Source organism: Arcicella sp. GW821-FHT09D11 (assembly GCF_059416265.1).
The window spans coordinates 878268-993610 of record NZ_JBWKOV010000002.1 but is presented as its reverse complement, the minus strand read 5'-3'; the positions used below and the strand labels follow the sequence as shown (position 1 = coordinate 993610).

The window sequence follows — 115343 nt, the reverse complement described above, 5'->3', positions numbered from 1 at the left end:
CTAATTTCTGAATGGATTTGGCTGCATCACGGATGAGTCCTTCAGAAGAAATAAATTCAGTGTACATCAAATCAGCACCATTGGCTTTACACACTGCACGAAACGGAGGATCGGAAACGTCTTCCATCGGAGCAAGCAATAAAGGAAACTCGCCTAATTCTATGTTTTTAATCTTGACCATTGTTCTTTTTCAATTATTCTTGAATGTTTTTTCACATCCTATTCATGAATATTAATTCAAACTGTGTTTTACTCTGTTTGCTATAATTGTTGACTGCTAATTTTTACGTAAATTTACAACCATTATGACAGAATTCGATACTTTTAACCCACAAACTGACCGTCCGTTTATTGCCAAGCTAATGATTTTAATTGGATTGACATTAATTATGATGTTTGTAGGTTCTACCATAGGGCTTTTTGCCTTTTCATTAGTAACTGGTGCTCCGTTTGAAAAAGCAATCACTTTTCAACAACATCTCAACGACTACCCTAATACTTACCTAGGTATCATGCTACTTCAGGTGTTTTCTACACCACTGCCATTTATTGGTGCATCGTTGATGTATTGGTACGTTTTTGAGAAACAAAGCATTCAATCTTTAAGTTTCCAACCTACTATTTTAAATGTATTGCTCATTACGATGGTATTAGTTATAGGGTTTATGCCTTTTGATGCCTTGATTATAGAACTCAACCAAAAGCTACAATTGCCTGCTTCATTAAAGGGATTAGAAGAGTGGATGGAAAATGCTGAAAAATCAACAGGAGAACTGACCAAATTCCTTACAACCTTTAAAAATCCTGCACAGTTTGTTTTAGCCTTGCTAGTAGTAGCAGTATTGGCAGGCGTAAGCGAGGAGCTATTATTTAGAGGGGTGTTACAAAACTTAGCCTTAAAAGCCTTTAAAAACCATCATGCAGCCATTTGGTTTGCTGCTTTCTGGTTTAGTTTTATTCATTTCCAATTTTATGGCTTTATTCCTAGGATGTTATTAGGTGCTATGTTTGGATATTTGTATTATTGGACCCAAAATCTGTGGCTTTCTATGTTTGCCCATTTTGTGAACAATGGCTTTACTTTATTGATGGCATATTTGTATCAAATGAAAGTAACAAACACGGATATTGAACAAACCAAAACGGTACCCGTAGGAATGGCGTTGATTTCTGGTTTATTTACCGTCATTTTACTTCGTTGGTTCTGGCTTAATAGCATTTATAGAAACGAAGATTGATTACAAAGGATTTTTTTGAACTGATAACAATGCTATTTATGACAGATTGGAAGAAAATTTACGAGTCTACAAATCCATTTAGAGCAGAGCTTGCCAAAGTTTATTTAGAAGATGAACATCAAATAAATACTGTGGTTATCAGTAAAAGAGACAGTTCATATCATTTCGGGCGTTGTGAAGTATATGTTCACTTAAAAGATGCCGTTTTGGCAAAATTCTTATTAGAAAACGAGGGCGGTTTTGAAGAAAGTAAAGAAATTGCATAAACTATTAATAAAAAATAATCAATATGAATGAAAAACTACAAGGAATGTCAAATCTAAAACAAAGGGTAATTGCAGCCGTTGTGGCTGTTCCTTTTTTGATATTTTGCATTGTTTTTAGCGATTGGACTTTCTTTGGGCTTTTTGCTATTATTGCTATTTTAGCACAGCTTGAATTTTATAAATTATTAGGCCTCGATGGCGACGAGCCACTCACCTACTATGGTACCTTTTGTGGTTTCATCTTGGTGTCAGTTACTTTTTTAATCGAAAAGGGGATTATTCACGAAGCTAATTATTATATTCTTTCGCCTTTGATGGCGTTGATATTTTTTATCAAACTTTATAAGGCACAAGACGAAAAACCATTTAAAAATATCGCTTATACTTTTCTCGGTGTTATTTATGTTGCCTTGCCTTTTGCACTTATTATCATTTTAGCATTTTTAAATAGTACAAATTTTAGTTGGCAACGTCCTTTAGGTTGCTTATTTTTGTTATGGGCAAGCGACACTGGTGCATATTTTGCTGGAACAAAATTTGGGAAAACGAAGTTATTTGAAAGAGTATCACCCAAAAAATCATGGGAAGGAAGTGTAGGAGGATTTCTGGCGTCGATGTTGGTTTCTTTTATTCTTTCAAAATACTTTACTGACCTTTTGCCTTGGCAGTGGTTTGGTTGTGGTGCTATTATCGTAGTAGCGGGTACTTATGGAGATTTAGTAGAATCATTATTCAAAAGAAGTATTAAAATAAAAGATTCAGCTTCGACCATTCCAGGGCATGGCGGTTTCTTGGATAGATTCGATGGTTTATTGCTTTCTATTCCGTTTATCATTACTTTTTTAAAGCTATTTACCTAAACTTAGTCTGAATTCTACTAAACTTATCAAACGTTAAAAACTGTTAAAGCCACACAAGATTTTCATTTGAAAGCGTTATATTGAGTAAGTTTACATAAAAATTCATCATCTGAAAGTGAAACGATGTTACTAAGATTTAAATACATATTAATTGTTACTTTACTTATTTGTCTATCTCAATACACAAGCTTTGGACAAGGACAGGATAAAACCGTGATTTTCTCGGGTAGAGTTGTTGCTGACCGTAGTTCTGATTTTTTGCCTAATGCTTATGTTTTCAACCCACAATCTGGGAGAGGTACTTTGACAGACGATTTTGGTAATTTTTCATTGTATGTATATCCTGGCGATAGTGTGGTATTTACTTATGTAGGTTATAAAAAGAAGTATTATATCATTCCTAGAACCAACGAACAAACTCAAGTAGCTACTATTTTCATGACTGAAGAGTCAAGAATGTTGGCGGAAGTGAAAATTTATCCATACGGTACTGAGGATGAATTTAAGAAGGCTTTTCTAGACATGAAGTTAGATAATGAAGCAGGAAGAAGAGCGTTAGCCAAAAACCTTGAACAATCTAAATTGAATGTATTAGCATTAAGAGCAGGCTTGAGCGGAGCAGGGAATTTCAAGAATTTCTCAGACCAAATGACCTACGCCGCAGCCAATAGAAGCTTTGTTCAAAGTCCTTTAATGTCTTTGACTAATCCTTTTGCGTGGGCAAACTTTATCAAGTCTATCAAAAACGGAGATTTAAAAAAGACTGAGTATAAAAAAGCATACGAAGATGCACCTTCTGAGGGGATTTCTAGACAGAAATTCTTGAAAGAACAAAAAACTGGAAATTAAATTTAATGTTATTTTGCTTAGTTACATTTCCAGTAATTTTTACAGCATTTATCAATTAATTATAGAAACTTCCAGAAAAACGGTTTATAGAACTGTTTTCTGGAAGTTTTTTCTTTTTTAAGTAGTGATTGGAGAACGGCCCGCCGTCGCAGTAGCATGTCAAACTACTAGTTATCAGTTGTTTACTACAAAAAAAACCTTGCTTAAATTGTATTGATTACTTTACTTACAACCGAATTAACCACTTTGAAAATTGGAGTTTATTACAGAATCATATCGCATTAGAATCACCGAAGTAGATGCTCACAGCAATCTTACTATTCCTGCATTGAACGGACTTTTCCAAGAAATGGCTTGGCGACATTCAGTAGATGCTAACGTATCAGCCCCCGAACTGACTGCTCAGCATAATATTACTTGGGTATTGTCGCGCTTAAAAATCTGGATTGACAAACTCCCCTCTTATGACGAAACGGTTACTGTAAAAACGTATGTACAAGAAATTGATAAATACTTTTATTACCGTGATTTTAAAGTATATGACGCCAATGGCATAGAGATTATTCGTGCCAATGCACTATTTGGCTTGATTGACATTGCACGTCGCAGAATTACATCTGTACCCGACTGGATGCGTGCCATCACTCCTATTTGCGCTAGCGAAAAACCTGTACAAAAGGTTTCTGGAAAAATTTTGCCCTTAACTTGTGTTGATACTCAAAGGCTATTTGATATTCGTTGGCATGATATTGATTCAAACCAACACGCTAATAACAATCGATATGTTGAATGGCTCATGGAAAGCGTACCTACCAATGTATTAAACGATGGCGTGCTGAAAACCTTTGAGATTATCTTTAAGAATGAGAGTCTCTTTGGCGATAAAATCATTACCCAAAGTCAGCGAGGAACAGAAGGTTTTATACACAAAATGGTTAACCAGAATGGTTTGGAATTGGTTACGGGAGCAACTGTTTGGGAGGTATAAAATAAATAATATACCTCTTATAATACTTTTAAAATCTTATTCGCTCGGTTTTTAAAGGCGGGAGACTGGTAGGGTAATTGTTCTTCTATCAGAAATTTCAATTCCGCTTTTAGTTCAGGATATAGGTTGCTTAAATTAAATAGAATAGTCATAGAGAATACCCTGATAGCAATGGCTTCGTCATGATTACTTAGGTATTTGAAACAAGTATCAACAGCCAATCCATGCAGTTCTTCCGGAATAGTAATATCTTGTAAAACCCTAACAGTATTGCGTTTGATGGCATCGTGTAAATTGTCTTGCTTTAGATTCAATAGCATCTTTTCGATATAGGGCGTAATCAGAAAAGGCCAGCGATGAATGCAATCCGACATGATATTGGCAGCATGTTGATTCTTTCTGCTATCTCCTTCAAAAAAGACTGCCATCAACTCATCAAACCTTTCTGGTTTTCCATCAATCCAGTCTATAATTTTCGTAAATATTTCTCTTGAAAAGCGTTCAGGGATAGCCTCTTTGATATTCATGGTTTACAAAAACTTAATTTCAATTCTTCGATTTAGCTTTCTATTATCAGCAGAAGTATTAGGTAAAAGTGGCTTGTTTTTTCCATAGCCCTCCGCTTTAATTATGGTAGAGTTAATCCCTTTTTGAATAAGATATGTTCTGACGGCATTAGCTCTTTTTTGAGAAAGCACCAAGTTTTCAGTATCTTTTCCAACATCATCAGTATGTCCAGAAACCTCTATGGGTAATTCTTTATTTTCATTCAGCAAAATAATCAGTTTATCCAATTCTACCATCGACTCTGGGTGCAATTCCCATTTGCCCGTATCAAAAAAGATATTGTTTAGGATTTCTTTCGCATTCTTTTGAATAGGTTCAAGCGAGATATTCAGCACCTTATCTGTGCCGATTTGTTGGGATAAATCTACATTAATACTTTTAAAAAAATAGCCTTTTTTATTGACGAAAATAGCATATTCTGTTCCGGCGGTAAGTACAAAAGTATAATTACCCGTTTTATTATCTGAGGTAAATAAGCCCATTTTTTGCTTGTCTTTTAATGATACCAATTCAATATCTGCGGCTAAGGTTTGCTGAGTTTTGGCATCTGACACGATTCCTTTCAAGAAAAAAGTAGGTTTAAACCTAGCTTGCAGACTTTCAGGGAGGGTGATTTCGACAATTTTAGCCCTACGATATTTATTATCTTGATTTTGCTCTAAAGAATAATAGGCTTTTTTACTATCTGATGTAATAAATAAAGCTACTTGGTCTTCATGGGTATTCAATGGAAATCCTAAGTTCTCTGGAATACTCCATTTTGCTCCCTGATTTTCAGAGAAAAATAAATCTAATCCTCCCAAGCCAACATGGCCTTCTGAGGAGAAAAACAACGTTTTGCCATTGGCATGGATAAAGGGAGACAAGTCGTCCTCTATCGTATTGATAGTATTGCCAAGATTCACTGCTTTTGCCCAGTTATTAGTGGAATCTAATTGACTAACCCAAATATCACGTTTGCCAATACTTCCCTTTCTATCAGACACAAAATAAAGCGTGCGTCCATCAGCCGATAAAGATGGTTGAGACTCCCATTCACCAGAATTGATATTAGTACCTAAATTTTGAGGAGGTGACCAATCATCCCCTTGCTTATAAGAAATAAACAAATCGCAACTTCCGTAGCCTTTTCGCCCTCCGCAAGAGGTGAAGACTAAAATCCTTCCATCAGCCGAAATCGACGCTGTACCCTCGTTTTGAAGCGTATTTATTTTATCAGAAATGGATGTAGGAACTGACCAAGTACTGTCTTTGAAAATTGATTGGTACAAATTTTCATCTTTTTCTTCTTGACCAGTAAAAATGAGTGTTTCACGGTCGGCAGAGAGTACTGGAAAATATTGGGATTCAAAACGATTAACTGTTTTGGAAAGTTCTATCGGAGAAATCTTCAAAGGATTTTCAATCGCTTTGATGGCAAACTTACAACTTTCAAGTCGTGCTAAATAACGTTTTTTGTTAGACGGAGAAACAGCAGGAAGTCCTTTTTCAAGATAGACAAAGGCTTTTTGATATTCGCCTTTTTTTAAATACAGCATTCCTACTTGTTGCGAAGCAATTTCACTGACGCTGGTTTTCTCTTGGGCATTGATAGCCTTTTCGTAATGTAAAATAGCATTGCCAAACTGCCTGTTTTGTTCGTACAGTTTGCCTAAATGGAAATAGGGTTCTGCAAACAAATTATCTTTTTCGATGGCTTCTTCAAATTCATTAAAAGCCGTCTCGATATCCCTATTTTGTAATGCATTTAAGCCTTTTTGATAGGCATCAACTGCTTTTTTATTAGTCGAAGAAAGTGTATTCTGACCTTTAGACTGGAAAATACAAGTAATCAAGATAACGAATAACAATATACTTCTCATGTATGGCAAGTTTAATAGCGCAAAAGAATTTGTTTTACAATTTAGTAAGAAACTAGTCAATTGTTATGCGCTATTAACCAAGTACTCACTAAGGAATATCCATAAATTTATGTACTTGTAACGAAATTCTCCATTTCGGATTGTTCTTAATGTATTCAATAATCTGTGGAAGCATTTGTTCCATTCTGCTCCATTCTGGTTGAAGATAAAGCATACATGTTGGAGAAACTAGCGCAGCAAAGCTCTCCGCCCATTCAAAGTCTGATTGATTGAAAATAATTACTTTCAATTCGTGTGCTTTCGGATAAATTTCAGGATTAGGAGCTTTAAATTTTTTAGGAGAAAAACAAATCCAATCCCAAGCGCCCGTTACTTGTTGGCAAACACCTGATGTTTCTATATTAGTTTCAAAACCTGCTTGATGCAAAGCATCAGTCAATTCATCTAAATTGTGCATTAAAGGTTCTCCGCCCGTAATTACCGCCAAACGACCAGCATGAGCGGAGGCTTCTTCAACAATTTGGTTGATACTTAATTTTGGATGAGCATTAATATCCCAAGATTCTTTCACATCGCACCAATGACAACCCACATCGCATCCGCCCAGACGGATAAAATATGCTGCCCTCCCTTGGTGAAACCCTTCGCCCTGAAGCGTATAAAAGGCCTCCATTGTTGGAAGTGGTTGTGTTGGAGAAAGGATTTCTATATCGTTTTGTTGTACTGTCATGACTATAATGTAAAAATATAATCACAAAATTAGCATATTTCTGGCAGTAAATTGTATTTGGAGTTTGAAAGGTGAAAAAGGGGTGAATTTGAAGGTGCTGGATTGATTATAGATTTCTTTACAACTCATGGCATGACTTAGAATTAGAGTCATGCCATGAGTAATAAGTCGTTAATGCTATTTTTCACAAAGTTCCTTCAACTTTTCGAGTGCTTTAGGGTAGGTCTCATTCATATAACCTACAAAATCTTCTGTTGTGTCTAAGTCAACAGTTACGGTTGTAGTTCCATCGTTTTCTTCGAAGGTGTAGTTTTCAAATCCGTTTGCCCATTTTTCCACTTCTGGTCCTTCTGTAATTTCCTTGTCAGCTTGTAAAAGACCATAATGTTGAATTGATACAAATTGGTTGGGAATGTTTTCAGCTATCTTGGAAACCATACCTCCCTTTTCTCCTTTATCATCTACTCCAATAAATAGCATTTTATTTCCTTTGTCCCAACTTCCTTCATAGGTAGATGTCGGGTTAAACGAAGAAGTCCATTCCTCATAAGTTGATTTGTTGTTAATACCAAGCATAAAATCATATATCTTGGTCACAGGAGCATTAATGCTTATTTTGAATTGTAACTTTTCCATAAGATAAATATTGGTTTAAATTAATCTTTCGAGTTGTTATTTTCCGATACTTAGCAGTCGTATAACATAGTCTATAACTAGTCGTAGGCTCTCCTACGATTCAAATTAAAAAGAGCACCTTGCTGTTCCACATCTTTAGACAGACCTATAACATAAATAATGTGCAGTCTCCGACTGCATTCACAGTGTTAGATTCATTCCGAAGGGCAATCTAACGAGAGATAAAAATCCTATTTATCAACTCTTCTACTTATCTTTCTGAATTAGTAGAAAAGCTGTAATTCGTAATATTTCATTCAGTTAAAACTGAATTTATTTTATGTACACGTGAGGCTACCCTTTTGCCACTATAATCTTAGCAAATCGTGGTATTTTGCTTTTATTTAATTATTATTTGGGTTATATGGCCCGCCTGTTTCTCCCCACCCCCATTTAGGCATTGGTTCGCTTGTGTCTAATGGATTATTGGTCAATTGAGAATTGATGACTGCGAGTCTCGTTCCCCATTCAATGTAACCCACGAAAGCAGATCGAAATTCAGGGTCACTTTTTAGTCCAACTTCATCAGCCGTTTGCAACAGAAGTTGAACCCAACGTTGGCGTTTATTTTCTGTAAGCATTTTGCCTATATGTTTTCCAATCATTTCAGCATGGCTTCCACCGTCCTCAGTTGTGTATAATTTGTCTCCACCAAAAACTTCTGCAACAAAATGAGAAACGTGTTTGACATGTTCTGATGACATATTTTTAAAAACTTCGCTGAGTAAGTCGTCCTTTAAAACTTTATCATAAAATTTCGCAAACAAGGTCTCAAAGGTTTCCATATCACCCGCCCATTCATATAAGGTTGGTATATTTTCCATTTCCTATAAATTTTTAGATTGGTATTTTACAATGACTGATAAAGTTTTGCATCAACAAATGTAGTGATTTTCACTACATTTGTTGATGCGGAGTAGTACAACAGCCGATCTTCATTCCTCCTTCCAGCCTTGCAGCAAATCTTTTGTTAGGTTATTAGGCATTCGCTTGTTTTTCTTCAGTTAAATCTGTCCTTTATAATTTGGGTCAAAATCTACCATCCATTCTATTCCATATTTGTCTCTAAACATACCAAAGTATGAACCCCAAGGACTGTCGGCAATAGGCATTTCAATTTGTCCACCTGCTGAAAGTCCGTTAAATAATTTGTCGGCTTCTTCTTTGCTTTCTGCACTGATTGAAATTTTACTTCTGTTTTCATTTTCGTTTGTTCGTCCCATAATTTCGGGGACATCATTAGCCATTAGAACGTTTTTACCAATCGGCAGAGCAATGTGCATTATTTTGTTTGCTTCATTTTCTGGGACTGTAAATTCAGGACTAGCAAGGTCTTTGAAACGCACAATCTTTGCGAATTCTCCACCAAATACTGATTTGTAAAAATTAAATGCTTCTTCGGCATTTCCGTTGAAGTTAATGTGGGGATTGATGAGTGCCATGATTTTTATGTTAAATTCTTTATATACAAACCTAAGCTTTAACACTAAATAAACAAGGTCTAAAAGCGACAAAAAAGAGGTTCTTTGTGCCAATATCTATCACTAGTACTAGGCTGCCCAACTGCCTGTTGGGGCAATTTTTAGTTACCTCTCTTCATTTCATGTTTTTCCAAAGCGTCTTTCTAATCTCGTAAAATAAACCTTAATGCATCAAAGTACGCAACTATTGGTTCTGTCATGTGGGTTTCTTCGGGGTAGTTTTTATACATATATTCTAGTCCTTTCAGTTTTCTATTTGTAATCAAACTATCAAATTTTAATAAATCGGTATGAAAGAAAGTTCCTTCGTTTCCGTCACTGTAAAAAAAACGCTTTTTTAGAGATGACAATTTTGCCAATTTAGCTTCTGTAAGTTTTAGCATATAATTGTTGTCCCACCAAAACGATGGACTTACGGCTATATACGCATTAAACATATCAGGATGTGTGAGCATACAATTTATGGTTGCAATGCCCCCGAAAGAATGCCCCGCCAATATTTTATATGATGTCGTTTTGTAATTTATTTCAATATAAGGCATTAATTCAGTTTCTATAAATTGAAGAAATTGCTCATTACCGCCACTTGGTTTTAGGGTAGTGTCCTCCTTTCCATCGTAAGTCTTTATACTATGAGAAGGGGTAAGGTCTTTTTTTCTGTCAATATTAATAATGCCTACCACTATTATTTGAGGAAATATTTCATAATGGCTTAGGTAATCAATATATGAGGAAAGTATATGAAAATGGTTTTCTCCATCCAATAAATATAACACAGGCAAAGCCTTCTTAGGCTTTGTTGAATCCTGTGCTGGAACATGAATATAGAATTGCCTGTCTTGATTTAATACTTTGGAGTGTAGTGTGTATACTTCATTTGAAATGTGATTGAACAGTTTAACACTTTGAGCTTTTGATTGCAATGAGAAAAGCAATAAAAATAATATCCCGCATTTTATAGCATTAGCATTGATTAACATAGCGTATTTATTTAAAATTAATTTACAATATTTACGTTTGAAATTAAATTCTATAACTAGTCGTATACTCTCCTACAACTCAAATTTAAACTAGTATCCGCATTATCCTGAATTCTTTCTAAGGCCAAGCTGGTGGTAACACAATTTTTTGAAATACAGTTTCTTTAACTTCTCCTCCTGCCAAACTCACAAAATACGCATTACTTTTTTGGTCAAGAGAAACAACCTGTTTGACTTTTTCATTCTCGAAATAGATTCCAGCTTTGTCATCACAAGCATAACCAGCTTTGTATTCACCACTTTTTATCTTAGACATATAAAGTGGCTTTCGTTCGCCTTCTCCGTCATAGTGTGGACTATGACTCCCGCTAATAAGACCTAATCCCTCAACAGTAGTTAATTTGCCAGGACGAGAATCAGTAGTTCCTTGCTCGAACCAACAAAGTGAACCTGCACTACCCCCACCCAACAGAACACCGTTCTCATATGCTTTCCGTAAAGCAATGTCCATACCTTGAGCTTTCCAAATTGCCATCATATTCAGCGTGTTGCCTCCTCCTACTAAAATGGCATCCATACTTGTAAAAATCTCCTCGAAGGATTGCTTTTGATTATATGACGAGATAAATGAGCGTTGAACAAATGGCAATATTGGTAAACCAGCACAAACTTCAAACCATCGCATAACATATCCAGCAGCGTCGCCCGTTGCTGTCGGAAGAAAGCAAACTTTTGGATTGCCCTTCCCTGTCAATGAAGCAACATATTTTATAAATCCTCTATCAAAGTCTCCACCATAAGCGAAAAGTTTTCTCACAGGGGGATTTAGATTTGTCGATTGTTCTTTGAGTAAGGGCAGAGGAAGTGCTGGTACTGCCAATGTTGTTGTTTTTATAAAGTTTCTACGATTCATTTCCAAGTTGTTTTAAAATTCATAAACACTTCCTCATTAGCAAAAATATTTATACTAAAAATACTTATTTTGAAACGTTATAACTAGTCGTAGGCTCTGCTACAACTCAAATTAAAAAGAGCGTCTGTTCGTTCAAGTGAAACTTTTTCTTTCTTCGATAAAACAAAATATATCTTTTTGATATAGAAACATAGCTTTGATAATTTGTGTGTTGTTTAGGCTCGTGTTGAATGCTCATTGTTATTTCGTCTGCCCAACTTGCATAAAACCCACAATGTTAGTTGCTGTTTTTGTCACTTGATGTCATAAAGAATTTTGATTTTGTCAAGTCCCTTTTCACGTTCATCAACAATGTATTTTTGGTCAACTACTTCCCATTTTCCATTTGCGAAAAAAGAATACAACTTCGTTATGTTAAAAGTCATACTTTCAAATGTTCCTCTCAAATTACCTTTTAAATCCATGTCTTTATATTCTTCAGGTCGTGTCTCATTTTTGTCAAGCTGGTTTAATGCTGAGATTACTTGTATTAAAAGAGTTTCTGCTTTCTCTTGTCCCCACGTTGTATTGTCATATGGCAATGACATATTTCTTGCAATAACTTTTTTTGCTTTTATTTTATCAATGACTGTTATGAGATATTTTTTTATTAATTCAATTGTGTAAAGAAGATATTCAGGTTCTTTTATATAAAAATCTCCTTTGATTTTGTTGAACTCAAGTCTGTTGTCATTTAAGATTATTTTATAAAGTTCCTGTTTCTCAATTGAAATAGATTTGTCCTTTACAATGTTAGAATCATTGTGAGCAATACAGTTTCTTATTTTTTGTATTTGAGTAATTTTTTCCCAATCTGATTTTGTATCATCTAAATTAATTTCGGCTACAAATTCTAAATACCGTCTGCTTTTTTCAATATAGTTATTCCCTGCTAAATCTTTTACTTTCACCTTTGAAAATCCTTTACGGCTATCAAGGTCGCAAAGTTTTTTTAACCAATTCTCAAACTGTCCATAAAGAGTTAGCAATAAGGGGTTGTACGTGTAAATGGGAAATACTTTGAAATATTTATGAATGTCTTCTTCAAAGAATGAATGAATGTCATACTCTGGATCTTCTTCAACTTCCTTATTTGCTTCCTCATAATCTTTGTCAAGCTTTTCCTGTTTTGCTTTTAAGTCGCTTGATATCTCTTTAATATATTCTTCAATTTCTTTAAGCTCCATTTCAATGAGATTTTGAAATATTAAGAATTTGGAAGTTCCTTTGAATTGTCTACGTTCTATCATTATTGGGGTCGTTTAAAATAGCAGGTAATGGTGGTATTGACGAATGTTTACGTTTTCGTCGCTAAAATAAGTAATTAGCAAAAATAGGTCAATTTTTATTTTGTGCAATTTATAAGCACCTAAATTTCAGTTGATTGTATTTGTCTTGATAGTACTTCCTTAAAATAAAACGCTTGATAAGAATATCCTACCAAGCGTTTTATTAATCCTCAGCTTTCTCTCTCCCATCTGCCATTCTTACAATTTTAGGAGAAAATCTGGCTAATACATGTACTAATTCTTCCTGCGATGCCATTACTTTATTGATGTCTTTATAAGCTTGTGGAGCTTCATCTAAATCTGCTCCAATCAGTTGTACACCTGCTTTATCAAGGGCTTCTCTTAAATCGCTTTTGGTAATCATGCCCAAAGCTTTGGTACGCGACATTCTTCTTCCTGCACCGTGTGCAGCCGAATTAATGCCTGCATCAATGCCTTTGCCACGAATTACAAACCCTGGCTGTGTCATCGAAGCAGGAATAATCCCTAAGTCGTTAGCTCCTGCTGGCGTTGCTCCTTTTCTATGAACCATCACCTCAGTACCATCTCCTAGTTGTTCCTTCCAAGCAAAATTATGGTGGTTTTCAATTCGTTTTAAAGGCGTTTGATTCATGGCTCTCGCAATTTTATCATGAATTTCATGGTGATTTGCCGAGGCGTAATCTCCTGCTAAATTCATTGCCAACCAATATTCCTGTCCTTCGTCGGTATTCATATCCAACCAAGCCAAATGCTTGGCTTCTTTAGGTAACCGAGTTTTATTCATGGCTATTTTTGAATAATGATTGGCAATATTCCCTCCTAAGCCACGTGAACCAGAATGTGAAAGTAAGGTTAAGTACGAACCTTTAGGCAGATTCATTAAATCATCTTCTGCCAAAATCTCTAAAACTCCCCATTCAACAAAATGATTTCCTGTTCCGGAAGTGCCCAATTGTCGATAGGCTTTATCCTTTAAATCACGGGTGATTTTGATTGCTCCCCACTCCGAACGGTCAAAAAGTGAGTCGTCAAATTTCTTTCCTGATTCAGCCCCCATGCCAAAGAATGTGTTTTCAGTCAATGCTTTTTTTAACAATTTATCTTCTTTTTGAATCATATTGGCTGGCAAATCAAAAATACTCATACACATTCTACAGGCAATATCAACGCCGACTGCATAAGGAATAATGGTGTTGGCAGTTGTCGCCAATACTCCACCAATAGGCAAACCATACCCTTGATGGGCATCAGGCATTAAAGCCCCTGCTACCGAAATAGGTAATTTCATGGCAGTTTGCATTTGGTCTAATGCACCTTGCTCAATTTGAGCAGCACCATAAATTTTATATGCCAATGTTTCTTCCCTCAAATCAATATCTACATTGGCTTGACGACCTATTTTAGTCAATTCAAATTTAGGTTTAGCATTCTCTGCTTCTATTAATGATTTACCGTAATCACTCAATATGATTTCCTGACCTATTTCCTTTAGGTGTTTAGTATATAGTGCTAGGTTGGTCAGCTTATTTTTAGAAAACGAAAATTTCTTGGGTGATTCTATCATTTGGGCAAACATCAATAGCACTTGTGCTTTTGGATATACGCCATGATTGATTAAGCCACTAGCTACTCTTGAAAACTTAGCTAAAGCTTCTTCTGATTGTACGCCCAAGACTTGCAAATCTTCTTGGACAATTGTTTCTTCTGTTAAAATATTCATTGATTGGTAATTTTTAAATAAGTGATTCAAAAGTTTGTAAACAGGTTTGTATCATTTAAAGTAATAACATATACTTCTCTTTAATTGACACTACAAAGTTGCAAAGCCACAACGCAGTCTTTTTGCGTAGTAAAATTTATTTTCTATTTTTAGCAAAATATTTTTAAAACCACAACTTACCACCCACTATTCACAACTATTACCTATATGCCTACTAATAGAAATGCCTTAATCCGTTATAAAACCATTGATACGTGTTTACAGAATCGTCAACGAAAATGGACACTTGAAGATTTAATCGAAAGTGTCTCAGAAGCCCTTTATGAATATGAGGGCATCGACAAAGGAATTAGTCGAAGAAGTATTCAGGCTGATATTCAAATGATGAGAAGCGAAAAATTGGGCTATGAAGCACCGATTGTAGTGATAGATAAAAAGTATTACACCTACGAAGACCCCAGTTTTAGTATTACCAAAACACCTTTGACAAGTGCTGATGTATCAAGAATGAATGAAGCTCTTGATATGCTGAAACAATTTAAAGGTTTTTCTCATTTCGATCAACTAAGTGAAGTAATCAATAAGCTTGAAGAACATATTTATAGTAATAAAGAAAAAAGGGCGTCGGTAATTGACTTTGAGAAGAATGAGAATTTGCGAGGACTTGGTTATTTAGATACTATCTATCAAGCCATCCTCCAGAAAAAGACGATATATATTAATTACAAATCCTTCAAAGCTAAAGATGCTAACCAATTTCATTTCCATGTATGGTGGTTGAAGGAGTATAAAAATAGATGGTTTGCAGTAGGTGTTAAACACTCTAAAGACATTATTACCAATTTGGCGCTTGATAGAATTTTGGATTTACAAGTTGACGCAGCGTTTCCTTATATAGAAAACTTAAGGTATAGTCCAGAATTGTATTATTATCATGTGATTGGTGCAACAGTTAGCCACAATATGCGAGCAACTAAAGTACTAATTCAAGTAGGGAATCTTCATGCTCCTTATGTAGAAACTAAACCGCTTCATCACTCACAGCAGGTGATTGAAAGAAACCATAAAGGAATCATTATCGAAATAAAAGTACAGCTCAATTTTGAACTTGAAAGAGAAATATTAGGCTTTGGGGATGGAATGGAAGTATTAGAGCCTAAATTATTAAGGGAAAAGATACAAAAGCGATTAACAATCGCTAGTAATCAATATTAGTATTAATTACTGATGGCATGACTTGGAGTCATGCCATCAGTTGTAATTAAACCTTACTTTCCTTGTGCTTCCACAACAGCAATGGCTACCATGTTTACGATTTCTCTCACAGATGAACCTAATTGAAGTACGTGAACAGGCTTACGAAGCCCCAAAAGGATTGGACCGATATATTCTATATCACTAGTTTCCTTTAATAAGTTATAAGCAATATTGGCAGCTGATAGATTGGGGAAAATTAAAGTATTAGCTCCTTCGTCTGCTAATTTAGAGAATGGATAATTTTCCTTAATTAATTCATTATCAAAAGCCAAGTGTGCTTGCATCTCTCCTTCTACTATCATCTCTGGATGCTTTTTCTGTAAAATAGCAGTTGCTTCGCGCATTTTAACAGCATCATCACCATTAGCAGTTCCAAAGTTGGAATAAGTCAACAAAGCTATTCTTGGTTTTAAGTTAAAACGCTCTACTGCCTTGGCTGTTAGTTCGGTGATTTCTACGATGTCTTCTACCGTTGGGTTAAAGTTTACCGTAGTATCTGAGAAAAATACAGGTCCTTTTTTAGTAAGGAGTATGTACATACCTGCTACTTTCTTCACGCCATCTTCACGACCAATAATTTGTAAAGCTGGACGAATAGCATCTGGATAGTTACGCGTAAGACCCGAAATCACACAGTCGGCATCACCAGTTTCTACCATCATTGAGGCAAAGTAACTGCGTACTTGCATCTGTTTATGGGCTTCGTATTGGTTATAGCCTTTGCGTTTTCTTTTATTAAAGAATATGTCACCATATTCTTTCAATCGTTCAATCGTTTCTGGGGCACGTGTATCGATGATTTGTACTTCGCTTAAATCTAGGTTATGCTCTTGAATAATTCTCCTGATTTTAGTCTTGTCTCCCAACAATATTGGTACACAAATACCTTCGTCTTTCGATTGTTGAACAGATTTCAATACCTTCAAGTTTTCAGCATCAGCAAATACGACACGCTTAGGCGAGCGTTTTGCTTTGTTGAAAATGTATTTCATCAATTGGTTATCTAATCCCAAACGCTTACTCAATTCTAATTCATAAGCATCCCAATCTAGAATCGGCTTTTGTGCTAATCCCGCTTCCATCGCCGCTCTCGCTACTGCTGGCGCTACCGTAGTAATCAGTCGTGGGTCAACAGGTTTAGGAATGATATAATTTCTACCAAAAGATAAATTCTTTTCGTTGTAAGCTAAGTTCACAATATCTGGTACTGGCTTTTTGGCTAATTCAGCCAACGCTTTCGCAGCAGCCAATTTCATCGTTTCGTCAATTTCAGTTGCTCTTACATCTAAAGCACCTCTGAAAATATAAGGAAAGCCCAATACATTGTTTACTTGGTTTGGATAATCTGAACGGCCAGTCGCCATGATGATATCCTCACGAGCAGCTACTGCTTCTTCATAAGAAATCTCTGGTGTTGGGTTAGCCATCGCAAAAACAACAGCATCTTTTGCCATTGTTTTTATCATCTGTTGAGAAACGATATTTCCGACTGATAAGCCAAGAAATACATCTGCCCCAACCATTGCTTCTGCCAGATTATGAATATCAGTACGTTCAGTAGCAAAAGGCTGAACATATTTGTTCAAGTCTGTGCGTTCTTTAGAAACCAGACCGTCTTTATCAAACATCAATATATTCTCTACTTTAGCCCCTAAACCTAAATATAATTTAGCACACGATAAAGCAGCAGCTCCAGCACCCGAAATCGTGAATTTACATTCTTCGATACGTTTGTTTACTAATTCCAAAGCATTCAACAAAGCGGCTGCCGAGATAATGGCCGTGCCGTGTTGGTCATCGTGCATGATAGGAATATTGAGGTCTTTTCGCAGCCTTTCCTCTATTTCAAAACACTCTGGCGACTTGATGTCTTCAAGGTTTACTCCTCCAAAAGTTGGTTCTAGAATCTTTACAGTTCTAATTATTTCTTCTGGGTCTTCTGTATTTAATTCTATATCAAATACATCAATATCTGCAAAGATTTTAAATAATACGCCTTTACCTTCCATTACTGGTTTAGAGGCTTCGGCTCCGATATTACCTAGCCCTAAAACGGCTGTACCATTTGAAATTACAGCTACTAAATTACCTTTAGAAGTATATTTATAAACGTCTTCACGGTTGGCAGCAATCGCCAAACATGGCTCGGCTACGCCCGGCGAATAAGCTAATGAAAGGTCTCTCTGTGTTTCGGTTTCTTTGGTGGGAATTACTGCAATTTTACCTGGACGACCTTTTGAATGATAGTCTAAGGCATCTTGTTTCCTAATTGAAATTTGGCTCATAATGAAGTGTCACAAAAAATGGTTTGTTTCAAAAACTGTCGCAAAAGTACGCTAATGGTTTTTGATAAGCTAAGAAAATCGTGTTGTATTCAACTGACAAGCCAGCAAAACAAAGTATCAATACCCGTGAAAAATGCTTTTAAAATACCTCCACAGTCCATGTACGAAGGAAATTCCCTTTTGAAGATAGCTTCTCGATACCTTCCTTTTCTGTTAATTCTTGCTCGTGAATTTCGCTATCAGCAATGCCACACCAAGGCTCTATACAAACAAAATCGGCATTAATAGCGGCCCAAATTCCTAAAAATGGAAATCCCTCAAAAGTAAATTTCAATTGTGTGGGAGCTTTATCCGTCTTCAAAACTACTTCCGTAGATTCTAAGTGTTTGAAAACAAGGGCATCTTGATAAAACAATTCTTTTGTCAAAGGCAAACGATTGGTGTTTTCTAAGAATGTACTCGCTTCTTTTTTGATTAATCCACCATTGGCTAATTCCCATCGTGGAAAATCTTCTGTTTGATTAAATGCTAAATAATAGTCTTCATAAACAGTATCTTCCGAAAGTGGCACCGCAAAAGCTGGGTGACCGCCTACTGAAAAATACATGTCGTCATTTCCAGTATTTGTCACGGAATACGACACCGACAGTGTTTTTCCTATCAATGTATAAATCAACCGAAACTCGAAAGTAAAGGGAAATATTTTCAAGGTTCCTTCATCTTCCGTTAACAGGAAAACGATACTATCGTCTGTTTTCGATTCAACCTTAAAAACTTTTTCACGCGCAAAACCATGACGAGGAAGCGTATAGGTATGTCCTTGATAAATGTATTGATTATTCTTTAATGCTCCTACAATAGGGAATAATACGGGCGAACTCTTTCCCCAAAAAGTAGGGTTAGCTTCCCACATATATTCCACACTATTTTCTTTATTAAATAGGCTCACAAGCTCTGCTCCTAGCGAATTAATGCTTGCTCTTAAATATTGATTTTCAATTATTTGCATAATTATTTATCGTAATTATTGTGTCGGTTTATATATTTATTCTTTTAAAATTAATAATCAGTAGCGGCAATCCCTTGCGGTTGCCGAATCGTAGAATAATCGCATACAACGGCAACGGCAAGGGATTGCCGCTACGTTTTATAAAAACTCCACACTCAAAAAACGCCTCAATCTAAACTCCCAATTCCTCACTCAAAGCACTCTTTCCATTTGTTCGCGATCAAACTCTTTTTCATTATTGGCTAACCAGATAGTAGCCACCCCATTTCCAATAAAGTTGGTAATAGCTCTTGCTTCCGACATAAATCTATCCACGCCCAATAACAAAGCTAGTCCCTCTACGGGTATTACTTTAATCGCCGTTAGTGTAGAAGCCAATACGATAAAACCACTCCCCGTTACTCCAGCAGCACCTTTTGAAGTTACCATCAAAATGCCAATGACTGTCAGAATCTGTTGCAAATCTAAATGAACATTGAATACTTGCGCCAAGAAAAGTACTGCCATTGATAAATAAATGGTAGTACCATCTAAATTAAAGGAATATCCTGCTGGCACTACCAAGCCTACTACTGATTTTGAACAACCCATTCTCTCTAGTTTTTCCATCAACGACGGTAAAGCTGCTTCAGATGAAGATGTTCCTAAAACAATCAGTAACTCTTCACGAATATACTTTAAAAATTTCCAGAGATTGACTTTATACATTCTCAAAATAAAATATAGTACTACAAAAATGAAAATCGCCATTGTGCAGTAAACCGTCACCATCAATTTCCCCAGTGGTAAAAGTGTATGAACACCATATTTGGCAATGGTAAAAGCCATTCCTCCAAAAGCACCCACAGGGGCAAAAAGCATTACTTTGTGCAAAGCCCAAAATATTTTCTTAGATACTGGTTGAAGAAATTGTACAATCTCATTTCGTTTAGAATAATTGCTTAATACAACGCCTAAAATAATGGCCAAAATAAGGATTTGAAGTGTAGCATTATCCATTAAAAACTTTAGCCAACTGAATGACTCGGCAGATTTGGTATATTTAGAAATATCACCTCCTTTTATTTCAGAAGTAACAACACCATCGCCTGGACGAATGATATTTGCCATGATAATTCCAATAAACAGTGCCAATGTGGTAACAACTTCAAAGTATAACAATGATTTAGCCCCTACTTTACCCACCTTTTTCAAATCTCCCATCGAAATAATACCTAGCATGATGGTGATGAAAATAATAGGGCAAATAAATATTTTCACAATGCTGATAAAAATACTACTTAGCAATTCACTAAAACTGGTTTTTATCTCAAATTCAGATAAATACAGGCTGAATTTTATCGGTTTTTCTAAAATAGGCTGTAAGGCTATTTCTGGTGCGAAATGACCTAGCAATACCCCCGCAGTGATGGCCGTAAGTACCCAAAAAGTTAAATTCTTAAATAGTTTTTTCATGGAAATTAAAATTGTTTACGTAGTAATTGTTAAATAGTGAGTAGTGAGTAGCATTTCAATTATTTGATGCTCAATTGTTTAATAAAAAATAGCTTAAATTGAATTTGTTTCTTGGCAATGTTTTCTGAGTAAAATAAAAGTATTTGACATATGCTATAGGCTTTAAGCAATAAGCAAAAATAAATATGTATTTATCGTGAACATTTTGCCTAATGCTTACAGCCTAAAGCAAAATAGTTAAAGGTTAAAAATATAGCATTAGTCCATACCAAATACACACATTCAATAAAGATAAAGGAATACTAATACTGACCATTTGGGTTGCTAAGCTTGGATTGAGTTTATAAGTTACCGCGATGATAGTAGCAGTATTCATAGACCCTAAAGTAGCCCCAATTACACAAAGTTTCCCCAATGCTGAATATTCTCCTAAAATGAGCATATAAATGATAAAAATTAGCAATGGAGCGATAAATAATTTATAAAACAACCCATAGAAGAGTGCTTTTAAGTCTAATTGGCTCTTCTTAAAATTAATTTGTAAGCCAATAGAAAGTAATGCTAAAAAACTAAAGGGACTTCCGAGTTTATCTAAAATTTGCTGTCCCCATACAGGAAAATGATAGTTTGAAAGGTTCAGTATTAATGCTAAACAAAAAGCTACAAATGGAGGAAATTTAAAAATATTGATGGCTACCCTTCCAAATGAAAAATCAGCAGAAGAGGAATAATAGGATGCTGTAAAAATACCTAAAGTACCACACACTACAAACGAACCTGCTTGGCTCATTAATACGCCATATTGTAAGCCTTCTTTCCCAAAAAGCACTTCGAAAATCGGGAAACCTACAAATGAAATGCTACTGATACCAGCAGTAAGAATTAAAGCTCCTTTGGTATTATCGTCTATTTTTATAAATGTTGCTAGCAAATTAAAAAATATAAATGACCCAACGTAAATAATATAAGGCATCAAAACAGGCAATAATAAATGGCTACTAAAATGAATTTCAGTAGTATTTAGGAAAGTCAACGCAGGTAAACAAACATAAATAATAATGGTATTCAACACCGTTGGGGCATCCTCAGAAAAACCTTTCAGTTTTCTGAGGAATACACCAATGGTCAGGCAAATAAGTAATAATAATAGATTGGTCAAGTTTTAAATAGTTATAAGTTGTACTCAGTCATTAATAATAGCTGTGAGTGATGAGCTTTGAGCCTTGAGATTTAAATATTGATAGACTTTTAGAGCCTAATCGATAGGCTACCATAATAATATGCTCCATTGAAACCAAACTGATTCGCATTTCTGGTATAAGGTACTTGTCCGTTTGAATAAGAAGCATAGTTGCTCAGCACTTTGTCGGGATAAACGTTTGTAAAATTGTTTCCTCCAATAGTAATGCTTAAAGACTTATTAATACTATAGACTACCGAGGCGTCAAATAGATTTTTTCCTCCAAAGGTTTGACTACGATGGTTCAGCCCCGAAGGTTTTTCCCAAGCAGTTACTTCACCAAAATATGAACTTCTGAAATTCACACTCAATTTGCCTACTTGATAACCTAAAGATACCAAAACTTTAGTATGCGGCTGACTGGTTTCTATGAGGGCTCTACTTACGGTATCAATCAACACTACGGGAGTCTTGGTATCTTGCTGTAAAGCAGTAGGCGTTGCTTTAATCTTTGTAATTTCAGTTTTGTTCACTGTCAGTGCAATACTCGCCGTAAATTTACTTTTAGGAGTAATTGAATTTTTATAAGACGCCACTACGTCTATTCCCTTTGTCCCAGTATTGATAGCATTGGTAAAAAAGGTGATTTCTTGAAAATTAGGAAATAAGTTTTTCAAGGCAGCTATATTATTGACATTCAGGTTTTCTGTGATAATGATTCTATCAGTTATGTCAATCTGATAAGCATCAACGGTTAACAAAAGGCTATTGCCCACTTTTGCGGTAATCCCTATATTATAATTCCAAGAGGTTTCTGGTTTTGGGTCTTCTATGCCAATTTGTTTCAATCGTGGTTCGTCAGAAGGCAATTGTTTGGTACTTCTAATAATGCCATTTTGTACGGTAGAGGTCGTGGCAGCATTCGCAATTTGTTGAAGCAGTGGTGCTCTAAAACCTTTATTAATTGACCCTCTGATAGATAAATTTTCAGTAATTTTTATTCTAGAAGCCAATTTCCCAGAAATATTGCTCCCAAAATCGCTATAGTTTTCATAGCGCAAGGCTGCTGCGACTAATAATCTATTAGTAATATCGCTTTCCACATCGGCATATACACCAATATTAGAACGATTTACGCTTTTTACATCAGCTTTATCAATACCAACCCTTCCTTGCGAACCTGGCGTTTTGTTTTTTGAAGCAGCCAATGGTCCTATTAAATACGATGCTTCGTCACCAGCGCTAAGTGAAAAATTATCTACACGATATTGCGTACCAAAAGCAAAGTTTACTGATTTTGTATTCCATAAGCCCAGTATAGTTTTTGAGGCATTTATTTCCGTCAAACTTTGACCAAATGAAATTCTACCGATGTAAAAATCTCTTGGAGAAGATGCTCCCATAGAAGCATTTGAAGAGTTTTTAGCAGATTGATCAAGGTAGTTTCTACCATAGCCCGTACTAAAGTCCCAGTTCCAACCTGTAAAAGTTTTACGCTTAATCCCTACAAAAGAAGAATAATCGACTGAAGTACCTGGAAGTTCTGGCACATAACCATCAGGATATAAATCTACATTTGAAGTAGCACTAGTAGGCAAAGCTGTACGAAGGAAAGCACGTGCAAACACATCTTTTTGAGAAAATCCGCCGAAAGAATATAAAGTCCAATCTATCTTTAATGGAACATCAAGGTTATAAAATACTTGACCAGATTTCATAGCATTACTTCCGTAAGCCGTAGGACGGAATGAACCATAAGTACCATCTCCCCAGTATCCTCTTGATTTCAAAGCTGCTTCATCTGTTGCTTTTACGTTGGTATAAATTCCCGTATAAGCTCCTCCTGCTACTGGTTGAGGATTATAAGGGTCTGAACGGTCAGTTCCTTTTACATCTTGATAGCTTCCTGTAATATTCAATGAAGCCTTTTTACCTAATGAGAATCCATAATTTACCGCCGCAGTATAGCCACCGCCGTCCCCTTCTGAGGTAATACCATACTGAATCTGGGCTGAACCATTGTTGACAGATTTTTTCAACACTAAATTGGCTATACCCGCAATGGCATCAGAGCCATATTGGGCGGCGGCACCATCGCGTAAAATTTCCATTCTTTCCAATGCCAGTGAAGGTACGGCGTTCAAGTCTGTCACAACTGTTCCTTTTCCTACGGTCACATTACTATTAAGTGCCGCAAACTGATGATGTCTTTTACCATCAATAAGCACCAACATTTGGTCGGGAGATAATCCTTTTAAAGATGCTGGGTCGGCATAGTTCGCTACACCATTGATACCGTTTTTGGCCGAATTGAATGAGGGTGACATGAATTGTACTTGTTGAGATAATTCCGTTTGCCCAGTCGATTGTAGTTCTTTCGCACTGATTACATCCACAGGCACTGGTCTTTCAACATTCGTACGAGCCACTGTAGACCGTGACCCAATTACTACAACTTCACTCAACTGCTCATTGTCTTCTTTCAAAACAACCTGCATTACGTCTTTAAGGCTTACATTTACTTCCTGTTTTTTGAATCCAATGAATGAAAACACTAGTACTTCGCCATCTTTGGCTACCATACTAAATTTGCCTTCTGCATCGCTCACGGTACCTCGTGTAGTTCCTTTTATTAAGATATTTACACCAATTAAAGCTTCTCCTTTTTCACTAACTACTTTCCCTGATACTTTTTCTTCAATAATAGCCTCCTCTTTTTCACTGGGAAAAGCGTTTGATTGTTCTTTATTCCTTTTCAAAATAATCTGTTCTTCAATTACCTCATAACGAATTTGGTTTGGGAAAAGGAGTTTAGGCAATACTGTACTGAGGGCTTCACGATTTACTTCAAGACTTACTTCTTTATCAAGATGAATTGAATTATTGCTATACACAAAATGTACACCCGATTGTTTTTCTATTTCCAACAATATCACTTTCAAACTCACATTATTGAGTTTCATGGATACTTCTCTGTTGAGAATCTGCTGTGCTTTGCTTGGAGAGCCTAGAGCAATCACCGAAAAAATAGCAAAGAAAAGGCACTGACTAATTGTAATTTTCATAATCGTAAGCATTAGATGCTTTGTAGCTAGAAGTTTTTTCATCGGTTAATTAAATTTAGTATTGTTTTTGATTTATTTGAGACATATTATTCCACCTCTCTCAAAATTGATTCGAGAGCAGTAAGTATTCTACAGCAATATTGGTTTGATAGTTAGTTTAAGGGCATCCGTTTCCTTTCAATGAAATATTTTGTCCATCTATTACGTACTCAGCTTCGATGGATCTACAAATTATTTCGAGGATTGTAGAGAGGTGTACATTTTCAAAATTACCGCTTAAGCGACAGTTTCGGAGTTTAGGAGATAAATCGATACTTACATTAAAATTTTGTTCAATTCTTTCTACTACGTTTTGCATGTTATCATCATCAAATTGTAATGATGACAATTCCCAGTAAAAAGTTTTATCAGTGGGTAATAAATTCACCAGCATTTCATCCGTTTTTGTTTCTAACACCACTTGCTGTTTAGGTAGTAAAATCACTTCTTTTTCTGTTTCATTTTTTACAGATACCTTTCCTGTCACTACTGATACCTCAAAAGTTTCCATCGCAGGATATGCTTTTACATTGAAACTAGTTCCTAGCACCGTGGTAGTCATTTTGCCTGAATAAATCAGGAAAGGGCGACTTTCATCTCTTTTCACATCAAAAAAAGCTTCGCCTTTTAAGTTTACCTGTCTATACAAACGATCAGACTGATTATAACTCAATTGCGTTTTAGGTTGTAGTAGTACAACACTTCCATCTGGCAATACTACTTTTAAAATTTTGGCAGAAGAGTTTTCATATTTTGCCCAATCCGAAATTGGAATATCAGATTTGATTTTACTTATTTTTTCATGGCTATTCGGAATAAAGTAAAACGAAAGTCCAGCTACAATGACTAGCATAGCTGCCATACTTGCCATCGCCCAAACCCAACGTGGCGGAGTATATCTTTCCTGACGCTTGATTTCTTCACGGATAGATTTTTTTATTTTATTTTCAAGTTCAATACGTTCTAGTTGGCTTAATTCACTTAGTCCATCTGGATTATTTTCAAATGAAGCGTACCATCTTTCAACAAAGAATATTTCCCCTTCCGAGGCTTCATTGTTCAGATAACGTTCAATAATTTCTTGATTTAGTTTCATTTTATTTCGCTTTCAAATACTAAGTGAAGTAAGTCATACTTTTCCCCTATGCTCATAGGAATATTTTTAAAAATAATTTTTCTCCCACGAACGAAATAGAAAGTATTAGTTCCAAGAAAAACAAAAAACAAGCCTTCTGAGCTTGTTTTGATATATTTTACGAAATAATTGAATAGCCTTTACGTTGAAGTGTTTTCTATTTTTTTGATCTTTTTTTCAACTTCTTGAATAGGTATGCCAAAAGATTTTGAAATTAATTCAATTGAGGCACCATTTTGAAGCAATCCCTTAACATAATTAAATGTAGTTTTTTCTCTTTCTTCAGCTCTAATTTCATCTGCAATAGTCATAGCAATATTGTTAATTAGAAGATGTTTTGATTTTTTGAATAATTTCCTCTACTTTTTTAAGTGGAAGTTTGAAAACACTGGCAATATATTCTGCTTTTTTACCGTCTTCTAATAGTCCTTTGACAAAGTTGAAAGTAACATTCTCTCTTTCTTCCATTCTAATTTCATCAGCAATAGTCATAGCAATGTTGTTTACATTTTGTGAAACCTGTGTAAATATAGGCGATAATTTGTTCTGTGTCAAGTTGATACCTTCTTCGATATAGCGAAAAGTAGTCTTAATAAAATCATCCTGATGGGCAGCATCTAACGCGTTTAGCTTATTAACCAAGAAAGGCGTTAAACTCAAAAAGTTATTCGCTTTGTCTCTACTGTGTTTCATTAACATCGTTGTAACACCAAGCAAATCACTTTTAAAATTTTCAATTTGATAATCTTCAATCTCATTGAGTGAAAACAGTAGGTAATCAAATTGAGGAATAAACTGGTGAAGACTTTCATGAGGATTACCAAAATAGGTAAGCATCGAAAGCTTTTTCCAGACATTCTCTCCATGATAAAATAACTGTGGAGATAACGACAGATAATTGTTTATTTTGTTTCTGTTCTTCTAGCCAAACGTTATTCATATAACGTAAAAGCTGTAGATGAGGATATTTTTCTGGATAAGATTTGTGTTCAAAAAGCAACGAGACCAAAGCTTTTTGTCCAGCATATTCTGTTTGATAAACAATATCTGCCAAATGCTCTGATAAATCAGCGTCGGTAAAAGAAGAATTTGTTTTCTTTAATTTAAACAAATTGATTTTCTCTCTAATTTCAGGGGGAAATGTTTCTTCAATAAAGCTCTGTGCAATCTCTAGTCTGGAGAACGTTTCTTTAAAGAACTTGTCGTGTGGATTATTTAATTGACTCATGATGATAGAACATTTTAATAAATTGACTTTTACATTAATGTAGTGCAGGTATCAATATAATAGAAAGTGCCGTATAATCGCTCAATACTTCTCTTAGTATTTTCAAAGCTTTGGTCATTTGGTTTTCAACTGTTTTTTCAGAAATGTCTAGGCGTTCAGAAATTTCTCTTTGTGATAGCCCCGTTCTTTTCAGCAAAAACACTTCTCTGCATCTTTCGGGCAACGACTGTAACGCTTTTTGATAAGCTTCGTTCAATTCGTCAAATGCAACCATCTGTTCTGTAAAATTATAGTCGTCTACTGGTTGCAGGCTATTAGAATATTTTTCAAACAAATTGTTTTTCTTGTACTGAGCAATTACTAGATATTTTACGGAAGTAAATAAGTAAGCTTCAATGGTTGTAGTGATAGCCAACAACTTACGACGTTCCCACAATGAAATAAACAATTCTTGTATTACCTCTTCTGTCAATTCACGATTTTGGAGTCGCTTGTACGCCGCTGCATAAAGTTTGGGAAAAAACTTTTGATACAAAAAATCAAAAGCTCTTGCATCACTTTCAGCAAGTGACGTAAGTATTTCTTGATCTGTATTAAATATTTTTACCTCCATAGTTTGGCACAAAGTAAATATATATTTGTACTAAACCTTCAAGTTAAAAGCATTTTTAATGCAATCTGGGTAAATTAACGCTTACATAACAAAGATTGTTTATAAAGACGATTATTTTTGGCGACTCAATGTCTTTATACCCTAACCAGCGTGAGTTAATATATTTATCATATAAAATCACGAATTTTATCTTTAATTTTTACAGAATGAAGTCAATAAATGTTTTCAAGCGTTTTTGTTTAGCTTGCTCACTGTTTACCAGTGGAATAGCGGTAGGTCAAACCACTGAGTTAAATAGTCATGCAGGTGCTTTAAACTTTTTAGTCATGGGCGACTGGGGTAGAAATGGAGCCGACCATCAAAAACCAGTAGCTAGCCAAATGGGCAAAGTAGCTACAAAAATCAAAGCCGATTTTATCATTGCTACTGGCGACAACTTTTACCCAAGTGGTGTTAGAAGCGAATTTGACCCACTTTGGAAATATTCTTTTGAGGATATTTATACTGATTTCTCTTTGCAGTGGGACTGGTTTCCAGTGTTGGGGAATCATGATTATAAATCTAATCCAGATGCACAGGTAGCTTATTCAAAAATTAGTCGCCGTTGGAATATGCCAGCTCGTTATTACTCAAAGACGTTTTCTATCAATGGTGATGCCAACCAACAGGTGCTAATAGCTTTTATTGATACCAATCCTTTAATCCCTGAGTTTTATAAAGGCGAATATAGCAATGCCGTTGTCAATCAAGATAGTACTGCTCAAAAAGTTTGGTTAGAGAAAATACTTTCAAACAATTCCCCGTCAATTAAATGGAAAATTGTGGTAGGGCATCATCCCCTTTTTACGGCTACTGAAAAAAGAAGAGAAAGTTATGACACACGTGCTATCCGTGCTTCGTTAAAATCAGTATTAGACAAACACAAGGTTGATGCTTATCTGTGTGGACATGACCACGATTTACAACACTTATTACCAGAGGGTAAAACGCACTATTTTGTATCAGGCTCGGCTTCAGAAAAAACGCCTATTGGTACTTTGCCAATCAGTAAATTAGCGCTTTCTGAGTATGGCTTTATGGTATTTTCAGCCACAGGAAATAAGCTTTTTGTTCAAGTAATAGATGAAGAAGGGAAAGTAGTTTATAAGACTGAATTAACGAAATAAGGCTTTTAGAGAATTAATAATATGATACCTGCGAGATTCGGTTAAATGCTTGAAAGGCAATGTTTAACTCGAATTTCGATTTTGCATTTCACGGAAATATTTAAAGAGATTTCAATTCAGTTGACTATCCTATCAGTACAAAAATTGGTTTTGTACAAATTATATTTCTTTGTAAATATTTTTACATACTCCAAAAACAAGTACATTTTATTGACAATCAATCACTTAATACCTATATCTACATTTCATTTTGAATAATTTCTTGGCATTCTGGATTTTATCTGCAATTTTTACGTATAAATTTTTGTTGTAATTTTACTAGCAAACTAGCATAAATATTACAAGGATTAAGTAAAAAAAGTATTAAACTTAACAATGGCAGAGCATACCAAATGCCTTATTATAGGCTCAGGACCAGCGGGTTACACCGCAGCAATTTACGCTTCACGTGCAGGATTGACACCGATAATGTATCAAGGCCCACAACCAGGCGGGCAGTTAACAATAACCAACGACGTAGAGAACTTCCCAGGATATCCTAATGGAATTCAAGGACCAGAAATGATGCAAGACTTAGAAAAGCAGGCTCGTAGATTTGGTACTGATGTACGTTATGGAATGGCTACTTCGGTAGATTTTTCAGTAAGTCCAAAAAAAGTTTTCATTGACGATACACACGAAATTTTAGCAGATACCGTTATCATTTCAACGGGAGCTTCGGCCAAGTGGTTAGGATTGCCTTCAGAACAAGCTTTTAATGGTCGTGGAGTATCAGCTTGTGCTGTTTGTGATGGTTTCTTTTTCCGTAATCAGGAAGTAGCAATCGTTGGTGGCGGGGATACAGCAGCAGAAGAAGCTACTTATTTAGCGAACCTTTGTTCAAAAGTGCACATGATTGTACGCCGTGATGAGTTACGTGCTTCACAAATTATGCAAAAAAGAGTTACCTCAAATCCTAAAATTCAAATGCACTGGAATACAGCAACAGATGAAGTATTAGGAGATGACGGAGGTGTAACAGGCGTAAGAGTAAAAAATACAGTATCAAACGAAACAACTGTTTTACCAGTAACAGGTATCTTTGTAGCAATTGGTCATAAACCTAATACAGACATTTTCAAAGGTTTCTTGGATATGGATGAAGCGGGGTATATCATAACAGAAAAAGGGTCGAGCCGTACTAATATTGCAGGTGTATTTGCTTCAGGCGATGCACAAGACAATATTTATCGTCAAGCAATTACAGCAGCAGGAACTGGCTGTATGGCGGCTTTAGATGCAGAAAGATGGTTAGCTGAAAATGATTTACATTAACAGCACATCTTTTGATGGCGTCTTAGTTCTTTATTAATTTTATTTCAGATGAATACAATTAAAAATTTATTAGTCTTAGTATTTTGTTTGGTTTCATTCATTTCTTTTTCACAAGAATCTGGGAGTTTCAAGAAAAACCCTAAGATTAATGTGAAAACAAATGCAAAAGACAAAAGCAACAAAAATTTAGACGAAGCCTTAGATGAATTGCCCAAACTGCAATTCAGGACAGACTATGTTCCTGAACCAGTGGCTACTTCGTCGGCTATTACTGCTTCTTCAAAATTTGAACCTGCCAAAGAACTAAATTCTTCGATTAGTATTTTTGATACAACATCTGTTGACGAAAGAGAGCCTTTAATCGTTGAGATTGAAGAAGAAACCAGAGCAGAAGGTAGTGATGATTTTGTGTCAGTAGCCACCTATTTCTCTATTTGGGATGCTACTAATATCGACCCTTACGATATTAATCCAAAAGATTTTGACGACGTAGTAGATATTGAGCTATTTAATAAAGAACAAGGAAGATACTGGTCTGTACCAAACACAGCACCAAAATTAACATCTGTATTTGGTCCTCGTTGGGGAAGAATGCACTCGGGTGTTGATTTAGATTTAGAAACTGGCGACCCTGTCTATGCTGCATTTGATGGTATTGTCAGAGTTTCAGGATATGACGGTGGTGGATATGGTAAATTCTTAGTAGTTCGCCATTACAATGGTTTAGAAACACTTTACGGTCACTTATCTGCTAAAAATTTTGAGTCTGGTGCTTATGTAAAAGCTGGCGACCAAATTGGTTTGGGCGGTAGTACAGGAAGAAGTACAGGTTCGCACTTGCACTTTGAGACTCGTTACGAAGGCAACCCTTTCAACCCTGCTATTTATGTGTTTAATTTTTCTGGTGAAAGAACTGAACCTGTTTCAGACCATGTATTGATTTCTGCTAGAGTTTTTGATACCTACGGACTTTCATTGGATAACGAATATGGTTCAAGTGCTAGAAAAGTAAAAACACGTAGAACTGCTTGGACAACCGTTCGTTCTGGTGATTCATTATATTCTATCGCTAACAGAGCAGGCATTTCAGTAGACAAATTAGCTAGAATGAATGGTATGAGAATTTCTGCTAGTTTAAGAATTGGAAGAAGACTTAGAATTCATTAATTAATAGTGATAATATTTAAAAAGAGCCAACAGCACCAAAATCTGTTGGCTCTTTTTGTTTTTTAGCTCAATTTCCTGTTTAAATTGCAACGTTTTTCAATTCAGAAATAAGAATTTATATTACAATGAAGTTAGATATATTGGTGATGGCGGCACATCCAGATGATGCCGAATTAGGTTGTGCTGGAACGATTTGTATGCAAATAGCGCAAGGCAAAAAAGTGGGTATCGTTGATTTTACTCGTGGGGAGTTAGGAACTAGGGGAACACCCGAAATCCGTTTAGCTGAATCGGTTGAAGCTACCAGAATTCTAGGAGTTCATGCACGCGAAAACCTTGGTTTTAGAGATGGTTTCTTTGTCAATGACGAAGAACATCTGATGAAATTAATCAGGGTAATCAGACGCTACCGCCCTGAAATCGTTTTAGCCAATGCTATTAACGACCGTCACCCTGACCATATTAAAGGCTGTGAGTTAGCAGTAGATTCATGTTTTAAATCAGGATTACGGATGGTTGAAACATTTGAGGACGATGGAACAGCACAACAAGCTTGGCGTCCGAAAAATGTGTATCATTATATTCAAGATAGGTATATAGACCCTGATTTTGTAGTAGATATTTCGGCGTATTGGCAACAAAAAGAAGATTCAATCAGAGCTTTCAGAAGTCAATTTTATGACCCAACTTCTAAAGATCCTGATTCATATCTTTCTTCTCCTGCATTTTTAAAATTTGTGGAAGCACGTAATCGTGAAATGGGACATAGTATTGGTGCAGAGTTTGGCGAAGGCTATACGTCTTACAAAAAAATTGGGGTAACTGATTTGTTCGATTTGAAGTAGTGAGTAGTAAATAGTGATTGGTAAATGGATTGCTGAGTGATTTTGTTAATAAATCACTCAGCATTACCACACCTAAGGCGATAGGCGTTCTATCTTCCAAACGTGTTCTTCTAATTTTGTATAAGCAATCCTATCGTGAAGCCTTGACGGGCGACCTTGCCAAAATTCAATATATGTTGGTTTTAAGCGATAACCTCCCCAATGCGGAGGACGAGGAATTGGATTATCTCCAAACTTTTCTCTTAAATATTTTTCTCTTTCTACAAGCACTTCCCTATTTTCAATTACCATGCTTTGATTAGAAACCCAAGCTCCTATTTGACTTCCTAACGGACGGCTTTGAAAATAAGTGTCTGATTCTTCAGCGCTTACTTTTTCAATTGTTCCTTCAATACGGACTTGTCGCTCAAGTTCATTCCAAAAAAATGTAATACACGCATTAGGATTTTCGGCTAATTCTGTCCCTTTTTTACTAAGGTAATTTGTATAAAAAGTAAAGCCTGTATCAATACCTTTCAACAAGACAATCCTTGCCGAAGGCTTGGCATCACTGCCAACCGTAGAGACAATCATGGCATTAGGCTCTGGCAATTTACTGGCGATAGCCTCATGAAACCATTTTTGAAATTGTTCTATCGGAGAAATACTTACGTCTTGAACGTCTAAACTGCCTTTGCTATAATTTTCACGAAGTGCAGCAATATCGATTTGTATCATTGTTGGATTGACTACCTTTCTATGATATAGTCTTATTTGGGTTAATCTCTCTGGTAAATTAGTAAAATCATTCTTACTCTATTTACTTTTAATAAACACTAAGTGTATATAATAGTTGCGTAAAAGAGTAAAAAATCAACATTACTAAGGCACAATTTCGGAAAAATAAACCAAAGCAACAATGAGTAAAGTTATTGTTATATCGCAAATCTGTATTAAATCGATTTAGTCAGTCAAGCAAAAACCGCTTTCTGCGTGAAATTGGAAGGATTCTACCATCTAACAAAATAAGGTCGTATTTATCTACCTCTCGGATAAATTTCTGGTTTACCAAATACTTTCTGTTGATTCTCAGAAATGAATCGGTGTTAACTCTTCCTTCAACTTTAGAAAGGGTTTTGGCGATAACCTTCGTTTTTCCAAAGGCAAAGTGAATGCGTGTATAATTGATTTCTCCTTCAAAAAATATAATCTCATTCGCAAAAAAAGTATATCTTTTCCCTAATTTGAATTGGATTGGCAGAATATGTTGTGGTATCATGGCATTGCTATGTTAGGAGGATTTTACATAACAATATTCCCAAAATTTGGCAAGTAGAACAATGTGGTAAATACGGTAAAGTGTACCGTATTTAACCCGTATTTATAAATGTAGTTTTTGCTTAATTTTATTTAGCTACCACCTTCTGTGTATTTACTTTGCTGGTATCATTAGTAGGTATTTTATCTTCCCACCCAATATTTACCTCAACATTCGGCAATGCTTTTTGTAAGGCTAATACGCCTTGCTTAGTAACTTTAGTTTGCCAACAATATACTTTTTTTAAACTTTTCAATTTTGCCAATTCTTTAATACCTGCATCGCTTATTTGGGTATCAAATAAATTGATGTATTCCAGAAACTTCAAATCCTTTAGTTGGGCTAACCCAACATCTGTAATTGCTGTGTGTTCTAAATGTAAACGTGTTAAATGTTTTAATTTAGAAATTTCAGCCAAAGATTTATCTGTAATCTTTGTACTACCCAACTTTAACCATATAATTTGATCAGATAGGTTGGTCAAAAGATTTATTTTTGAATCATCAAAAGTACGAGCATTCACAAAGTTGACATCTAAAAAGTGCTGTTCTTTTGATACAGACATTACTACAACATTCATAGCTGTTAGTTTTTGAATATCACTTTCTGCAGCGGCTGATACTTTTTCATTAAATACGGGTGAAATACTTTCTCCGCCACTAGTAGTATTCGTTTCTCCTCCGCTACTCAAAGATGCTAAGAATGGTTTTACTTTTTCGTCTGGTTTTAGTTGTGCTACTTTCTTATCAAAGCCTGCTCCGTTTTGAATCCACCAATGCAAAAGCGAAATTTCTTGTTCGCTCAAAGGTGTTTTCCCTTTCGGTGGCATGTGGTGTTCGTCTTCTTCGGGCAATAGCAAACGTTTGATTAATTCGCTGTTGGCAGCATCATTTGCTTTGATGATTGCCCCATTTTCTCCACCTTTTATCAAAAGTGCTTGCGTATCCATTCTCAATCCCCCTTTGATTTTATTAGCATTATGGCAAGACCAACATTTTTGTTCCATTACTGGGGCAACAATATCTTGATAGACCAATGCTTCATTGATATTCTCAATTTTCTTTCTAGCTCCTGCGCCTCCTTTTGTTCGTGGAGGTAATCCTGCTATCGAACGAAAAGGTTCGGGTGTATAAGCATATAGATAGTCTTCACCATGCGTCATATTTCCACCCAAATGTCCTGTTCCTGTTAATAAAATCACGATTAAATAAACAGCAGGCATATAGGCCTTCTTCATGGTAGGGTCTTGTTGCCAATTCACTTTCATATACCAAGCCGCCAATGCAACGAGTGCAACACCAATACCCATCCACTGATGAAGAAACAATGTTTCTTCATTGTATTCACCAGAAGTAGAAAGCAAATAACCAAAAATACAAGATATAACTGCCGTAATCATGCCCAAAAACAAAATGGGCGCAATAGCAGGCTGTAGAGATGCGAGTCCTTTTTTACGAGAAATAAGTTCTAATATGGCAGCAATCATCAGCATCCCGATAGGTAGGTGAACTACTACGGGATGAAAATGTCCAAAAAACATTGCCCAATCAGAAGGAACATTCGTTTGTAATAAAATCATTGTTTATTGTTTTGAGCTTTTAGCAATCAGATTTGGGCAATGAGCTGTGAGTTCTTGGTCACTCATGGCATGACTTCCAATTACTTGGCAAGTATGATAAAGCTAGCAAAGTCATGACATGAGTCTTTTTTATGTTAAGCTAAATCATCTATCATGACTAGCGAGGGAATTAATTCCCTCGCTAGTCATGATAGATGATTATTATAGTGTCAAAAAAACTCACGACTCCTACGCAATTCTTTCTAATTTAACTGGATACGTTTTTTTAGAATTCCATTGAGGCACATATATGTTTTCGTCAGCATCTACATATACATCATGTGGGTGCATGAATACTTGATTAGGGTCGTCTTTGTACTGACGTTGTAATTTACCATCTTTATACGTTGGTTCTGAGCCCCCTGGTGTTGAAACTACTTTCATATCTTTATCTAATACCTGAATATAGCCTGAATTATTCCAAGAGAGGTCAGAGCTTCTATAAGCAGCTGCAAAAATATAATCACCACGCAATACTGGGCGACAAACAAACGTGCCTGGTAAATGATAGACTGCTAAGAATTTACCGTCTAAAGTAAAGCGTTTTAAACAAGAATGGGCACGGTCAGTTACTAATAACGTTGGATTCTTCTTATCACGCGTATCTACTAAAACACCGTGGCAAGTATCAAATTTATCATCTGTATATTTTTGAGAGTACCCTCCAAAATGACGGATATATCGTCCTTTAATATCATACTGAGTAATATATTGCGACCCATATCCGTCGGCTACATAAATATCTCCATTGACAGGATTAACAGCCGTTTCGGTAGGCACAAAACGATTAGGTGATTCATAAACGCCTGTTTCTTTAGGGTATTCAAGCTTCATTATTTCACGCCCTTTCAAATCCGTTTTAATTACTTGGTGACGAGCATTATCGCAAATAAACAAAAACTGTTCTCCGCCTTCGTTAGCAATCGTTAAACCGTGTGCACCTGGATAGGTGGTTCCCCAAGCATCTAATAATTTCCCTGATTTATCATAAATCAAGATATTATTTTTGGTTTCATTGGTACACATAATCAAACGTCCCTTGGCATCTTCTACCATTTCGTGACAATCGTTCACAGGGTTTTTGTCTGCATCCAATACGCCCCACCCTGCTATTACTTTGTACTTGTGTGAATTGTGTCCAATCACAACGTTTTCCATGTTCTTTTGAATCTTATTCGCCGAAACTGAATTTGCTATTAGACCTGAACCCACTGCTAAGCTACTGGTTTTAAGAAAGTTTCTTCTTGATTGATGCTCGTTCATTGATTATACTGTTTTTTTATATTCGTTAAATACTAATCGGTTTCCGAAAGGATCAGTTAGGTTCATGATGTTTGCACCCCAAAAAGCTTCTTCTATAGACGGGCGATAATATTTATAGGGTCTGGTTTGTAATTCGTTGAAGAAACTTTCTAAATCAGAGCAATCAATAAAGACCTTTCCTCCAGGAGTACAGTCTCCGTAATGCTCAGTAAGATGAAAAGTCAATTCCCCTCTTGAAATCTGGATATAATAAGGCGTATTTTCTTCAAACTGATGTGACCAGTCTTCTTGAAAACCGAGCCAATTAATATAAAACTCTCGGGCTTTATCGACATCAAAGATTCTCAATAAAGGAATTGTCTTTTCTACTTTCATACTATTTTTCCAATTCGATGACGTTATCTAATTCGTTTTTATCCAATGACGCAATATCAAATACGAAATAGTTATTATCTAATTTCTGAAATTTAATAGGAGTACCATTTTTAAACAATTTCGCACTTTTGAAAGCCTGCGGAACTTTCAACATAAACTTATCGTCTTTGTATTTCAATAAATGAAGATAGATTTTATTTCCTTTTTCGGTAACAGCACCCCATTCCTGTGGACGAATAAACCCTCCTTTAGAGCCATAAATGGTTTCTCCATACACTTTAGTCCACTCTCCTACTTTTGCCAAACGTTCTACAAACTCTGGTTGAATTTCTCCATTCGGCATTGGACCCACATTTAATAGAAAATTGGCACCGTAGCCAGCAGCACGCACCAAATAGTCTACCAATTGCTTAGGTGTTTTATAATGCTCATCTTTGATATTATATCCCCATGCCCCATTCAACGTCTCGCACGTTTCAAGTGGCAACGCTGAAATATCTTGTCCGCTCAATCCTCCTTTGTTTTCTCCTGGTAAATCACGTTCAAACATCTGAAAATCTTCCCCTGGTAGTGGACTTAAATGGTGGTTATTGCCAATCAAACATTGAGGCTGAAGTTTGTGAATCAAGCCATAAATCTCATCATATTTCCAATCAATTTTTGATTGCAAAGTTTTGTCATGGTCGTTATCTAGCTGATCCCAGTGTCCATCAAACCAGATGGCCGATACTTCACCATATTTTGTCAATAATTCTGTCAATTGACTTTTCATAAAAGCCAAATAGCTGGCATAATTACTCTTTTTAGTACGACCCGTTCCTTTTCCAGTTTTTCCTGTTTCATAAGGATAATCATCACGGTACCAGTCTAACAAAGAATAATAGAAACAGATTTTAATCCCTTGTTTATGGCATTCGTCTGCTAATTCCTTTACAATATCACGCTTATAAGGCGTATTCATAATATTCCAGCTCGACTGCTTTGTATCGAAATTGCTAAAGCCATCATGGTGACGAGTAATCAAGGTAATGTATTTCATCCCTGCACCTTTAGCAATATCTACCCACGTTTTGGCATTAAAATCAACAGGATTGAAGGTTTTTTGGAGTCTTGAATAATCTTTTACAGGAATATTTTTAATTTGCATTACCCACTCTCCATCACCCAAAACACTCGATAAGCCCCAGTGAATAAACATTCCAAAACGTGCTTTTTCAAATTCTTCCCGTGCTTTAATGTTTTCGGGACTTGGCGTATAACCAGTCTGGGCAAATGTTGACAAACTTGTTAATAAAGCCAACAAGGCTATTTGTATCTTTCTCATAATAGTTTATAATGTTTGATTTAAAAGAGTAAGATACAACTAGTCAATTATACTCTATTCATACTATCCTGTTTAATCAGGACAGCACAGGCTTAATCACTTTTCCTGCCGTGTCAGTTAATCTAAAGTTTCTACCTTGAAAAGGATAAGTGAATTCTTCATGATTGAAACCTAAGCAGTGCATAATGGTAGCTTGCAAGTCAAAAACAGACGTTCTATCCTTCGTGCCTACATATCCAAGAGGGTCGGTTTCGCCATGAGAATATCCCCCTTTGATGCCTCCGCCTGCCATCCAAACCGTAAAGGCTTCGGTATGGTGGTCTCTGCCTTTAAAAGCCGCTGCTTTGCCTTCGCGGTTCTCTTGCATGGGTGTTCTACCAAATTCGGCACCCCACACAATCAAGGTTTCATCTAATAATCCCCGTTGCTTTAAATCTTGTATCAGTGCAGTAATGGCTTTGTCGACGGTAGCACATTTGTGGGTTAAGCCATTCACAACATCACTGCTTTCAGAAGCGCCTCCGTGCGAATCCCATCCCCAATCAAATAATTGTACGAATCGCACTCCCTGTTCTACTAATTTTCTGGCTAATAAACAGTTATTGGCAAAGGATTCTTTTCCCATTTCAGTACCATACATTTCATGAATGTAGGCAGGTTCTTTGGAAATATCCATTACCTCAGGCACAGTAGTCTGCATTTTAAAAGCCATTTCGTATTGCGAAATTCTGGCTAAGGTCTCAGGGTCATGAAATTCCTGATATGATTCCTTATTGATTTCAGTGATGGCATCAATCGTATTTTTTCGGATGTCGCGGTTTATCCCTGATGGGTCAGAAATATATAAAACTGGTTCTCCTTGGTTTCTACATTGTACCCCCTGATAAACAGAAGGTAAAAAGCCACTTCCCCATAATGCTTTTCCGCCGTCAGGATTTTTTCCTCCTGATGTTAACACCATATAGCCAGGCAAATTCTGGTTTTCAGAACCTAACCCATACGTTGCCCATGTACCCGTGCTTGGTCGCCCTAAGCGTGCCGAACCTGTATGCAAAAGCAATTGTGCGGGGGCATGATTAAACTGGTCGGTGTACATGGCTTTCAAGAAAGAAATATCATCAGCCACGGTTTGCAAATGTGGCACTTTATCAGACATCCATGCTCCGCTCTGACCTACTTGCTGGAAATTTGCCTGTGGGCCCATCATCTGAGGTACGCCACGAATAAAGGCAAATTTTTTCCCTTCTAAAAATGACTGAGGACAAAGCTGTCCGTCTAATTTCATCAATTCTGGCTTATAGTCGAATAACTCTAATTGCGAAGGAGCACCCGCCATGTGCAAGTAAATAACAGACTTAGCTTTTCCTGCAAAATGAGGCATTTTAGGTGATAAAGGATTAGCAACATTCGCCATAGCCGAAGACTGATTGCCTCCACAACTCTGTAGCAAAGAACCCATCGCCATCATTCCTAAACCTGTAGTGCATTGTTTTAGGAAATGCCTACGTGTTTCGTGACGAAGCGTTTCAAAAAGAAGTTCTTCTTGTAAGTTTTTCATAATCTCGTAATTATTATACTACAAATTTTTCTTTTATTAGAGCATTGCACACTGGCTGAAGCTTTAATGGATTTATATCTAAAAATCAATACTCCCTTCTGTAAGACCTTACTTTTCTTGCCTTGATGCAAGAAAAGTAACAAAAGAAAATCAAGAAATTCCGAAACTCGCTCCGCTCAAACAGCGGAATTTCATCAAATGCTGACGCCAGATTAGAATAAAATTTCAAATATTATTACAAAACAATATACTCCTCATTCTAAACTCCACCTTCACAACTCACTACATTATTCTTTCATAATAAACTCATCCAAATTCAGCAAGGTGCTTGCTACCAAAGTCTTGGCGGCTAAGTCGGGAATATTTTTGGGTTTGATATTATCATCTGGACAAATATTCAATAGCAACGCTGCCTCATTTTTACTTTTCTGATACGTTATTAGTGTGTTAGCATAAAGCTTTTTCAAGATGCCTAATTTCTTGTCTGTAATGTTTTTACACATCGTTAATTCATAAGCCTTCGTGATTTGCTCATCAATTGTTCCCCCGCTTGATTCCATCTTCTTGGCTAGGCTTTTAGCACATTCTAAATAAACAGGGTCATTTAATGTAACAAGTGCCTGCAAAGGCGTATTAGTCCTGATTCTCCTAGCCAAGCAAATATCACGGTTTGCTCCATCAAAAGTTATCATGGATGGATAAGGCGTTGAACGACGCCAGTAAGTATATAACGCCCGTCGATATTTATCTTCCTTATCACTTAATTTCCAAGCCATGTTGCTATAGGGCGTATTCCAAATGCCATCTGGCTGATAAGGCATTACACTTTTACCATACATTTTATAACTCAATAAACCACTTACTAATAATGCTTGGTCTCTGATTTGTTCGGCAGACAAACGTACTCTTGGCCCACGAGCTAACAAACGATTCATCGGGTCTTTTTCCAATAATTCTTCACTAGCTTTTGAATCTTGCTGATAGGTTGCCGACATGACCATTTCTTTCAATAGTTTTTTAGGCTTCCATTGATATTCATCCATAAATTTTATCGCTAGAAAATCTAATAATGCTGCATTGGTAGGCGTGAAACCTTGTGTACCAAAATCCTCTAAGGTTTCTACCAAGCCAGTTCCAAAAAGTTGCTCCCAAAAACGATTTACCGCTACTCTGGCAGTCAAAGGGTTTTCGTTACTACCTAGCCACATGGCCAAACCCAAACGATTTTTAGGCGCTCCTTTCGGTAATCTTCCCAAGGCTTTAGGAATATCAGCTTGTACTATTGTTGTTTTTGCCATCCAGCTTCCTCTTTCCCAAACATTCGTTTGTCGGGCATATTCATGAGGATTATCAAGCATAACGGGCGTATTTTCAGTATTTGCCCTTACTAATTCTAAAAAGGATTGCTTTTTTTCAGCATAATCAGGTTTTCCTTTTCCGGGAAATTCAGGTAATAATGTAAAACTCCCAATCACACAAGTACTTTGGTCTGGTTTAATTTTTGTATTCTTGAAAGTAAAGTACCAATCTTGTCGACCGCTCATTTTAGGTAAATCGTATAATTGATAATCCCATGAGTTGGTCCATCCTCCCTTTTGAGTAGTATCTAATTTTATCGTCGTGAGTACTTTCCCTGTCAATGAGCCTAAGCGAATTTCCATCAAAGTAGCACTTCCAGTTTTGTTTCCATATGCTACTAAAAGCTGGCTTTTCCCCTCCACAGGCAAAGATTTAAACCTTACCGAACCGCCATTTCTTACGCCTAAATATTTATTGTCAGCCAATGCTCCATTGATAAATTGGTCGCCTGCGTGCGGATGAATTTTAGGTTCTAGAAAAGTCAAATATTGCGTGATATCTTTTTCTTGCTGCGTACTAAAATTAGTTTTCAACCAAGTTTGTAAACCCTCTAGTTTTGCCTTGTCTTCGGGCTTATTAAATTGCCTTAGATAAGGCGAATCATCTGGTACGTCCTCATCACGGGTATTGTAGAAAAACGCCATTGATTTATAATAGTCTTCATGACGTATAGGATCATAAGGGTGCGAATGGCATTGCACACAAGCAAAAGTAGTTGATTGGAATACCTCCCAAGTAGTATTTACCCTATCTACCATGGTAGCATTTCTAAACTCTTCATCATCCGTACCGCCCTCGTCGTTATTAACCGTATTACGATGAAAGGCTGTAGCGATATATTGTTGTTCGCTTGGGTTTTTCAATAAATCACCCGCCAATTGTTCTTTAATAAACTGAGTATAAGGCATATCTTGGTTAAAAGCCTTGATGACGTAATCTCTGTATTGCCAAATATTCCTACCTTCATCTTTCTCATAGCCTTTTGTATCTGAATACCTAGCCATATCCAGCCACATTCCTGCCCATCGTTCGCCAAATTGTGAGGATGCCAGCAAGCTATCTACTATTTTCTCAAAGGCATTGTCGCTATCATCTTTCATAAACGTCTCTATTTGTTTTTCGGTAGGCGGTAAGCCTGTCAAATCCAAACAAAGTCTTCTTAGCAATATTGACTTTTCAGCTTGTTTAGAAGGCTTTAATCCTTCTTCTTCTAATTTATTTTTTACAAAATAGTCAATATCATTTTTCTCCCATTTATCCCCAAACAAACTAAAGAATCCTGCAAAAAAACCTTTGTTCGGCACAGCAGGCATTGTTGGTTTTACAAAAGCCCAATGCTCACCCCAATTAGCTCCTTGATTAACCCACTTTGTTAATATTTCAATTTCTTCTTTTTTTAAAGGCTCTTTTTTCAAAGGCATCCTTTCTTCTGGGTCTTTATGGGTAAGTCTGATAATGAACTCTGAATGCTCAGCATCGCCTGGAATAATAGCTGGCTTTCCTGATTCTGTTTTGCCCAAAGCCTCTTCTCTAAATAGCAAACTGAATCCTCCTTGCTTTTTTACACCTCCGTGGCAAGCAATACAGTGCTTGTTCAAAATGGGTTTTACTTGTGTACTATAATCTACCTCATTGCCTTTCTTATTCAATGAATACAGAGAATATCCCCCAATAATGACAATCGAACTGATAAAGATTAATTTGATGGTATTCATATTTTTTTCGAATCTTACAATGAAGTGACTCTTCCGTTATCAAAACAATTAATACTCAAAACTTTATTCAAATGCTAAATGATTTTGAATGCGCTTTTTCCCGTCTATTTATAAAATAATATTTGAAATATACAATAAATAACAATTGTGAATGAAAGGTTTTGAGTTTGAAATATTTATATAATACTAAGCCCAGAGATAGTTCATAGCATACACCAGCCATTAGTTTTATCTTATAAAGATGGATAATGTACTGGAAAATATCATTTATATAGATGAAAGGGCAAAAAACTCAAGTCATATAAATCGTGTATTTCTATACTTGATTTATACTTTTTTATTTAAATATGCCAACATATAATTGCAAATTTACCTGTTCAAGTCTTACATTTACATGACTCTTATTATGAAAAACATAGATAATATTATTAATAGGTATTTGAATGATTATTAAAGAAGAAGGCTTTTTAGGACAGAGGACATACATTATGCCTCATGAATTACTGACTAGAGTTGCCAAACACCCTTTGGTTGAGACCTTACATATTACAGATATTGGATATTATCTAAAGGCAAATCATCATGCTTGCGAGCGTAAGAATGGCTGTGGACAGCATATTTTGATACACTGCGTGGAGGGTCAAGGATGGTATATGATAGATAACCAGAAGTATCTTGTCAATCAAGACCATTTTTTTATTATTCCTGCCAACGTTCCACATAGTTATGGCGCGAATATCGATAATCCGTGGACTATCTATTGGGTGCATTTTATTGGTACGCTGTCGACCCACTATATCAATTTCTTGTTTGAGAATACCAAAGACTATTCTCCTGTAGCCTTACCCCCCAACCATCAGCGTTTAACCATGTTTGATGACATTATTTCGCATATCGAGATGTCATTCAATGATGACAACATTGTTTATGCTAATTCGCAATTTGCCCATTTTCTTACTACTTTCAAAGCTTCAGTTTTTAACCCTAATCCACCGTTATCAACCGAAACTGACCCTATCAGTAAGGTAATTGCTTATATGAAAAAACACCTTACAGAAACGTTGACATTAGAACAATTAGCTGATGTAGCAGGCATGTCTGCCTCACATTTTTCAGCTGTTTTTCGGCAAAAAGTACAGAGTTCTCCTATCAACTTTTTCACTTTCCTCAAAGTCCAACAAGCTTGTAACTTGTTAGAACATAGCAAATTAAGAGTAAAGGAGATTGCTTATGCAATTGGCTATAACGACCCTTATCATTTTAGTAGAATATTTACGACAGTGATGGGTATTTCGCCTCGTGAATTCCGTAAAAAAATTAAAGAATGAAGGGGAGGGAATTGTAGAAGAACAAAAACCGAATTTTTGCTTAAATAGCACGTATTAGAAGATTTCAGCGTTTATTGAATTTATTCTCGTCCTTACCTTAGTTTTTCAAGTACTTGATTACTTGTCAATTAGGCTTTGGTTTTTAATTCGCAATTTTTAACTTTGTTAAGGTTTTATACATATACTAATGGAAAGAAAAAACTCTAAACAGGAAGGCAATCAATATGATAAAATTGTAAAAGAAAATATAGAAAGCATTATTCCTGCGTTAATGAATAGTATTTTGGGATTCAATGTACAGGAATCAGTGATTATTAAAGAGAAATTACAACAAACCAAAGAAAAAGAGGCTGATGCTTTACGGATTGTTACAGACCCAATTGGTCAAAAATTCATTTTGCACCTTGAATTTCAAGTTGATGATTATTCTAAGATGATTTACAGAATGATAGATTATTGGGCTTTACTTAAATCTAAATATCAATTTCCTGTTAGACAATACGTTATTTTTATTGGAAGTGGAGAGCCAAAAATGAAAAATGTATTATCAGAAGATGGTAACTACTTCCAATATCAGCTTATCAATATTACCCAGTTTGATTATTTAAGATTTTTAATATCTGATAATCCAGAAGAGGTTATTTTGGCAATATTAAGCGATTTTGGGAAAGAAAAACCAGAGAATGCTCTTAATCAAATTATACATAGACTCGAAGAAACTACAAATAATCAGTTAACGTTTCAGAAATATTTAAGACAATTGCGAGTATTGTCGAAACTTCGTAAATTAGATATAAAATTTGATGATATGATACAAAATATGGCAAAATATATTGATGCAGAGAATGATTATCTCTATATCAGAGGACAAAAAGAAGCGAGAGAAAAAGAACAAGCCAAATTTGTTAAAAACCTGCTTTCAAAAATGAGTTTGTCTATCGAACAAATAGCTGATATAGCGGGAGTTTCAATAGAATTTGTAAACAATATAAAGCAAAAACTTTCCGTTTAGTTATCAATAAAAGATGTAGCTAATAGATAAAAAGCCTATCAAAGAACAAATCTCTGATAGGCTTTTCTATTTTTTAGGAGACTATGGGCCAGATTTTAATATCCATATTTACCCTGATTCGTAAAGCGACTCTGATTGCTCAAAGTCGCTTTTTTGTTTCTAATATAATGCTATGATTATCTTGGACGTCCACCACCAGTAGCTGCTGGAGCTGCTTGCTGTTGTTGCTGACCACCGCCGTTTCCGCCACCGTCGCCACCATCTTTCAAATCGTCGTTATTAACAGATTTCTTTCTCTTCTTAGGAGCATCAAAAGACATCTTACCAATACGATAACTGAAGTTAATTTTAAAGTTCATGTTACGTAAAGTAGTAGTACTTTGCTGAGAAATCGTTGAAGATTCGATGCTATTATTAATCTTGAAACCTCCTGGTGTAAAGAAGTTTTCAGCACCAAAACCAATACTTCCTTTTTTGTTCGCGAAGTCTTTCTTAACGCTTAAGCTATAAATTCCGAAACCACCTTGGCTACCTTGTAATTGTACTTGATTACCACGATAGAACGAGAATGCTTGTAAGCCCCATCCTTTAGAAAGGTTATAACTACCAAACATTCTAAAGCTTGCTACCCATCCTTGGTTTTTAGCATTCAACAATGGGTCAGGGTTGTTGTTATTTAAAACAGCATAATAAATATCAGTTCCTCCACCCAATTGGAATTTGTTAGAGATATTCACATTACCAAACAAGTTCATTCCATAAGCATCTTCGTTACCAATGTTACGGTAAGAAGTTAAAAGGAATGGTCTACCTTGTGCGTCTACTTCATTCGTACGAATACTTTGGATAGAACCTGTAGTATTACGCATAAACAATGCTGTAGTCAAGAACGTATTCTTAAAGAACGTATTTATCGTAAATTCATAGTTGTTTGTGAATTCAGGCGATAAGTTTGGATTACCTTCTGTAACGTTTGAAGGGTTAGAAGCATTACGGTTCGGGTTTAAGAACTGTAATGATGGTCTTTGAATACGACGGTTATAAGCCAATTTCAAAGTAGTTCCACCTTTCAAGCTTTTTGATACGTTGAAACTTGGTACCAATGTTCCGTAGCTTGGAATATCAATATTATTTTTTGCTCCACCTTCCGTTGTTTGAATTGCATTGATGTCAGTATGTTCATAACGTACACCACCTTTGAAGCTATATTTTTGCTTAGTTGTTAAAGTATAAGAAAGATAAGATGCTGCAATGTTCTGGTCGTAATCTAATGCTCCATTGTTTCCAACTTGAGTAAATGTACTATTTACTGTTCTGAAAATTCCTTTCCCACCAAATTCAATCATTTGTGTTTTACCAATTGGTGATTGATAATCTGCTTGAAGCGTAGTTTCTTGGTTATAACTTGGGTTAATATTCGAAATACGGTTTCTACCTAATTGAACTAATGAGTCCGATAAACCATAAATAATGTTCGTGAAGTTATTTTTACGGTCGTTACGGCTATACTGTGCTGACAAACTAAATTCTTGCTGAGGTTTTTTGAATGTATGCGTATAGTCAACGTTTAAATCTATCGTTCCAGAATTATCTTTCGTTTCTACATCACGGATAGTGGATGTATTGCTTCCGTTTGTTCTGATAATGTTGGTAGATAATGCATCTTGGAAAGTATTCTGATTTCTTGCGCCATAACGAGCTGAAGCTGTAATTGAGTTATTTTTGTTTATATCCCAATCCCATCCAAATTGATAAGACCCAAATAAACCGTTGTTTCTCGTTGAAGCACTTTGTTTAGTAATTGTTCCATCAGCTTTAGCTAGTTGTGTATTTTCAAACTCACCACTTACATTATAGTTAGCACGTCCGAAACCACCTAACGAGAAACCCATGTTTCCTTTTCTATAGTTTCCGTTCAACGATAAGTTACCACCACGAATACCTACACTACTATCTAAATTCAATGTCAATCCTTGTAAAGTATTCTTCTTAGTAATGATATTGATAATCCCTGACGACCCTTCAGCATCATACTTAGCAGAAGGCGAAGTAATTACTTCAACCGACTTAATCATATCTGATGGAATTTGTTTCAAGGCATCTGCAATACTACTCGCTACAATCGTAGAAGGCTTATTGTTGATTAATACCTTTACGTTTTGGCTACCACGAAGCGTAACGTTACCATCTAAATCTACTGATAACGAAGGTACTTTTCTTAATACGTCTGTTGCATCTCCACCTTTGTTAGTTGCATCTTTTTCAGCATTGTAAACCATTCTGTCAACTTTGTCTTCAATCAAAGCACGCTGACCTTCTACGGTTACTTCCTGCAAAACCTGACTTGTTTGGTTTAATTTAATCACACCTAAATCAATGTCATCGTTTTTGTTCTCAATTTTCACATCAATTCTTTTTGAGTGATAACCCAAAAATGAAATAGCCAATACGTAGTCTCCAGTAGCAACTTTTACTAACGTAAATTTACCTTTATCATCACAAACTGTTCCATCAACAGGTTTGTTAGTTGCTTTCGCTAATAATGCCACACTCGCAAATTCAACAGCTTTAGTAGCCGAGGAGTCGATTATATAACCAGTAATTTTTGCTGACCCTTTTGGCGCAGCTTGAGCCGTTCCCGGAATAGCAGTAGCTTCTTTGGGACGTCCGCCACCCATTCCGCCCATTCCTCCTACTGGAAATTGAGCAAAAAGGTTGGTACAGATAAGGCTAAATAACGTTAAGGATAATAATATTTTTTTCATAAATATATTTTTAAAATGTTCGCTCTTTTCTTTAATTAGAAGCAAAGTTGGAGTAAATAATTTGTTGTAAGAATTAAAAAAGTACAAATGGATTGAATTTGAGATAAGTGGAAAACCCACAAAAATTATCGATTAGACACTATTAGAACACAAAAATTGCACGGTCGGCTCTTAGATTCAGACAATTTTCGACCAAATACAGAAGTGTGTCGGTGAATGACAATTTTTTGAGGACTCAATTTAACGAAGCTAGAAAAGGCAAACAAATAATGCCTTTTCTAAGTAATGGTTATGAAATTTATTGCTGATTTAACCTACTTTCTCACCTTCTTTATAGGTGTATTCGGGAGGAAGCTATCAAAAACAGTGATTAGTAGTTGGCATTATGAATAACTTTTCCAGTTATCTTTTGTAGAATTTTGGTAGCATGAATCCTTGAATTTTCAATAAATAAGGAGTGCGTATTCATTCCTCCGCAAATTACTCCTGCTAAATATACATTAGGTAAATTTGTTTCTTGTGTGTCATCATTATACGTAGGTTTTAGTATTTCATCATTTGATAAAGTAATCCCTATTTTCCGTAAAAAATCCAAGTTAGGTTGATAACCCGTCATCGCAATGACATAATCATTTTCAATCGTAACGATTCCTTCGGGCGTTTGGATGTCTATTTCATGTGGACGAATACTAGCAACCTCTGAATTGAAATAGGCTTTGATAGAACCTTCTTTTATTCTGTTTTCAATATCTGGCTTAGCCCAATATTTTACCCTACTCCCTATTTCATCGTGTCTGATAACCATGGTTACGTTTGCTCCTTTTCGCCATGTTTCTAAGGCAGCATCAACTGCTGAATTATTGGCGCCCACAACTACTACATTTTGTAAAGCATAAAAATGGGGTTCTTCATAATAGTGAGTTACTTTTGGCAAGTCTTCACCAGGAACATTCATCAAATATGGAATATCATAAAACCCCGTGGCAATAATAATATGCTGTGCCTGATATTCGCTTTTAGTAGTTTTAATGGTATAGAGAATATCTTCTTTTTCATCCGACTTGTCGATTTGTTCAACAGCCTCAAAAAGCTTTAGATGCAATTTTCGATGAATAGCTACCCTGCGATAATATTCTAACGCTTCAGAACGAGTTGGTTTAGCATTATTTGACACAAAAGGCACATCGCCAATTTCAAGTCTATCAGAAGTACTAAAAAAAGTCATGTTTGAAGGATAATTGTAAAGCGAATTTACCAGACACCCTTTTTCTAAAATTACATAGCTTAATCCAGCTGTTTGGGCTTCTAATCCACAAGCCAAACCAATAGGCCCTCCACCAATAATAACCAAATCGTAATGTTGCATATAAGTAATAATTGTGAATTGTGAGTGGTGAGTCGTCCGTCACTGCGATTCTGACAGCAGTACCTTAATTCACTCAACAACATCATTTATTTTACATAGACACTCGTCATCTTTTAATAAAACAAGTTTATCTGTTTTTTTAACACACAAAACCCCGCAAGAGTTCTGCAACACTTGCGGGGTTTAAGTATTTATTCATTCAATGTTTACTCTCCACTCTTTACAGATGAAGCACCAGACACATCAGATCTTACTGATGGCTGACCTTTGTATCTTACAGATGAAGCGCCACTTGCTTCTACATTCAATGTTTTACTAGCGTTTACTCTAGCAGAACTTGCTCCAGAAACTTCTGCATCTACATCTCTTGCTACAAAGTTGTATGAATCTACATTGCTCGCACCAGAAAGGTCAAAGTTAAGCTTAGAGGTTTTACCGTTCAATTTTACCCTAGATGCTCCTGAGCAATCTAAATTTACTTTGTCGGCATTAATATTAATTTCAGTATTGGCGGCTCCTGAAAATTTCAACGTAACATCTTCTAAATCATTGAAACCTGAGATTTTAGACCTAGTAGCACCTGAGAAATCCACTTGTTTTATATTAGGCATAACAATCGTGAAGGATACTTTCTTACGGTTATTATTCCATTTCCAACCGCCTTTACCTTCACGGTATTTAGCGATAAGTGTACTTCCGCTCAATCTTACATCTAAATCCTCAAGGTCTTCCGAACGTTCAGCATCTACTACTACTTTAAATCCACTACCATACTTAACATCAATTACAAAAGCACTTGACATTTCTAATTTATCAAAACCTTTCAAAGAAAACTCTTTGGTATTCTGAGCAAACATTACGTTGGCAATTCCTAATAAAAAACTCAATAATAAAGTGTTACGAAAGTAGGTTTTAGTATTCATGTCTTTGTTGTTTTTATTTTTTATTAAGATGCAATGTATGCTACAAAGGTTGCACGCTTATTCTTTTTTTTATGAAAGGTTTAGTATTATGATAAAACTGCTATTATTAGTCTTGTTCTTTTTCAATAGAACCGCCTTCTTGAACTGAACGATTCACTGAAGGTTCGCCACGATAACGAATAGAACCGAAGCCTACAGTTTTGGCATCTAGTTTTTCACGAACACTGATTTCTGCCGAAGCTGTGCCTTTTACTTCTAAAGTAGCACTGACAACATCCAAATCGAATGATTCTAATTTTGATTCATTGTCTAATTTAGCTTTCAATTTGTTGTAATTTCCACTAACCTTTAGTTTTACACCATTGGCAAGGTCAACAAAAAGTTCTTCTCCATCAAAATTCTTTATTTTACTAGTACCCACACCCCCTTTAATCGTAAAGCCTTTTAATCTTGGCATGCTAATGTGGATATCATAAATATCACTTGGCTTTTGTCCGTCTTTGGCTTCAATAATCAATGTTCCATCAGACACCGTATATTTTAATTTTTCAAGGGCATTTTCGCCAGCGCTACTTACTTCAACACTAAACTCATCTGCTTGATTTACCAATACATTTGATATACCAGACAGGTTGACTCTTATGTTTTCAAAATCTTTTAAGGGCAAAGTCTGAATTGATACGCCATCAGGAAAACCGTGTTGTTCGTCATCAGAATCATTGTAAGTATTTCTTTTTGGGAAACGGTTCTCGCAAATAAGGTCTCCGTCTTTGGTAAACTTCCAGATTGACCCTTTGAATAAATCTCCAGTACTTTCGTCAAAATATCCACCATCAAAATTATTATCCACAAAACTGGCAAAGCCACGAGTCATCGAGAACGTTTTTCCATAAGGAATATATACTTTCATTCTGATTCTTTGGTCACGGAAATGAGCATCATCCTTGAATTCAAATCTGTCATCAAATTTCAAAACAGAGTCTTTCTGAACAATATTATACGTAACAGCCATTGCATTGGTTTCTGCATCTTTTTTGTCAGCACCATCTGCTCTGAAAATTTTCTCTATTTTAATATCAGCACCATCATAGCCAATTAGCTCAACAGAAGGCTCCCAGTCTTGATCCAATCCTGTATAATTGATATCAAAAATAGGTGTTCTCTGATTGAAGTTGAATGTTACATTTTCTTCAATAGAGGCTGTTTTTGCAAAGTTTTTAGCATACTTTACTCCCGTGTACATTGTACTAAGTAAGCCAATCAAAAACACCCCTAGTAAGCTTTGCCAAATGATTGCATTGAAAAGGTTTCGGCGAATGACCAATGAAATACCTGCACAAGCTATTACAAATGCGGGAACTGCCAATGTTAGGAAACCGCCTAAAAATAATAATGGAGAAGCATCCCGGGCAATCAACCCTACAGGCAAATGGTCACCGATATATACATTGCCATTTTCTAATGCTGTCAAGCCTACAAAAAGCGAAAAGAAAAGTGCTATGATAAATATTACTCCCGAGAAAGTCATCATCCCTCCCACAAAGATTCTGGCAATGGATGCTAAAAATACGGTGAATGGCCCCAATGCTTTGAATACTTGCGAAATAACACGGAAAGGTAATAATAGGATTCTAGTAAGGGTATCCTCTGGTTTATCTTCCGAATGCAAGGTTCTTTTGATATTTGATTCGATGTTTTCAAGCGTAATAGGTTCGCCCGACATTTGCATTTTATCTGTCAAAGACTTAGCTTCTGGTGCTATTGCCCATAGTATTAAATATAATACAACACCTGACCCAAAAAGGAAAATACTAAGTACAAATACAAAACGAAGCATGCCTAAATCCCAACCTGTGTAAGATGCTATACCGCTTACTACGCCACCCATTACTTTGCCATCTGGATTACGGTAAAATTTACGGATTCTTTCGTCTTCTTCCAACGCAGCATTAGCAGGGAAAGCAATCCAACAAGCGATGTATAATACAAATGTTACGCCGCTTAATATTCCTGCTGTAATTGGGCCAATGCCCAATAAGAAAAACAAAAATGTTAGGCGAATCCAAAGTGGGTCAAAACCTAAATTATGGGCTAGTCCTGCACAAACGCCCCCTAATAGTTTTCTTTTAACATCTCTGTAGAGTTTTCTATCACCTGAAGCAAACCTATTATTTTCATAAGTATGCGCTTTACGCTCTTGATATTCCTCTTGTTTTTTCTCTTCTTTAGGCTCTTCTTTTTTCTGACCACCAACAGCAAAGTCTTCATCTTCTTCGATGGCAGCGAAATCTGACACTGAACCCATTGAGGCAATTAAGCCATCTACGTCTTCAATGGTAATTACTTGAGAGTCTTCACTTTTATGTTTTGTCCAAAATTTTTCTGCAATTCTGGCTTCGATGTCTGCAACAATTTCTTTTGAACCTTCATAAGAAGCAAAATATTTCTGAATAGATTTCAGATAGGCATTTAATCGCTCGAAGCCGTCTTCTTCGATATGAAAAACTATGCCTGCAATATTGATTGATATGGTCTTTTTCATGTTTGAATGAATATATGAGTTAATACCCAAATGCTATTATTAGTTTTGTCTGGTCGGTGTTTAGACTATTTTCTTAAACCCCTTCCTGCTCTGATTCTTTGTTATGGTGATGAAAAGAATCATGAATTATTTGATTGACAGATGTTTGTAATTCACTCCAAGTCTCGCCAAACTGAACCAAAAATGTTCTTCCAGTATCTGTAAGGATATAATATTTTCTTGGAGGCCCTGATACCGACTCTACCCATTTGTAATCTAACAATCCCGAGTTTTTTAACCGAGTAAGCAAAGGATAAAGCGTTCCTTCCACAACCATTATTTTGGCAGAAGTTAGCTCCTCAAGCATATCAGAGGCGTAAACTTCTCCTCTGGAAATGATGTGCAGGATACAAAATTCTAAAATTCCTTTCCGCATCTGCACTTTGGCATTTTCTAAATCCATATGTATATGTTCTGTTTATATTGTTGGTCTCAAAGTGTTCAACTCTGAATGATAAGCGATTGGTTGTAGCCTATGATGCTGGCTTTTTATATTGAATAAATGGCTTACTAACTGTTGTTTCATTACCCAATGTATAAAGCTTGTGCATTAAAGCTTGAACAAAGATATAAAAAGGTACTATGTGATGCAAGGTACTATGGTAAAATATTTTTTGATTTATACAAAAGGATTAAAATAATTACGAAAGGCAAAAGAAAGTCAGGAAAATAAGATGGGAAAAAGTAGCATTGGGCTAAAAAAATTTAGCGAACCTTAATAAGGTTCGCTAAAATGTATCACTAACACACCAAAATATGGTTTCGAGTTTGAAGAGCATAACTCTTCTTGCTAAAAACCTATTTGAAATTATAGATATCACTATTTACCCAATAAGTAAACAGCTAAATTGATCTTCACTTGAAAGAATTAAATAAAACCTAAACTAAATGATAATAACAAACTTATAACAATAACTTGTTAATTCAAATTTGAATTATATTTTTCTTATTTATTAGCAATAAACTTGCCATTTATTATCAATTGTTAATATCTAACTCAAAAAATAGCCCATTATTTCAATTAATTCTATCCAATAATGACTATAACACTACTTAAATATAGTATTGCACAATATTTAAACGAAATAAAGGACAAAAGTAACAAGCTAAGTTTTTTGGCATTAGACGTTTTATGCGGAACAATACAATAATTACATGATTAACAACTTTTTTCAACAGATAAAATTAATTTATACTGCCTGTTTCATTAATACAAAATTTCTTTTGTATTTAACTTTATTATAATCTAACATCTGAATGAAGAGATTGTTAGATTTTTTATTCTTTGTAAATATATTTTCACAAGCTAATAATTCATACTAAACCATTCCATAACCTGTTGTTAAAAGGTGCTATTTATTCAAGTCATATTATAACTAAAAGTCATAGTATAATATTATATACAACTAATAAAAACGTCATTAATCCTTTTTGAGTATTAGTCTTAAAAAGGATTAATGACGTTTTAAGGAAAGCTTTCGCTAGAAAAATAATACTTTATTATCCTGCTAATTATTTGCTTTCTTGCTTCTCCAATTCAAGACTCTATTTTTTAAGCTCTCGATGATGTAGTACATACTTGGTACCAACAACAGCGTTAATAATAGCGAACTAGTTAAGCCTCCTATAATTACCCAAGCCATCCCATTTTTTACTTCCGCTCCTGAACCACTGGCTAATGCAATCGGCAACATCCCTGCTATCATGGCGATGGTAGTCATCAAAATAGGACGTAAACGCTCTTTTCCTGCTTCTATTAAAGCTTCTGTTACAGACATTCCTTTTTCTTTCAAGTGATTAGTAAAATCTACAATTAAGATACCATTTTTGGCTACTAACCCTAATAACATAATCAACCCTACGATGGCAAAAATTGTCAGTGATTCCATCGTCAAAGCCAAGGCTAACAATGCCCCAATCAAAGCAACAGGAATAGAAAACAATACCACAAATGGATAAATAGTACTTTCGTACAACGCCACCATGATTAAGTAAACCAATAAGATACCTAATAACATGGCTAAACCTAAGCTACCAAAAGCATCTGCTTGGCGTTGTGCTTCTCCTTGGTATTCAATAATAATGTCTTCGGGTAGTTTTACAGTACTTAACGTTTTTTGAATATCCGCTACAACAGTTCCTGTAGCACGCCCTACGGTTGAAGCTGTTACTTTGATAGAATTCATACGGTCTGAACGCTCTAACACAGCTTGTCCTACAATTTCGCTAACATTGGCTACTTCTTTTAAGCGAATGATTGCTCCGCGACTATTTCTAAGCGTCAATTCTCTCACATTTTCAATCGAACGCTTATCAGATTTTTCTAAAGAGATATTAATCGGATATTCCTCTCCTCCTTGCTTGAATTTGCTTTGGTCGTTTCCTCTAAAAGCTAATTGTACTGCCAAACCCACCTCAGGAATTGTCAACCCTGCTTTCGTGATTTTTTCACGGTCAAGATTAATGGCAATTTCCGTTTTAGGACTTTTAGTGCTAAATTCTACATAGTCAGTACCGGGTGTTTTACGAACGACTTCTTTCACAATTTTAGCAGTTTCCAAAATCTTATCCATATCTGTACCTTTAATCGCTACTTGGATAGGTGCTTCGCTACCACCAGTCAGTGAAGTAGGGCGAACAACAACTTTTACACCTGGTATTTTTGATATTTCATCTCGCACCAACATTCCCATCGCATCTGTAGAAATTTTACGATGCTCCTTGTCTACTAATGTAACCGAAAGCTCTGCGATGTTTGAATTAGCACTACCTGTGCCCACGGCTCCAGTTTGTGTACCAACATTAGAGAACACTTTGGTTACTTCTGGTTTTTTCAATAAAATGGCTTCTGCTTGTTTCACCATTAAATTGGTTTGTGCTAGTGGTGTTTGCGGAGACATTTCTAATTGTACTGAAAACTCTCCACGGTCGCCTGACCCTGCAAATGATGACCCAATAAAGCCCTTCGCCAATAATGCAATCGACCCAATGAACATCAGGATAATACCGATAAGTACATAGCGTTTATGTCCTAACGTCCATCTCAAGATAGTACCATAATCTTCTTTCAGCCCATCTAAAAAGCGTTCAAAACCAAGGTTTATTTTTCCCCAAAGGGTATCTTCACTGAGGATTTCTATTTTCCCCCAACGCGATGCCAACAAAGGAGTAAGCGTGAAAGAAACAAATAAACTCATTAATGTAGAGAATACTACTACCAAAGAGAACTCACGAAGAATATTCCCAATCAATCCTCCACTCATTGAAAGTGGTAGGAATACCACAACGTCTACTAGTGTAATGGCAATAGCAGTAAAGCCAATTTCACTACGCCCTTCAATAGCCGCTTCCATTTTAGATTTACCCATTTCGAGGTAACGATAGATGTTTTCTAATACCACAATACTATCATCTACTAGAATACCAACTACCAAAGAAAGCCCCATCAAACTCATTAAGTTGAGCGAGAATCCGAATAAGTACATCAAAATGAACGTCGGAATCATGGCCGAAGGAATGGCAATCAATACAAATATTGAACTTCTGAAACTGTGTAAGAAGAACAACATTACTAAACCTACGATGATAATGGCCAGAAATAAATCGTGTATTACTGCATCTGCAGAAGCAAGCGTATAGATAGACTGGTCAGCGGCAATATCATAGCTAAATCCTTTGCTAGCATACTGTGCTTGAATCGTTTTCAACTTTTCTTTTACCAGTTTGCTTACGTTTACAGCATTAGCATCGGCTTGTTTTACAATTTCAATCCCTATACCTGCCTTACCATTATTTCGGTTAAGGGTTTTGGTTTCTGTTTGTGCATCTGTAATGATGGCAATGTCTTTTAATAAAACTCGGCTACCGTCAGCATTTTGGCGAACGATTAGTTCACGAAGGTCTTCTACTTTTACAATTTTTGCATCCAGACGTATAGACGTTCTGTTTTCATTATTCAATACACTACCTGCTGGATAGGAACTATTACTATTGGCAATCAATTGACTTGCCTGTGCCGACGAAATATTGTAGGCTTGTAGTTTATCATTATCAAAAGTAATCTGAATTTCTCGTTCATTACCTCCAATCAATCGAACTGTTCCTACACCTGGCACATTTGATAAAATCGGTTTTAACTTTTGATCAATAAGGTCGTACAAAGCTGGTTCCGACATTTTTGCCGAAGCACTTATCCTTAATACAGGTATTTCGTCGGTATTAAATCTACTCACTACGGGGTCGTCTATCTCATCAGGTAGCGTTGATTTAATTTGATTAATCTTTCTTTCAGCATCTCTTTGCGCATTCAGTGTATTAATTCCTGCTTTCAATTGAATAGTGATTAATGATACACCTTCAGATGATGACGACGAAATTTTATCTACCCCTTCTATGGCCGAAACGGCTTCTTCCACAGGTTTGGTAATTGCATTTTGTACTTCTTCAGACGACGCACCACGATACGTTGTTTGAACGATGATTACGTTAGCTTCAAACTTGGGCAATAAATTATAATTCAGTTGTTTATAACTTACAAAACCAAATAAAATCAACGTCACGAAAATTACTGTAATCAGTAATGGTCGTTTTATGGCTATTTCAGTAATTGACATATTTCTTAAAATTATTGGTTGGTGGTTTTTGTAATTTTACTGCCATTGGCCAAGTTGATTTGTCCACTTGTAACTACTTCTTCACCAGCTACTAAGCCACTAATCACTTCTATGTTTTCGCCTATCTCACGACCAACAGTAATTTTACGGAGTACAGCTGAATTGCCTTCTACTACATATACAAATGGATTCTTCGTACCTTCTGCTAAGGCTAGCTTAGGAATTTGTAGTAAAGTTGCTTTTCTGCCTAAATCAAAATCAACCATTACATAAGTACCCGCACGGAGTACGTTGGTATTCAATAGGAGTTCTACACGATAATTATGGTTTTCATCCCCTTTTGGTGAAATAAACTTTATTTGACCTGAGAAGCTTTTATTTGGAAATACATCAGAAGTAACTTTAGCTGTTTGTCCTAAACGTAATTGATAGACATCTTTTTCATTTACAAAAACGACTGTCTTTAAGTGAATATCATCTGTCACAGTGGCAATGACTGTCCCAGGACTTACATATTCACCAGCAACTAATTTACGAGCAGTAACCACGCCACTAATTGGGGAAATAATATTGCCGTCTTCAATTTGCTGTTTTACTTGTTCTATTTGTAGACGAGTGTTTTCTACATCATATTTAGCATTCACTACACTTAATTCTGTCCCCGCATTTCCTTTGTATAAATCATTGTTTCTAGCATAATCTTGTTCAAGCTTAGAAAGTGTTAATTCATTCGCTTTCAAAGAAATACTTTTCAAACGATTGTCAAGCGTACCGACAATCTGTCCTTTGGCAACACGTGAGCCAATATCAATGGTTAATTTTTGAATTTTACCTTGGATGCCTACGGCAATGGTTGCTTCATTACTCAATTCTAAAGTAGCTGGTAACGATACCTTTCCATCAAAAGGTAATAGTTGAGCTTTGGCTGTTGAAACTGAAACAGGAATAACAGAACGGTCTACTACTACTTTATTGGCTTCAATTTTTTTCTTGTTTCTGAATAAGGTAAAGGCTATCAAGCCTGCGATGGCAAATATTGTGAGGGTGACGATTAATGACTTTTTCATATCTGGTTGAATTAAAATTGACTAATATAGCTTTTTAAGGTTCCTTTAGATTTTTCGTATTCGAGTCTCGAGCTTAAGAAATTTATCAAGGATGTAACATAGTTACTCTGTGCTTCTTTATAAGAATAATCTGAATTGAGTAAGTCAGATAGCGTAGCTACGCCCTTTTGATATTCTAATTCGCTATTATTATAAACCTCTTTGGCTAAATTCAGGTTTTCTCGGTTGGTGGCTAAATCTGATGATGATTTTTGTAGTTGAGCATTCGTATTATGTAACTGCATATCCATCGTATTGCTATTAATTTTCAGATTAGCTCTTGCATTCTGTAGCGTCAGTTCAGCTTGTTGCACTTGGCTGCTCTTGCGATAGCCACTAAAAATTGGCACATTTACTTTCAAACCTATAGACGAAAAATCTATCCAGTTTTTGAAAGATTGATTGATTTCATTGCCAAATGCCATCACTCCATAACGAGCATAGGCACTTACAGTAGGCAAATATGCCGCGTGTTTGCGCTTAACATCAAATTCTTGTAAGAGGATATTATTTTGTTGAATTCTATAATCCAAAAGATTCGTAATATCCCCTGTATTTTCTGCGGAAACTGCCACAAAGCTTTCGTAGTTGCTTATTTCAGAGACATTCAATGGTTCATTCAAAGGCATTCCCATGGCATTTTTCAGTTTATTGATAGCCACTTGTTTATTTGCTTGAAGAATAGATTTCTGAGACAGAATGTTATTCAAGCTTACTTGAGTACGGTCGAATTCGGTTTTTTTGATAACACCTTTATCTAATCGCAATTTTAATATTCCTAATAGCTCACGGTATTTCTTTTCGTTTTCAAGCAATATTTTCTCTTGTTCTACATAAACCAATACTTGAAAATATGCCCCTGTAGTGCTATAGATAAGGTTATCTTGATTTTGCTCTCTTTTCAATAACGAAACTTGATTATTGGGTTCGGCTGCTTTGATACCTACCAACATTGATTTATCATAAATCACTTGGTCTACCTGAGCCGTACCATTGGTATTGTATTGATTACCAAATTGTAAACGAATTTCTGTGGGACTAAAAGCACCTGCTGGAATCACAGAAACCTGTCTTTTTAGGTTATCATCAAAAGTAATGGTTGTATTTACTTGCGGTAAATATCCTGCCAAGGCTTCTCTTGATTTTTCTTTGGCAATCGCTATTTCATTTTCATAAATGCTATTGCTTGTATGGTTTTTCAAGGTAAACTCTATACATTCTTTTAGGGTCATTACCTTTTGAGCTTGCGTTGAAAATCCACTCAGGGCGAACCATAAATAGAAGAGCAATTTTCTCGTTTTCATAAAATATAGTTGATTTGGTTATTATTGAATTTGAAAAGATTGACAACGTCAACCTTTTGAGCAAAAAAAAACTACTTTTCAGCGTTTTCTTTTAATTTGATTAATACACTTTTGAAAATAGCTAAATCTTCATCTGAAATATCTTTAAGGTTCTTATGAGTATTCTGATTGATAATTTCCTCGCATTTTTTCAACATCTCAGAACCATCTTCAGTAATAACAATATGCTTTTTACGACGGTCGATTGAGTCATTTACACGCACGACTAAGCCTAAGTTTTCAAGCTGGTCGATGTGACGCATTACCGCAGATTTATCTTTTTTCATAATATCTGCTAAGTCTGACTGAATCGAATCTTCTTGAGAGAGGATTTTCAAAATAAAATTTTGTTCAGGAGTAATCATCAGACCATTTTCTTCAAAGTTTTTAGCCGTTTGCTTAAACAATGCTTTGATTGTGGTAGCAAATAAAAATTGAAATGAGTTTTGATTAATATCCATGTTATTAGTTGTAAAAATAAATAGTTGACAAATACAACGATCCAAAATTACAACTAAAGTTTTGATTTCCAAATTGCTACACCATTATTTTTTAGAAACTTTTAGTTCCTGCAAACATTCAACGAATAAAATAGGATGATTTCACAATATTCAATTAAAATTCCCTCTTAAAAATCCTTAGTTCATCCATCATAATCATCACTTCATCGGAAATCAATTCAATAAATATTCATTTTGAAGTTGTTTTGAATCGTCAATTAAACAACACGATGATGAAAACCTTTACTTATCTATTAATCCTCTATTTCTTATTTATTGCTACGCAAGTTTTTTCACAAACTACAGTAACAGGTAAAGTACTTGATGAAAAAGGCAAAGGCTTACCAGGGGCAAACATCTCTTTGAAAGGCTCTTATGACGGTGCTACTGCTGATGCTGATGGAAATTTCAAATTCACTTCTACTGAAAAAGGTGAACAAGTACTTGTTTGTACTTTTGTAGGCTTTGATACTTTCAATAAGAGTATTTTGATGAATGAGAAGAATATTGAAATTATTTTCAAGCTTAAAGAATCAGCCAACGAACTAAATACTGTCACTGTTACAGCAGGTACTTTTGAGGCGTCAGACGAAAAGAAAACAACGCTAATAAAGCCACTAGATATTGTAACTACTGCGGGTGGTGGAGCCGACATTACTCAAACCATGACATTGCTAACACCAGGGTCTCAACGCAATGGTGAATCTACAGGGATGTTTGTCAGAGGAGGCTCGGCACAGGAATCTAAAATTTTGATTGATGGGCTAACTGTTCAAAATGCTTATAATACAGCTTCACCTGATGTAGCCTCTCGTTCACGCTTCTCTCCTTTTCAGTTCAAGGGTTCAGCTTTTTCAACAGGTGGTTATTCTGCACAATATGGGCAGGCTTTATCAGCCGTATTATTGATGAACACCACTGATTTAGCGACGGAATCAAGTTATACTGTCAATGCCAATTTTGCACAACTTTCTACTGCTTATACAAATTTATCCGACAACCATTCAATCAGTGGAACGCTGGCTTATACTAACCTTACACCCTTATTCAAGATATACCCACAAAATATAGATTGGGTGAAAATTCCAGAACAAATTAATGCCGCAGCATCCTATCGCTTGAAACCTTCGGCAGATGCAGCCTTTAAACTAGATGCAGTATATGCCAAAAGCGAGTCTGGTATGATGTTCAATAATACCGAACAAAATCTTTCGCTTTCACGATTTGGGGTAAAAAACAATAACATCCTAATAACAAGTACGTATCAAAAAGCATTAGACAAAAATGCAGCATGGGTATTAAAATCTGGCGCTTCTTATTCTTATAACAAAGATATCCTAAGCGTAAATGCTGATGCTTTTGAAAAAACTGAACAGCGTTCTCAATTCAGAGCTGTAGCGATAAAGTCATTTGATAATGGTTCAAATATTTTGTTTGGTACAGAAGGACATATTGCTGAGTATGGTTTAACAATAGCCCAAGCTTTGAGCGATGCAAAGCAATATAAATTAACGGATAATTTTGAAGCCTTATTCTCTGAATCAGAGTTTTACTTAACCCGTAAATTGGCTGGTAGAATTGGTGTTAGAGCCGAGCATTCATCCTTAGCATCAGGCTTTAATGTAGCACCAAGATTTTCTTTGGCTTATAAAACAGGTCTTTATTCTCAAATATCAGCCGCAGGAGGTAGCTTTTACCAAACACCTGATTTTCAATACTATTACTATAACAAAACGTTAGGGTATGAAAAAGCCACTCATGCAGTATTGAACTATCAAGTTATTAAAGATAACCGTACTTTCAGGGTAGAGGCTTATTATAAAAAGTATTCAAACTTAGTTCGTGAATATCCTGCCCAAGAAAATTATTTTGATGCCAATCCTCAACGTTTTCCAAATGGGAGAACAGATAATTCGGGTTTTGGCGATGCTCAAGGGCTTGATGTATTCTTTCGTGATAACAAATCTTTTAAGAACGGGCAATTGTGGATTAATTATAGTTACTGCGACTCTAAACGTTTGTCTGGCAATTACCTTACTGAAACGCAGCCTAGCTTTGTCTCAAACCATAACCTAAATGTTATTTACAAACAATACATTGCCAAACCTATGATGACGGTTTCGGGAACATATTCCTTCACGAGCGGTCGCCCCTACTATAATCCGAATAATCCAGTCTTTATGTCCGACCGCACGCCTGCTGTACATAATACCAGTATTTGGATTAATTACTTAACCAACATCAAAGGCAATTTTATGGTAGTTTACTTTTCAGTTGATAATATCTTAGGAACGCACAATGTCTATAATTATCGCTATTCAGATGATGGCAAGACACGCACAGAAGTAAGACCAGCGGCTTATCGTATGATTATGCTTGGTACATTTATCACGATTTCTAAGAAAAAGGTATTGCCAGAAGATATGCGTAAAAATTGATAAAACACAAACATTTTTCACGCTAAGAAAACGATAACTCACCCCTTGAAATACTTAGTTCATCAGAATTACATTCATTCAAAAGCTAGCATAACCTACTTTTGAAACATCAAAAAGAAAATACTCACACAAAAAACATAACCGAATATTATCATGAAAAATCTATTCTTAACCTTCGTTATTGCATTAACAGTTTTTATCTCAAAGGCTACCGATAACGAACGCTTTAATAAAGCCATGGGCGAAACCTTGGGACAATTAGGACAAGCCAAAGACGTAACAGCATTTCAGGAAGTGGCCAATAAATTTGAAAGAATAGCGAGTTCAGAAGCTACAGAATGGTTGCCTAATTATTATGCTTGCTTGACGTATACATTAATTGCGATGCAACAAAAAAATGGTGGTGATATCGATAAGTACTTAGATAAAGCCGACACTTTTGTAGATAAATTAGCACAGCAAAAAGTGACAAGCTTAGACGAAGTAGAAGTATTGAAAGCACAAATAGCTATGATGCGTATTTCAGTAGATGGACAAGCGAGATTTATGAAATACGGTTCAGCTTTTGAAGGAGCTGTCAACAAAGCAAAAGCTATTAATCCTGAAAACCCTAGAGCGTATTCATTAAAAGCTCAAATGATTTTTTATACGCCAGAACAATTTGGTGGAGGTGCTAAAAATGCTTGTCCTGAAATCCAAAAAGCCTTAGAAAAATTCGCTAACTTCAAAGCAATAAGCCCAATCAGTCCAAACTGGGGCATAGAGCAAATCAAGGGCATGGCGAAGGCATGTAATTAAGAAAATAAACTTATACATGAATCATGACGGTGTAAAAGCCGTCATTCATTTTTATGGCAAAGGAATTAAAATCAGGTTTTTGGGGGCGTTTCTGGTTGATAGGCTTTTTTACTGTAATGGCCTTTAATGGACATTTCTATTTTATCATCGCTATTATCAGAGGGAAAAGCCAATACAAGGATTTTTTTATTAATGTAATTTACAGCAATATCTATGATGCCACTATGATGATTGGTTTGTGCTGGCTATTCATCAAGTTTGGTTCTTTCAGTAAATCTTCCTTAGTAAAGCATAGTATTTTAACCCTCTGCATGATTGTCTCGGCCATCCTAAAATTTTTTAGTTTTTCTTTTCTATACGGCCTTTTTGAAGAAAATACACCTGAGAGAGTCTCTAACTTTTCCAGAGACAATTATGATTTATTCTTTGTATTAGGTCCTATACTTGGCGCTAATATTATCTACTATTGGTTTACGCATGAACGCACTAGGCTTATTAAAATGACTGAACAGGAATATCAACTATTGCAATTAAACGACCTTAAAATCAGGGCAGAATTAGAGGCATTAGAGGCTAAAATCAATCCCCATTTTTTGTATAATTCTTTGAATTCTATCGCTTCGTTAGTACACGATGACCCTGACAAAGCTGAACACATGGTATTGAATTTATCAAAATTCTATCGCTATTCAACAGGACGAAGTCAGGAACATTTTGATACCTTAGAGAACGAATTAGAGATTGTAAAGACTTATCTGGAAATTGAAAAAATCCGTTTTGATGAGCGATTGGTTTACTCGGTTGAATTTGAGGATGAAGTTTTTAGAAAATATAAAATACCGAGATTTTTGTTACAGCCTATTATAGAAAATGCCATCAAACATGGTATTTCAAAAATTGCAGGACAAGGTATCTTGAAAATTAAGGTCTCGCAGGAACAAGACAACTTAATTATCAAGATTTTTGATAACGGTGTTCCCTTTCCAGATAATATTTTTTCTGGTTATGGTTTAAAATCTATCCAAGATAAACTTCGCTTACTTTCAGGCGAACATGCTTCGATGGAACTGACCAATAAACCAGAGAAAGTTGTTATTATTGCTTTGCCGATAGATAGTGATAAGCTGTGAGCCGTGAGTTATGAGCTTTGAGCTTTTTAAATCTTAGTCTAGCGGATTTTTAGTTTCCAGTTTTTAACTTGCATTTTTTCGATGTGCTGTACTTCGGCAATGCCAAATTCTTTAAAACCTGCTTTTTTGAGTACGTTTTGAGAAGGTAAATTAAAAAATGGAGTATCGGCAATAATGGTTTTTAACGATGGTTCAAGGCTTGCCCAATCTATTAAACAATTCAGGGCTTCGGTAGCATAACCTTTTTCACGGTGCTTGCCATCAATAAAATAGCCTACCATGGTTACCCCATCTTGGTCTGGAAATCCTGCAAAGCCAATACCACCAATAGAAATATTTTCAGCAACTAAAACTATTTCCCAAGTAGTGTACCAAAAAAAAATGTCAGAATTTTCAGCCGTCATCGGAAGCCAAAAATTAACTAAAGCATCCAAAGTTTCAGCTTTGTCAAAATCATTAATTTCCCATGTAGATGGATTTAAACCTAATTTTTCCACCATCTTATCTCTACTTTGAATAAACCAAAGCGTCAATAAATCATTATCTAAAGGTATTAATTTTAAGCGCTCAGAATATATTTCTATCATCATTATCTCCACGATTGGCCATATCGTGTGTATCAAAAAGTAATCAACGATTTGGCAAATCGTGATAAAAACTATGTTTAAAACAATATTAATCGACGACGAAAAACTAGCTATCAATCGCCTCGAAAGATTGCTTGGCAAATATAACGATACTTTTGAAATAATAGGGCGTGCAAACAATGGAGCCGAAGGGCTTTCGCTAGTAGAAACGCTCCGTCCTGATTTAATTTTTTTAGATATTGAAATGCCTGTCATGACTGGCTTCGAAATGCTTTCTCGCCTTACTTTTATGCCTTTGGTGGTTTTTGCTACGGCTTTCGACGAATATGCTATCAAAGCTTTTGAAGAAAACTCAATAGATTACCTTTTGAAGCCCATAGAATATGAAAGATTGGATAAAACTGTGCAGAAATTAATGCTCTGGCAGTCGAACACTGTTGCCAAAATAGAACAGCCTAGCAATCAAGAGAATCTATTTAATGATAATCTACTAAAAATGATTGAGGCAATGAAGCCTAAAAAGGCTATTAGTTCTATTTCCGTAAAAACGGGCAACAAAATATTATTGATTGATTTACAAGATATTAGTCATTTTGAGGCTGATGATAAATATGTTTTTTTGATTACCCTCGACGGACAAAAATATTTAACGAGTTACACGATTTCTATTCTTGCAGAGAAATTGCCTTCTCCTCAATTCTTACAAATTAGTAGAGCAAACATTGTTAATACTCAGAAAATCAAAGAAATAGAAAAGCATTTTAACGGAAAATTTCAGATTACGATGAAGGATAAAGCACAAAGTAAAATGATGTCTGGTGGGACTTTTGGGGAAGCTATTAAGGCTTTGTTTGAGATTTAGGTTTTTGGGCTTGAGGACGTTAGACTAGAAGACGCTAGACATAAGACTAGAAGATGAAGAGTTTTAGATTTGAGGACTAGAGGACTTTAGGAAGTGAAGATTTTAGGACAAAAAATCACTAATTCACAATTCACTAACTCACAACTACTTAAAGATTCCTTTCGCTATTAAATACGGCACGATTAACCAAAGTAATCCTTTGATTAAGAAAAAGAAAAAACCTGCCCAACCTAAGCGTTTGAGCCATGCACGAAAGTCTTTTTTGGGTGGTTGATTATTATTTTCCAAAGTTTGTAATGATGGTTTTCAGTTTAACGCCATTCTCTTTTAAATAGTTTTCAACTCAATGATTTTTCTCTCATTGAGTTGAAAAGCATCTACTATTTTAATAAATCATCTACGGCATTTTGTACTTTTTCAAAGCCAAATCTTCCTACTACTTCTTGCATCATGGCTGTAATTTGGTCGTTGCACAAATTGCCAATACTACCTTCATGACTGTGTTTTAAATCACGATTGGGCGTATAAGTGTCTGAATTGATTTCGTTACCGATAATTTTATAAGCCTCACGGAAAGGTACGCCTTGTAATACTAACTCGTTTACTCGTTCTACCGAAAATAATAAATCATATTTGGCGTCTTCCAAAATACCTTCTTTTACTTGAATATTCGAAAGCATGAAGTAAGTCATGTCCAAACAATTGAGTATCTCATCAAAAGCAGGCATCAATATTTCTTTCAAAATCTGCATTTCACGATGATACCCCGAAGGCAAATTGCCCATTACCAACATAATTTCATTAGGCAGTCCCTTCAATCTATTGGTTTTCCCTCTTAACAATTCTGCTACATCGGGATTCTTTTTATGTGGCATGATAGAACTACCCGTTGTCATTTCATCTGGCAATTTGATAAAGCCAAAATTCTGCGAGTTATACAAGCAAATATCCATCGCCAATCTTGAAAGCGTTGAGGCAAATTGAGCAATGGCTGTAGTAGCAAACAATTCCGTTTTACCACGCGACATCTGAGCGTAGACTACATTATAATGTAAATTATCAAACCCTAATAACTCAGTAGTCATGGTACGGTTCAAGGGAAATGACGAACCATAACCTGCCCCCGAACCTAATGGGTTTTTGTTGGCTAAACGATAAGCTGTTTGCAACATTTCCATATCATCCACCAAACTTTCAGCATAAGCACCAAACCATAACCCGAAACTTGAAGGCATTGCAATTTGTAAGTGCGTATAGCCTGGCAATAATACCTCTTTGAATTTTTCACTTAAAGCAATCAACAATTCAAACAATTGGTTAGACGACTCAGCTACTTCTTGCAAACGGGTACGGGTAAAAAGTTTTAGGTCTACCAACACTTGGTCGTTGCGCGAACGTCCTGAATGTATTTTTTTACCAGCTTCCCCCAATTTACGCGTAAGCATCAATTCTACCTGCGAGTGAACATCTTCAATACCTTCTTCAATGATAAAATCCCCTGCTTGAATAGTTTGATAAATTGCCTTTAGTTCTTCTTGAATGTCAGATAGCTCTGACTTTTCAAGCAAGCCAATGCTTTCTAACATCTGTGTATGAGCCAAAGAACCCAGTACATCAAATTCAGCGAGGAGTACATCAAATTCAGGGTCACGCCCAACGGTAAATTTTTCAATTTTTTCGTTTACCGAAACATTATCTTTTTGCCAGAGTTTGCTCAATTTTTTATCTTTTATAATTCGTTTTAAACCTTAATAAATATCTTCTTTTGATACATCCATCGCAAAATTAGCCATTCAAACAATAAAATGAGTATTCCTTGCACCAAGGTTTTATAAGGAATCCCAAAAATCATGGCATAATCTTTCCCGAGATGGATGAATAAAGATTTTGCAATGTATGAATCTACCGTATGTGCTATAATATAGGCAGCGATAGAATTTGTACCAATTACTAACAAGAAATAAGCATAATTTCTTTTTTCAAGGACATCAATCGTCCAGTAAAAAAATGCCATTAACAGAAAACACCAGCCTCCGCTAAAGATTACCCAAGTAGGTGTCCATATTCTTTTTACATTTGGGCATATTCCTAAGCTATTAATCAACGAGCCTAGTGCTAATCCTGCTATTCCTAGTATGATAAAGTTTCTCAGTTTCTGATTAACCGTAGTGCTTGATTTCAATATATTGCCAGCTAAAAGTCCAAGAATCATAGTGCCTAAAGTAGGAATAAAACTCAAAGTAACATAACCTCCTCCATTGAAAACAAAAGGATTTTCACGAGGGAAAAGGTTTAAAAACCATTGATCAAAATGAGCGGCAAAATTGCTGTTTTTATTCCAATGAGCAGCAAAATCTTTGAGCAGATGTGGCCAGTCTTTATCCACACCAATTGATGAATAATCAAAAGAAGCATCAGGCAATGGATAAACTGCAAAAACTAGCCAATATCCCAAAAGGATAATAATTAAGGCCGTAATTTGTATTTTCTGCGAGCGGAAATTCAATAGGAACAAGAAAGAATATCCTAAGCCTATTTGGGTAAGGGTATCTTCAAACGTGAAATTTGTTTGGTTTCGCCATTGAGAACGAAGAAAGATGCCTAACAAAATCAACTTTAAAGAACGCCACAATACATGACTAAACACCTTGATAAAACGTTCTTCTTGCTGCAAACGATTAGCCACTGAATAAGGGAGTACTACGCCTACTAAAAAAGAAAAGGAAGGTTGAATTAAATCATGTAAAGAACAGCCTATCCATTCCACATGAGATTGATGAAACGCTAGTATTTTCCAAAAGGAACTTTCGGGTAATGCTTCTGATACTTTATCAAAACTCAATACCTCGGCCATCATTAAAAACATCACGAAGCCACGATATACATCTGCTGAACTAAGGCGACTGGTGGGCAATGACTGAGACATTGTTTCTTGAGTTTATTTTATCTAGCAATGATTACTTCTCCCAACATTTTAATATACAAATCTATCCCTTCCTCTATCTCTGAAAGATAGATAAATTCATCTGCTGTATGCGAACGCCCAGAATGCCCAGGACCTAATTTCAACGACTGGCAGTCTAAAACGGCTTGGTCGGAAGTAGTGGGCGAACCATACGTATTCCTTCCCAGCTTAATTCCTGCTTGAACAATAGGGTGTTCTAAAGGAATAGATGATGGCTTCAAGCGAATAGAACGAGCCTGCGCATCAGATTCAATATGCTGGCGAATAGTATCTAATGTTTCTTCTAATGAATATTGTTCTGTTACCCGACAATCAATCGTAAAATTACATGTATCAGGAACTACATTATGCTGCTTGCCAGCATTGATAATAGTAACCGACATTTTCATTTTGCCTAATACGGGCGATACTTTTGGAAATTCATAGTTTTGAATCCAATTAATATCACGAAGTGCTCTATAAATGGCATTATCTCCTTCTTCCCGAGCAGCATGACCTGCCTTCCCATGAGCAGTACAATCAACCACCATTAAGCCTTTTTCGGCAATGGCCAAGTGCATTTCTGTCGGCTCTCCTACTATGGCGAATGATATTTCGGGCAAATCGTTTTCTTTCAATAATAACTCCAACCCATTTACACCGGAAATTTCTTCCTCCGCAGATGCCACAAAAAGGACATTGAAACTTAAATCACTTCTATGATAAAAATAACAAAAAGTAGCCAATAAACTTATTAAGCATCCTCCCGCATCATTACTTCCCAAACCATATAGTTTATCTTCTACCACGAGTGGCTCGAAGGGGTTTAAGGTCCAAGAAGGATTAGGTTTTACGGTATCGTGATGTGAATTTAGAAGTACTGTTGGGAAAGACGGATTGAAATGTTTGTTCCTTGCCCAGAGGTTGTTAATTTTTCTACGAAAGGGCATATTTCTTTCTCTGAAAAATTCTTCAAGAATATCACCTGTCTGTTGCTCTTCACGGCTAAACGATTGCGTAGCAATCAATTGTTTTAAAAGAGCGATAGCATCTTGAGTAAGTTGTTGTTGTAAGGTCATATAGTTTGACTTGGTTTTGAAACCAAGTAGCTTTTTATCCGAGTTTTGAAAAACGGTTTGCCAATGCCAAAATATCTTCTTTGCGAGCTAATTGATTAATCCACTCTACTGGAATTTGGTCAAAACCATAATACAAACCAGCCATTCCACCAGTTACAGAGCCAATAGTGTCGGTATCACCCCCTAAATTTATACCTTTCAATACAGCATCCTGAAAATTGTCGGTCGTAAGAAATGTCCAGAGGCTGGCTTCTAATGTATGAAGAATATATCCAGAAGAGAAAATTTCATCTTGAGAGAGGTGAAAAATATCATCAAATAAAATTCTATTATAAAGCTCTATTTCAGCATTTTTTATTTGAATTAAATGCAAATAATCACGAACAGTATTTTGGGTTTCGTAATAAGCTTCAAATTTATTTTCTTCTTTTAATAGATTTATGACAAATTCAACGGCAAAAAAACAGCCAATAATGGTACGAACATGCGCATGAGTAATGCTAGATACTTCTCTGACCATGCAAAAGCGTTGGTCAATAGACTTATTTTTCAGGTAAAAAGCCAATGGTAAAATACGCATCAATGACCCATTTCCATTCGAATAATCATCACATTCACCAGATTGGTAAGGAGAAACCCCTTTTAACATTTTATCAATAGCATTTCGCGTAGCAACACCAACATCAAAAACTACCTCTCGGGGTGTCCAGACATTGAATTGATACCAATCACACAAACGCTTGGCTAATTGTTCTATATCATAGCCTTCAATGAGTTGTTCAGCCAAACAAAGCGACATGGAAGTGTCATCTGACCAAGTACCTGCAGGTTGATGATGCGTACCATATTCACGCATACCCACTACAGGTTTTGCTTGTAAATGTTTACGACTCATAAACTCTACAGGTACGCCTAAAGCATCACCAGTGGCAATGCCAAAAAGTAGTCCTTTACTGCGCATTATTTGATTTTTTTAGAACTCTTTTAGACTTCATACAAATCCAAATTGGGAATAAAGCTGAAATCTTTTAAGTTATATGTAAATAGTGGGATTCGATGAATCACAGAAGTAGCACCTATAATAGCATCAGGGATTTGTAATCCATGACTCAATTTAAATTTTTCAATCAGAGAAGTTGCCAGTTTCGAGGTTTCTAAATCAATATCTATTACATCAAAATATTTTATTTTCTTTTTCATTTTGGCAAGCTCGGTTTTGTTTCTCATCCCTTGATAAAGCTCCATCAATGTTATTGATGAAATCACGATGTTATCAAAACCTATTTTACCCATTGCATCAATGGCATGCTCTTTACCATTAAAAGCACTTATAAAGATATTAGTATCGCAAAGTACCATTAATTATTCCCAGTTTCTTTTCCATGACTGAGTTCTAATTTCATCTAAATCCCGAGGGTTTTCTTTCCAAATTCCGAACAAACCTTTTGGGTCAATAGACTTATCCCCTTTCGTAATCAAAGGGTTGATTTTCAAGTCAGATGAAATTACGCTGATATTTTCTAATTGGAAAGACTTAAATAATGAAAAAAGCTTTTCCAATTCTGCTTGGGTATTTACTTCAAATGTAACATTCATTATTCCTCTTTTTTATTTTCTTTCGTAAAAATAATTTTTAAATAATGGCTTTACAATGTTTTGAATAAAAAAGGCTAAGTTTTAATATTACTATTCTCTTTTATATCAAACCCCTACTAGTTTTGTTCCTGCGATACCATCTTTAACGGCTAATTTTACTTCTTTAGCATGGCAAATTGTTACTTGTGCTACTCCATCAGTTAATGCTTTGAAGGCATTATCCAATTTTGGTATCATCCCTTTATTAATAGCTCCTTCGGCTTTATAATGCTCATAATCAGCAGGCTTCAATACGGCTATTACAGCGTCATCATCCTCTGGGTCTGACAGTACCCCTTTTTTCTCGAAGCAATATACTAAGTTTACTTCATAGTCCTCTGTCATTGCCACAGCTATTGCTTGGGCTTGGGTATCAGCATTGGTATTCAGCATATTTCCTTCTTTGTCGTATGTCAAAGGGGCAAATACTGGCACAATATCTTGTGCTAACAAACTGGCAATGAAAGAACTATTTATTTTTTCAATATCTCCTACAAAGCCATAGTCAATCGTTTTTACTGGTCGCTTTTTCGATAAAATCACACCACCATCCGCACCAGTCAATCCAATGGCATTATCACCAAATTGTTGCATACGTGCTACTAATGATTTATTGACCAAACCACCATACACCATTGTTACGACATCCAACATGGCTTTATCCGTGATTCTTCTTCCTTCAACCATGACGGTTTCAATGCCTAATTTTTCAGCTACTTGGGTGGCTATTTTACCTCCGCCGTGTACCAAAATCTTAGGTGCAGGAATATCTGAGAAATCTTTTAGAAACTGTTCACAAAAAGCAGGATTATCAATAACGTTCCCTCCGATTTTTACAACTGTTAATTTCATATTATCATATAGAAAACGCTTTTGGCAATTGTCAAGCATTTTCAAAAACAAAAACTAGAATAAATAAGGACTTTCTTCTTTGATTATTTTAAGTAGAATTTGCTTCAACACTACCTGTGCCGACCATACTCTGTTACCTGCTTGTTGAACTACTACAGAATGATCAGAATCTAACACGGCATCTTCTACTACAATATTTCTACGAACTGGCAGACAGTGCATAAACTTAGCATTGTTAGTCAGCTTCATTTTGTCCATCGTCACCATCCACGCTGGGTCTTGATTCAATATTTTTCCGTATTGTTCATAAGACGACCAGTTTTTGGCGTAAATAAAATCGGCATCCTTAAATGCTTCTTCTTGGTTATTAGTAACCTTAGCTTTGCCCGCAAATTCAGGAGCAAGCTCATAGCCTTCTGGATGTGTAATCACAAAATCAACATCAGCAGCATTCATCCATTCTGCAAAAGAATTTGGCACAGCCTGTGGCAAAGCTTTTACGTGCGGTGCCCAGGTAAGTACTACCTTAGGACGAGGCTTCGTTTTCAATTCCTCAATCGTAATTAAATCGGCTAGTGATTGTAGAGGGTGACGAGTAGCAGATTCCAAACTTACGATTGGTTTACCTGTATGTTTTACAAATTGATTAACTACTTTTTCTGAATAATCTTCTTCACGATTTACTAATGACGGAAAACTACGAATGCCCACAATATCACAATATTGACCCACAACTGGGGCAGCTTCCTTAATATGTTCGGCTTTGTCTCCATTCATGATGGCACCATCTTCAAATTCTAAGCCCCAGCCATCCTGTCCAACATTCATTACCATAAGCTCCAGACCAAGGTTCTGAGCGGCACGCTGTGTACTTAAACGAGTACGAAGGCTTGAGTTAAAAAACAAAAGACCCATAGTCCTATTTTTACCTAGGTGTTTGTCTGCATAGGGAGCTTTTTTATATAATAGGGCCTCTTTCACAAGTGCTTGTACATCAATGGCATCTTTGACCGACAGAAAATGTTGCATATTTTATAAGCTGATTTAATCTTAGATATTATTTAAATTTCTTCAAGCCTGATTAAGCAGATTAATATTTTTGAAGAAGATTTTGCAAAGTTAATTCAATTGTTAAAATAATGCATGATTTTGTTAAAACAGTTAAAGAACTATTAAATCGAGGGTTCATTGTTCATAATGATTAGACTTATTTTGATAAAAACTTTTTTATCAAAATTCAAGAGTTTAAGATATTTTATGTTACAATGAAGCAAAAAAAAATATGGCGAACCTTAGAAAGACTCGCCATACTACCACTAACACACCAAAATATAGACTTATACCTTTAAAAAAGATAATAAATCTCATTTCTTAAAAGTATTTACGTAAGAAATGGAGGAAAGGATTGCAAAAACTCAACTTTTTTTTATTTTTTTAAATATTTTTTTTCATGACTTTACAATTAATAATCATCCTTCAAGAAAACCACTATATCAATAGCGTATTATTACAATCTCGTGATATAAATTACGCCTATTTTATCAATAGAATTGGGCATAATCAATTATCCATAAGAGTAATGTTTTCTTAAAAAACTATTAGTTCAGTCAGCATAACTTTATCGTTTATTTTTAAAAAATAAAGCAGTAGATTTGACGTTAGGGAAAAGGAAAAAACTAATTGCCTGATATTAAAATCGCTTATTTAGCATATTATTTATGATTTTATCTGTAGATATTTATAGCCGTAATACTTGGTGGAAAGTAGCCTTCTTAGGGTTTTGTTTGGTTGTCGGTATATTTTCTTTATACTTTACCGACAAAATAGTTTCAAAACTCGAAGAACGTGAAAAACAGCAAATAGAATTATATGCTGAATCGCTGAAATATGCCATGACCAGCGACCCTAATCAGGATGTAAATTTTTTCTTTGAGAAAATAAAAAAATCGAATGAGAACAATACCATTCCCATCATTCATAAAGACGGAAACGGGTATTTGACTGCTAGAAACATAGAAATGCCCGAGGGCTTGAGTTCTAAAGCACAACAAACCTTTTTACAGCAAAAACTAGAGGAAATCATCAGAGACGATAACCCACCTATCGAGCTCGATATGACACTGCACACGGAATATATTTATTATGGCAATTCCCGTTTATTAGATTTGCTTCGTTATTATCCCCTTTTTCAATTAGCAGTAGTATTAGTCTTTGGCTTGGCAGCTTATTTGTTTTTTGATGCCTCTAGGCGTTCGGAACAAAACCAAGTTTGGGTAGGTTTGGCCAAAGAAACTGCTCATCAATTGGGTACTCCCCTTTCATCCCTTACGGCATGGGTGGAATATTTCAAAAATGACCCAACCTATGACCCTGAAATCGTTAAGGAGTTAGAAAAAGACGTTACCCGATTAGATATTATTACAACTCGTTTTTCAAACATTGGCTCTATTCCAGTATTGAAACCAGAAAATATTATCGAAACAATAGAGACTTTTATGTCGTATTTGCAAAAAAGGATTTCTACTAAAATTATTTTTTCATTTGATAATCAACTTAACGAAAAGCAAACCGTTAATATCAATCGCTACCTATTTGAATGGGTAATCGAAAATATTTGTAAGAATGCCGTTGATGCCATGGGTGGCGTTGGCTCTTTAAAAATCACCTTATCTGAAACCAAAAACAATAAAATTGCCATCGACATAAGTGATAGTGGCAAAGGGATTTCTAAACAAAATGTCAGCAAGGTTTTTAATCCAGGATTTAGTACTAAAAAAAGAGGCTGGGGCTTAGGGCTAACGTTGGCAAAACGTATTATTGAAATATACCATGATGGTAAATTATTTGTAAAACAGTCGGAATTAAATAAAGGGACTACATTCAGAATTTTGCTAGATGTTTAATCAGCTTTCTTTTTGCTCTTAAAATGTCTAATTTTGCACGACAATTTAGGCAATTACATTATGCAACAATACTTAGATTCTTTAAATCTTAAGAAGATATTACTTATTGGTCTCTTTTTCAGGGTATTATCTATTATTTTTTCTAAAGGATATGCTTTTACAGACGACCATTATGAAGTAGTTGTGCTTGCACAAAATTTGCTCGATAAAATTGACTCTCCCTTTACACAAGATTTTTTAGTAAATGGTGAAGCCTATCTGTTTAGTTTAATATACCCCTATATTCATTATTTAATTTTTGCTACTTGCGAATGGTTTGGTACAACCAATCCAGAAACAAAAATGTTATTCGCGAGAATCGTCAATAGCCTTTTCTCGTTACTAAGCATTTATTATGGCTATAAACTGACGGAACGCTTAAGTAACCGAAAAAATGATGCAAAAATCGTTGGGCTATTATTAGCTGTATTTTGGGTATTCCCATTTATGTCGGTTAGAAATCTAAGAGAATTTGTTTGTATCCCTCCTTTATTAATTGCCTGTTATTATGCTATCAACCCAAAATTAGACAACAAATCTGTTCTCTGGTCGGCTTTCTGGTTTGTGATAGCTTTTGTATTCCGTTATCAAATTGTATTTATTCCTTTTACGATTGGGCTAGCTTGGTTATTGACCAAAAATCAGTGGCAAAGAGCTATCCTATTTGGGTTCGGATGCATTGTTTTTTATTTACTCACTCAGGGTGTTTTTGATTATGTGTATTGGGGTAATCCTATTGCTTCCATCAAAGCTTATTTTACATTCAATGCTGATGCAAAGAATATTGAGATTTATCCTAATGGTCCTTGGCATAGGTATATCGGAACAATGGCGGGCTTAACCTTAGGATTGTCTTCCTTATTATTTTTTGCAGGATATTTCAAAACAGCCACCCAAGCGGGCAACAGACGAATACTATTTTTGGCTTCATTATTTTTCTTTGCTTTTCACTCTTATTATCCCAATAAACAAGAAAGATTCATCCTGCCTTTTATTCCTTTCTTTTTGATATTGGGTGTAATTGGCTTCAGAGATATTTACGAAACATTACAAAACAAAGCATGGTTCAGGACTACTACTAAGGTGCTGGTCTATTGGTTTATTGTCCTTAATACTATCTTACTTTGTATTCTTTCAGTAACCTACACCAAACGTTCGAGGGTGGAAAGTATGAATTATTTCAGAGAAAAAGGCGACCTTCAGAATTTTGTTGTCCAGAACTTTCAGGCTTCGCAACCAGTGGCTATCTTTTATTTAAACAGACGATTAGACTATTATGATATCGATACGCCTAAAAAACTTGAAGAGTTGCCTAACGAGCTTAAATCAGGGAAAAAGGTATATCCCAACTATTTAATTTTGGTAGGCTCAGCAGATTTAGAAGCAAGGCTTGCAATGATGAAGAAAATATTCCCCAACTTACAACACGATACTAACATAGAACCAAGTTTTATAGATAACATTGCTTACGTTTTAAATCCTTCACACAATCATAACGAGACCTGGTTTATTTACAAAATAGTCCGATAGTAGTTTTTCAAAAATACTTGGACTCAACTATCCTTACATTATTAAAACTAACCAATATTAAAGCAAATAATGCAAAAATCTCATCAATCAGTTTATTTCCCTAATTTAAATGGAGTTCGATTTATTGCCGCTTTTTCAGTACTCATTCATCATACAGAACAAATAAAATACTTGATGGGTCTTGAAAATTTTTATGATTTCTTTATCTTAAAAAATATGGGGAAGTTGGGCGTGGGCTTATTTTTTGTATTAAGTGGTTTCTTGATTACCTACCTTTTGTTGAGTGAAAAAGATAGAAGAGGAGATATTTCTACCAAGGATTTTTATATCAGGCGAATCCTGAGAATTTGGCCATTGTATTATATCATCGTCTTGTTAGCTTTTTTTGTCTTTCCAGAGTTTTCTTTCTTCTATGGCCCTCTGGGAAATGACTTTAATTATGATGTTAATTTTTATAAAAGACTTCCTTTCTTTTTACTTTTCCTTCCCAATGTAGGTTTTGTATTTTATAGAGCACCCTATTTATGCGCCCAAACTTGGTCTATTGGTATTGAAGAACAATTTTACGCTATTTGGCCTTGGATTATTAAAAGGAAAAATCCATTAAAATCATTCTTAATTGTAGTAGCAGTATTTGTAGCAATAGTAGGGAGTACGTCTTTCTATTTTCTAAAACTGAGTGATTTACCAGAAGCAACCAAAGCCAAGATTTATGAAAATCTTGCCCTATTTTTTAGTCAGTTTAGAATACTAACAATGGTAATTGGAGGAATTGGGGCGTATTTAGTTTTTAGTAAGCAAGAAAAGATTTTATCTTTTTTATTCAAAAAGAGCACTCAGATTATCGTTTATACCATAACAGTATTGATAATTGGTTCAAATGTCTATATTCCGGGTTTCAATCTTGAATTTCATGGCTTTTTCTTTTGCTATTTCATCATCAATGTAGCAGCAAACCCTAATACAATACTCAACCTAGAAACCCCAATTATTCATTACTTGGGTAAGATTTCTTACGGCATTTATATCTACCATTCGGCAGTTATTGTGTTCTGTATCAATGCGATACACTACTTCTTGGGGAATAGCCTGAGCCTTCCTGTTTTTAACGTCATTCTATACACGTCAGCCATCGGTTTAACTATCCTTGTTTGTGACTTATCCTTCCGTTTTATCGAAACGCCATTATTACGTTTAAAAGAAAAATTCAACCGATAAATATTTGATAATCAGAATATTAATTTCAATATAATATTCTGATTATCAATCACTATGACCCAACGTTGGGTCAGTTTTCTCTAGGAGTATTTTGCATCAGTAATTTACCTTGTAGCTCTATAATTTGTTTTTGCATTTCAATTACATCATCAGCTTTCAACGCAACATAGCCAGCTTCTGATTCTTGTACTACAGACATCGAAGGAATATCTGTTTCACCTGTTAAATAAGCCACTTTTACATTCAATGTTTCCGCCATTCTTTTCAACTGAGAATACTTTGCATCGTTTCTATTTAAAATAGCATGTAAAGTAGCTTCGGTAATTTTTGATTGAGTCGCTAATTGTAATAACGTCATTCCTTTTTCTACAATTAGTACTCTTACTCTGTCCTCAATTCGTTTCATGTGTGTGCTGGGTAAATAATCTAATTCTCAAGAAGTATTAGTATTTATCTTTAATAATTAAAGTTGATTTATTCTTATTTATTTACTGTAAATTTTGAGTTATACTCATATAACTATAGCTTTGCATTATCAAGTTATTCATCATTAATACATAAAATCGACCTAGTACCTAACAAATTATGTCTAACAAAATTTGTAGGGTACAAATATAAACGCTCTGACATTCGTATGCCATCAAATGACCTAAAAAAAACATCCGAATTACTTAAAAGCCGGATAAAAGTTTGCAAAGATTCTTTACCCAATAATTGGAGACAAAGAATTATCATTATCGCACCTGAGTATGATAGTTTAAAGGGTGCAAGATTAATGGATAATGTTTACAAACTCCGTTCTTCCGACCTACGTCTTACAGAGCTAATTGAAAAAATTGTAGAAGAGTTTAATCAAAAAAAGGGGCAAAATCCTAAAAAAATATAGTTTGATAAAGAAGAGAACAGATTAGTAATCGACAACAAAATTAATGTTGTTACATTACAAGTATAAACGCTTATTACCAGAAATTGTTTTCAATATCTTAAATTATTTATATTTAATTAAGATTAGCTTTCGCTAATGATAATTTTAAGATATAAGCTTTCAAAAGCTTTGTCTAGTAATAAGCGTTTTCTAGGAGTATTAAAATTAATAATTAAAATCTTTTATTCCACTAATTTTTCTGTTTTTTTATCGTGAAAAAATACCACGAACAGAATTAACACTACGGCAGCAATACCAGCAGGTACCATCCATACAGAAGTCCAATCGTGGACATCGCCAGTAGTATATTTTGTCAATACTTTCCCAGAAAGAAACGAGCCGATTCCCATTCCGACACCATAAGTAGCCAATGTAATTAAACCTTGTGCCGAGTTCTTGATTTTATCGCCAGCTTTGTTATCTGTATAAATTTGCCCAGTAACAAAGAAGAAATCATAACAAACACCATGTAGGATAATAGCTAAATACAAAATCCATTCTGATGAAATACCATCCCCATAGCCAAAACAGATAAATCTGATAATCCAAGCGATAAGACCCACGATTAACATCTTTTTAATACCAAACTTTTGCAAAGCAAAAGGAATCAAAAGCATAAAAAGCACTTCTGAAACTTGCCCTAAAGACATTTTATTCTCAACATGGGTCATGTGTGATTCTGTGAGTGACAAGTTCGCATGAGCATAATAAAATGCCAATGGAATACATACTAGCACCGATGATATAAAGAATATTAAGAAAGACCTGTCTTTAAAAAGTACAAATGAGTCTGTACCTAAAATTTGCGAAACAGAGGCTGTACCGGTAGCTTTCGGAGGGGTATTAGGTAAAGTGAAAGCATAAATACCCCAAGCAATAGAAGTAAACATAGCTATTTGGAAGATTGTTACTTTATCTCCAATCTCATAGTATCCAATAATATTGGTTACAACAATCCAAGCAACCGTTCCTAATACTCTAATGGGAGGAAATTCTTTACCAGGGTCTTTCATCTGGTTCATTGCAATTGAACTAGACAAAGCCAAATTGGGTGCGAAAGTCAAGGTATAAGCTAAAATATACCAAAAGAAAGTATCTGCGTCTTTGTTTTGAATTAGGAAATATAAAATGACAGCTCCTAATAAATTCAAAACACCCATTACTTTTTGTGCCGAAAAATATCTGTCAGCAATCAGCCCCACAAAAAAAGGTGCAAAAATCGAAGCAATTGAAAAAGTAGCATATGCATTTCCAATCTGATCTCCATTAGCATTTAGTGCCACTGGCAAATACTTACCCATTTGCCCGTACCAAGCTCCCCATGTACTAAACATCAGGAACATCATAAACATAAGTTGAATTCTAGTAGTTATTCGCATATTTTGTTTTAGATAAAGTAAGAAAAACCTAAAATTGAAGATTTTCAAGCAAGTAATTTAATTCATAAATTTATAAATTCTGTCATGACTAACCCTAAAATTATCAACTGGAATGTTAAATAATTAAAATACAATCAATTATCTAATCTTGTGTTGTTTTGATATTTTAAAAAATTTGAAAATATCAAAAAACATGTTTTATTTTTGTCAAACTTTTTTGAATTACTGTAAAGTCATTTCTTGACTTTTTCATCAACAAAATAATTATCTGCTAAAATTCTATTAGAATATAGTACTGCTTAACACACTCATTATAGGTACAATGCTTTGGGCATTGTACCTATTTTTATATTTTATAACTTCTTATAAGCTTCTTTAAATGCTTCAAATTCATCTTGTAAAATCAAGATTTCCTTCTCAAAAAACGTAAAATCGCAATGTTTGGCTTTTTCTTCAATAATCCTTGTTATTTCGTGTAAACGAGATGCTCCCAATGTTCCTGAATTACCTTTTAAAGTATGTAGCTCGCTTTGTACTTGTTTACAATTGCTTGAATGAAAACCTTCAATTGCAAGGTGAATCTGTTCAGTAGCTTCCTCTTCAAAACCTTCCAGAATAGAACTTACGAAACTCATATCTCCGCCAACACTATTGGCAAGCTGTTTGATAATTTCTTGATCAAGCACAGGCAAGGAATCTAGTGAGATTTCAGCAGGAGTATTTACTTTTTCAAGCGATTTATCATCTGTTACTGAGGTTATCTCAGCTTTCATTGAACCTGCCGTACCAATTGTTTTAATAGGATTCTTTTTGTGATTGTTTCCTCTTTCAACCCATTCTCTTACTTTTCTTACCAAAATTTCAGCTCTGATAGGTTTAGGCACATAGTCATTCATTCCATTGGCCATAAAACGGTCGCGGTCTTCTCGCATGGCATAGGCCGTCATGGCAATAATCGGTGGCAGGTTATCTGACAATGCTCTTAATCGATGAGTAGTCTCGACACCGTCCATCTCAGGCATCTGAATATCCATGAATATTACATCAAAAGGTTTTTCTCCTAATGATTTTTCTACCAAAGCAATTGCTTTCTTACCCGAATCGGCTGTAATTACTTCACATCCAGCTTTTCGCATGATTTCACTGGCCACTTTTCGGTTGGTTGCATTATCATCTACTAGCAAAATATAAGGGGTGATATCGCTAAAATGACCAACAACTTGGAACGCTACTTCGTCTTTTTTAGCCATCATTGGGCTAATATCCGTTTGCTTGATTTCGATGATAAACCAAAAGGTAGAACCCTTACCCCAGTCAGAGTAAACGCCTATTTCTCCTTTCATCAAACGACAAAGCTCTTTTGAAATCGCTAATCCTAAGCCTGTTCCTCCAAAGGATTTTTTAGTAGAATTATCTACTTGCTGAAACGCATTGAAAAGCATTTTCAGGTTTTCTTCTGTAATACCAATCCCAGAGTCTTTGATGTCAACACGTATTCTATTAAACTTACCTCTTTTTTGTACTAGATTCACCTTGATATTTACGGTTCCATTCTCGGTAAATTTCAACGCATTTGAAGTAAGGTTAGACAAAATTTGTAAAAGACGTGTCTCGTCGGCAATCACAAACTCTGGCAGACTCTCACCAAATTCGCAGATAATTCTATTTCCTTTGTTAGCAGCAATCTGCGAGAAAAGTGCCTGTAATCTATCAAAAACATCTTTGAAAACAATTGGTGCTTCGTGCAAAGCCATTTTTCCCGCTTCAATTTTAGCTAAATCTAAAATGTCATTTAGGATGTGTAAGAGTGTTTCTGATGATTTTTTGATGGTTTGAACATAGTCCTTTTGTTCTATATCCAGTACGGTGTCGTTCAATAAATCAATCATCCCGATTACACCGTTCATAGGTGTTCTAATCTCGTGGCTCATATTGGCCAAAAACCGCTCCTTTACTTTTAACGAACGTTCAGCTTCGTCTTTTGCTTTAACAATGTCTTGCTGATATTTCTTTAAATCGGTTATATCTCGCCCAATCCCTGATACCTCCTCAATCATACCATTATTTAGGAAAATCGGATTGAGATAAATTTCTATCCAATTCGGGTTACCATCTTCCGAATCTAGCTTTACTTCAAAATGTTGTTGCTCTCCCCTAAATGCAGCTTTATATTTTTCTTCTAATACCCTCCTATCTGTCGTCGAAACCATTCTGAAACCAACTTTCTCAGTACTCAACATCAATTGTGGTTTTACATTTAATTGGTTTTCTATCAATTGAGAATACTCTTTATTGAAAGATGTTAACAACATCTTACGGTTCACAGACCACATTAAGTGTGAACTACCTTCAATAATAGCATTTAATCGGGCTGTTTCACGTGCCAAAATATCTTCTGCTTGTTTACGAGCAATAGCTAAGGCTACCTGACCAGAGATAAAGTCTAGTAACTCTAAATCTTTTTGTTCGTACTTGTTCTGACGCTCATAAGATTTTAAGCCAATGATTCCCGTTACTTTATTGCCTATCCTCAAAGGCACACAAATCATCACTTTGGGTACTACACCATATAGATAAATTGTTTTGTCTTCGGCCAATTTAAAAATGTCATCATCCCTCAAAATTAAAGGTCTGTTTGCTGCAATGGCATATTCTGTTAGCCCGTTCCCCAACTTTCGTTTGGTAAAATTCACCCGACTATCAAAATATTCATCCACATAATAAGGAAAATACAAGAAGGATTTTGCAGAATCGTATTGAGCGATAAAGAAATTCTTTACATCAATTACTTCTCCTAATTCTTTATGAATGTTAACATATAAATCATCTAAATTGGTAGAGCGAATCGTTGCCTGTGCAATACTCGCATATAACTTTGATGCTCGCTCTGCCCTTACTTTGGCCGTTGAGTTATGAAAAATACAGCGAAAAGCAGTAGGTACGTCTTTCTCGAAACGACAGTTTACTGAACCCGCTAAGTAAAGTCGGCGACCATCTTTTCTTCTAAAAACTACTTCAAAGTCTGGTATATTTACCCCATTCTTTACCTTCTCAAATTTTTCAAGAGCATCTTTGGCAAAGTCTGGATGGAGAATATCTTTTAGTCTTAAGGCAGCTAATTCATTCGACTCATAACCCATGGTTTCTAACCACGACTTATTTACATACAAAAATCGCCCAGAAATACTCGTGATTTGAATTACGTCGGTAGTATTGGTGATTAAATCCTGCAATTGAGCATTCGAGCGTGCTAAGGCTTCGGCTACTTTTCTGCGTTCGGTAACATCTTCGCCTATAATTGTTAAATATCTTGTATCATCACCCGCATCATTGAAAATGGTAGAATTCAATTCAACGTATTTTACTTGCCCACTCTTTGCAAGCATTGTTCTTTCTTTTTGGTCAAACAATCCTCCTTTTTCCATGGCATCTTGAAAAGAGGTTATTCGTTGCACCTTCTCTTCACTAGGCACCAATACATCAAAAAAGTTTTTTCCAATCAATTCATCTGGCTGATACCCTAACATCCTCATTGAAAAGGCATTACAATACAATATCGTACCGTTATCCTCTAGCACCATCCCTACTAAATTAAGATTCTCTACAGCCTTTTCTAACTCAGCAGCCATTGAAGGGGGCATTTCACCTGCTCTTTCATTGGCTTCTAATACTCTTAATTCTTTTTTGAGGTGACGAATTTCTATGATTAATTCTTCTTTTGTTTTATGAGACCAACGCATAGCTTTTGTTCTTGGTTATTTTCCTTTTCGATTTTAACGAAATTTTATCTTAAAAGTACAAAAAACGGCGTAATTTTAAGGAATAAAAGCAATTCATTAGTCTTTTTGACATTATTTAACATCCAAAAACCAACGACAGAATCATTGAAAGACGTAAGAGCTAAAAAAAGTCTAGGACAACATTTTCTAAGAGATTTAGAGGCAGCAAGAAAAATTGTAGAGCTGATGTCACTTCATGGGGGCTACGACCAAGTGATGGAAATTGGACCAGGAATGGGCGTACTTACTCAATTTTTATTACAACATACAGAATATGAAACTTCGGTAGTTGAACTAGACCGTGAGTCGGTTGAATACCTGAATATACATTATCCACAATTGAAGGGAAGAATCCATTCAGCTGATTTTTTACATCAGGATTTATCGACCTTCTTCAACGGTCAAAAATTCGGCATTGTAGGCAATTTCCCTTATAATATTTCTTCACAGATTTTATTTAAAGTCCTCGACTATAAAGATTATGTACCAGAAATCGCGGGTATGTTTCAGAAAGAAGTAGCAGTAAGGATTGCTTCAAAGCCAGGTAATAAAGATTACGGTATTCTGAGTGTCCTCTTGCAGGCATTTTACGATATCGAATACTGCTTTTCGTTGGGTCCTGAAGTATTTTCGCCACCGCCAAAAGTAAACTCTGGCGTAATTCGACTAAAAAGAAATAATGTATCGGATTTGGGCGTATCCGAAAGTAAATTTAAGGCTATTGTGAAAATGGGCTTTAATCAACGCCGTAAAACACTAAGAAATGCCTTGAGAGCCTTACAATTACCAGAAAATCCGTTTTTAAATAAACGAGCAGAGCAATTATCCGTGGCCGATTTTCTTGAATTAACTCGGCTAGCCGAAGATAATGCTCCTATTATTGAGTAAAATTCTCTAACTATTTAGTCCATCCAAATAATTGTTGGGACTACAAAAACATGGAATCGACAAATCAACAACCTTTTGAACTTACTCCTTTTGAACTCACAAAGGAATACTTAGAAAAAATACAGACTGCCATCACTCAGCAAGAAAATGAGTTAATCGTTGCTGAAATGGGAGAGTTATATCCAGCAGATATAACTAATATTTTGTATGAGTTGAACGGTGAAGAATCTCATTATTTAGTAAGGTTATTAGACAAAAAATTAGGTGCTGAAATCATCACGAATCTTGATGCCGATGATCGTAAGAAATTCCTCAAGAATTTTTCAGCAAAGGAAATTGCGGAATACATCGACGTGTTGGATTCAGATGATGCCGTTGATATTCTGAACGAACAACCTAAAGATATTTCTGAGGATATTATCGGTTTGTTGAAAGACAGAGAGCAAGCTCGTTTTGTGAACGATTTGATGCACTACGACGAAGACTCTGCGGGTGGTTTGATGCAAAAAGAGTTAATCAAAATCAACATAAAGCAGTCTATTACAGAATGTATCGAAGAAATAAGAAGACAAGCCGAGGATGTAGAAAATGTATCTGCCGTCTATGTGGTTGATGATGAGAGTATTCTATTAGGAAGGATGTCTTTAAAAAGAATAATTCTTGCTAAAAGAGGGGCGAAAGTATCGGATATATATGATGAAGATATTGTTTCTGTAAAAACGACAGCCAAAGGTGAAGAGGTTGCTGATGTAATGCAGAAATACGATTTGGATGCTGTCCCTGTGGTAAATATCCAAGGGCGTTTGTTAGGTAGAATTACCATTGATGACGTGGTTGATTTTATTACTGAGTCTGCACAAGAAGACGTACAAGCGATGACTGGTATCTCGGAAGACGTAGAAGAAGACGATAGCGTTTGGCTTTTGGTGCGTTCTCGTTTGCCTTGGTTGATTGCTGGTATGTTTGGTAGCTTTATTGCGGCAAAACTCATCGACACGCTTGGTAATATTATTGAAATTACGGCCGCAGTTGCTGCCTTTATTCCTTTAATTGGTTCAACAGGTGGAAATGTAGGTATTCAATCTTCTTCACTGATTGTACAAAGTTTAGCCGATAAATCTGGTATTGATATTCCTTTAAAGGAACGTCTCTGGAAGGTCTTAAAAGTAGCTTTATTGAATGCCTTTATCGCTGGTGTAGTAGCTTTTGTAGGTTCATTAGCGGTAGATGGTGCTAATGTTCAATTATCGCTAACGGTGTCTTTATCGTTATTTGCAGTTGTTTTATTAGCATCTTTCATGGGAACAATTACTCCTTTGGTACTGAATAAGTTTGAGATTAATCCAGCCATTGCTTCGGGGCCGTTTATCACCACCACCAACGACCTTTTAGGCTATGGCATTTATTTATTAATTGTTTTTTTCTTGATGTAGATTATGATTGCAGTTATACAAAGAGTTGCTGAGGCTTCGGTAAAAATAGAGGGGAATATAAAAGGAAGTATCCAAACTGGCTTTTTGATATTATTAGGGATTACTCATGCAGATACTTTGGATGACGTAGAATGGCTTTCTAAGAAAATTGTTGGCATGAGAATTTTTGCTGATGAAGAAGGTAAAATGAATCTCGACATCAATGCAATAAATGGTGATATTTTACTGATTAGTCAATTTACATTACACGCCAGTACCAAAAAGGGCAACAGACCGAGTTTTATTGAGGCGGCTCGCCCAGAGGTTGCTATTCCTTTGTACGAACAAATGATACAACAGTTATCGAAAGATTTGGGTAAGAATATACAAACAGGTGAATTTGGGGCTGATATGAAAGTATCCCTTATTAATGATGGTCCTGTTACGATTGTGATAGATTCGAAGCATAAAATTTAGTCTTTTTAAAATGATACGCAATACTATTGTAACGGTTGCTGCCACTTTGGTGATTGTAGCAGTAAATCTAAATGCTAATGTGGTACATTGGCCACTTTTTGTTATTCTACTTTCAGCCTTATTAATTGGCTACCTAGAACCTAAAAAGGGTTGGATTTCAGCTATTCAATTAACAGTCGGAATTTTTGCTGGTTTTTATCTTGCGCAGTTTTTAGGGATAGAAGCCAAGTTTCCTAATATCAATCAATTCTCTACTTATATTTCGCCTCTTCCTTGTTTGTTTGGTGGCTTTATGGGTAGTTTTTTCAGTAAAACAATCCATCAAAAATGACTATCGAAGAAGCACAAAGTACGGTTGATAATTGGATAAAAACCATTGGCGTTCGTTATTTTAATGAATTGACTAATATGGCGATGCTTACTGAGGAGGTGGGTGAAGTAGCCAGAATAATTGCTCGCAGATATGGCGAACAATCTGAAAAAGAATCTGACAAGGCTAAAGATTTAGGGGACGAAATGGCTGATGTATTATTCGTGTTGATATGTCTGGCGAATCAAACAGGTATCAATTTGACAGAAGCTTTACAAAAAAACCTAGATAAGAAAACCAAACGTGATGCTACTAGGCATTTGGAGAATGAGAAGCTTAAATAGCGGTCAGCTATGAGCTTTGAGCCTTAAGCTTTGAGATAATTTCTATTAGGGTGCGACTTAAGTCGCACCCTAATAGAAAGACTTCAACATTATGTCTGTTAGATGAATATTATCTACATTTTTTAGGCTATAAGCTCATAGCTGATAGCTCACTTCTCAAAGCTCAAAGCTACTTCTTCATCTGCTTAGCTTCTACTTCTTTTACCATTTTTTGTCCTTGGTCTTTTGTGATTTCAGGTTTAATAAAAACAGAAATTTGGTCAACTGATGGATTCAATTTGGTGATAGAAGAATGTAAAACATCAAACTCCATCTCGCCTGAAATAGCACTGAATTCTTGCGGAGTCAAACCTCCATTATCATCTGAAAAATCATTAAAGCGAACATTGATATTTTTACCAGCGAGCTTTCCTCCTTCCCAACTTACTACGCTTCCCCCTAAATCCCATCCGAAGCCTGTTATCGTAAAAGTTTTACCATTTAACTGAACGATTTCAGCCAGCTTCATACCTAAATGAATACCATTCTTAGAGCTCCAAGGCGAACTAAAATCAGTTTTCTCATCTTTGGTATAACGCACTCGTATCATTACATCCTGAATCTGCTGATATTCCTTGCCGTCTTTCCAATAAACTTCTACTTCTTTTTCAGTATCAGGATAAAGCTTTGTTATTTTAAACTGTCCTTCGCCCGTTTCTATCATCACCTCTTTCTTGATATTCTCTGCTCCATACTTTTTAGTAAGTCCTTCAACATTTAAACAGGCTAAAATATCCTCTAAATATAGTTCTTGGATAGTATCTGGTCTTGCAATAATTTTTGAATGTCGCTTTGTATTTGTACTCGAATCTACCTTGCTCTCTTCATTTTTCTTTTGGCTACAGCCATTCAAACACATTACTGAAATAAAAATTATTGAAATTCTAACTAAAGTAAAAAAACTTGCAAACGGTTTTTCCATGATTATTATTGGTTTATTTCCCAAAGCTAATAAAAAAGGCTTGGAGGGACAACCCTCCAAGCCTTTGATTTTTATCATTTATTCTTAGATTAAGAATGAATTGAACGGTTTTCAGTCGCTGCTAAACAGGCTTCTTTCATCGCCTCTGTGTAAGTTGGGTGCGAGTGAGACATTCTTGCTACGTCTTCTGCACTAGCACGATATTCCATTGCTACTACTGCTTCGGCAATCATATCCGCTGCTCTTGCACCAATGATGTGTACGCCTAGGATTTCGTCAGTAGTTTTATCTGCTAATACTTTCACTAATCCGTCAGTGTCACCTGATGCTGTAGCACGACCTAACGCTTTGAATGGGAATGAACCTACTTTATAAGCCTTTCCAGCCGTTTTCAATTCTTCCTCAGTTTTACCGACAGAAGCTACTTCTGGCCAAGTATATACAACGCCCGGAATCAAATTATAATTGATGTGTGGTTTTTGTCCTGCGATAGTCTCTGCTACAAAAACACCCTCTTCTTCTGCTTTATGTGCTAACATGGCTCCACGAATCACATCACCAATGGCATAGATTCCTGGTACTTTTGTTTGCAAAGTATGCTCGTCTACTTCAATCTTACCACGCTCAGTTGTTAAACCTGCTGCTTCAAGATTCAAGCCATCAGTATATGGACGACGACCAATACAAACCAACACATAGTCGCCTGTGATTTGTACGTCTTCATCTTTACTATTTTTAGCTGTTACTGTTACATCGTCTCCATTGTTTACAACACTCGTAACTTTATGAGAGAAATAATACTCGGCACCTAATTTCTTAACTGCTTTTTGCAATTCCTTACCCATTGTTTTATCCATCGTAGGAATCATCGAATCAGCAAATTCAACAAAACTTACTTTTGCACCCAGACGAGCATATACAGAACCTAATTCTGCCCCAATTACACCAGCACCAATCACCACAAGGTGTTTAGGAACTTCTTGTAAATTCAAGGCCTCTGTTGAAGTAATTACTCTCTTTTTATCAATAGGAATAAAAGGCAATGCTGTTGGTTTAGAACCCGTAGCAATGATAATATTTTTACCTGTAATCTGTTCAGAAGTACCGTCAGCCTTAGCAACATTAATGGTGTTTTTGTCAACGAATGAGCCTAAACCATTATGAACAGTAATCTTGTTTTTCTTCATCAAGAAATTAATCCCGTCATTCATTTTCTTCACAACCCCTGCCTTACGGTTAATCATTTGCTCGATATTAATTTTTGGAGCAGAGATTTCGATACCGTGGTCAGCAAAAGTATGCGCTGCATTATGAAAATGCTCTGAAGAATCTAAAAGAGCTTTTGAAGGAATACAACCTACATTTAGGCAAGTACCTCCCAAAACTGAATATTTCTCAATGATGGCAGTTTTGTTGCCTAATTGTGCGGCACGGATTGCAGCTACATAGCCACCCGGCCCAGAACCGATTACTATTACGTCGTATTGCATATTATTAGCTTTTGGCATTCAGTGGTTAACTGACGACCATCAAGTTATAAGTTGATTTACTTTATTATAAAATGGGGACTCTTATTTTTCTTTCATAAAAAGATAGCTAAAAACTCCTTATTTTCTAAGGAATTTTTAGCTATCTGTTCTGATTGCCGATTGCTGAAAGCCATCAGCCTTTTATTTATACATCTAATAATAGACGTGTTGGGTCTTCAAGAAGTTGTTTTACTCTTACCAAGAATGAAACTGACTCTCTACCGTCGATAATTCTGTGGTCATAAGAAAGAGCAATGTACATAATCGGACGAACAACAATCTGTCCACCTACTACTACAGCACGTTCTACGATATTGTGCATCCCTAAAATAGCTGATTGAGGAGCATTGATAATTGGCGTTGATAACATCGAACCAAATACACCACCGTTAGTAATCGTAAATGTTCCACCAGTCATTTCTGGTAAAGTCAATTTATTATCTCTTGCTTTTAAAGCCAAGCGAATTACTTCTGATTCAATACCTGCTAAAGATAATTGCTCAGCATTTCTGATAACTGGAACTACTAAACCTTTTGGAGCAGAAACAGCAATTGAAACATCGCAATAGTCATGATAAACAATTGATTCTCCATCAATTGACGCATTCACTGCTGGGAATTCTTTTAACGCTACACAAACCGCTTTGGTAAAGAACGACATAAAGCCTAAACCAACACCATGTTTTTCTTTGAATTTGTCTTTGTATTTTCCACGAAGATCCATGATTGGTTTCATGTCTACTTCGTTGAAAGTAGTTAACATCGCTGTTTCGTTTTTCACTTGAACCAAACGACGAGCAACTGTCTTACGCAAAGAAGTCATTTTCTCCGTTCTTTCTCCTCTACCTGATGTTGATGGAGCTGCCACTGGAGCTGGCTCAGCTGCTTTAGCAGGCGCTGGCGTTGGCACAGCTACTGGTTTTTGTGCTGATTGTGCATCTTCTTTCGTAATACGACCACCTACACCAGAACCTTGAACATTTGCTGGGTCGATACCTTTTTCTGCTAATGCTTTAGCTGCTGCTGGCGAAGCATGTCCTGCTGCATAACTAGTAGCTGATGCGCTTGAAGCTGGTGCTTCTGGCGCAGGAGCTGCCGCTGGTGCAGCCGCCGTTACAGTCTGACCCGCACCTACTGTGATAGTAGCTACTATTCCACCGATTGGCAAGGTAGTACCTGCTTCGGCTACTATATGTAATGTTCCTGTTGCTTCAGCAGGAAGTTCAAATGTTGCTTTATCTGATTCTAGTTCACATAATACTTCGTCCATGTTTACTGAATCGCCTTCTTTTTTATTCCATGAAGAAACCGTTACTTCTGTAATTGATTCTCCGACAGTAGGAACTTTAATCTCAATCGTTTTGGGTGCTTCTGTACTAGCTACTGTTGCTTGCGAAGGTGCAGGGGCAGTAGTAGGTGCAGGCGCAGGTGCTTCTTGAGTAGCTGGAGCAGGCTCTGCTGGAGTTGGAGCAGCTTGTCCTCCCACTGTTTCAATAATACAAATAACAGCACCAATCGGTAAAGTATCACCTTCTTTAGCAACGATTTTCAAGACGCCTTCAGCTTCGGCTGGGAGTTCAAAAGTGGCTTTGTCTGATTCTAGTTCACACAAAACTTCATCCATTTTAACAGTATCTCCGTCTTTTTTATTCCAAGCGGCGATGGTTACCTCTGTTATTGACTCGCCTACTGGCGGTACTTTCATTTCAATTGCCATATTCTGAATTTATAATTTAGAATTTAGATTTTAGAATGATGATATCTCTAAAAACCAAAACTATATGATTAAAATACTTAGTTACTATAATTTAAGTTGATTGATGAATTACAAGTGTTGTCTTTAAAACTAATCTAACACACTAATAACCCTATAAATTAATAAAAGTTGGTTACCCATTCAAGCATGAGTAACCAACAAATTTACTATTATGCGAATGCTCTTTCTATTAATGCTGCTTGTTCTTCATTATGAACTTTTAAGAAACCCGTAGCAGGTGAAGCTGATTTTTTACGTGCTACTAAGCCTTCAAATGGTTTCCAGCCAAATTCACGAATAACGAATGACCAATATCCCATGTTTTCTGGTTCTTCTTGTACCCAGTAAACTTTTGCTTTAGGATATTTATCTATCTCTGCTTGAACTTTCGTAGTAGGGAAAGGTTGTAATTGCTCTATACGAATGATGGCTACATCTGTACGGTTATCTTTAGCTTGCTTGTCTAGCAAGTCAAAATAAACTTTACCGCTACAAAGCAATACTTTCTTCACTTTTTTAGCTTCCACAAAAGTATCTCCATAAACTTCTTCAAATTTTCCATCTGTAAAGTCACTGATTGGTGAAACTACTTTTGGATGACGGAACAATGATTTTGGAGACATCATTATTAACGGCTTACGGAATTCCCAAGCTAATTGACGACGCAAAGCGTGGAAAAGGTTAGCTGGCGTAGTAAGGTTTGTTACTACAATGTTTTCCTCTGCAGCTAATTGCAAGTATCTTTCTGGACGAGCATTTGAGTGCTCAGGTCCCTGACCTTCATAACCGTGTGGTAACTGCATGACCAAACCATTCATTGTTCCCCATTTAGACTCACAAGAAGCAATAAATTGGTCAATCATTGTTTGTGCTCCGTTTGAGAAATCACCAAACTGTGCTTCCCAAATAACTAATGTATCAGCGTTTGCTAAAGCATAACCAAATTCAAAACCTAATACTGCATATTCTGACAATAATGAGTTGAAGATTTGTAATTGCTCTTGTCCTTCTTCAATATAATTCAAAGAAGTATATGATTCGTTCGTATTAGCATCATGTAATACAGCATGACGGTGCGAGAACGTTCCGCGCTGTACATCTTGTCCTGATACTCTTACAGGTTTGCCTTCCAACAATAATGAACCATACGCCAGTGCTTCAGCAGTTGCCCAGTTCAATAATCCATTTTCAAAGAATCCTTTTCTATCTGATAATACTTTTTCAATTTGCTTTAAGGCAGTAAAACCAGCAGGCAATTTTGAAAGCGATGCAGCAATTTTATCAATGGCTTCTTTTGAAATACTTGTTTTCGGAGAGCTATCAAAATCTGCTAAATCAGCATAACGCAATTCAGCCCAACGGTTATCCAATTTTAAAGGATGGTATTCAGGACGAATTTTTTGTTTTACTAAATCCAAACGAGCTTGTAATTCACTCTTGAATTCAGAATCCATCTCTGAAGCCAATTTTGCATCAATATCACCCTTAGCAATCAAGTTTTGAGTATATAACTCTCTTGGGTTTAAGTGATTAGTAATATTTGCATAAAGTGTTGGCTGAGTAAATCGAGGTTCATCAGATTCATTGTGACCATTTCTACGGTAACAAACCATATCAATAAATACGTCACGATTGAATTGCTGACGGAATTCTGCGGCCATTTTAGATACAAAAACTACTGCTTCAGGGTCATCACCATTTACGTGGAATACTGGTGCATCAATGATTTTAGCAACGTCTGTACAATAGATTGACGAACGAGCATCCTCAAAGTCAGTTGTAAACCCTACTTGGTTATTAATCACAAAGTGGATAGTACCTCCTACTTCGTAACCTTTCAGTTTTGCCATTTGTGTTACTTCATAAACAATACCTTGACCAGCAACGGCGGCATCACCATGAATCAAAATTGGCAAAATTTTATCGTAATCTCCTTCGTAGTGAGCATCCGCTCTGGCACGACAAAAACCTTCTACCAAAGGATTTACAGCCTCAAGGTGTGAAGGGTTTGGTGCTAATTTCAACGAAATTTCAACACCAGATGGAGAAATATGTTTTGAAGAATATCCTAAGTGATATTTCACGTCACCATCGCCATGAATTTGGTCAGGAAGATTGCCTTCAAAACCATCAAAAATAGCATCGTAAGATTTGTGCATGATGTTGGCAAGCACGTTCAAACGACCACGGTGTGCCATACCTATCATGGCTTCTTTCACGCCTAATTCTGCTGAACGGTTGATGATAGCATCCAATGCAGGAATAGTACTTTCACCACCTTCCAAACCAAAACGTTTTTGACCTAAGTATTTGGTTCCCAAGAAGTTCTCGAAAACTACTGCTTCGTTCAGTTTTGTTAAGATTTGTTTCTTTTCATCAATAGAAGGATTGAATGATAAGGCTTCTCTTTCGATTTTAGCACGTAACCATTCTTTCACTTCTGGCTCACGGATATAAGCATATTCAAAACCGATAGAGCCTGCATAAATCTTATTAAGCGATTCTAGAATCTTGCGTAAAGAAACAGCACCAATGCCTAAGAAATTTCCAGCTTGAAAATTAGTATCTAAATCAGCTTCTGAAAGAGAATAATCTTTCAAATCTAAACGGGGCTGACGGTTTTTACGATTACGAATCGGATTGGTTTTTGCTAGAAGGTGTCCACGAGAACGAAAGGCTTTAATTAAACTAATTACAGCCATTTCTTTCTGAACGTTTGAAGTATCAGGCGAAGAAATGCCTTCACTTTTTATACCATTGGACACTCCTTCAGAGTCACTCCAATTTGCGTGAAAATCAAAACCTTTGAAAAAGTTTTGCCAACTTGTATCTACCGAATTAGGGTCTTTTGAATATGACTCATAAAGGTCAGAAATCGCTGCCGTATCAGCATTGGCAATGTATGAAAATTGATCCATTATAATGTGACGTAACCAGAATTGGGACTATCGTTATTTGTTTCTTTTTTGTTCTTATTCTATTCTAACGGCAAAGTTAAGCTAAGCTTTCAAATTAAAACATAAAAATTATTTGTTTTTTATTGAAAGAATGCCAAATTTATATAGCACAGCTTTTAATGATTCCAAAAGGATATATTTCTTTACAAAGTACAATAATAACTTCAAAAATTAATTATTTTACACTATTGGTTCAGCTTTTTTAGGATTTCGGTATATTTCTGAGCTTTTGTAAATAATAAATGCTCGTTTAATAGCAAGATTATTTCAGAAATACCTAAAAACACCCGATTTACCATTGCCTGAATCAAATTCATAGCGTAACATTATCTGATGAAAGCCTTCTTTCGCTCCCACTGCCCCGTTTGAATTGCCCGTAAAGTCATAAGCATATCCAAGTTGAATTTTACTGAATTGAATCTGTAAAGAACCTAAAAAAGCATTGTTTGAAAATTCAGACCCTGTATTTTGATACCACACGCCTAATCCAAAACGCTTATTAATCCATGCTGTTGCGTTAAGGTCAATATCTGTTCGGGTAGTATAATTGTTTGAAAGCCTTCTGACCAATATACCCGTCTTTAACTGCAGGTCATCATCAATATCAAAAACATATCCTGCTGTAATAAACGAAGGTTGATTGAATTCATTTTTATTAGCATTCAAATTCAACAAAGAAATACCTGCGTAATAATCATCATTGTGGTAATAAAGTCCTAAACCAATACTTGAATTAAATCCTGTCGTACCAATACCTCCGCCAGTTGATGAGATATAAGCGGGTACTTGCGTAACGCCCACCTGTACGCCTACTGCTAATTTGCCATCATTGGGTAACGTAAAACGATAGGCAAAGTCTCCGTACAATCCTAAGTTTCCAATAATACCTCCTGTATTGTTACCAATCAATTGGTCGGCACTGTATGCCTGAAAACCTATCGCCATTTTATCTTGCGCAATGGGCATATCAAAATTAAAATACTGTTGATTAGTAGCGGCAGCACCTACCGTACTAAATAAGGGACGACGACGATACAATGCTGCCATACTCACTACCTCGCGACTACCCGCATAAGCTGGGTTTACATTCAACGGCATCATTGGATAGGTAATATATAATTGTTCTTGTTGAGCAAAATTCTCAAAAGAGCATAGCAATGACCCAAGGAAAATAAGATTTAGCAATAAACGGTAGATTACGTTTTTCATAGATGAAATATTTTAGGGTCGAAGTTACAAAAAAGCCTGATTACAAATATTTCTATCATATTACTTATTTCAAGGCTATATTTCTAGTCATCAGCTTGCCAATGCCTATAAATAGACAAGAAACCATTATAAAGACGATGGTTATAAAGAAGGCATTGATGAATACTTTTATGTAGCCAAGCTGAGTAACATTAATAAACGGATATGGATAGAATCCTGAGAAAGCGCCGCTCAGCAAAATAAAAATCATATAAAGGAAAGGGAAAATTAGCCAAGGGCGAAAATCACTCCATTGAAGTTCGTCTTTCTTGACATATATGAGCCAATAAATAAAAAAAATCAGGGGTATAATTAAATGAAGTAATTCGTCGGCAACTTTAAATAAGCCTTCGGGGTGCCAAACGAAACGTAACATTGTGTTATAAATTATGCTGACAATAACGATATAGACTGTGGTGGCTGTTAATGTTTTGGGAAGCGATAAAAATTTGGTCAAGGCAATATTAGGTTTTAGCAACAGTACCGTAGAGCTAATAGAAACGAGTAGGTTGCTAAGAATGGTAAAATAGCTAAAAAACCTAATCGTTAATTCAGACATATCTTCTTTTTTGGTTGTTATCATTACATAATATTGGAGAATTAAGGCAAACCAACCTAATAAAACCAAAAAAGTTAAAAAGATTTTTTTTGATGGGATTTGTGACGTTTTCATATTTTAAAAGATTAAGGCAATTTTTAATATCAACTTGAAAACTACTCAGAATATTTTTTGTTTTCAATGATTTAAAACATATTTTTATTGCCATGAAAATTCAATCTCATACTCTTGTCATTTTAATAATTGGCATTTGTCGACATACTATTAAGCTAATATGAATATAAGTATTTATAACAAAATCAATAATGATGGTTTTGCTATTCTTGAAAATGTTTTTAGTGAAGAAGAAATCAACAACTTATTATATCATATTGAACAAGTAGGCACCTCAAAAACTACTTTTAGAAAAACAAAAGATTTATTTGCTATCCGACAATTTTTTAAGGAAGTTCCAGATTCAGTCAAAGTAGTTTTTTCGACTAAGCTAAAACAAATTATTGCTGACGTATTTGGGTCTGACTATTTTGTGGTAAAATCAATCTATTTTGATAAACCAGAAGACTCAAACTGGTTTGTTGCTTATCATCAAGATTTAACAATATCTGTAGATAAAAAGGTGGATATTGAAGGATTTGACCTTTGGACAAACAAACAAAATCAATTTGCGGTACATCCCCCACTTGATATACTGGAAGATAATTTTACTATTCGTATTCACCTTGACGATACTAATGATGCTAATGGAGCATTAAAAGTAGTAGCAACATCTCACTTGAAGGGTATTTATAAACCTGAAACGATTGATTGGGCAGTTGAAACTGAGACTATTTGTTCGGTAAAAAAAGGAGGAATAATGTTTATGAAACCATTGCTTTTACATGCCTCAAATAGAACGACGAATAATAAAAAGCGAAGAGTTTTGCATATAGAATTTAGTAGAAAGTCACTACCTCAAAATTTAAACTGGGCAGAGTTATTAATAGTTTAAAACGATTTTAAAATTGAAATCATGAATATATCCTTGAGTTCCTTATTTGCATTTAATGTGCTCCCTCATAAAGAAAAACTCCGTTTAGTAGTTATAAAAGATGAGCAAGAGTTTGTTTGCAGAATTGAAAACAGAAAAAACCTGAATCAATTCATCGCCAATGAATATGCCTCTATTTTCAAAGGAAGACTACAATTGATTAAAGACAAAGAAGACGTATTTGTACAAGTAAAAGGAGAAATCATTGGTAAAATATCAAAAAATATTTTTGAGAAATCTTTAACCGTTGCGTAATTCTATTGCTATTATCATTGATACGTATTTATACAAAACTTACTTCTTTACTGGGCTTGTAACGAAAACGTAAGTAAATAATAACGCAAACAATACATATATCAAACAAATAAGCCATAGGTAAGAAAGAGCAGGATATTGCATTGCTGCTTTTAATAAAGCAATGCCTGCAATAGCAAAATGCATTAAATTACCCATTGCTAATGGTCGAGCATAAATGCCACCGATTAAAACGGTTTTAGCCATCCAGTTCATCATGGCAAAACCAAGGTATAATGCTCCAAGTACTTGTAAGATTAAAACAGGAAATGTAGTTTCACTTCCACCTATGAAAGCAATAATTTCTTGTGGGAAAAATGTGCATGAGATGCCACTTAGTCCCATCACAACGGCACTAGCAATCATTAAATATTTTGTATTCATTCCTGATTTTCTTGAGCTTACATTTTACAATACAAAGATAGCTATATTTAGTAGCTTATAAGTAAGGTACTAAACAACAAGTATCAATACCTTACAGTACTCTATACTTTAAAGCTTGTTCTGAAAGCAAATCATGAAAAGAGAACGATAAATATTGATTTTGTTTTACAACTTGAAACACGCATTGTGTTACTAACAGATTTTCTCGGTTTATACGCATATCATTCTCCTCGTCGCCCGTTCCTCCATATAAATGAAAATCGATTACTTGGTCAGGACTACAATTAGGATATTTTTCTTGGAAATCATCAAACCATTGCTCTCGCTTGTGTCTGATTTCATCACTATATAATGTAGCCGACGACCAAATATGTGCCTTAGTCGCATCTTTTTGGACATAATGCAACACTTTGCCATCCCAACGAAACTCGCATAACTTTATGTTTTCCTTGTCACTATGAATAACAATCAACGTAAAATTCTCTATTCCTTCAAATTCGTATTGTGCTAAAAATTCATCTGTCGAATTAAACTTAAAAAAATCCAAAATTACCTGCCCTCTGCTTTGCTTATAAGGAGGATTGTGCTGATGTTTTTCAAATGCTCCGTTTAATAAACAAAGGGTAAAATCATCCGAAGTGGCTAACCACGTCCCTCCTGCCAGTGCATCTTTCGGGAAAAAAACCTGTTTCCCGTTAATCACATATTTCTTAGGGGGTATTGCTTTGGGGCGTGTTAGGGCTTCGTCTCGGTTATTGGTCAAGAAAAAACCATTTTTATTAGGCAAATAAGTAAGTACACACATTTTTAATAAATGAGTTGGTATTGATTTACATGAAATTTTAATCGGTTTTAGGCTTCAGCCATTTTACGATGTTGAATGGTAGAATGAGCTACGCCAAAGTCGGAGGAAATTTGGATAGCAGGGTACACTTCATTCAACCCAATTTTGATAATCGCCAGATGATGGATAGTATGCTCTATCAGGTAAGTAAGTTCGCGAAAAAAGCTACTTGAAATATCCATTACCTGTTCTAAACCAAATGCTGATTGAAGCGTTAATGCTCTATCGTGCTGGTAAAAATCCAAGCGATAAGTCACATTCTCTAATACTTCTAAAGCAAAATCCTTATCGCCCTCTATACGTATATCTCGTTCACGCGCATCATAATTTACCATTCCTGTTTCGTATCCTTTTAAAAGGCATAAATAAAATTCAGTAATATGCCTTACGTGTTGTCCTACAGAATGATAATGCAGTGGGGCAAGATTATCTTGATAGACTTCGTTTTCTAAACTCTCCATCAAATCAGCAAGCTGTTTGATAATGTCAATGTTAATTTTTTGGAGCATCTTTTTATAGTTTTATGTGAATTGAAAGCAATAAATGGTAAACATTCTCCAGCTACTGAGCTACGGCATTGACTAAAATTGTAAATGTCACATCGTCACTCATTCCAAGTGTTCCTCCTCCTACAGCCCACTCTCTCCTGTTGATGGTGGTACTTCCTAAAAAAGTAGCATTATTTCCTTCCTGTTTGAATGTAAATGGTATTTTGACATTTTTGGTAGTTTCTTTAATCGTCAAATCAAAATATCCGACAAAGTCATTTCCTACTTTTTCTATTTTGGTAGACTTCATTGTGATAAATGGGTATTTAGATACATTAAAAAAATCTTCCTTCTCTTTTAAATGTCTGTTCCGGATATTATTATCGGTATTTAAAGTAGCGGCTTCTACAAAAGCCATTAAACTTGCATTATTCAAATCATTGACATCGAATTTCAACACTCCTGAAAAGCCTTTGAATTTGCCATTGATGGTAGATCCTAACATTTTAATTTTAAATGAAACCCCTGCGGTTACGGGTTTCCATTGTTGTGCATAGGTGCTAATATTTACGAAGAGCAAACAGATTAAGATTTTTTTCATAGCTTTTTTCATTGAGCTTAAATTTAACTATTTCATTTTAAAATTTCATTATACCAGCTTAGCTCTTCTAAAATTCTATATCAAAATTTTCGTACCAGTTAACCCATCATTTTTTTTTGAACATTATCATTTGAAAGTAGTTATGGATGATGATTGCCTTGCAAATTTGACCGTTTCAAAGGATTTGCATGGTCGGATAGACGACTTAAATCAAAAATGAATGTATTATTTAAAGAAAGAAATACTTAATCGTGAGGAATTGAATTTAATTGAAGTAAAAAAAAGACAAATAAATAATAGCCAAATTTAATTCTTGATGCAAATTTTGCATTTTTGATAATAAATTTGATAGAAACAGCAAAGTAAAGAGGATAAAATTAAGTATTTTTAACGATTCCTTCTTAAATTCACAGCATAAATACCTTTAAATTGAAGCTGCACAAAATCCCCAATTCCAATTCATGGCGAAATTATTAATTATTGATGATGAAAAAGCGATTCGAGGTGCTCTGCGAGACATATTGGAGTATGAAGGCTATAAGATTGACGAAGCAAATGACGGTGAGCAAGGATTAGAGATGTTCAAGCAAAACGACTATGATGTTGTCCTTTGCGATATTCGTATGCCTAAAATCGATGGACTAGAGCTACTTCAAAAAGCAACTGAACTGGGACGTTCCACACAATTCATCATGATTTCAGCTTTTGGAAATGTGGAAACCGCAGTAGAAGCCACTAAACGTGGTGCCTTCGATTTTATATCTAAACCCCCTGATTTGAACCGCCTTTTAGTAACTGTAAGAAATGCAGTGGAGCGTGGTAAAATGATCATAGAGACAAAAGTTTTGAAGAAAAAAGTTTACCGTTTGAATGAAATTGTTGGAGAATCTGTCGCTATTCAAAAAGTAAAAGATATTGCAGACCGTGTGGGCCCTACCGAAGCGCGTGTATTAATTACAGGTCCTAACGGAGCGGGTAAAGAAATGGTTGCTAAGCGTCTGCATGAAAAAAGTAATAGAGTAGGAATGCCTTTGATTGAAGTAAACTGTGCGGCCATTCCTGCGGAATTAATCGAATCAGAATTGTTCGGTCATGAAAAAGGCTCTTTTACTTCTGCTGTTAAACAAAGAATTGGTAAGTTTGAACAAGCAGATGGCGGAACACTTTTCTTAGATGAGATTGGTGATATGTCGCTTTCGGCACAGTCAAAAGTGTTAAGGGCTTTGCAAGAACATAAAATTACGCGAGTAGGTGGCGATAAAGAAATCAAAATCAATGTACGTGTTTTTGCAGCTACGAATAAAAACTTACAGGTAGAAATTGCAGAAGGGCGTTTCCGTGAAGATTTATACCACCGTTTAAGTGTGATTCCGATATATGTTCCTCCACTTAAACAACGTCCAGATGATATTCCTTTGTTAGTGGATAAATTTCTTGATGATGTAGCCGATGAATATGGACAACCAACTAAGCAAATTGAAAAAGAAGCAATGGAGTATTTACAAACTTTGCCTTGGACAGGGAATGTGCGTGAATTAAGAAACGTTGTGGAGAGATTAGTAATTATGTGTAATGAATTAATTACGGTAGACGACGTAAAAATATTTGCTACGCCAGTGATATAGTTTTGGGCTTTAGCTATCAAAAAGGGCAAATTCATTAAAATGAATTTGCCCTTTTTATATTACACGACTTAGAAAGTCGTGCTACTGTTTGGTGGTTTTTTCTTCTTTTTTCTCGGTATTGACTGAAAATCCTGTTCGGTTTACGATTTTCCACTCGCCTTTTATCAATTCCATTATTCTCAGCTCTTTGGTTGCTACCTTTTTGCCGTCTATGGTTTTTGTTTGGTCAAAGCTTAGCCATACATAGGTTGGATTTACTTTCCTAAAATTAAAATTCTCTCTGGTATAGCTTGCTTTAGTCGCTTTAGGATTTTGACTGAAATAAGTATTAACAAACTTGCTGATATTATCCCAATTCTCTTGTTGTGCTGTTAATTCTTTATCCACTATAGCCCAATAAGTTTGTGCCGTTTGTCGATAACAAAGACTCCACTTTTCAACATTTCTTGCATTAAAATAATTAGCCTCATCAGCAATCACTTGCTTTATTTGTCCTTGTTCTTCAGAACTAGTAATATTTTGTGCAAAAGTATTATACATGCAAAGTAGACAAGCTACAAGTAGTAAAAAACGAAGGTTCATAGTCAGTTAATGATTAAAAGGTATAATAATACTATTCTCAAAATTCTTTATCTCTAGCGGGTGACTTAAGTCACCCGCTAGAGATAATTATTAGGTTATCGACAGCCAAAAGCCGAAGACTGATAGCCTTTATAAATTCTTCTCAATAAAATTAGTCATCATTGTATAAAGGTGAAAACGAGTGTTGCCTCCATAAATACCATGATTCTTATTTGGATAATAAAACGATTGAAACTGTTTATTAGCCTTAATCAATGCTTCTTCTAGGGCTATTGAATTCTGAAAATGTACATTATCATCACCCGTTCCATGTACTAACAAGAAATTCCCTTTTAAGTTTTTAGCATAGGTTACTGGCGAGTTTTCATCATAGCCTTTTGCATTCTCTTGAGGAGTTCTCAAGAATCTTTCAGTATAAATACTATCATAAAAACGCCAGTTAGTAACAGGAGCAACAGCGATGGCGGCTTTGAAATAATCAGCACCTTGGAACAAACAGTTTGATGACATATATCCACCATAACTCCATCCCTGAATCCCGATTCTAGTTTTATCTACATAAGGCAAGTTTCCCCAATATTTTGCAGCTTCTATCTGGTCTTTTACCTCTAGTTTTCCCAAGTTCAGGTAAGTACATTTCTTAAAATCTGCTCCTTTTCCACCAGTCCCGCGGTTATCCACACAAGCAACAATGTATCCTTTCTGCGCTAAATGCTGATACCAAAATGAATTAAAACTATCAAACTGATTTAATACCTGCTGACTTCCCGGTCCGCCATATAGAAACATGAATACTGGATATTTTTTCTTAGGGTCAAAATTAGTAGGTTTAATCATCCATGCGTTCAACTCAATGTTTTCAGATGTTGTAATGGTCATAAACTCCTTTTTGGCTAAATCATAAGTTTCAAGGGTTTTTCTTAGTTCAGCATTGTCTTCTAATACTTTTACTAACTGTCCCGAGAGGGCTTTGTATAAACTTACTTTTACTGGGCTGTTCGCCGCCGAATGATTGAGGATGTAGTATTTAAAATCATTGCTAAAATTAGCACTGTTCATACCCTTCTCTTGCGAAAGCTGTTTCTTGTTTTTCCCATCTAAAGCAATACTAAATAGCTGGCGTTCAGTATTAGATAATTCGGTAGACGTAAAATAAAGTGTTTTTGTCTTTTCATCAATCCCATAAAAATCATCTACTTCCCATTTCCCAGTAGTGATTTGCTGTATCAATTTACCCGTAATATCATAATGATAAAGGTGTTTGAAACCATCTTTTTCCGAAGATGCGATAAATGATTTTCCGTCAGACAAATAGGTTAAATCATCTGCAAAATGTTCAACATCTACATACGTTCTGCTTTCTTCTGTATGGATTACTTTAGTATTGCCCGTTAAAGCATCAGCATGAAGAATATCCAAATGGTTTTGTAAACGATTCAATTTTGTGATAGACAATACATTAGCATCCTGTGTCCAGCGAATTCTTGGCACATAAATATCAGTATCATAACCAATATCCATTTTAGTACTTTTCACTTCATTTAGGTGATATACCGAAATAGCTACTTTTGAATTAGCTTCTCCTGCTTTCGGATACTTATAACGGTAGTCTGTAGGATATAACTTACCCCACATTTGCAAATTATATTCTGGCACATTGGTCTCATCAAAAGTATAATAGGCTATTTTCTTACTATCTGGCGACCATTGAAAGGCACGAGCAAAAGAGAATTCTTCTTCATAAACCCAGTCGCAAGCACCATTGATAATTTGATTCCATTTACCATCATTCGTAATTTTTTGCTCTGTCATCGTAGCTAAATCAACAATAAACAAGTTGTTTTGACGCACAAAAGCTACTTTAGAACCGTCAGGAGAAAAAGTAGCAAACATTTGTTTTCCTCCGCCAGAAAGCTGAACAAGTTTCTTTGTTTTTAAATCATATACAAAATTTTCTTCTTTCGAACTACGACGATAAATAGGCTCAGACTCTGTACTTATCAATAATTTTTGTTCATCCGCAGAAAGGGCGTAGTCATCTATTACTATTTTTTTCCCTAGATTCTCTACACTTACGGCTTCATTAAAGATTGTCTCTACTGCCGAACCATCTGTCACTTGATACTTGATAAATTTGCCATTATCAAGGGCAGTATAAAAGGCGCCATCTTTCATCCAATTGACATTCTGTACTTGTTTTTGGTTGAAAGTATATTTAGTCCAAATGTCTTCTAAGCTAACTTTCTTTTTTTGTGCGAATACAGGTGTATTCACAGCATAAATAACGATGAAGGCAATATAAAGCAGTTTTTTCACGAATATTGTGGGTCTTGAATGTTGATTGGTTAATTTTTGGAAAAGTTTTCTATGTTTATTGTCAAAGATAAAAAAAATAGAGTAAAAAGGCAGTTACAAAGCTTGATTAAGCTAAAACAAAATTGGCATGACCGAAGCCATGCCAATTTTGAGCGTAATATTTTATAGATGATTTTATTTAAAAATAACAATCTCTGGGGTTTCAGTAGTATTACTTGTATTCATAGCCCTGTCTTTAATCGTAACTTCAAACTTCACTGTATCCTTTTTACCAGTTAGATTAGGAATCCCTGCAAAGTTAAGGTATTCAAAATTGACAGAATAATCTACGACCCCTTCGATAGGGCCAGCCTTAGTGCCATCTTTTAAATGAAATAATATATTCCCTCCAAATTTCACACTAGGGTCGCTCAATATAAACTTGCCATTCTTTTTTACATATAAATCAATCAGGTAAGTTCTGACATCTAAACCATATTTTTTTTGCAACGCTGCAAACTCCTGAGCATTAAACCCTAAGTCACCATCACCATCTTGAAAGTTAATAGAAATAATCACAGAGTCTTTCTTGGTAACCCCCAACTGAGTTGGTTTCTCTGTGGTGATAATACGAAGATTATTATATGAAATACTGGGTATATTACTAAAATCTGGTACGCCTGTACAAGAAAACATAAGCACTAAAAAACTAAAGATGTATAAGTTCTTTCTCATAGCATTTAAAAACATTTTAACGGTATAACGATTTTCCTCGCTTCCTTGTTGTTTTATTGTTCTGTAAAGTTAATGATTTGCTTAATTTTGCAGAACGATATTAGATTGATTTCACGAATCGACCCCAAAATGATAACATCAGCAGAATTAAAAGCAAGCGTACTCAACGTAAATACACAAAATTTTGATGACTTGGCACTAAACATTTTCCGTTTTCAAGCCCAAAATAACGTTACGTATGCAAAGTACTTAAAATATCTACAAGTTGATGTATCGAGGGTTCAGTCAATCAAAGACATTCCATTTTTACCGATTGAATTTTTCAAGACTCAGACCATCCTCAGCGGTGAAGTACAACCAAAAGTAATTTTTGAAAGCAGCGGAACGACAGGGCAAAATACATCAAGACACTTGGTAGCCGACCCTGATTTCTATTTGCAAATTGCGGAACAGATTTTTGAAAAATTCTATGGTAAACTCGCTGAATTTCAAATTCTGGCATTGCTTCCTTCCTATCTTGAGCGAAACAATTCTTCGTTAGTGTATATGGTCGAGCATTTTATCAAACAAAGTAAATCGCCAGATTCAGGGTTTTATCTCAATAATTACAACGAACTAGCGACTACCCTAAAGAGAATTGCGTCAGAGGATTCTTCTAAAAAAATATTGTTAATCGGGGTTACCTTTGGTTTGCTAGATTTTGCAGAAGCTGGTTTAGATTTATCTTTTCTTCAAACATTTCAACACTTAACGGTGATGGAAACAGGCGGTATGAAAGGACGAAGAAAAGAATTGCTCCGCGAAGAAGTACATGAAATACTGACGAATGCCTTTTATGTCGATAAAATTCATTCAGAATATGGCATGACCGAATTATTATCGCAAGGCTATTCTTTTGGTGAGGGCATTTTTGATTTGCCAGCTTCGATGAAAATCTTATTAAGAGATGTAAACGACCCTTTCAATGTTGAGCATCAAACCAGAGGAGGTATCAACGTTATTGACTTAGCCAATGTGGATTCTTGCTCATTTATTGAAACCAAAGACCTAGGCTCGTTTATACCTAAAACTGAACAATTTAGGGTTTTAGGCAGGTTTGACAATTCGGATATTCGCGGTTGTAATCTGATGATTTTATAAATCAGGGGTGGGCTTCTAGCCACTCTTCACCATCTTTGTAAACTTCTCTTTTCCAAATTGGTACTACTTGTTTTAGGGTATCTATCAGCCATTGGCAAGCTTCAAAAGAGGCTACTCTGTGTGGTGTAGAAACAACAATTACCACGGCCACATCACCGATTTCTAACGTTCCTTTGCGATGTACCATTACAATTTTTTCAATCTCCCATTTTTCTCTGGCTTGGTCGGCTAATTCCTGCATTTTTTTTACCGCCATTGTATCATACGTTTCAAAGATTAGCCTTACTACTTCTTTGGCATTATTATGATTTCTGACAGTTCCAATAAATACATCTACTGCTCCCGCACGTTCTGATTGTGCGGCATCAATGCAAGCTTGAATATCAATGGCTTTGTCGGCTATTTCTATCATTTAAAATATTCGTTTAGTTTAAAAATCTTTTAAGTAATCCTTTCCGTACACTTCTTACTTTTCTTGCCTTGATGCAAGAAAAGTAACCGCGCGGCGGACCGCAAAAGAAAATCAAGAAATTCCGAATCGCAACGGCGACCCGTCTCGCTCCGCTCAAACAGTGGAATTTCAAAAAAAATGCTAACGCACGAAAACTTAGATCTCTAATTTTCAAATCAACACATCTTCAAATTTTCAAATTACTTTTCCAATTCCACAAAAGAGTATTTATATAAATGCTTCTCGTCGGTTTCATGGTCTATTCTGCTTACTTCTTCCCAAATATTTTTATCAAGTTCAGGGAAAAAAGTATCTCCTTCAAAAGCATGATGCACCTCTGTCAGATAGATTTTATCTGTAAAAGGCAAGGACAGGCGATAAATCTCTGCACCTCCAATGATAAAGGCTTCGTTGTCTTCTATCTCACTAGCTGCTTCGATAGCATCTTCCAAAGAATTAACAGTGATACAGCCTTCCACTTGAAATTCAGGATTTTGGGTAATGATGATAGAAGTACGATTGGGCAATGGCTTACCGATAGATTCAAACGTCTTACGTCCCATAATCACTGGATGCCCAGTTGTAAGTCGTTTAAACATCTTTAAATCTTCAGGCAATCGCCAAATTAGTTGATTATTATGCCCGATAACGCCGTTTTCAGCAACGGCTACGATAATTGATAATTTCAATGTAGTGTGATTTAACTTTTTACTCAAAAATAATCGTCTTATTCCCATGAATAAACACTCGGTCTTCAAAAACAAATTTCAAGGCTTTGGCCAAGACTATTTTCTCTACATCTCGCCCAGCCTGAGCCATCTCTAAGGCATTTTTGGTGTGGTCTACCCTTGTGATGTCTTGAAAAATAATTGGTCCTTCATCCAAATCATCTGTGACAAAATGCGCTGTTGCACCAATGATTTTTACGCCTCTGTGATGTGCTTGTTTATACGGATTGGCTCCGATAAAAGCAGGTAAAAATGAATGGTGAATATTGACAACTTTCTTACTGAACTTCTTTGTAAATTCTGGCGTGAGAATGCGCATAAATTTGGCAAGAATCAGATAGTCTGGTGAGTAGCTTTTCACTACTTCCTCTATCTGTTTCTCATGTTCAGCACGGGTAATTCCCTCCGCTGGCACATGATGAAATGGTATATTAAATTTTTCTGTAAGCGGACGCAGTACCTCATGATTGCCAATGACTGCTAAAATATTAAATGGCAAATCGTTGAATTCATTTCTAATCAATAAATCTGAAAGGCAGTGGTGTTCTTTGGTAACCAATACCACTACATCTTTTACTTGTTTAGTAGTAAGGTCGATATTAGCGGTACTTGGCAGGATTCCCCTTAGTCCATCTTCAATTCTTTCAGGGTCACAGTCGCCAGAAAAAGCTACACGCATGAAAAAAAGATTGTTATCAACATCTACAAACTCGTCGGTACGTTCAATATTAAGGTTATTAAAAAAAAGTACTCCTGTAATTTTATGAACAAGTCCCTTTTCGTCGGTACAATCAATTCTTAATATATAATCAGTCATTTTTAATTAAAATTAAATTTGGGTTGTCAGTGTTTTACTCAAAACATAAACGCTTGATGAGGGTTCGATTCCCACTGGAGTCGTAAAGATTAAAATGTTTTATTCATCTTCACAAACTCGATTCCATCTTTTGTCCAAGTTTCCGACACGATTTCAAAACCAAATTTTTGATAAAACGGATAAGCACTTACTCTAGCATTACAGCAGAGATTCTTTATATGTTGTTTTTCACATTCTTCAATCAATGATTGAAGTAATACAGAGCCATAACCTTTGCCTTGATAGGCTACTTCTGTAGCAAATTTTCTAAACTGGGCATTTTCTTCTTCTAAAAATAAGGATACAACAGAAAGCAATTCAGCATTTTCGAATACTCCAAAATGTAATCCTCTTTCATCTTCTTCCAATTGCACATAAGCTAGCGGTTTATCTGGCCACATTACGCTTTGTCGGATAGACCAAGTATCGCTAGGATTTATTTTTCTGACTTCCACAAACACAATTGATTAAAACCATTCTGTTTTAAATAAAATACAAAGTAAGTAGATTAATTCTTATTCTTTTCAAAGCCTTTGTTACTATTTTGGTTAAAAGGCTTTTTCTAAAGCTATTTATATCGGTAAAGATGTATTTTAAATCAAAAACTGAATTTTCGGTTTATTAACAACCCTAATTTCCAATATTTTTATTTTCAGGCACTTAAAATTGTATTTTTTTCAAGCCTTGACCAATCTATATAGAATTTAGAGAAACAAAACACATTCCGTATTAATTCATTGATTACCTTTGCCCCAAAATCATTCTTTAAATAAAAGAAATTTGAATTAATTCAAACAATTAAAGTTCAAAATTCCCAATTAGCATATTTCACAATGGAAAAAATTAAAGTTGCGAACCCTGTCGTTGAATTAGATGGCGACGAAATGACTCGAATTATCTGGAAATTCATTAAGGATAAGTTGATTACTCCTTACTTAGATGTAGATATTAAATACTACGATTTAGGAATGGAATACCGTGACGAAACTAATGACCAAGTTACGATTGATGCAGCAAATGCTATCAAAGAATATGGCGTTGGTATCAAATGTGCTACAATCACTCCAGACGAACAACGTGTTGAAGAGTTCGGCTTGAAACAAATGTGGAAATCGCCAAACGGAACAATTCGTAATATTTTGGATGGTACTGTTTTCCGTGAGCCAATCGTTTGTTCTAACGTTCCAAGATTAGTACCAAACTGGACAGCTCCAATCATGATTGGTCGTCACGCTTTTGGTGATCAATACCGTGCTACTGACTTCTTAACAAAAGGAAAAGGCAAATTAACAGTTACTTTCACTCCTGAAGATGGTTCTGAACCACAAACTTTTGAAGTATTCAACTTCAAAAACGATGGTGTAGCATTAACAATGTACAACACTGACGAGTCTATCCGTGGTTTTGCTCACTCATGTTTCAACATGGCATTAAGCAAAGGATGGCCTTTATATTTATCTACTAAAAACACCATCTTGAAAAAATACGATGGTCGTTTCAAAGATATCTTCGAAGAAATCTACCAAGCAGATTACAAAGCAAAATACGAAGCAGCAGGCATTACTTACGAACACCGTTTGATTGATGATATGGTAGCTTCTGCATTGAAATGGAATGGTAATTTCGTTTGGGCTTGTAAAAACTATGATGGAGACGTTCAGTCTGACACAGTTGCGCAAGGTTTCGGTTCATTAGGTTTGATGACTTCAGTATTGATTACTCCAGACGGAAAAACAATGGAAGCTGAAGCAGCACACGGAACGGTTACTCGTCACTACCGTGATCACCAAAAAGGAAAACCAACTTCAACTAACCCTATCGCTTCTATCTTTGCTTGGACTCGTGGTTTAGAGTTCCGTGGTAAATTAGATGGTAACGATGAGTTAATCAACTTCTGCCAAACGTTAGAAAAAGTTTGTGTTGAAACAGTTGAATCTGGTAAAATGACTAAAGACTTAGCAGTTTGTATTCACGGAAATAAAGTGAATCATGGCGAGCATTATTTATATACTGAAGAATTCTTGGCTGCATTAGATGAAAATCTTAAAGCTGCTTTGGCGAAGTAATTTTTGTTTTTCTTTAGCATACAAATATGAGGTATCTTGAATTTTTCTGTTAGAATAATGAGTTTATGAAGATTTTGAATTTATACTTGTCCTTACTTTTTGTCTTGATACAAAAAGTAACAAAAAAATCAAGAATTCCTAAACTCGCTCCGCTCAAACAGTAGGAATTCGGGGAATGTCAATCACAAAAAAGCGGTTTAAATTAGTTTTAGACCGCTTTTTTTATAATTTTAAAGTATTATAAATGATATTCAATTACAAATTCAGTCCAACCGTCAGGTTTTGTTTGTAAAGAAAAATTGAAGCCGTGATTATTCAGTATCTCTCTGCAAAGCATTAGCCCAATGCCTTGTCCTTCTGGCTTATCACTAAAAAATGGAGTGAACAACTGTTGTTCAATGGCTTTGGGAATAGGCTTTCCATTATTAGCAATGACGATTTGAGTATCATCAAGGCTAATTTTAATGGTTTTATCACTACTTCCCTCACAGGCCTCAATGGCATTTTTTAAGACATTCACCAAGACTTGCTCTATTTGCCCTACATCTACTAATATAGCTCTTCCTTCGCCCTTATAATTACTAATTATCGAAATACCTTTTTGCTCTATTTGTAGTCGCATCAGTTGAACAGCATTTTTGATAATGCTTGTGATATTCCTTTCTTCTTTATTAGGCAAAGGTAAACGGACAATATCAGCAAAACGCCTCATAAAAAGATTCAAACGGTCGTTGCGTTCAGTGGCTACCCTTAAAGCATTTGATAAGTCTTCTTCTTCAATATATTTTTTGGTTACTTCCAAAATAGAGTTTACTGCCCCTATTGAATTGTTGACTTCATGAGCCATCATCCGAATTACCTTGCCATAGGCTTTCTTTTCCGTCGCTAGAATTTCGGTGGTTAATTCTTCAATGAGTAAAAATGGACGTGCAAAGCCCCTATCCATAAAAAACGAACGCTGTATCTTATAAGTAGCCAAGCCATTTAATTGTACAGTTTGGGCTTCTTTATTTTCTAATAATAGTAAATGGGGAATAATAGGATGGGGAATCTGACTTAATGCTAAAGTATTTGATAAATATTCAGGCAAAGAAAAAAGCTCTTGTGCCTTGGGGTTAGTCTTAACGATATTTCCGTCAAAGTCTAAAATGATAATGGCTATTGGCGAAGCTTGAATGAGTTTTTCCAGAAAAAAATGTTGTTCAATTACTTGTAGTCGTTCTTGGCGGAGTTGGTCTATCATCGCATTATACACCTCAATCAGTTCATCCATTTCGTACTTGCCCACGGGTTTGAATTTTACCGCAAAATCTTGGTCTTTAATAGCTTCTGCTCCCATCAACAAGAATTTCAGCGGCTGAATAAAGTCTTGATACAACTGCACGGCAAGAACCAATGACCCAAGAACTAATAGTTCAGAAAGGATAAAATAGAGCTTGTTTTCATTCAAAAGCCGAAACGTTAAAAAGATTATAACGGCATGAATGAGCGTAACAAAAATGATATATTTTACTTTTAAGGACAAGAGAATAGTTGTGATTGAGTGAGTTAGTGAATTAGTGATTTTTTATGAGTTATGAGTTAGTGAATTGTGAATTGTGAATTAGCGAGTTTTTAGTTGATTATTTTATAAGTATGTAATAATCAGTCATAAATTTGCCCCTAAATGAAATAAATCACTAACTCACAACTCACTCATTCACAATTACTCCACAAAAGGTATATTAAATTTTTCCAGCCTTCTGTACAAAGCAAAGCGTGTGATGCCTAGCGAACGAGCTACTTTTGATATTTTGTTTTGATGAAAAGCCATGGCTCTTTGAATCATCAATAATTCTATTTCATCCAAAGTCATCGTTCCTACTTCTGGTAGCGTGTTTTTATTATTTTGTATGGTATTGATAGAAATATTCTTTTGAAAATCTTCAATCGCTAGTTCATCTTTAGGCGTTAGCAAAATCGTTTTTTCAACTAAATTTTTCAGTTGACGTATATTCCCTGGTAAAGGTAAAGATTTCAACCAATTGATAGCTTTAGGAGCAATTGTTAAATATGGACGCTCGTAGATGGTTTTTAAGTTATTTACAAAATAGATGGCTAAAGAAGCAATGTCATCGGGTCTTTCTCGTAAAGCGGGCAATTTTACTGAGATAAGATTGATTCGATAAAATAAATCTTCCCTAAAAGTATTATTAGCCACCATTTCTTCCAAATTACGATTGGTCGCACAAATTACTCTTACATCTACTGTCTTGCTTTTACTACTCCCCAATGGTTCAAAGGTTCTATCTTGCAATACCCTTAATAATTTCACCTGACTGGATAAATCTAAATCACCAATTTCATCTAAGAATATTGTGCCTTTATTCGCCAACTCAAAACGTCCTATTCTATCAGATTTAGCATCAGTAAAAGCTCCACGCATGTGACCAAACAATTCACTTTCAAATAAACTAGCCGAAACCCCTCCTAAATTTACTTTAATAAAAGGCTTGTTTTTTCTTTTACTATTTTGATGGATAGCCTCCGCAATCAATTCTTTGCCTGTGCCACTTTCGCCTGTTATCAACACAGGGGCATCTGTAATGCCCACTCTACCAATCGTTTCAAGGATTTCTAATAGCTTTGGGTCTTCGCCCACGATGTGTTCAAACTGATATTTTTGGTCTAACTTCTTACGATTGAGCGATTGTACTTTTTGCTGAGAAAGATTCAGAATCGTGTTAATCGACTGGATGATATAATCGTTTTGCCACGGTTTAGTCATGAAATCTTTAGCCCCCAATTTCATTCCTTCAACAGCCAAATTGATAGTTCCCCAACCTGTCAATAAGATAATAGCAATATCAGGAAAAGCTCCACGGATAATTTTCAATGCTTTTATCCCTTCATCACCTGAGGTTTCTATCGAAAAATTAAGGTCTAGTATAATTAAATGTGGTTGAAATTCTTCGATAACATCCATAGCCAAAATAGGTGAAGAGGTCGTCTTCACCTGAAAGCCTTCTTGCCGAAGCATCAACGAAAGGGATGTCTGCACGGCTATATCATCATCTATGACTAATATTTTGTTCATATATTTTAGCTGTGAGCAATGAGCTTTGAGCCTTGAGTTTTTTCATTTTAGCTTTCTATGAGCGTTAAGCTGTGAGCTGTGAGCTGTGAGCGTTAAACTCTTGAATTCTCAACGCTCACGACTCAAAGCTAAATTCTATTATTCATATTTTTGAGCTTTGAACAATGAGCTTTAAACGCTTAAAAATCTCATGGCTCAAAGCTCATAGCTCACGGCTAATTTACTGTTCATGCAAAGCCATTGCTGGTTGAATTTTGGCGGCTTGTCTGCTTGGGTGATAAGCACACAGCGTTACGATGCCGTATAAAATTACGATAGAAAGTACAATTGCCATCCAATAAATACTAGCTTCTAAATTAAATACATTCATCAAAGGGAATTGTATGGCGAATAGTATTCCAATTAGCATTCCGAAAGTAGCAATTACCCACATTTCGCCAACAAACTGAATTTTGATATTTCCTGCTGTAGCACCCATCGCCCTGCGTACACCTATTTCTTCACGACGTTTGGCAATGTTTAAATTCAAAATTCCAAATAACCCCATCGCTACATTGACTAATAAAAATACAGCAATAATCATAAAAATAATGACAGGCACTAAAGCTAAATTATGTTGATTGTGGCGTTGGTCAGTCAGATAACTTACTTCGGTAGTCCACTCTTTAGCAATTCCGCCAATATCTTTGGTAAGTTTAGCTTCAAAGTTAGCATCTGTCCCTGCTTTTACTTTAATCAGTACTTTATCATAATCGTATTTATCATCCATTAAGATAAAAATACAAGGTTCATTGTTATCAAATTCTCCTTTGGCTTTGAAATTTTCGATTACTCCTACTATTTTTTGGTTATCGCCTATAATTTTTCCAATTGGGTTTGCGTCACCGAACAAACCTTCTTGTGTCTTTTTATTAATCACCACAGGTCTGAATTTATCCACTACTCCTGCTTTTTTATACCAATTACCAAGGATAGTTTTCATCTCTAAAGCTTGTACAAAAGCTTCATCAGTATAGTAATGATCACCATGAACAGAAGTCTTTTTATAACTAATATTACCATTACTGGTACTAAAAGAAAAAGGTGAGTTATTAGACATCCTTGAAACTACCTCTACTTCTGGATATGATTCTATTTTCTGATAAATTGTATTTAATTTTCCAAGAATGGCTGTGGTATCTTGGTTTTTATTCAAGTCTAAAGCCCACACATTTTCATATTCAAAACCAATAGGTTCTAAATAGTTTTTGAAATTGTAACTAATCAGCGACATCACGCCAAAAAGTACTAAAAAGGAAATCCAAATCTCTACCATCAATAAAGTATGGTGGCGTTTTTTATTCCAGATGAGTTTAAATAAATGCTGTAA

102 protein-coding genes (2 of these 102 cut by a window edge) are annotated in these 115343 nt (G+C 35.6%); 31 read left to right on the top strand and 71 right to left on the bottom strand.

Annotated features, from left to right (window positions below; translation table 11 throughout):
- A protein-coding gene (gene dusB / locus AC07N0_RS09320) for a tRNA dihydrouridine synthase DusB (RefSeq protein ID WP_494588959.1) crosses the window boundary here: on the bottom strand, positions 1-181 show its 5' end (the start). 818 nt of this gene lie to the left of the window's left edge; the window shows 181 of its 999 coding nt (coding positions 1-181); it begins with the start codon at positions 179-181; its stop codon lies off the left edge, out of view.
- 124 nt (positions 182-305) lie between these two features.
- On the opposite strand from dusB, the gene AC07N0_RS09315 reads away from it, so the two are divergent.
- The 5 genes from AC07N0_RS09315 to AC07N0_RS09295 all read left to right on the top strand — a co-directional run bounded on the left by AC07N0_RS09315 (position 306) and on the right by AC07N0_RS09295 (position 4201).
- On the top strand, positions 306-1238 hold the full coding sequence (locus AC07N0_RS09315) for a CPBP family intramembrane glutamic endopeptidase (RefSeq protein WP_494588958.1): 933 nt from the start codon (positions 306-308) through the stop codon (positions 1236-1238).
- A 38-nt stretch (positions 1239-1276) separates the two neighbouring features.
- A complete protein-coding gene (locus AC07N0_RS09310) occupies positions 1277-1504 on the top strand; it encodes a putative signal transducing protein (RefSeq protein ID WP_309912103.1) in 228 nt (75 codons plus the stop codon).
- 23 nt (positions 1505-1527) lie between these two features.
- On the top strand, positions 1528-2364 hold the full coding sequence (locus tag AC07N0_RS09305) for a phosphatidate cytidylyltransferase (RefSeq protein ID WP_492802455.1): 837 nt from the start codon (positions 1528-1530) through the stop codon (positions 2362-2364).
- Positions 2365-2487: 123 nt separating this feature from the next.
- Positions 2488-3213, top strand: a complete 726-nt coding sequence (locus AC07N0_RS09300) for a carboxypeptidase-like regulatory domain-containing protein (protein WP_492802454.1) — start codon at positions 2488-2490, stop codon at positions 3211-3213.
- A gap of 253 nt (positions 3214-3466) precedes the next feature.
- The gene (locus AC07N0_RS09295; protein WP_494588957.1) at positions 3467-4201 is read left to right on the top strand and encodes an acyl-[acyl-carrier-protein] thioesterase; all 735 of its coding nucleotides are present in this window, start codon (positions 3467-3469) and stop codon (positions 4199-4201) included.
- A 17-nt stretch (positions 4202-4218) separates the two neighbouring features.
- Here AC07N0_RS09295 and AC07N0_RS09290 read toward each other — a convergent pair whose 3' ends face one another.
- The 10 genes from AC07N0_RS09290 to AC07N0_RS09245 all read right to left on the bottom strand — a co-directional run bounded on the left by AC07N0_RS09290 (position 4219) and on the right by AC07N0_RS09245 (position 14439).
- Positions 4219-4728 carry a HEAT-like fold family protein gene (locus AC07N0_RS09290; RefSeq protein WP_494588956.1) on the bottom strand — a complete coding sequence of 170 codons (510 nt, stop codon included), beginning with the start codon at positions 4726-4728 and terminating at the stop codon, positions 4219-4221.
- Positions 4729-4731: 3 nt separating this feature from the next.
- Positions 4732-6630 (bottom strand): OmpA family protein, encoded by a 1899-nt coding sequence (locus tag AC07N0_RS09285; RefSeq protein ID WP_494588955.1) that lies wholly within the window; start codon positions 6628-6630, stop codon positions 4732-4734.
- Positions 6631-6718: 88 nt separating this feature from the next.
- On the bottom strand, positions 6719-7360 hold the full coding sequence (locus AC07N0_RS09280) for a 7-carboxy-7-deazaguanine synthase QueE (RefSeq protein ID WP_494588954.1): 642 nt from the start codon (positions 7358-7360) through the stop codon (positions 6719-6721).
- A gap of 177 nt (positions 7361-7537) precedes the next feature.
- Positions 7538-7996, bottom strand: a complete 459-nt coding sequence (locus AC07N0_RS09275; RefSeq protein WP_494588953.1) for an SRPBCC domain-containing protein — start codon at positions 7994-7996, stop codon at positions 7538-7540.
- A gap of 383 nt (positions 7997-8379) precedes the next feature.
- Positions 8380-8859, bottom strand: coding sequence for a group II truncated hemoglobin (locus AC07N0_RS09270; RefSeq protein ID WP_492802445.1), 480 nt, complete (start codon positions 8857-8859; stop codon positions 8380-8382).
- Positions 8860-9039: 180 nt separating this feature from the next.
- Positions 9040-9477: a VOC family protein gene (locus tag AC07N0_RS09265; protein WP_494588952.1), complete on the bottom strand. Its 438-nt coding sequence runs from the start codon at positions 9475-9477 to the stop codon at positions 9040-9042.
- Between the two features lie 182 nt (positions 9478-9659).
- Positions 9660-10496: an alpha/beta hydrolase gene (locus AC07N0_RS09260; protein WP_494588951.1), complete on the bottom strand. Its 837-nt coding sequence runs from the start codon at positions 10494-10496 to the stop codon at positions 9660-9662.
- 118 nt (positions 10497-10614) lie between these two features.
- On the bottom strand, positions 10615-11409 hold the full coding sequence (locus tag AC07N0_RS09255; RefSeq protein ID WP_494588950.1) for a Type 1 glutamine amidotransferase-like domain-containing protein: 795 nt from the start codon (positions 11407-11409) through the stop codon (positions 10615-10617).
- 293 nt (positions 11410-11702) lie between these two features.
- Positions 11703-12698: a hypothetical protein gene (locus tag AC07N0_RS09250; protein WP_494588949.1), complete on the bottom strand. Its 996-nt coding sequence runs from the start codon at positions 12696-12698 to the stop codon at positions 11703-11705.
- Positions 12699-12900: 202 nt separating this feature from the next.
- Complete coding sequence (locus AC07N0_RS09245; RefSeq protein WP_494588948.1) at positions 12901-14439, bottom strand: RtcB family protein; 1539 nt, start codon at positions 14437-14439, stop codon at positions 12901-12903.
- A gap of 207 nt (positions 14440-14646) precedes the next feature.
- Between AC07N0_RS09245 and AC07N0_RS09240 the strand changes: the two genes are divergently transcribed.
- Positions 14647-15654: a helix-turn-helix transcriptional regulator gene (locus tag AC07N0_RS09240; protein WP_494588947.1), complete on the top strand. Its 1008-nt coding sequence runs from the start codon at positions 14647-14649 to the stop codon at positions 15652-15654.
- Between the two features lie 53 nt (positions 15655-15707).
- On the opposite strand, the gene AC07N0_RS09235 is transcribed toward AC07N0_RS09240, so the two are convergent.
- The 10 genes from AC07N0_RS09235 to AC07N0_RS09190 form a co-directional block, all read right to left on the bottom strand.
- The gene (locus AC07N0_RS09235; RefSeq protein ID WP_494588946.1) at positions 15708-17981 is read right to left on the bottom strand and encodes an NADP-dependent malic enzyme; all 2274 of its coding nucleotides are present in this window, start codon (positions 17979-17981) and stop codon (positions 15708-15710) included.
- A 139-nt stretch (positions 17982-18120) separates the two neighbouring features.
- On the bottom strand, positions 18121-18990 hold the full coding sequence (locus AC07N0_RS09230; RefSeq protein ID WP_494588945.1) for an aldose 1-epimerase family protein: 870 nt from the start codon (positions 18988-18990) through the stop codon (positions 18121-18123).
- Between the two features lie 192 nt (positions 18991-19182).
- Complete coding sequence (locus AC07N0_RS09225) at positions 19183-20445, bottom strand: cation:dicarboxylate symporter family transporter (protein WP_494588944.1); 1263 nt, start codon at positions 20443-20445, stop codon at positions 19183-19185.
- Between the two features lie 244 nt (positions 20446-20689).
- Positions 20690-21604, bottom strand: a complete 915-nt coding sequence (locus tag AC07N0_RS09220; RefSeq protein ID WP_494588943.1) for an AEC family transporter — start codon at positions 21602-21604, stop codon at positions 20690-20692.
- Positions 21605-21693: 89 nt separating this feature from the next.
- Positions 21694-24732, bottom strand: coding sequence for a TonB-dependent receptor (locus tag AC07N0_RS09215; RefSeq protein ID WP_494588942.1), 3039 nt, complete (start codon positions 24730-24732; stop codon positions 21694-21696).
- A 115-nt stretch (positions 24733-24847) separates the two neighbouring features.
- Entirely contained in the window at positions 24848-25825 is a 978-nt protein-coding gene (locus tag AC07N0_RS09210; protein ID WP_494588941.1) for a FecR family protein, read from the bottom strand.
- A gap of 179 nt (positions 25826-26004) precedes the next feature.
- Positions 26005-26175, bottom strand: coding sequence for a hypothetical protein (locus AC07N0_RS09205; RefSeq protein ID WP_494588940.1), 171 nt, complete (start codon positions 26173-26175; stop codon positions 26005-26007).
- 10 nt (positions 26176-26185) lie between these two features.
- On the bottom strand, positions 26186-26701 hold the full coding sequence (locus AC07N0_RS09200) for a hypothetical protein (protein ID WP_494588939.1): 516 nt from the start codon (positions 26699-26701) through the stop codon (positions 26186-26188).
- Positions 26682-27092: an Rpn family recombination-promoting nuclease/putative transposase gene (locus tag AC07N0_RS09195; RefSeq protein WP_494588938.1), complete on the bottom strand. Its 411-nt coding sequence runs from the start codon at positions 27090-27092 to the stop codon at positions 26682-26684. Before AC07N0_RS09195 ends, AC07N0_RS09200 begins: the two co-directional genes overlap by 20 nt.
- Positions 27093-27126: 34 nt before the next feature.
- On the bottom strand, positions 27127-27705 hold the full coding sequence (locus AC07N0_RS09190; protein ID WP_492802422.1) for an RNA polymerase sigma-70 factor: 579 nt from the start codon (positions 27703-27705) through the stop codon (positions 27127-27129).
- 206 nt (positions 27706-27911) lie between these two features.
- Between AC07N0_RS09190 and AC07N0_RS09185 the strand changes: the two genes are divergently transcribed.
- From AC07N0_RS09185 to bshB1, 4 genes are all read left to right on the top strand, one after another.
- Entirely contained in the window at positions 27912-28871 is a 960-nt protein-coding gene (locus AC07N0_RS09185; RefSeq protein WP_492802420.1) for a purple acid phosphatase family protein, read from the top strand.
- A gap of 375 nt (positions 28872-29246) precedes the next feature.
- The gene (gene trxB, locus AC07N0_RS09180) at positions 29247-30185 is read left to right on the top strand and encodes a thioredoxin-disulfide reductase (RefSeq protein ID WP_494588937.1); all 939 of its coding nucleotides are present in this window, start codon (positions 29247-29249) and stop codon (positions 30183-30185) included.
- Positions 30186-30233: 48 nt separating this feature from the next.
- Positions 30234-31352, top strand: a complete 1119-nt coding sequence (locus AC07N0_RS09175) for a peptidoglycan DD-metalloendopeptidase family protein (protein WP_492802417.1) — start codon at positions 30234-30236, stop codon at positions 31350-31352.
- Positions 31353-31477: 125 nt separating this feature from the next.
- Positions 31478-32197, top strand: coding sequence for a bacillithiol biosynthesis deacetylase BshB1 (gene bshB1 / locus AC07N0_RS09170; RefSeq protein WP_494588936.1), 720 nt, complete (start codon positions 31478-31480; stop codon positions 32195-32197).
- Between the two features lie 72 nt (positions 32198-32269).
- On the opposite strand, the gene pdxH is transcribed toward bshB1, so the two are convergent.
- From pdxH to AC07N0_RS09130, 8 genes are all read right to left on the bottom strand, one after another.
- On the bottom strand, positions 32270-32914 hold the full coding sequence (gene pdxH / locus AC07N0_RS09165) for a pyridoxamine 5'-phosphate oxidase (protein WP_494588935.1): 645 nt from the start codon (positions 32912-32914) through the stop codon (positions 32270-32272).
- Positions 32915-33143: 229 nt separating this feature from the next.
- Positions 33144-33455 (bottom strand): LytR/AlgR family response regulator transcription factor, encoded by a 312-nt coding sequence (locus AC07N0_RS09160; protein ID WP_492802412.1) that lies wholly within the window; start codon positions 33453-33455, stop codon positions 33144-33146.
- Positions 33456-33582: 127 nt separating this feature from the next.
- Positions 33583-35073, bottom strand: a complete 1491-nt coding sequence (locus tag AC07N0_RS09155; protein ID WP_494588934.1) for a c-type cytochrome domain-containing protein — start codon at positions 35071-35073, stop codon at positions 33583-33585.
- Between the two features lie 228 nt (positions 35074-35301).
- Complete coding sequence (locus AC07N0_RS09150) at positions 35302-36375, bottom strand: twin-arginine translocation signal domain-containing protein (RefSeq protein WP_494588933.1); 1074 nt, start codon at positions 36373-36375, stop codon at positions 35302-35304.
- 3 nt (positions 36376-36378) lie between these two features.
- Positions 36379-36750 carry a glyoxalase superfamily protein gene (locus AC07N0_RS09145; RefSeq protein WP_494588932.1) on the bottom strand — a complete coding sequence of 124 codons (372 nt, stop codon included), beginning with the start codon at positions 36748-36750 and terminating at the stop codon, positions 36379-36381.
- Between the two features lies 1 nt (position 36751).
- Positions 36752-38074, bottom strand: coding sequence for an alpha-L-fucosidase (locus tag AC07N0_RS09140; RefSeq protein ID WP_494588931.1), 1323 nt, complete (start codon positions 38072-38074; stop codon positions 36752-36754).
- A gap of 76 nt (positions 38075-38150) precedes the next feature.
- Positions 38151-39632: a DUF1501 domain-containing protein gene (locus AC07N0_RS09135; protein WP_494588930.1), complete on the bottom strand. Its 1482-nt coding sequence runs from the start codon at positions 39630-39632 to the stop codon at positions 38151-38153.
- 287 nt (positions 39633-39919) lie between these two features.
- Positions 39920-42706 (bottom strand): DUF1553 domain-containing protein, encoded by a 2787-nt coding sequence (locus tag AC07N0_RS09130; protein ID WP_494588929.1) that lies wholly within the window; start codon positions 42704-42706, stop codon positions 39920-39922.
- Positions 42707-43149: 443 nt separating this feature from the next.
- On the opposite strand from AC07N0_RS09130, the gene AC07N0_RS09125 reads away from it, so the two are divergent.
- Both AC07N0_RS09125 and AC07N0_RS09120 read left to right on the top strand, forming a co-directional pair.
- Positions 43150-44034: an AraC family transcriptional regulator gene (locus tag AC07N0_RS09125; protein ID WP_494588928.1), complete on the top strand. Its 885-nt coding sequence runs from the start codon at positions 43150-43152 to the stop codon at positions 44032-44034.
- A gap of 187 nt (positions 44035-44221) precedes the next feature.
- The gene (locus tag AC07N0_RS09120) at positions 44222-45046 is read left to right on the top strand and encodes an RpnC/YadD family protein (RefSeq protein ID WP_494588927.1); all 825 of its coding nucleotides are present in this window, start codon (positions 44222-44224) and stop codon (positions 45044-45046) included.
- Between the two features lie 176 nt (positions 45047-45222).
- On the opposite strand, the gene AC07N0_RS09115 is transcribed toward AC07N0_RS09120, so the two are convergent.
- The 9 genes from AC07N0_RS09115 to AC07N0_RS09075 all read right to left on the bottom strand — a co-directional run bounded on the left by AC07N0_RS09115 (position 45223) and on the right by AC07N0_RS09075 (position 60204).
- Positions 45223-47811 (bottom strand): TonB-dependent receptor, encoded by a 2589-nt coding sequence (locus AC07N0_RS09115; RefSeq protein ID WP_494588926.1) that lies wholly within the window; start codon positions 47809-47811, stop codon positions 45223-45225.
- 370 nt (positions 47812-48181) lie between these two features.
- Positions 48182-49177 carry a YpdA family putative bacillithiol disulfide reductase gene (locus AC07N0_RS09110; protein WP_494588925.1) on the bottom strand — a complete coding sequence of 332 codons (996 nt, stop codon included), beginning with the start codon at positions 49175-49177 and terminating at the stop codon, positions 48182-48184.
- Between the two features lie 206 nt (positions 49178-49383).
- Positions 49384-50100 (bottom strand): head GIN domain-containing protein, encoded by a 717-nt coding sequence (locus AC07N0_RS09105; protein WP_494588924.1) that lies wholly within the window; start codon positions 50098-50100, stop codon positions 49384-49386.
- A gap of 106 nt (positions 50101-50206) precedes the next feature.
- Positions 50207-52642, bottom strand: a complete 2436-nt coding sequence (locus AC07N0_RS09100) for a PspC domain-containing protein (RefSeq protein ID WP_494588923.1) — start codon at positions 52640-52642, stop codon at positions 50207-50209.
- Positions 52643-52715: 73 nt separating this feature from the next.
- Positions 52716-53084 carry a PadR family transcriptional regulator gene (locus tag AC07N0_RS09095; RefSeq protein WP_492802395.1) on the bottom strand — a complete coding sequence of 123 codons (369 nt, stop codon included), beginning with the start codon at positions 53082-53084 and terminating at the stop codon, positions 52716-52718.
- Between the two features lie 1105 nt (positions 53085-54189).
- Positions 54190-57294, bottom strand: coding sequence for an efflux RND transporter permease subunit (locus tag AC07N0_RS09090; protein WP_494588922.1), 3105 nt, complete (start codon positions 57292-57294; stop codon positions 54190-54192).
- Positions 57295-57305: 11 nt separating this feature from the next.
- The gene (locus tag AC07N0_RS09085; protein ID WP_492802392.1) at positions 57306-58361 is read right to left on the bottom strand and encodes an efflux RND transporter periplasmic adaptor subunit; all 1056 of its coding nucleotides are present in this window, start codon (positions 58359-58361) and stop codon (positions 57306-57308) included.
- An 11-nt stretch (positions 58362-58372) separates the two neighbouring features.
- Positions 58373-59704, bottom strand: coding sequence for a TolC family protein (locus tag AC07N0_RS09080; protein ID WP_494588921.1), 1332 nt, complete (start codon positions 59702-59704; stop codon positions 58373-58375).
- Positions 59705-59775: 71 nt separating this feature from the next.
- On the bottom strand, positions 59776-60204 hold the full coding sequence (locus AC07N0_RS09075) for a MarR family winged helix-turn-helix transcriptional regulator (protein ID WP_494588920.1): 429 nt from the start codon (positions 60202-60204) through the stop codon (positions 59776-59778).
- Between the two features lie 269 nt (positions 60205-60473).
- Between AC07N0_RS09075 and AC07N0_RS09070 the strand changes: the two genes are divergently transcribed.
- From AC07N0_RS09070 to AC07N0_RS09060, 3 genes are all read left to right on the top strand, one after another.
- Complete coding sequence (locus AC07N0_RS09070; protein ID WP_494588919.1) at positions 60474-62681, top strand: TonB-dependent receptor; 2208 nt, start codon at positions 60474-60476, stop codon at positions 62679-62681.
- Between the two features lie 153 nt (positions 62682-62834).
- A complete protein-coding gene (locus AC07N0_RS09065; protein ID WP_494588918.1) occupies positions 62835-63479 on the top strand; it encodes a hypothetical protein in 645 nt (214 codons plus the stop codon).
- 53 nt (positions 63480-63532) lie between these two features.
- Positions 63533-64609, top strand: a complete 1077-nt coding sequence (locus tag AC07N0_RS09060; RefSeq protein WP_494588917.1) for a sensor histidine kinase — start codon at positions 63533-63535, stop codon at positions 64607-64609.
- A gap of 38 nt (positions 64610-64647) precedes the next feature.
- Here the strand turns inward: AC07N0_RS09060 and AC07N0_RS09055 are convergent, their stop codons facing one another.
- A complete protein-coding gene (locus AC07N0_RS09055) occupies positions 64648-65199 on the bottom strand; it encodes a GNAT family N-acetyltransferase (RefSeq protein ID WP_494588916.1) in 552 nt (183 codons plus the stop codon).
- A gap of 70 nt (positions 65200-65269) precedes the next feature.
- On the opposite strand from AC07N0_RS09055, the gene AC07N0_RS09050 reads away from it, so the two are divergent.
- A complete protein-coding gene (locus AC07N0_RS09050) occupies positions 65270-66058 on the top strand; it encodes a LytR/AlgR family response regulator transcription factor (RefSeq protein WP_494588915.1) in 789 nt (262 codons plus the stop codon).
- A 144-nt stretch (positions 66059-66202) separates the two neighbouring features.
- Here AC07N0_RS09050 and AC07N0_RS09045 read toward each other — a convergent pair whose 3' ends face one another.
- The 9 genes from AC07N0_RS09045 to AC07N0_RS09005 all read right to left on the bottom strand — a co-directional run bounded on the left by AC07N0_RS09045 (position 66203) and on the right by AC07N0_RS09005 (position 73597).
- Positions 66203-66346 (bottom strand): hypothetical protein, encoded by a 144-nt coding sequence (locus AC07N0_RS09045; protein ID WP_309912195.1) that lies wholly within the window; start codon positions 66344-66346, stop codon positions 66203-66205.
- Positions 66347-66438: 92 nt separating this feature from the next.
- Entirely contained in the window at positions 66439-67776 is a 1338-nt protein-coding gene (gene argH / locus AC07N0_RS09040; RefSeq protein WP_494588913.1) for an argininosuccinate lyase, read from the bottom strand.
- A 23-nt stretch (positions 67777-67799) separates the two neighbouring features.
- Positions 67800-68984 carry an acyltransferase family protein gene (locus AC07N0_RS09035; protein ID WP_494588912.1) on the bottom strand — a complete coding sequence of 395 codons (1185 nt, stop codon included), beginning with the start codon at positions 68982-68984 and terminating at the stop codon, positions 67800-67802.
- Positions 68985-69001: 17 nt separating this feature from the next.
- Positions 69002-70081 carry a M20 family metallo-hydrolase gene (locus AC07N0_RS09030; RefSeq protein ID WP_494588911.1) on the bottom strand — a complete coding sequence of 360 codons (1080 nt, stop codon included), beginning with the start codon at positions 70079-70081 and terminating at the stop codon, positions 69002-69004.
- Between the two features lie 34 nt (positions 70082-70115).
- Positions 70116-71042, bottom strand: a complete 927-nt coding sequence (locus AC07N0_RS09025; protein ID WP_494588910.1) for an ADP-ribosylglycohydrolase family protein — start codon at positions 71040-71042, stop codon at positions 70116-70118.
- 23 nt (positions 71043-71065) lie between these two features.
- Positions 71066-71440 carry a type II toxin-antitoxin system VapC family toxin gene (locus AC07N0_RS09020; RefSeq protein WP_494588909.1) on the bottom strand — a complete coding sequence of 125 codons (375 nt, stop codon included), beginning with the start codon at positions 71438-71440 and terminating at the stop codon, positions 71066-71068.
- Between the two features lie 3 nt (positions 71441-71443).
- On the bottom strand, positions 71444-71677 hold the full coding sequence (locus AC07N0_RS09015) for a hypothetical protein (protein ID WP_494588908.1): 234 nt from the start codon (positions 71675-71677) through the stop codon (positions 71444-71446).
- A 105-nt stretch (positions 71678-71782) separates the two neighbouring features.
- Entirely contained in the window at positions 71783-72568 is a 786-nt protein-coding gene (gene argB / locus AC07N0_RS09010) for an acetylglutamate kinase (RefSeq protein WP_494588907.1), read from the bottom strand.
- 54 nt (positions 72569-72622) lie between these two features.
- A complete protein-coding gene (locus AC07N0_RS09005; protein ID WP_492802369.1) occupies positions 72623-73597 on the bottom strand; it encodes an N-acetylornithine carbamoyltransferase in 975 nt (324 codons plus the stop codon).
- A gap of 421 nt (positions 73598-74018) precedes the next feature.
- Between AC07N0_RS09005 and AC07N0_RS09000 the strand changes: the two genes are divergently transcribed.
- The 4 genes from AC07N0_RS09000 to AC07N0_RS08985 all read left to right on the top strand — a co-directional run bounded on the left by AC07N0_RS09000 (position 74019) and on the right by AC07N0_RS08985 (position 78258).
- Complete coding sequence (locus tag AC07N0_RS09000; protein ID WP_494588906.1) at positions 74019-74159, top strand: hypothetical protein; 141 nt, start codon at positions 74019-74021, stop codon at positions 74157-74159.
- Positions 74160-74286: 127 nt separating this feature from the next.
- On the top strand, positions 74287-75471 hold the full coding sequence (locus AC07N0_RS08995) for a sensor histidine kinase (RefSeq protein WP_492802368.1): 1185 nt from the start codon (positions 74287-74289) through the stop codon (positions 75469-75471).
- Positions 75472-75531: 60 nt separating this feature from the next.
- Positions 75532-77040 (top strand): glycosyltransferase family protein, encoded by a 1509-nt coding sequence (locus AC07N0_RS08990; protein ID WP_494588905.1) that lies wholly within the window; start codon positions 75532-75534, stop codon positions 77038-77040.
- Positions 77041-77109: 69 nt separating this feature from the next.
- Positions 77110-78258, top strand: a complete 1149-nt coding sequence (locus AC07N0_RS08985) for an acyltransferase family protein (protein ID WP_494588904.1) — start codon at positions 77110-77112, stop codon at positions 78256-78258.
- Between the two features lie 70 nt (positions 78259-78328).
- On the opposite strand, the gene AC07N0_RS08980 is transcribed toward AC07N0_RS08985, so the two are convergent.
- Positions 78329-78664 carry a helix-turn-helix domain-containing protein gene (locus AC07N0_RS08980; protein ID WP_492802363.1) on the bottom strand — a complete coding sequence of 112 codons (336 nt, stop codon included), beginning with the start codon at positions 78662-78664 and terminating at the stop codon, positions 78329-78331.
- A 228-nt stretch (positions 78665-78892) separates the two neighbouring features.
- Between AC07N0_RS08980 and AC07N0_RS08975 the strand changes: the two genes are divergently transcribed.
- Positions 78893-79144 (top strand): hypothetical protein, encoded by a 252-nt coding sequence (locus tag AC07N0_RS08975; protein ID WP_492802361.1) that lies wholly within the window; start codon positions 78893-78895, stop codon positions 79142-79144.
- Between the two features lie 221 nt (positions 79145-79365).
- Here AC07N0_RS08975 and AC07N0_RS08970 read toward each other — a convergent pair whose 3' ends face one another.
- A complete protein-coding gene (locus AC07N0_RS08970; protein ID WP_494588903.1) occupies positions 79366-80562 on the bottom strand; it encodes a nucleoside permease in 1197 nt (398 codons plus the stop codon).
- 353 nt (positions 80563-80915) lie between these two features.
- Positions 80916-84302 carry a PAS domain S-box protein gene (locus AC07N0_RS08965; RefSeq protein ID WP_494588902.1) on the bottom strand — a complete coding sequence of 1129 codons (3387 nt, stop codon included), beginning with the start codon at positions 84300-84302 and terminating at the stop codon, positions 80916-80918.
- A gap of 105 nt (positions 84303-84407) precedes the next feature.
- Between AC07N0_RS08965 and rsmA the strand changes: the two genes are divergently transcribed.
- The 5 genes from rsmA to AC07N0_RS08940 are packed head-to-tail and all read left to right on the top strand — an operon-like array spanning position 84408 to position 87772.
- Complete coding sequence (gene rsmA, locus AC07N0_RS08960) at positions 84408-85229, top strand: 16S rRNA (adenine(1518)-N(6)/adenine(1519)-N(6))-dimethyltransferase RsmA (RefSeq protein ID WP_494588901.1); 822 nt, start codon at positions 84408-84410, stop codon at positions 85227-85229.
- A gap of 50 nt (positions 85230-85279) precedes the next feature.
- Entirely contained in the window at positions 85280-86662 is a 1383-nt protein-coding gene (gene mgtE, locus AC07N0_RS08955) for a magnesium transporter (RefSeq protein WP_494588900.1), read from the top strand.
- A gap of 3 nt (positions 86663-86665) precedes the next feature.
- Positions 86666-87118 carry a D-aminoacyl-tRNA deacylase gene (gene dtd / locus AC07N0_RS08950; RefSeq protein ID WP_492802355.1) on the top strand — a complete coding sequence of 151 codons (453 nt, stop codon included), beginning with the start codon at positions 86666-86668 and terminating at the stop codon, positions 87116-87118.
- A 10-nt stretch (positions 87119-87128) separates the two neighbouring features.
- Entirely contained in the window at positions 87129-87449 is a 321-nt protein-coding gene (locus tag AC07N0_RS08945; protein ID WP_494588899.1) for a hypothetical protein, read from the top strand.
- Complete coding sequence (locus AC07N0_RS08940; RefSeq protein ID WP_184132504.1) at positions 87446-87772, top strand: nucleotide pyrophosphohydrolase; 327 nt, start codon at positions 87446-87448, stop codon at positions 87770-87772. The genes AC07N0_RS08945 and AC07N0_RS08940 overlap by 4 nt, the downstream gene beginning before the upstream one ends.
- Before the next feature lie 169 nt (positions 87773-87941).
- Here AC07N0_RS08940 and AC07N0_RS08935 read toward each other — a convergent pair whose 3' ends face one another.
- From AC07N0_RS08935 to AC07N0_RS08910, 6 genes are all read right to left on the bottom strand, one after another.
- Positions 87942-88733, bottom strand: a complete 792-nt coding sequence (locus AC07N0_RS08935) for a hypothetical protein (protein ID WP_494588898.1) — start codon at positions 88731-88733, stop codon at positions 87942-87944.
- A gap of 89 nt (positions 88734-88822) precedes the next feature.
- Positions 88823-90223 (bottom strand): dihydrolipoyl dehydrogenase, encoded by a 1401-nt coding sequence (gene lpdA, locus AC07N0_RS08930; RefSeq protein ID WP_492802351.1) that lies wholly within the window; start codon positions 90221-90223, stop codon positions 88823-88825.
- 184 nt (positions 90224-90407) lie between these two features.
- Positions 90408-91979, bottom strand: coding sequence for a 2-oxoglutarate dehydrogenase complex dihydrolipoyllysine-residue succinyltransferase (gene odhB / locus AC07N0_RS08925; protein ID WP_494588897.1), 1572 nt, complete (start codon positions 91977-91979; stop codon positions 90408-90410).
- A 209-nt stretch (positions 91980-92188) separates the two neighbouring features.
- Positions 92189-94936 carry a 2-oxoglutarate dehydrogenase E1 component gene (locus AC07N0_RS08920; protein ID WP_494588896.1) on the bottom strand — a complete coding sequence of 916 codons (2748 nt, stop codon included), beginning with the start codon at positions 94934-94936 and terminating at the stop codon, positions 92189-92191.
- Between the two features lie 306 nt (positions 94937-95242).
- Positions 95243-96184 carry a PorP/SprF family type IX secretion system membrane protein gene (locus AC07N0_RS08915; protein WP_494588895.1) on the bottom strand — a complete coding sequence of 314 codons (942 nt, stop codon included), beginning with the start codon at positions 96182-96184 and terminating at the stop codon, positions 95243-95245.
- A 64-nt stretch (positions 96185-96248) separates the two neighbouring features.
- Positions 96249-96806: a Pr6Pr family membrane protein gene (locus tag AC07N0_RS08910; protein ID WP_494588894.1), complete on the bottom strand. Its 558-nt coding sequence runs from the start codon at positions 96804-96806 to the stop codon at positions 96249-96251.
- A 250-nt stretch (positions 96807-97056) separates the two neighbouring features.
- On the opposite strand from AC07N0_RS08910, the gene AC07N0_RS08905 reads away from it, so the two are divergent.
- Positions 97057-97770: a phytanoyl-CoA dioxygenase family protein gene (locus AC07N0_RS08905; protein WP_494588893.1), complete on the top strand. Its 714-nt coding sequence runs from the start codon at positions 97057-97059 to the stop codon at positions 97768-97770.
- A 21-nt stretch (positions 97771-97791) separates the two neighbouring features.
- Positions 97792-98064: a hypothetical protein gene (locus tag AC07N0_RS08900; RefSeq protein ID WP_494588892.1), complete on the top strand. Its 273-nt coding sequence runs from the start codon at positions 97792-97794 to the stop codon at positions 98062-98064.
- Positions 98065-98103: 39 nt separating this feature from the next.
- Here the strand turns inward: AC07N0_RS08900 and AC07N0_RS08895 are convergent, their stop codons facing one another.
- From AC07N0_RS08895 to AC07N0_RS08880, 4 genes are all read right to left on the bottom strand, one after another.
- Positions 98104-98487 (bottom strand): hypothetical protein, encoded by a 384-nt coding sequence (locus AC07N0_RS08895; RefSeq protein ID WP_494588891.1) that lies wholly within the window; start codon positions 98485-98487, stop codon positions 98104-98106.
- A 91-nt stretch (positions 98488-98578) separates the two neighbouring features.
- On the bottom strand, positions 98579-99292 hold the full coding sequence (locus AC07N0_RS08890) for an NRDE family protein (protein ID WP_494588890.1): 714 nt from the start codon (positions 99290-99292) through the stop codon (positions 98579-98581).
- Between the two features lie 47 nt (positions 99293-99339).
- Entirely contained in the window at positions 99340-99840 is a 501-nt protein-coding gene (locus AC07N0_RS08885; protein ID WP_494588889.1) for a hypothetical protein, read from the bottom strand.
- Positions 99841-99892: 52 nt separating this feature from the next.
- On the bottom strand, positions 99893-100420 hold the full coding sequence (locus tag AC07N0_RS08880) for a YceI family protein (protein ID WP_494588888.1): 528 nt from the start codon (positions 100418-100420) through the stop codon (positions 99893-99895).
- Positions 100421-100881: 461 nt separating this feature from the next.
- On the opposite strand from AC07N0_RS08880, the gene AC07N0_RS08875 reads away from it, so the two are divergent.
- A complete protein-coding gene (locus AC07N0_RS08875; protein ID WP_492802334.1) occupies positions 100882-102045 on the top strand; it encodes a sigma-54-dependent transcriptional regulator in 1164 nt (387 codons plus the stop codon).
- A gap of 81 nt (positions 102046-102126) precedes the next feature.
- Here AC07N0_RS08875 and AC07N0_RS08870 read toward each other — a convergent pair whose 3' ends face one another.
- The 3 genes from AC07N0_RS08870 to AC07N0_RS08860 all read right to left on the bottom strand — a co-directional run bounded on the left by AC07N0_RS08870 (position 102127) and on the right by AC07N0_RS08860 (position 105657).
- The gene (locus tag AC07N0_RS08870; protein WP_494588887.1) at positions 102127-102585 is read right to left on the bottom strand and encodes a hypothetical protein; all 459 of its coding nucleotides are present in this window, start codon (positions 102583-102585) and stop codon (positions 102127-102129) included.
- 171 nt (positions 102586-102756) lie between these two features.
- Positions 102757-104943, bottom strand: coding sequence for a S9 family peptidase (locus AC07N0_RS08865; protein WP_494588886.1), 2187 nt, complete (start codon positions 104941-104943; stop codon positions 102757-102759).
- Between the two features lie 174 nt (positions 104944-105117).
- Positions 105118-105657, bottom strand: coding sequence for a hypothetical protein (locus AC07N0_RS08860; RefSeq protein ID WP_492802328.1), 540 nt, complete (start codon positions 105655-105657; stop codon positions 105118-105120).
- Between the two features lie 72 nt (positions 105658-105729).
- On the opposite strand from AC07N0_RS08860, the gene AC07N0_RS08855 reads away from it, so the two are divergent.
- Positions 105730-106797 (top strand): LuxE/PaaK family acyltransferase, encoded by a 1068-nt coding sequence (locus AC07N0_RS08855; protein WP_494588885.1) that lies wholly within the window; start codon positions 105730-105732, stop codon positions 106795-106797.
- A gap of 1 nt (position 106798) precedes the next feature.
- Here the strand turns inward: AC07N0_RS08855 and AC07N0_RS08850 are convergent, their stop codons facing one another.
- The 4 genes from AC07N0_RS08850 to AC07N0_RS08835 form a co-directional block, all read right to left on the bottom strand.
- A complete protein-coding gene (locus AC07N0_RS08850) occupies positions 106799-107209 on the bottom strand; it encodes a molybdenum cofactor biosynthesis protein MoaE (protein ID WP_494588884.1) in 411 nt (136 codons plus the stop codon).
- Positions 107210-107448: 239 nt separating this feature from the next.
- On the bottom strand, positions 107449-107937 hold the full coding sequence (locus tag AC07N0_RS08845) for a dihydrofolate reductase (protein ID WP_494588883.1): 489 nt from the start codon (positions 107935-107937) through the stop codon (positions 107449-107451).
- Between the two features lie 19 nt (positions 107938-107956).
- Positions 107957-108793 (bottom strand): formyltetrahydrofolate deformylase, encoded by an 837-nt coding sequence (purU, locus tag AC07N0_RS08840; protein WP_494588882.1) that lies wholly within the window; start codon positions 108791-108793, stop codon positions 107957-107959.
- Positions 108794-108882: 89 nt separating this feature from the next.
- Positions 108883-109287 carry a GNAT family N-acetyltransferase gene (locus tag AC07N0_RS08835; protein WP_494588881.1) on the bottom strand — a complete coding sequence of 135 codons (405 nt, stop codon included), beginning with the start codon at positions 109285-109287 and terminating at the stop codon, positions 108883-108885.
- A gap of 378 nt (positions 109288-109665) precedes the next feature.
- On the opposite strand from AC07N0_RS08835, the gene AC07N0_RS08830 reads away from it, so the two are divergent.
- Positions 109666-110898, top strand: a complete 1233-nt coding sequence (locus tag AC07N0_RS08830) for an isocitrate dehydrogenase (NADP(+)) (protein WP_492802317.1) — start codon at positions 109666-109668, stop codon at positions 110896-110898.
- A gap of 238 nt (positions 110899-111136) precedes the next feature.
- Here AC07N0_RS08830 and AC07N0_RS08825 read toward each other — a convergent pair whose 3' ends face one another.
- The 3 genes from AC07N0_RS08825 to AC07N0_RS08815 form a co-directional block, all read right to left on the bottom strand.
- Positions 111137-112348: a sensor histidine kinase gene (locus AC07N0_RS08825; RefSeq protein ID WP_494588880.1), complete on the bottom strand. Its 1212-nt coding sequence runs from the start codon at positions 112346-112348 to the stop codon at positions 111137-111139.
- A 255-nt stretch (positions 112349-112603) separates the two neighbouring features.
- Positions 112604-113974 carry a sigma-54-dependent transcriptional regulator gene (locus AC07N0_RS08820; RefSeq protein WP_494588879.1) on the bottom strand — a complete coding sequence of 457 codons (1371 nt, stop codon included), beginning with the start codon at positions 113972-113974 and terminating at the stop codon, positions 112604-112606.
- Positions 113975-114194: 220 nt separating this feature from the next.
- Positions 114195-115343, bottom strand: the 3' portion of a protein-coding gene (locus tag AC07N0_RS08815; protein ID WP_494588878.1) for an ABC transporter permease. Its footprint extends 3 nt past the window's final position; 1149 of the gene's 1152 nt are visible here — the last part of the coding sequence; its start codon lies off the right edge, out of view; the stop codon is at positions 114195-114197.

What these genes read in the sequence shown, in the direction of transcription:
- dtd (WP_492802355.1), top strand. Translation starts at nt 86,666, where the DNA reads ATGATTGCAGTTATACAAAGAGTTGCTGAGGCTTCGGTAAAAATAGAG.
- AC07N0_RS09315 (WP_494588958.1), top strand. Translation starts at nt 306, where the DNA reads ATGACAGAATTCGATACTTTTAACCCACAAACTGACCGTCCGTTTATT.
- AC07N0_RS09290 (WP_494588956.1), bottom strand. Translation starts at nt 4,728, where the DNA reads ATGAATATCAAAGAGGCTATCCCTGAACGCTTTTCAAGAGAAATATTT.
- AC07N0_RS08920 (WP_494588896.1), bottom strand. Translation starts at nt 94,936, where the DNA reads ATGGATCAATTTTCATACATTGCCAATGCTGATACGGCAGCGATTTCT.
- AC07N0_RS09030 (WP_494588911.1), bottom strand. Translation starts at nt 70,081, where the DNA reads ATGACCTTACAACAACAACTTACTCAAGATGCTATCGCTCTTTTAAAA.
- AC07N0_RS09280 (WP_494588954.1), bottom strand. Translation starts at nt 7,360, where the DNA reads ATGACAGTACAACAAAACGATATAGAAATCCTTTCTCCAACACAACCA.
- AC07N0_RS09105 (WP_494588924.1), bottom strand. Translation starts at nt 50,100, where the DNA reads ATGAATACTAAAACCTACTTTCGTAACACTTTATTATTGAGTTTTTTA.
- AC07N0_RS09175 (WP_492802417.1), top strand. Translation starts at nt 30,234, where the DNA reads ATGAATACAATTAAAAATTTATTAGTCTTAGTATTTTGTTTGGTTTCA.
- AC07N0_RS08900 (WP_494588892.1), top strand. Translation starts at nt 97,792, where the DNA reads ATGAATATATCCTTGAGTTCCTTATTTGCATTTAATGTGCTCCCTCAT.
- AC07N0_RS08860 (WP_492802328.1), bottom strand. Translation starts at nt 105,657, where the DNA reads ATGAGAAAGAACTTATACATCTTTAGTTTTTTAGTGCTTATGTTTTCT.
- AC07N0_RS09020 (WP_494588909.1), bottom strand. Translation starts at nt 71,440, where the DNA reads ATGGTACTTTGCGATACTAATATCTTTATAAGTGCTTTTAATGGTAAA.
- AC07N0_RS09265 (WP_494588952.1), bottom strand. Translation starts at nt 9,477, where the DNA reads ATGGCACTCATCAATCCCCACATTAACTTCAACGGAAATGCCGAAGAA.
- AC07N0_RS09260 (WP_494588951.1), bottom strand. Translation starts at nt 10,496, where the DNA reads ATGTTAATCAATGCTAATGCTATAAAATGCGGGATATTATTTTTATTG.
- AC07N0_RS09275 (WP_494588953.1), bottom strand. Translation starts at nt 7,996, where the DNA reads ATGGAAAAGTTACAATTCAAAATAAGCATTAATGCTCCTGTGACCAAG.
- AC07N0_RS09240 (WP_494588947.1), top strand. Translation starts at nt 14,647, where the DNA reads ATGCCTACTAATAGAAATGCCTTAATCCGTTATAAAACCATTGATACG.
- AC07N0_RS08995 (WP_492802368.1), top strand. Translation starts at nt 74,287, where the DNA reads ATGATTTTATCTGTAGATATTTATAGCCGTAATACTTGGTGGAAAGTA.
- argB (WP_494588907.1), bottom strand. Translation starts at nt 72,568, where the DNA reads ATGAAATTAACAGTTGTAAAAATCGGAGGGAACGTTATTGATAATCCT.
- AC07N0_RS08980 (WP_492802363.1), bottom strand. Translation starts at nt 78,664, where the DNA reads ATGAAACGAATTGAGGACAGAGTAAGAGTACTAATTGTAGAAAAAGGA.
- AC07N0_RS09285 (WP_494588955.1), bottom strand. Translation starts at nt 6,630, where the DNA reads ATGAGAAGTATATTGTTATTCGTTATCTTGATTACTTGTATTTTCCAG.
- AC07N0_RS09230 (WP_494588945.1), bottom strand. Translation starts at nt 18,990, where the DNA reads ATGCAAATAATTGAAAATCAATATTTAAGAGCAAGCATTAATTCGCTA.
- AC07N0_RS09160 (WP_492802412.1), bottom strand. Translation starts at nt 33,455, where the DNA reads ATGATACCACAACATATTCTGCCAATCCAATTCAAATTAGGGAAAAGA.
- AC07N0_RS08965 (WP_494588902.1), bottom strand. Translation starts at nt 84,302, where the DNA reads ATGCGTTGGTCTCATAAAACAAAAGAAGAATTAATCATAGAAATTCGT.
- trxB (WP_494588937.1), top strand. Translation starts at nt 29,247, where the DNA reads ATGGCAGAGCATACCAAATGCCTTATTATAGGCTCAGGACCAGCGGGT.
- AC07N0_RS08915 (WP_494588895.1), bottom strand. Translation starts at nt 96,184, where the DNA reads ATGAAAAACGTAATCTACCGTTTATTGCTAAATCTTATTTTCCTTGGG.
- AC07N0_RS09015 (WP_494588908.1), bottom strand. Translation starts at nt 71,677, where the DNA reads ATGAATGTTACATTTGAAGTAAATACCCAAGCAGAATTGGAAAAGCTT.
- AC07N0_RS09310 (WP_309912103.1), top strand. Translation starts at nt 1,277, where the DNA reads ATGACAGATTGGAAGAAAATTTACGAGTCTACAAATCCATTTAGAGCA.
- AC07N0_RS08855 (WP_494588885.1), top strand. Translation starts at nt 105,730, where the DNA reads ATGATTTGCTTAATTTTGCAGAACGATATTAGATTGATTTCACGAATC.
- odhB (WP_494588897.1), bottom strand. Translation starts at nt 91,979, where the DNA reads ATGGCAATTGAAATGAAAGTACCGCCAGTAGGCGAGTCAATAACAGAG.
- AC07N0_RS09190 (WP_492802422.1), bottom strand. Translation starts at nt 27,705, where the DNA reads ATGGAGGTAAAAATATTTAATACAGATCAAGAAATACTTACGTCACTT.
- AC07N0_RS08990 (WP_494588905.1), top strand. Translation starts at nt 75,532, where the DNA reads ATGCAACAATACTTAGATTCTTTAAATCTTAAGAAGATATTACTTATT.
- bshB1 (WP_494588936.1), top strand. Translation starts at nt 31,478, where the DNA reads ATGAAGTTAGATATATTGGTGATGGCGGCACATCCAGATGATGCCGAA.
- AC07N0_RS09120 (WP_494588927.1), top strand. Translation starts at nt 44,222, where the DNA reads ATGGAAAGAAAAAACTCTAAACAGGAAGGCAATCAATATGATAAAATT.
- AC07N0_RS09205 (WP_494588940.1), bottom strand. Translation starts at nt 26,175, where the DNA reads ATGACTATTGCAGATGAAATTAGAGCTGAAGAAAGAGAAAAAACTACA.
- AC07N0_RS08905 (WP_494588893.1), top strand. Translation starts at nt 97,057, where the DNA reads ATGAATATAAGTATTTATAACAAAATCAATAATGATGGTTTTGCTATT.
- AC07N0_RS09005 (WP_492802369.1), bottom strand. Translation starts at nt 73,597, where the DNA reads ATGCAACATTTTCTGTCGGTCAAAGATGCCATTGATGTACAAGCACTT.
- AC07N0_RS09110 (WP_494588925.1), bottom strand. Translation starts at nt 49,177, where the DNA reads ATGCAACATTACGATTTGGTTATTATTGGTGGAGGGCCTATTGGTTTG.
- AC07N0_RS08910 (WP_494588894.1), bottom strand. Translation starts at nt 96,806, where the DNA reads ATGATAACAACCAAAAAAGAAGATATGTCTGAATTAACGATTAGGTTT.
- AC07N0_RS09095 (WP_492802395.1), bottom strand. Translation starts at nt 53,084, where the DNA reads ATGGATTTAGAAAATGCCAAAGTGCAGATGCGGAAAGGAATTTTAGAA.
- AC07N0_RS09055 (WP_494588916.1), bottom strand. Translation starts at nt 65,199, where the DNA reads ATGATGATAGAAATATATTCTGAGCGCTTAAAATTAATACCTTTAGAT.
- AC07N0_RS08885 (WP_494588889.1), bottom strand. Translation starts at nt 99,840, where the DNA reads ATGCTCCAAAAAATTAACATTGACATTATCAAACAGCTTGCTGATTTG.
- mgtE (WP_494588900.1), top strand. Translation starts at nt 85,280, where the DNA reads ATGGAATCGACAAATCAACAACCTTTTGAACTTACTCCTTTTGAACTC.
- pdxH (WP_494588935.1), bottom strand. Translation starts at nt 32,914, where the DNA reads ATGATACAAATCGATATTGCTGCACTTCGTGAAAATTATAGCAAAGGC.
- purU (WP_494588882.1), bottom strand. Translation starts at nt 108,793, where the DNA reads ATGACTGATTATATATTAAGAATTGATTGTACCGACGAAAAGGGACTT.
- AC07N0_RS09035 (WP_494588912.1), bottom strand. Translation starts at nt 68,984, where the DNA reads ATGTCTCAGTCATTGCCCACCAGTCGCCTTAGTTCAGCAGATGTATAT.
- AC07N0_RS09145 (WP_494588932.1), bottom strand. Translation starts at nt 36,750, where the DNA reads ATGAAAGTAGAAAAGACAATTCCTTTATTGAGAATCTTTGATGTCGAT.
- AC07N0_RS09115 (WP_494588926.1), bottom strand. Translation starts at nt 47,811, where the DNA reads ATGAAAAAAATATTATTATCCTTAACGTTATTTAGCCTTATCTGTACC.
- AC07N0_RS09210 (WP_494588941.1), bottom strand. Translation starts at nt 25,825, where the DNA reads ATGAAACTAAATCAAGAAATTATTGAACGTTATCTGAACAATGAAGCC.
- AC07N0_RS09000 (WP_494588906.1), top strand. Translation starts at nt 74,019, where the DNA reads ATGACTTTACAATTAATAATCATCCTTCAAGAAAACCACTATATCAAT.
- AC07N0_RS08970 (WP_494588903.1), bottom strand. Translation starts at nt 80,562, where the DNA reads ATGCGAATAACTACTAGAATTCAACTTATGTTTATGATGTTCCTGATG.
- AC07N0_RS08975 (WP_492802361.1), top strand. Translation starts at nt 78,893, where the DNA reads ATGCCATCAAATGACCTAAAAAAAACATCCGAATTACTTAAAAGCCGG.
- AC07N0_RS09235 (WP_494588946.1), bottom strand. Translation starts at nt 17,981, where the DNA reads ATGAGCCAAATTTCAATTAGGAAACAAGATGCCTTAGACTATCATTCA.
- AC07N0_RS08985 (WP_494588904.1), top strand. Translation starts at nt 77,110, where the DNA reads ATGCAAAAATCTCATCAATCAGTTTATTTCCCTAATTTAAATGGAGTT.
- AC07N0_RS08850 (WP_494588884.1), bottom strand. Translation starts at nt 107,209, where the DNA reads ATGATAGAAATAGCCGACAAAGCCATTGATATTCAAGCTTGCATTGAT.
- AC07N0_RS08935 (WP_494588898.1), bottom strand. Translation starts at nt 88,733, where the DNA reads ATGGAAAAACCGTTTGCAAGTTTTTTTACTTTAGTTAGAATTTCAATA.
- AC07N0_RS08820 (WP_494588879.1), bottom strand. Translation starts at nt 113,974, where the DNA reads ATGAACAAAATATTAGTCATAGATGATGATATAGCCGTGCAGACATCC.
- AC07N0_RS09150 (WP_494588933.1), bottom strand. Translation starts at nt 36,375, where the DNA reads ATGAACGAGCATCAATCAAGAAGAAACTTTCTTAAAACCAGTAGCTTA.
- AC07N0_RS09125 (WP_494588928.1), top strand. Translation starts at nt 43,150, where the DNA reads ATGATTATTAAAGAAGAAGGCTTTTTAGGACAGAGGACATACATTATG.
- AC07N0_RS09305 (WP_492802455.1), top strand. Translation starts at nt 1,528, where the DNA reads ATGAATGAAAAACTACAAGGAATGTCAAATCTAAAACAAAGGGTAATT.
- AC07N0_RS09080 (WP_494588921.1), bottom strand. Translation starts at nt 59,704, where the DNA reads ATGAAAACGAGAAAATTGCTCTTCTATTTATGGTTCGCCCTGAGTGGA.
- AC07N0_RS08880 (WP_494588888.1), bottom strand. Translation starts at nt 100,420, where the DNA reads ATGAAAAAAATCTTAATCTGTTTGCTCTTCGTAAATATTAGCACCTAT.
- AC07N0_RS09135 (WP_494588930.1), bottom strand. Translation starts at nt 39,632, where the DNA reads ATGAAAAACTTACAAGAAGAACTTCTTTTTGAAACGCTTCGTCACGAA.
- AC07N0_RS08895 (WP_494588891.1), bottom strand. Translation starts at nt 98,487, where the DNA reads ATGAATACAAAATATTTAATGATTGCTAGTGCCGTTGTGATGGGACTA.
- AC07N0_RS09100 (WP_494588923.1), bottom strand. Translation starts at nt 52,642, where the DNA reads ATGAAAAAGACCATATCAATCAATATTGCAGGCATAGTTTTTCATATC.
- AC07N0_RS09270 (WP_492802445.1), bottom strand. Translation starts at nt 8,859, where the DNA reads ATGGAAAATATACCAACCTTATATGAATGGGCGGGTGATATGGAAACC.
- AC07N0_RS09065 (WP_494588918.1), top strand. Translation starts at nt 62,835, where the DNA reads ATGAAAAATCTATTCTTAACCTTCGTTATTGCATTAACAGTTTTTATC.
- AC07N0_RS08875 (WP_492802334.1), top strand. Translation starts at nt 100,882, where the DNA reads ATGGCGAAATTATTAATTATTGATGATGAAAAAGCGATTCGAGGTGCT.
- AC07N0_RS09255 (WP_494588950.1), bottom strand. Translation starts at nt 11,409, where the DNA reads ATGAATCGTAGAAACTTTATAAAAACAACAACATTGGCAGTACCAGCA.
- AC07N0_RS09225 (WP_494588944.1), bottom strand. Translation starts at nt 20,445, where the DNA reads ATGAAAAAACTATTTAAGAATTTAACTTTTTGGGTACTTACGGCCATC.
- AC07N0_RS09185 (WP_492802420.1), top strand. Translation starts at nt 27,912, where the DNA reads ATGAAGTCAATAAATGTTTTCAAGCGTTTTTGTTTAGCTTGCTCACTG.
- AC07N0_RS09060 (WP_494588917.1), top strand. Translation starts at nt 63,533, where the DNA reads ATGGCAAAGGAATTAAAATCAGGTTTTTGGGGGCGTTTCTGGTTGATA.
- AC07N0_RS09050 (WP_494588915.1), top strand. Translation starts at nt 65,270, where the DNA reads ATGTTTAAAACAATATTAATCGACGACGAAAAACTAGCTATCAATCGC.
- AC07N0_RS08890 (WP_494588890.1), bottom strand. Translation starts at nt 99,292, where the DNA reads ATGTGTGTACTTACTTATTTGCCTAATAAAAATGGTTTTTTCTTGACC.
- AC07N0_RS09195 (WP_494588938.1), bottom strand. Translation starts at nt 27,092, where the DNA reads ATGAGTCAATTAAATAATCCACACGACAAGTTCTTTAAAGAAACGTTC.
- AC07N0_RS09215 (WP_494588942.1), bottom strand. Translation starts at nt 24,732, where the DNA reads ATGAAAAAACTTCTAGCTACAAAGCATCTAATGCTTACGATTATGAAA.
- AC07N0_RS09245 (WP_494588948.1), bottom strand. Translation starts at nt 14,439, where the DNA reads ATGAATATTTTAACAGAAGAAACAATTGTCCAAGAAGATTTGCAAGTC.
- AC07N0_RS09090 (WP_494588922.1), bottom strand. Translation starts at nt 57,294, where the DNA reads ATGTCAATTACTGAAATAGCCATAAAACGACCATTACTGATTACAGTA.
- lpdA (WP_492802351.1), bottom strand. Translation starts at nt 90,223, where the DNA reads ATGCAATACGACGTAATAGTAATCGGTTCTGGGCCGGGTGGCTATGTA.
- AC07N0_RS09075 (WP_494588920.1), bottom strand. Translation starts at nt 60,204, where the DNA reads ATGGATATTAATCAAAACTCATTTCAATTTTTATTTGCTACCACAATC.
- AC07N0_RS09250 (WP_494588949.1), bottom strand. Translation starts at nt 12,698, where the DNA reads ATGATAGAACGTAGACAATTCAAAGGAACTTCCAAATTCTTAATATTT.
- AC07N0_RS09300 (WP_492802454.1), top strand. Translation starts at nt 2,488, where the DNA reads ATGTTACTAAGATTTAAATACATATTAATTGTTACTTTACTTATTTGT.
- AC07N0_RS08870 (WP_494588887.1), bottom strand. Translation starts at nt 102,585, where the DNA reads ATGTATAATACTTTTGCACAAAATATTACTAGTTCTGAAGAACAAGGA.
- AC07N0_RS09070 (WP_494588919.1), top strand. Translation starts at nt 60,474, where the DNA reads ATGATGAAAACCTTTACTTATCTATTAATCCTCTATTTCTTATTTATT.
- AC07N0_RS09085 (WP_492802392.1), bottom strand. Translation starts at nt 58,361, where the DNA reads ATGAAAAAGTCATTAATCGTCACCCTCACAATATTTGCCATCGCAGGC.
- AC07N0_RS08830 (WP_492802317.1), top strand. Translation starts at nt 109,666, where the DNA reads ATGGAAAAAATTAAAGTTGCGAACCCTGTCGTTGAATTAGATGGCGAC.
- AC07N0_RS09155 (WP_494588934.1), bottom strand. Translation starts at nt 35,073, where the DNA reads ATGATTTTATTACAAACGAATGTTCCTTCTGATTGGGCAATGTTTTTT.
- AC07N0_RS09130 (WP_494588929.1), bottom strand. Translation starts at nt 42,706, where the DNA reads ATGAATACCATCAAATTAATCTTTATCAGTTCGATTGTCATTATTGGG.
- AC07N0_RS08940 (WP_184132504.1), top strand. Translation starts at nt 87,446, where the DNA reads ATGACTATCGAAGAAGCACAAAGTACGGTTGATAATTGGATAAAAACC.
- AC07N0_RS08945 (WP_494588899.1), top strand. Translation starts at nt 87,129, where the DNA reads ATGATACGCAATACTATTGTAACGGTTGCTGCCACTTTGGTGATTGTA.
- AC07N0_RS09025 (WP_494588910.1), bottom strand. Translation starts at nt 71,042, where the DNA reads ATGCGCAGTAAAGGACTACTTTTTGGCATTGCCACTGGTGATGCTTTA.
- AC07N0_RS09140 (WP_494588931.1), bottom strand. Translation starts at nt 38,074, where the DNA reads ATGAGAAAGATACAAATAGCCTTGTTGGCTTTATTAACAAGTTTGTCA.
- AC07N0_RS09200 (WP_494588939.1), bottom strand. Translation starts at nt 26,701, where the DNA reads ATGCTTACCTATTTTGGTAATCCTCATGAAAGTCTTCACCAGTTTATT.